Source organism: Pinisolibacter aquiterrae (assembly GCF_019160155.1).
In the GTDB taxonomy this organism is placed as follows: Bacteria; Pseudomonadota; Alphaproteobacteria; order Rhizobiales; family Ancalomicrobiaceae; genus Pinisolibacter; species Pinisolibacter aquiterrae.
Genome location: NZ_JAFNIH010000027.1, coordinates 1 through 113,342, shown reverse-complemented (window position 1 = coordinate 113,342; position 113,342 = coordinate 1). Strand labels below are relative to the sequence as shown.

The following is a 113,342-nucleotide window of genomic DNA, read 5'->3' as shown; positions in this document are numbered from 1 at the left end:
ATGGCCCTGAGCCGCATGATCTCGCCGAGATCGAGCGCCCGCGTCGTGCCGCCCGCGCGAAACGCCAGACTGTGCGGCCACTTGCCGGCGATGAGGCCCATCGTCTCGAGCAACCGCGCCCGCGCCGGCAGAACGTCGCGCGCCGCCCGCCCCTTCACCGCCGCGAAACGATCCGCGATCGCCGCGTGCCACGCTTCGCCGGCGTAGGACGCCCGCGCGAAATCCGGCATGAAGAACAGATAGAAATGGGTGAGATGATCGGCGACGTTCTCCGCCGCATGCGCCAGCGCCGTGGCGCGATGGCCGTTGTCGGTCGGCACCACGCCGGAGAAGGCCGAGATCGCCCGCGCCACCGCCAGCGACTGCGACACCGAGCAGATGCCGCAGATGCGCGGCGCCAGCACGAGCGCGTCCTCGAACGGCCGTCCCACCAGGATCTGCTCGAAGCCGCGATAGAGCGGCACCGCCACCTCCGCCGCGACGACGATCCCCTCCTCGACGTCGAGATGGACTTCGAGATCGCCCTCCACCCGATTGAACGGCCCGACCACGACCCGGCTCACGTCTCGCCTCCCTCGCCGCCGCCGCGCTTGGCCCGGCCCGGCGGCACCACGACGTGATCGGCGATCGCGTTGAGCCGCACCCGCCGCGGCGTCGCCGATTTCGACAGGGCCGCCAGCGCCATGAACCACGCCTTCGGCATGTCGAGCGGCAGGCCGACCGGGATCCCCGCGATCTTCGGCGTCGCGAGGAACCCGCGCGCCGTCTCGAAGTCTGGCGAGGTACAGCCGATACAGGCATAGCCGCCGTCGGTGCAGGAGCCCGAACCGTTCCAGACCCGTTGATTGCAGTCGCCGACCGCCTGCGTCGCCTTGCAGCCGAGATGTTCCATCAGACAGCCGCGATCCGACGCCCGCTCGGCGCTCGCCTTGAATTCGTAGAACTCGTTGCGCGAACAGCCGTGATGAGCGAGGTGATCGGCGAAGAACTTCGGCCGTCCCGCGCCGTCGAGATCGCTCGCGCCGAGATCGCCGCGCGCCAGCGCCACCAGCGTCTCGACGATCCAGCCGGGATGCGGCGCGCATCCGGCGACCGCCACCACCGGCAACCCGGTCGTCGAGCGGAAACCCGCCCCCAGCGCCCCGCCGCGATCGGCCCCGTCGAATTGAAGGCCGGTCGCCTCGGCCGGATCCGGGTCGGCGCGCGGAATGCCGCCATAGGCGGCGCAACTGCCGACCGCCACGACGACGCCCGCCCGCGCCGAGAGGCTCGTCACCCAGTCGACCATGGTGCGCCCGGTCCCCGCCAGGATCTGGCAGCGCCCGGTCCCGCCCGGCCCCATCAGGATCGAGCCCTCGATCACCAGCGCGTCGAGCCGGCGATCGCCACGCTCGACTGCGGCGAGGATGTCGCGCGCCTCCTCCCCCGTCTCCTCGGAGAGCGAGGGGTGCCAGATCAGTTCGATGCCGAAGGTCTCGAGCTCGGCGAAGATCCCGCGCGCGCCGTGTTCCAGCACCGCCATGGTACAGCCGCCGCAACTGCCCGCCTGAAGCCACAGAACCGAAAAGCGCTCGTCCGGCATTTCGCGTTCTCCGAGGCGGGACCCGCCCGCCTCAACGGCTGCGGCAGATCACCAGGGCGGTGAAGTCCTTGGCCATCGCCGCCACGTCCGCGGTCGCCTTGTCGGCGTCGGCCGGTTCCTGGGTGTAGGAGATCTGATTGGCGTCGAGGAAATAGCCCGCCACACCCGACTTGATCGCGAAGTTGACGTTCTGCAGCACCTCGGTGTTGCCGTCGCCGCGCGCCCGGGTGTTGGCCTTGGCCACCACCACGCCGACGACGTGGCCGCTCTGATCGACCACCGCGCCGCCGGAATTGCCCGACTGCACCGGCGCCGAGATCTGCATCCGCGTCACGTCCTCGCCGGGCCCGGCCATCGCCGAGACGAGGCCGGTGGAGAGATTGCCGGTGATGGTGAGCTCGCCCGCCAGCGGATAGCCGAACAGCACGATCGGATCGCCGAGCCGAATCTGGGCGCCGGAGCGGAAATGGGCGAAGGCGGTCGGCTTCAGATCGGCCTTGAGCACGGCCAGATCGTTCTGGCTCGACCGCGCCAGGATCGCCGCCTTGGCGGTGCGCCCGTCCGGCAGCTTGACCTGAGCCTCGTCGCAGTCCTCGACCACATGGGCATTGGTGACGAGATTGCCGGCTTCGTTGACGAAGAAGCCGGTGCCGGTCGAGACCGATCCGGTCTTCTTGGGCTCCGCCGCAGCCGGCTTCTCGGCCTTCTCCGGCTTCTCCTCCTTGGCCTCCTCGCGGGGGGCCGGCGTCGCGGGGGGCCGGCGCGGCGTCTCCTCCTCGTCGTCGCCGGAGACGGCGATGCGGCCGGCCTGGACGTCCTGGGTGCAGGAGATCGCCGCCTGCACCGCCGCCCGGGTTCCCGCCAGATTGAAGCCGTCGAGCCGCTTGCCGTTGTAGTCGACCTGGATCGTCGAATAACGGGCGAAGTCGACGACGAATTCGGATTTGATGCCCTCGAGCGCCAGGCCGTAGAGCTTGCCGACGCGGACGCCGACCGCCTTGCCGTTCCAGCTCTTGCGGTCGTCGAAGATCAACTTGAGCTTGTAGGTCGAGCCCTCCTCGACCTTGTCCCAGGTCTCGTTGGCGAAGAGCATGAAGGCATTGTCCTGCCGCATGTCGAAGCCGAGTTCGATCGTGGTCCCCGACTGGAAGGTGGCGGCGAAGAAACAGCCCTTGCGCGTGGCATTGGCGGCGATCGACCAGCCGCGCACGGTGTCGACCTCGCGGTCGACCGTATAGGGCGTGCCGGCCAGAGCCGATCCGGTCGCGCCGACGATCATCCCGGCGCCCCCCAGAACCAGCGCCCGCAGCGACGCGCCGAGCGCTCCACCCTCGAAAAGACCCATCGTCGTCATCCTGGCGACCTCTCCCGTTCCCCGGTTCGGCACGTGGCGTCGCCCCCGCGTGCCCGGACCGAACCCGCGATCGACCCGACGGCGGAAGGCTACGCGGGCGACGCGCCACGATCAAGTTACACGGACGGTCATGTCGCGCGCCGTCCCGGCGTCGGCATAAGCGCCACACCCGCCCGAGACCGAGCCCACGCAGTTTCGACCTGTTCGAAACTGCGTGGGCGAAGGCGAGCCCGAACGGGCGTCGGCCGGTCGGGCCGTGACCACGGGAAATTCCGACGAGTCGGAATTTCCCGTGATTGGTCATATCATGTCGAGATGACGGCTCTCTCCTCCCGCCTCCTCGCCCGCGTCACCCGCCAGGATCCCGCGATCGGCCTGACCAGCCTGTGGTTCGGGGCCGGCGAATTTCGCGTGCCCCATGTCGAGGCCGAGATCGGCGCGCTCCTCGCTCTCGAGATCGACGCCCGCGACGTCGCCGTCGCCCTGTCGCGGCCGATGGACGTCTCGATCACCAATCGCTTTCCCGGCACCATCGTCGCGGTCGAGCGCCTCGCCGCGCCCTATGCCCGGGTCGCCTTCGACCTCGGCGGCCACAGTCTCGACGCGCTGGTCACCTGGGAATCGGTCGATCGCCTCGCCCTCGAGCCGGGCCTCGCCGCCTGGGCGATGGTGAAGTCGGTGGCGCTCGCCCCGCCGCGCCCGGCCGGCGACGGCGAGGACGGACCGCTCACGCCTCCCGAGCCTCGGCCTTGGCCGCGTCGCTGAAATCGGGATCGCTCGCCGCCGCCAATTCGTCGAGCGCCGCCTCCGCCGCCCGTTCCGCGCGCCGCTCGACCGAACGATAGAGCGCGACCACCCGCTCCCCGAAGGCGGTCACCTCGGCGCCGCCGCCCTTGCGGCCGGGGAAGGTCTCGATCACCCGCGTCTCGAAGGCGCGGTTGAGCGCGTCAACCATCAGCCAGGTCTTGCGATAGGAATGGCCGGCGAGCCGGCTCGCCCCGAGGATCGAGCGGCACGAGCGCAGGATCTCGATCAGCGCGACGTCCTCCGCGTCGAGGCGCGCGCCGTTGGGCAGATCGATGCCGATGGTGACGTGCCCGCGTGTCGCCCGCGTCATGGACCCTCCTCTCGGAACGGCCTCGACCCTAGCATGCCCTCGTCGGCGCCGCGACGCCGGCGTGCGCGGCCGCCGGGGTCGCGCGCCATCGCCGCGTGAAAGTCGACCCAGCCGTGGGCGCGGTGCCGGATGGCATGATCGGCGGCGTATTCGCCGATCGGCGCGAGATCCCAGTCCCAATCCTCGTCGGCCGGCGGCAGGCGCACGCCCTCGAGCAGATCGCGCCGCTCGATCTCCACCCCCGACGCGTCGACGTCGATCCCCTCGGAATCGGTCAGGAGGCAGACGCGCGCGGAGAACCGCGCGAGCCCGGCGAGATGGCTCTCGACGATCCGCCGCCCGAGATCGGCGAAGCGCCGCCGCACCGGCGACGACATCCGCGCCGTCCGCTCCACCGGCAGCAGCGCCAATTGGCTGAGGCAATTGGCCGAGATCACCAGATCGACGGACGGATCGGCGCAGAGCCGGGTGAAGGGATCGCCGATGCCGGTCGCCCGGCCGAGCAGGAGATCGGTGGTGCCGGTGAGATCGAGATGACGCCGCTCGACGTTGGCCCGGCCGCGCCCGGCCCAGCGCGCCGGCCACAGATGCACCACGTCGATCAACACCACCCGTTCGAACCGTTCGGCGAGAAGGGCGAGCGGCACGTCGCGCACCAGTCCGGAGCCGAGGACGAGACAGGTCCGCCGTCGCTCGAGCCCCTCGACCGCCCGCGCCACCACCCCATGGCAGCGCGCCTCGTGCGGCCCCCAGGCGCGGCGGCACCGCATGCCGCGCGACCACAGCGACACCGCCGCCGTCAGATGGCCGGTGCGCCGCGCGTCGAGCGTGGCCGGCGTCGTCACCCAAGCGAGGATTTCCGCGAGCATGGCGCCCTCATGCGAATCGGAGAAGACGACGATAGCCGATCCCGCCCCCTCGCAGGCGACGAAGACGCTCCCCATGTGTTATGGGCACTGCCTCCCGGCCTTTCGGCGGCCTCGCCGCCGGGCCGTCCGCGACCGCACGATCGGAAAGACCGCCGATGACCGAGACCGAAGCCCCCACCTCGCCCGCGACCGACCGGCGCCCCGACCTGCACGGATGGCGCAAGGCGGCGCTCGAACTGGGGCCGCTCGCCGTCTTCTTCGTGGTCAACGCCCTGACCGGCAAGACCTACGGCCTCTATCCCGCCACCGCCGCCTTCATGGTGGCGACGGTGGTCGCGCTGACCGTCTCCTGGATCGCGGTGCGGCGGCTGCCGATCATGCCGCTCGTCTCCGGCGTCGTCGTGATGGTGTTCGGCTCGCTGACGCTCTGGCTTCAGGACGAGCTCTTCATCAAGCTGAAGCCGACCATCGTCAACGTCCTGTTCGGCGCCGTCCTGCTCGGCGGCCTCCTCTTCGGCAAGTCGTTGCTCGGCCTCGTCTTCGAGGCGGTGTTCGACCTCGACGCGGACGGCTGGCGCAAGCTCACCTTCCGTTGGGGTATCTTCTTCTTCGTCCTCGCCGCCCTCAACGAGGTGGTCTGGCGCAATTTCTCGACCGACACCTGGGTGTCGTTCAAGGTCTTCGGCATCATGCCGCTGACCTTCCTCTTCGCCCTGTCGCAGGTCCCGCTGATCCAGGCCCACTCGGTCGAAAAGTCCGAGGAGAGCGGCGACGGCAGCGCCGCCTGATCACGACGATCGCGACAGGACCAGCCGCGCCGCGAAGGCGCCGAAGAGGCTCGCCGTCGCCACGTCGAGCGTCCGCCGGAGCCGCCGCGACCGCGCGAAGGCGCCCGAGACCCGCTCCGCGCCGAGGATCAGGAGCACGCAGAACGGCGCCCCGATGATCCCGTAGAGCCCGCCGAGCACGCCGATGCGAAAGGCGGCGTGCGGATCGGCCGGATCGACGAACTGCGGCAGGAAGGTCACGAAGAACAGCACGATCTTCGGATTGAGGATGTTGACCCCGAGCCCGGTCGCGAAGGCCCGGCCGAGCGAGACCGGCTCGCCGGTTCCCGCCCTCGGCTCGAACGCCGACCCGTGCCGCAGCGTCGCGACCGCGAGCCAGACGAGATAGGCGGCGCCGACCCATTTGAGCATCGCGAAGGCGGTGCCCGATGCCGCGAGCAGCGCCGACAGGCCGAAGGCGGCGAGCGCGGTGTGGACATAGAGCCCGGCCGTGGTGCCGGCGAGCGCGGCGAGCCCCGCCGCCCGTCCGTCGGTGAGCGTCCGCCCGAGGAACAGCGCCATGTCCGGCCCCGGCGTGAACACCAGGAGCAACACCGCCGCCGCATAGGCCGCGACCGTCGCCGCCGTCGGCAGCGCCGCCACCCAGTCTCCGTCGATCATCGTCGCTTCCCTCACGCGGACCTGATCGTCCGACTTTTGCACGCGGCCGGAGAACCGGCTAGAGGAAAGACCCCGTCCCCTCCCAACGTCCCCCGCCCCCGGAGATCGCATGACGCGCCGCCCTGAGACCGCCGAGACCCTTCTCGCCTGGATCGTGGCCGCCCATCCGATCGCCGCCGCCTTCGGCCTCCTCGCGCTGGTGTCGGGCATCGCCCTCGTCGTCCCCGGCCTCGACATCGCCGTCGCCGGCCTCTTCCACGCCCCCGGCGTCGCCGTCGACACCGAGTTCCCGGCCGAGAACGTCCTCTTTCTCCAGACCCTGCGGCAGGCCGGCATGGGGGTCACGCGATGGGCGACGATCCTGATCGTCCTCGCCCTCCTCGCCAAGATCGTCGCGCCGCTGCTCGCCCGCCTGATCCCGACCCGCGAACTGGTCTTCCTCGCCACCACGCTGGCGATCGGCCCGGGGCTTCTGGTCAACGCCTTCTTCAAGGAGGTCTGGAGCCGTCCGCGCCCGTCGGAGACCACGCTCTTCGGCGGCTCGTGGACCTTCATGCCCGCCTGGATCCCCGGCGGCCAGTGCCCGACCAACTGCTCGTTCCCCTCCGGCGAGGCCTCCGGCGCGGCCTGGCTGCTGGCGCTGGTCTTCGTGGCGCCGGAGAGCTGGCGCCGGCCGACCCTCGCCGTCGTCGTCGCCTGGATGGTCGCGATCTCGGCCAACCGCATGGCCTTCGGCTCGCACTTCCTCTCCGACGTGGTGATCGCCTGGGCGATGATGCTGGTGGTGGTGATCGGCTTGCGCGATCTCATCCTGGTGCGCTGCCCCGACAGTGCCTTCACCGCGATCGAGACCGGCCTCGCCCGTGTCGGCGACCTGATCCTCGCCCCGTTCCGGCCGCGCGTCTGAACCTCAGCCCCTCGGCCGACCGGCGTCGTCGCATACGGTGAGCGTCACCCGATCGGCCTCGACCGGCAGGATCGCGCTCATCGGTCGGCAGACGCCCTCTTCGCAGATCCGCCAATCCGCCGTCGCGCCGGAGCGCGCCAGCACCACGCGCGCGGGCGGCGGCGGTTTCGGCAGCCACTCCCAGGCGTCGCCGACGCGATGCGCGCCCTCGCCCGCCTCCATCCCGGCGCCGGAACCGCGCACCCGCGCCGCCTCGATCACCGGCCCCGTGGCGGTCGCCCGCCAGTCCTCTTCCCACAGCTGCTTTTCCACCGAATGGGTCCAGGCGAGCGTCGCCCGCTCGCCCGAGAGCGGCAGCACCAGCGCGCCGACCAGGAGGCAGAGCTTCATCGCGCCGCAGCCCCGGACGTCGAGGCGAGCCCCCGCGTCCGCATCCAGTGCAGAGCGGCGACGCCGATCGCCAGCGCGAAGCCGACCCCGTCGGTCCACGACACCGCCGCCACCAGGAACCCGGCCGCCACCATCGCCAGCCCGCGTTCCATCCAGGTCAGATGCGCCCGGCCGAACCCGATCGAGGCGACGCCCCACAGCGTCACCGCCACCAGTGCCTTGACGATCATGTAGGCGACGTCGGCCCAATGGGCGACGCCGATCGCCGATCCATGCGACTGCAGCATCAGGGCCGGGTCGTAGACCGCCATGAACGGAATGACGAAGCCCGGCAGAGCGATCCTGAGCGCCTCGAAACCGATCCGGAAGCCGGAGACGCGGGCGATCGGCGCGGCGGCGAAGGCGGCGAGCGCCACCGGCGGGGTCAGATCGGCCATGATGCCGAAATAGAACACGAACATGTGGCTGACGATCAGCGGTACGCCCAGCGCCAGCAGCGCGGGAGCGGCGATCGACGAGGTGATGATGTAGTTCGGGATGGTCGGAATGCCCATGCCGAGCACGAGGGAGACCAGCATGGTCAGGATCAGCGAGGAGACCAGCGAGTCCTTGCCGATCGACACCACCCAGTTGCCGAAGATCGTGCCGACGCCGGTCAGCGTCATGGTGCCGACGACGATGCCGACCACCGCGCAGGCGAGACCCACCGGGAGCGCCTGTCGCGCCCCGTCGGCGAGCGCGTCGCGGCAGAGCACCAGCGTCTCGCGACCGCCGTGGGTGAAGGCCGAGACGATCATCGCCGCCCCGACCAGCACCAGCACCGTCGTCACCCCGACCGCCAGCGACCCCGCCGCGAGGCATCCGAGCACCACCCAGAACACGATCCGGATCGCCTGCGAGCCGATGCCGAGCGCCATCGACCCGGCGATGACGAGGAGCACCGTCAAGGCGAGGCCGACCGAGCCGGCGAAGAGCGGCGTGTAGCCGGAGAAGAGCAGCCACACCAGCACCGCCAACGGCAGCACCAGATACCACCGCGCCGCCAGCGCCTTGCCCGCTTTGGGCAGATCCTCGCGCGCGAGCCCGAGGAGACCGCAGCGCCCGGCCTCGAGATGCACCGCCAGGAAGGCGGAGGCGTAATAGAGCAGCGCCGGCACCAGTGCCGCCTTGACGATCTCGAGATAGGGCACGTCGATCGTCTCGGCCATGATGAAGGCGACCGCCCCCATCACCGGCGGCATGATCTGCCCGCCCATCGAGGCGGTCGCCTCGACGCCGCCGGCGAAGGCCGCCCGATAGCCGAAGCGCTTCATCAGCGGGATCGTGAACTGCCCGGTCGAGACGACGTTGGCGACGCCCGACCCGGAGATCGTCCCCATCAGCGCCGAGGAGAACACCGCCACCTTGGCCGGCCCACCGCGCGCCGCGCCGAAGAGGCCCATCGCCACGTCGGTGAAGAGCGCGATCATGCCCGCCCGTTCCAGGAACGCGCCGAACAGGATGAAGAGGAAGATGTAGGTCGCCGACACCAGGGTCGGCGTCGCGTAGAGCCCCTCGGTGCCGAAGGACATGTGCTCGATCACCTGCGCCAGCCCGTAGGGGCGATGATCGAGCGGCCGCGGCAGATGATCGCCGAACAGGCAATAGGCGAGGAACACACCCGCCACGATCGGCAGCGCCGGCCCCATGAAGCGCCACACCAGGACGAACAGCACCACCAGCGCGGCGATGCCGACGACCATGTCCGGCCCCGTCATGTCGCCCGACCGCGACACCAGATCCTCGTAGAAGGCCCAGTGATAGAGCCCGACCGCGAAGCCCGCGATCGCCAGCGCCGCGAGCACCAGCGCGTCGACCCGGCTTCGCGCCCGGTGCAGCGCCAGCGCCGACCCGCCGACCAGACACAGGAACCCGACGTGCAGCGCCCGCACCACCTGGCTCGGCGGATTGCCGGTGAACCGCGCCACCAGAACGAAGGCGGCGAGCAGCGTGAGAAAGCCGAGCACCCCGTCGTAGCCGACCCGCCGCCGCGCCGCCTGAACCCCGAGCCACACCGCCCACAGCGCGAAGACCGCCTCGGTCAGGTGGATCGCGGTGAGGCCGGCGACGATCGGCCGATCGAGCGGGATCGAAAAGGCGGTCACCACCTGGAAGGCGGAAAAGGCGACGCAGATCCAATAGAGCAGCCGCCCCGAGAATCCCTCGCCGTGATCGGCGGGAATGCCGTGTTCCGGATCGATCACGACGACCGGCGCGTCATCGGCGTGCGAGGCGTCCGCCTGTACCATGGGGGTGCTCCGAGGAAGAGAAACGCCGCCCGTGACGCGTCACCGACGGCCGATCGAGGCGCGAGCGGGAGGGACCCCGCCCGCCGCCGACGTCACTTGAGGCCTTTTTCCGCGAAATACTTCGCGGCACCCGGATGGATCGGCAGGGGCATGCCGATCTTGGCGTTCTCGAGCTTGATCGCCTTGGCGGCGGCATGCGCGGCCTGGAGCTCGGGCAGGCTCTCGTAGAGCGATTTGGTCATCTGGTAGACCAGATCGTCGGAGAGATCGGCGCGGGTGGCGAGATAGTTGACGACCGCCGCGGTGTGGACCGCCGTGTCCTGCTTGCCGTAGGTGCCGGCCGGGATCTCTCCGGCGACGAAGGGCGCGCCGGCTTTTTCGATCACCGCCTTCGGGATCTCCACCACGGTGATGTCGACGGAGGTGGAGAGATCGCGGATCGAGGCGACGCCGAGGCCGGCCGACTGCAGGGTCGCGTCGAGCTGGCGGTTCTTCATCAGCTCGACCGATTCGCCGAAGGAGAGATATTCGACCTTGCCGAGATCGGCGTAGGTCAGGCCGGCGGCGGCGAGGATGGCGCGCGCGTTGAGCTCGGTGCCCGACTTCGGCGCGCCGACCGAGAGACGCTTGCCCTTGAGATCGGCGAGCGTCTTGATGCCGCTCTCCTTGGAGGCGACGATCTGGATGTAGTTGGAATAGATCGCGGTCATGCCGCGAAGCTTGGTCAGCGGCGCCTTGAAGCCGGCCTCCGCGTCGCCCTTCCAGGCGGCGGCGAGACTGTCGCCGAGGGTGAAGGCGACCTCGCCCTTGCCCTGCTGGAGGAGATTGAGGTTCTCGACCGAGGCCTTGGTCGCCTGCACGGTCGGCCGCGCGCCGGGGATCTTCTCGCCGTAGATCTTGGCCAGCGCCACGCCGAGCGGATAGTAGACGCCGGAGGTGCCCCCCGACAGAACGGTGATGAACTCGTCGGCGCGCGCGCCGACGGTGAGCGACAACGAAGCGGTGGCGGCGAACGCCACGGCGGCGAGCCGGGCGAACATGGAACGGGCCTTCATGAGCGTCTCCCTCGGGGTCTCTGGTCGCGTGGTCGTTCGATGCCCCGCGATCCGGTCGCCGCAGTGTCGATCAAGCCGCCCTCGGCGACAACCTCGGAAAACCGCAATTCGTGAAATCGGAGATGTTTTTCGGTCGCTCGTTCGTTTCGTCGCTCGCGCCCGGCGTCCGCGCGCGACGATCGGGATCAGTACGCAAGCGGCGCGACGCCCCTTGACTTCCCCGCGGGTTTCGGGCTTTTCGGTGCCGGCTCGCGCGACACCCGCGAGAGCCGTCAACTGTTCGGGAACACGCGTCCGTCATGTCGATCGTCATCACGACGAAAACGAAATCGACCACGACGACGGCGACCACCACGGTCGCCGGCTGACGCAGGCTCTCGACCTCCCGCAGCCCTCTCCCGGCGGGTGACGAGGGCGGCGGAGGACCGAACGGTTCCCTTTCTCGACCCCTCGAAAAAGCGATCCAGGTCCTCCAGGTCCAACGGGAGAGACGTCGATCACGCGGGGAATTGAGAACATGGGTTACAAGGTCGCTGTCGTCGGAGCCACCGGCAACGTGGGTCGGGAAATGCTCGACATCCTGGCCGAGCGCGGCTTTCCGGTTTCGGAAGTCGTACCGCTCGCTTCGAGCCGCTCGCTCGGCACCGAGGTCTCCTTCGGCGACAAGACGCTGAAGACCAAGGTCCTCGACAATTACGACTTCTCCGACGTCGACATCTGCCTCATGTCGGCCGGCGGCGACGTCTCCAAGGCGTGGTCGCCGAAGATCGCGGCGCAGGGCTGCGTCGTCATCGACAATTCCTCGGCCTGGCGCTACGACGCCGAGGTGCCGCTGATCGTTCCGGAAGTGAACGCCGACGCCATCGTCGGCTTCACCAAGAAGAACATCATCGCCAACCCCAACTGCTCGACCGCCCAGCTCGTCGTGGCGCTGAAGCCGCTGCACGACGAGTATCAGATCAAGCGCGTCGTCGTCTCCACCTACCAGTCGGTCTCCGGCGCCGGCAAGGAAGGCATGGACGAGCTCTTCGAGCAGACCCGCGCGGTCTTCGTGACCGATCCGGTCGAGCCGAAGAAGTTCCCCAAGCGCATCGCCTTCAACCTGATCCCCCACATCGACGTGTTCATGGAGGACGGGTTCACGAAGGAAGAGTGGAAGATGATGGCCGAGACCAAGAAGATTCTCGACCCGAAGATCAAGCTGACCGCCACCTGCGTGCGCGTGCCGGTGTTCATCTCCCATTCCGAGTCGGTCAACGTCGAGTTCGCCAAGCCGGTCACCGCCGACGAGGCGCGCGACATCCTGCGGGAGGCGCCGGGCGTGCTGGTCATCGACAAGCACGAGCCGGGTGGCTACATCACCCCGCACGAGGCGGCCGGCGAGGACGCGACCTACATCTCCCGCATCCGCGAGGACAACACGGTCGAGAACGGCCTCGCCTTCTGGTGCGTCTCCGACAACCTGCGCAAGGGCGCGGCGCTGAACGCGGTGCAGATCGCCGAGGTGCTGGTCAACCGCAAGTTGATCAAGCCGAAGGCCGAAAAGGCCGCGTGATCGGAGCATTGCGATCACACCGCATTCTTCCGAAAGTGGTGTGATCGCCTTCGCCCCCGCGTCAGGTTTCGTCGCCGCGAGAAAGACGCGGCGGCGGTGGCGTCGCTCCGAGTTGCGCCGTCGCCGCGCGCTGAGCCTCGAGCCGGGCCGCCTCGATCACACCGGCGCGGTGAGCGTCGACACGAAGATTGGCGTCGATCTGGTCCTGCAGACCGCCATGCGCGATGTCGACCGTGATCGGTGCCGCCCGCGTCGAAACGATGGCTCGGATTTCGGCCAACGCCGATCCCAGCAGGTCCGTGCTCGCCGGAGTCTTCTCGAAGCCGACGAGCCGGCGCTCTGCTCCCAGAGACGCCGCCTCGGCGACCACGGTCGCCGCCGTCAGGTCGTAGAGAAACTCCGACCGATAGACGATCGACGTCGTACCGATACTGTCCGTCGCACCTCCGATCTTGATCTCGGACTTGGAAGTCGTGCCCTGCATCTGGAAGGCCAGCGCTTCCGATTTGAACCAATGCGCTTCCAGCGCCGCTTCCGCCTCCGCCAGATAGGCACGCCCCCGCGAGAGAAGCCGCGCGGCGAAAACCGCCAGCGCGATCTGAACCACCGGCGTGACGACGACGTCGGCCGCGGGCAGCGTGCGCGTCACGAAGGCGCCCGCGGCGCCGGACGGCCAAAGCCCGAACAGCCCGACGAGCAGGCCGGCCAAAATCAGGAGCCAACCCGTCATGAGACGGAATTTGGCCGCGGGTTCGTCGGGATTTGCGATCGCGACGGCGTCCTGCTCGAGCAGCCCGACCAGAGCGAAGTTCCCGGTCTGACCGACGCTCGTCGCCGCGACTTCGCTGGCGAGGGGATAGAGGAAACGCGACTTCTCACCGTCCCCATGAGATCCCATTCGTGCCGGGAACTCGTGATGGATCAGGTTCGGCGGAAGCGACGCGACCGCCCGATCGACGCGTGTCTCGCTCTCCGCGCGCCAACTCTTCTTCGGAACCATGAGACCGACATACGCGTAGTCCAGCGCCGCGAAGACGATCAGCGCGATGGCCGCCAACGACATCGGGAACAGGACGCGCGCCAGAGAGGGCCACAGACCCGCCGATTGGAGCAATTGAGCCAAGGCCCCGAGGGGAGGCTGGTTCGACGGCGATTGCATGTGGATCCAGATGATCCCCCCGACGAACACCGCCATCGTGACCACATCCCTCAGCACGCCCTTCATCCAACGCGTCCTCGCGGGACCGAAAGTCCTCTGCGCCGCGGCGGCTGCCGTCGGAGACATGTGTTGGGCATTGAGGCCGAAGAGCGCCGTGATGTCGCCGGGCTTGATGTCGGAAGAGTACTTCTCTTTCTTGATGAGCTTGGTCATCACGTCGAGCGGTGAGTGGAACCGTTCGGGAACGCCGTGCGGGACGCCGCTGTTGCGCCACTGGAGCAGCCCGGCCCCCAGTCTGGCCAAGCCGAACTTATAGGCGGCAATCGAAAATCGAATGTAATAGACGCCGAAGATGATGATCGTCACGATGACGATGAGAGCCTTCAGAAAATCTTGCGGGGGACTTCCACGTCGAACCCCCAAGTTCGATATGATGAATTCGTACGCCGGAAAGCTGAAGCCGAAACGCCAAAACGCATCATAAATCATAGAAAATATGCTGAGAATTCCATAGACATACAATAACGAAACAACGGCGATCAATGCCGCGATCATTCCGCCGAATATATTCGTCACGATCAGAATTTTATTCGGATAATTTATGGTTATCTCGTCCAGGCTGATATCTGAAAGTCGCGCCATGTGACACCTTCAATATAACCGTCGATCGACGAACAATGACGTGCAGCAATGGGTCCAGCGACCTCGGCGATCTCCCCGCCGCGACATCGAGCGCCCGTCGACCCTCGCCCCCGAAAACGACGTATGATGCCCCGGCTACAATCTGGCGTATATGTGGAATCGAGAGCGCCTTCTTCCGCTCGGGAAACGCGAGAGGAAGTGCGGCACTCGTGCAACACGGCTATCCTTCGCGCGATCCCGGTTCTCGAGTTTCGAGAACGAACCGCATCGGTGCTCGACCCCATGTCCGACTGGAACCCCGCCCTCTACGCCCGCTTCTCGAGCGAACGCGACCGGCCGATCGCCGATCTCCTCGCCCGCGTCGACCTCGCCGCGCCGAAGCGCATCGTCGATCTCGGCTGCGGCGCCGGTGCCTCGACCGCGCCGCTCCTCGCCCGCTGGCCGCAGGCCGAGGTGCTCGGCATCGACACCTCGCCGGCCATGCTCGAAAAGGCGCGCGCGAGCCTCCCCGCCGCCCGCTTCGAGGAGGCAGACGCCGCGACCTGGGCACCCGACACCCCGGTCGACCTGATCTTCTCCAACGCCGCGCTGCAATGGCTCTCCGATCACGAGAGGCTGCTGCCGCGCCTGATGGGCCTCCTCGCCCCCGGCGGCGTCCTCGCCGTGCAGATGCCCGACAATCTCGACGAGCCGAGCCACGCGCTGATGCGTGCCGTCGCCCGCCGGCCGACCTTCGCCGCAGCCCTCGCCGATGTCGTCGAGTCCCGCACTCGCATCGCCTCGATCGAGGCGACCTTCGACCTCCTGGCACCCACGAGCACCCGCGTCGACATCTGGCGGACGACCTACGTCCATCCGCTCGCGGGGCCGGACGCGATCGTCGAGATGATCTCCTCGACCGGCCTCCGGCCCTTCCTCGACGCCCTCGACGAGACCGCCCGTCCGGCCTTCCTCGACGCTTATCGCGCCGAGATCACCGCCGCCTATCCGCCGACCCGCGACGGCCGCGTCCTGTTCCGCTTCCCGCGCCTGTTCTTCGTGGCGACGAAGGCGTGAAACGCGAAACGCCGGCCCCGAGGGACCGGCGTCGCGAACGTCGTGTCGATGGCTCGCCTCACGCCTTGCGCTTGGCGGTGACCTCGATTTCGATCTTCATTTCCGGCTTGACCAGACCGCAGACGATCATCGTCGCGGCCGGGCGCACTTCGGCGAAATATTCGCCGACGATCGGGAACACCACGTCCATCATCGCCGCGTCGGTGACGTAATAGGTGGCGCGCACCACGTCCTGCAGCAGGAACCCGGCCTCGTTGAGGGCGTGGGTGATGGTGTTCATGGCGTTGCGGGTCTGGTCCTCGACCGCCTCCGGCATCGCCATGGCGGTGTAGTCGTAGCCGGTCGTGCCCGAGACCCAGCACATGTCGTCCTGCGCCACGGCGCGGGAATAACCCGCCACCTTCTCGAAGGGCGATCCGGTGGAAACGAGACGGCGCGTGGTCATGGGCGGGTTCCTTTCTGAAAGCGGCTCGAAATCAGGGGCTCGCCGGACGGCGAGCGAAGAGAAGGCCGACCCCGGCGGCCACCAGCGCCGCGCCCGAGAGCCGCTCGACGACGAGCAGGCCGCGCGGACTGCGCGTGAAACGGCCGACATGGGTCCCGGCCGTGGCATAGAGCACCACCGCGACGAATTCGAGACCGAGCGCGACCCCGCCGAGCGCCAGAATCTGACCGAAGGCCGGCCGCGCCGGATCGACGAAGGGCGCGAAGAAGGCGGTGAAGACCAACATCGCCTTGGGATTGGTCGCCGCCGTCCAGAACTCGCGCGCCGCCAGTGTGCCGATCCGCGCGCCCGCCTCGGTCTCGGCCCGGGCGGCGACGCCCGAGCGCATCATCCGCACGCCGAGCCAGATCAGATAGACCGCGCCGACGATCTTCAGCGCCGCGAAGAGTTCCGCCGAGGTGGCGAGCACCGCGCCGAGGCCGACCGCCGCCGTCAGCACGAAGAAGGCGAAGGGCGGAAACCGCCCGAGCGCGGCGAGAACGCCGGTGGCGAAGCCGAACCGCGCCGCATGCGTCATGACGAGCACGTTGTTCGGGCCGGGAAACATGTTCAACGCGAAGGCGGCGGGCACGAACAGCGCCCAGATCCCCAGGGACATGACGGACCTCGAAGAGAACCGGAACGAACGAAGGGCGGCCCATGGAACCGCCCTCCCGCCGATGATGCGACGTCGCGAACCCGGATCAGGCCCAGGGACGCGCGGTCGCGGTCTTCGCCTCGTAGGCGGCGATGGACTCCGCCTTCTGCAGCGTCAGGCCGATGTCGTCGAGACCCTCGAGCAGGCAGTGCTTGCGGAAGGGATCGACGTCGAAGGCGATCGTGCCACCGTCGGGACCACGGATCTCCTGGGCCTCGAGATCGACGGTCAGCGTGGCGTTGGCGCCACGCTCGGCGTCGTCCATCAGCTTCTCGAGCTGCTCCGGGGTGACGCGGATCGGCAGGATCCCGTTCTTGAAGCAGTTGTTGTAGAAGATGTCGGCGAAGGAGGTCGAGATCACGCAGCGGATGCCGAAGTCGAGCAGCGCCCACGGCGCGTGTTCGCGCGACGAGCCGCAGCCGAAATTGTCACCGGCGACGATGATCTGCGCCTTGCGATAGGCCGGCTGGTTCAACACGAAGTCGGGCTTCTCCGAGCCGTCCTCGTTGAAGCGCAGTTCGAAGAAGAGGCCACGGGCGAGACCCGTGCGCTCGATCGTCTTCAGGAACTGCTTGGGGATGATCATGTCCGTGTCGATGTTGACGATCGGCAGGGGCGCGGCCACGCCGGTCAGCGTCGTGAACTTGTCCATGGGGCGGTCTCCGAAACTCTGAGCGGGCTCATAGCGCGTTTTCCCTCGAGAACAAAGTCCCCTCTCCGCCCCCGCGCGAAACGATGCGCATGGCACGATCACGGACAGGTGGTGACCTGATTGCCGCAGAGCCCGGTGACCCAGCCGCGCGTCGGCCGCCCGGCGCCGCGCGCCGCCACGCCGCCGGCCTCGCCGAACGAGCCCTCGACCTCGATCCAACGTCCGCGACAGGCGACGATCCGATCGAGCCGGAGTATTTCCGCCTCGCCGCCCTCCGGCGCGCGCGGCCGGTCGACGATCGCCGCCGCCGCGTCCGGCTGCCGCCGCACCCGCTCGTCCTGGACGCTCACCCCGACCATCCGGCCGGAGACCCAGCCCCGCCCGGTGAAGACGGTCTTCGCCGGCGCCGAGCCGTAATCGGCGAATTCGGCCCGATCGACGAGGAGCCAACCGTCGCGTCCGGCGACGACGCGCACCTCGACCGCGAAGGTTTCGTCGCCGTCGCGCCGGGGCGCGGGCAGACGCCCGACCACCGCCGCCGTGCGCGCGGGCGTCGCATGCAGATTGAGCCCGGCCGGATCGGGATCCTTCGACCAGCCGCGAAACTCACAGGCCGCCTCCGCCGCCCCCGCCGCCGGCATCCCCGCGAGGAGACCGAGCGCGAGCGCGGACGCCCGAACGAGACCGCCCGCCGCCGTATCGAAGCGCTCCGTCCGCCGCCTCATGCACGCGCCTCCTCCTCGATCGCCGCCGCCTCGATCGCCTCCATGTCGTCGTCGGAGAAGCCGAAATGGTGGCCGATCTCGTGGACCAGCACATGGGTGACGATCTCTCCCAGACTGTCCTCGTTTTCCGCCCACCAGTCGAGGATGGGCCGGCGATAGAGCCAGATTCGATTGGGCATCTGCCCGGTCGCCGCCGTCGCCGCGCCCTGGGGCAGGCCCACACCCTGGAACAGGCCCATCAGATCGAACGGGCTCTCGAGCCCGAGTTCCTCGAGCACCTCGTCCTCGGGAAAGTCGGCGACGCCGATCACCACCTCGCCGGTCAGGCGTCGGAATTCGGCCGGCAACGCCGCATGCGCCGCCTCCGCCATCGCCACGAAGGCCTCGAGATCGGGAGCGCGCAGATGGGACCAGTCGAGCGTGTTCAAGGCGAGATCTCCTCGAGAGTGGCGCGATATCCGGCCATCAGGAACCGAATCTGATCGGGAGCATAGCGATGGGCGCGGCCGACCGGGCAGGCGTCGCGCGCCCGGCAACCGTCGGTGCGACAGAGCCCGCCGGCATGGCCCTCGAGAAAGGTACGGCACCGTCCCGCCGCGAAACCGGCCGGGCCGAAGGCGTCCGCCGGACAGGCGACGAGACAGGACCGCGTCGCGCAGGTCGCGCAAGGCCCCGTCTGCGGCGGCGCCTCGGCGCCGAGATCCTCCGGCGAGACCAGCGCGCCGCGCCAGCCGTGCCAGAGCCCGACCTCGGCGTCGATCGAGAGACCGAGCGGCGAGGCCGTCAGCCCTTCCGCCCGCGCGCCCCAGCGCTGGAACGGCCACCACGGCGGTCCGCCGAAGGGAAAGAGCACGCCGAGGCCGAGATCCGCCGCGAGCCCGCCGATCACCCGGCGCGACCAGCGGTCGAGCGGATCGGCGCCGCCGTCGCGCCGTTCCGGCGAGGCCGCGAAGGCGCTCCAGCCGACCCGTCCGCGCCAGCCGATCAGGATCAGAGACCGCGCCGGTCGCCCCGGCAGCGGATCCGGCACGCCGTCGTCCGCGCCCGGACGCACCACGCCACGCGGCGTCAGACCCGCCGCGACGATCGCCGCCTCGATCCGCGCCCGCGCCTCGTTCGACGGGTTCATGGCCGGATCAACGCAGCACGTAGGTGACGACGAGATGGACGATCAAGGCCGCCGCCGCCACCAGCGCCAGCCCCCGGCCGATGCGCCGGCCCCAGATCTCGATCCCGTCCTCGGCCGCCGCGTCGGCGGCTGAGAAATGCGCGCCGAGCCGGTCGCCGGTCGCCTTCAGGCTGCGCGCGAAGGCCGAGGTGCCGATCACCTCCGCGTCGCGCGCCACCCCGGCCAGCGCCGCGTCCGCCGCCCGCCGCCGTTCCGCCTCGATCTCGTCTCGCCTGTTCATCGTCGCGCTCCTCGACGGCGAGGATGCGACGCGACCGCCGCCGGACGCAAGCCCACACCCCGCGAGATACCTCGACGAGGTCGATGAAATGCGATCCGCATGCATGTCTTCGGAACGGCCCGCCCGCCTCATTTCGGCAGCGACACCACATAGGCGACGATGTCGGCGATTTCCACGCGCGACAGATGGAGGTCCGGCATCTGGCTGTGGGTGGTGCCGGGCAGCAGCAGGAAGTCGGCGAGCCCCGCGGCGGTGCGCGCCCGGTCGCCGGTGAGGACGAAGAAACTCGGCGCGTCGCTCGACGCCGTGGTCTGATCCGCCGTCACCACGTGGCAGGCGGCGCACCATCGCCGCGCCAGGATCTCGCCGCGCTCGGCCGCCGTCTCCGCCGCCTGCGCCCATCCCGCGCCGAGGAGAGAGGCGAGGATCGCCGCGCTCACGATCGGAAGGGTCTTCGTCATCGCTCGCCTCCTCGCCCCGACCGCGTGGGACCGACCTCGGCCCGAAGGGGGCATCTCTCGAATCTAGGGAACGCCGTCGGCGCCGCCCATTGGGAAAAGCCCTTCGCCCGCGCCTCGCCGCGCGATCGATCCGTCAGGGGCGCCCGGCCGCGAGGCTCTCGCGCAACGCGTCTTCCAGCGCCGCCATGGTCTCGGCCACCGCCACGCCCTTGATCCGACAGTCGGCGAGACGCCCCGCCGTCACGTCCGACCCGGCCCGCGCGCAGACGAGCCGCGCCCCTTGCAACAACCGAGAATAACGCGCTCTGAGCCGCACGCCACAGGCCCAACGCGCGCCGTCCGCCGTCGTGCACAGCCGGGACGGCGACGGGATCGCCACGTCGGTGACCGTCCACCGCCGCCCCTCGCCGCGAAACGACCCCGCCTCGTCGAGCTGCGGATGACGATCGACCCGCACCGTCACCGTGTCGGCATCGCCGAGATCGCCGCGATCGAGCGCCGAGGGAAGCCGCTCCCGGGTCTCGCGCGAGCGGTCGACCGGCGTCGGCGTCGCGGTCCAGAGCGGCGCGGCGGGCGCCGTCGAGGCCGCGACGAGCCCCGCCGTCGCGCCGAGCATCACCCCGAACAGCGCCGAAAGCCTCCCCCGTCTCGCCCGCGCCGCTCCCGGTCTCATCGCTTCGCACCTCGCGGCTCTCGATGGCTTCACGGCCGGAGCCTCGCCCCGGGAGGACCTCACGGGCCGTGTTTCGCCTTGCGGACGACCACGCTGCCGGAAATGTCCGGCATCGGCACCACCGACTCCGGCTTGTCGGCGAAGAACTCGTCGACCGCCTGTTCCGCGCCCGGCCACCACAGACTGGCATAGTCGTGGATCACCAGGAACCCGCCGGGGGTCATGCGCGGATAGAAATAGTCGAGCGCCGCCGCGATCGGCTTGTGGAGATCGCAGTCGACGTGGACCAGGCAATAGCGCCCGTCGGCCGGCAGATGCACCGCCGTCTCGGGGAAGAACCCTTTGACGTAGGTCGTGTTCTCCTCGCCGACGAAGGCGCGGACCGCCTCCAGGCTGGTATCGGTGAACTGGACCCTCTGGGCGGCGTCGACGCCGACGAAATCGTCGTCGCGGAACCCCTCGAACGTGTCGAGGAGCCATGCCCGCCGGTTCGACCGGCGGGCGAACCCGGCGAGCAGCGTCGCCGTGTGACCGCGATAGACGCCGAGCTCGGCGACGTCGCCGGCGATCCCCTCCTTCGTGATCTGATCGAACATCAGACAGAAGGCGTAGAACCGCGCCATGTCGCTCCGGTTGGTCTCGGAGTCCTTCACGAAACCGGCGAGAAGGTCGTCGAAATCGAGGGTTCCGCCCCGCTTCTCGTAGAGCGGACGATTGACCGCCCAGCGCTGCGGGATGGCCGCCGAGAGCGCCTCCCCGTCCGGCCCCACGCCGGCGCCGAGGCGCCCGGAGGGAAGCAGCCCGCGCCGCTCGAGCCCGGCGACGGCGGTGCGCACGTAAGCCGCCGGCACGCGCCGCAACAGATATTCCCCGAGCGTCGCGAGTGCGGAATTGAAGCTGATTTCACGACCCATCGCCGGTTCCCCGCTCGTCGCCTCGAATGTGGCGCCCTCCACGACGAGGCGCCCGCCGGCCTCCCCTCCACGACCGCACCGGAGCGGCCGAGACGACCACGCCGGCGTGTCCGTTACGCATCGGAAACCGAACGGACGAAAGCGGTCCCATGAGTGTCGCGCGCCGTCAATCGAAAAGACCGGCCGTGCCCGACGATCGTCAGGCCGCGCCGAGCGTCGCCGCCACCAGGACGAGGTAGCGCCCGACCTTGGCCACGGTGACGAGGAGGAGAAAGACCGGAAACGGTTCGCGCAAGACCCCGGCGACGAGGGTCAGGGGATCGCCGATGATCGGCGCCCAACTGAGGAGCAGCGACCACTTGCCCCAACGCCGATACCAGACGGCGGCCCGGTCGAGGTCCTTCGCCGAGACCGGAAACCAGCGCCGGTCGCGCCAGCGCTCGACGCCCCGGCCGAGCAGCCAGTTGACCACCGACCCGAGCACGTTGCCGAGGCTCGCCGCCAGAAGGAGCGCCCAGGGCGGCTGTGCCCCGGCGAGCAACAACCCGACGAGAGCCGCCTCCGACTGCGCCGGCAGGAGCGTCGCGGCGACGAGCGCCGTCAGGAAGAGACCGCCATAGGTGGCGAGATCGAGCATCGGGATCCCCGGGCGAAGGACGATCCTTCTAGCACGGGTCCGGCGCCCCGCGCGCCCGGGAAGATCCCCCGCCGCCGGCCATAAGGACCGGGCGGTCCGGCGAGAGCGCGGTCAGGCGGCGGCCCACATCGTCTCGAGTTCCCGGATCAACCCGTCGAGAAGCGCGCGCGCGTCCGAAGATGGGCCGTCGAGGCTGCGCAGGCTCATCTCGGCGCGATGGGCCGCCTCGCTGATCTCGTCGAAACCGAAGACGCCGGCCGCCCCGGAGAGACCGTGCACCGTGCGCGAGAGGTCGCGCAGCAGGTCCCCCGCGAGCGGCTCGCCGCGATCCCATCGGGCACAGAGCCGCCCGACCGCCTCTCCGTCACGCCGCGTCCGCTCCACGAAGCGGCGCCGCAACTCGATCAGGCGCGCCTCGAAATCCGTGTTCACGGCGGCGGTCGATGGGGTGTCCACGTCGGTTCGGATCGAATCGGTCATGGCGCGGCCTCTCCAGAGAGTGAGACTTCGACGGCACGGGGCCGGCGGTCGGGTTCGATGGGGTGGGAACGGATCCAATCGGCGAGCGCCGAGAGCGCGAGCGGACGGGAGAAATAATAGCCCTGCACGCGGTCGACGCCGAGCTCGCGCAGCCGCACGAACTCGGCCATGGTCTCGACGCCCTCGGCGACGATGGTGGCGTGGCGCTTGTGGGCGAGTTCGATCGCCAGCCGGCAGACGGCGTCGTGGATCGGATCCTGCGCGCAGTTCCTCACATAGGCACGGTCGAGCTTCAACTCGTCGAAGGGAAACTGCAGGAAGCGGTCGATGTTGCTGTTGAACGTCCCGAAGTCGTCGAGCGAGAAGCGCAAGCCCCGCAACACCGCGCTCGTCGTCACCCGCCGCGCCTCCGAGAGATCCTCGAAGGCGTCGATCTCCGACACTTCCAGGGTGATCGGCACCGGCGAGGCCTGGATCAACGGCACGATCGGCGCGAAGTGGCGCCGCTGCAGCAGGTTCGACGGCACGTTGATGGCGACCGGCGGCGGCGGCGTCCCGCAGTCCGTCAGCCGACGGCCGATCTCGGCCACCGAATCGAGCGCCACCCGCGCCAGTTCGCGCAGGTCCTCGGGCCCCGCCCCGGCGAGCGCGCCGGCGACCGACACCTCCCGCCCGACCTCGTCGACCAACCGGGCGAGCATCTCCACCGAGACGACCGCGAGGGTCGTCGCGTCGAGGATCGGCTGGTAGTGGAACGTCACCCGCCCCGCCGCCAGCGCCTCGGCGAGCGACGGCCGCTCCGGGTCGACCGGAGACTCCGCGGGGTCGCGCAGGCGCCGCGTCTTCAGGATCGCCTCGAGACGATCGAAGGCGAGCGGCTTGCGCAGGGCGCCGAGGACGTGGAGACCGAAATCGACCCCCACCGCCCGTGCGGTTTCGATGACCGCGTCCGGAAAGGCGCTGATCAGGATCACGTCGCCGCGAAACCGGCGCTCGGCGAGAAGCTGAAGCACCTCCACGCCGTCGCGGTCCCCCAGACACAGATCCAACACCACCAGATCCCCGCGATCGAGCGGACCCATCCGTTCGAGCCGGGAAGGTGGACAGGCCTCGACCCGATGTCCTCGCGCCGCGAACCACGTGGAAAGCAGCGATCGAACCAGGTCGTGATCTTCGACCACGTAGGTCCGCCCGGCGACGGATGATCCGGTAATCGGCGTCACAACCGCGTCGGACGGAGCCACATCTTGGACGCGACCGAGGGTTGTTCTGTATCTGGCCATTTCGACCTCGCGGGATCGATACGAGAATTGGTTCCAATTTTCCGCATCATCTTGATTTGTCCATGTAAATAAATCGCTAAACTCACACGAACGTGAGATTCGTCGCGTAATCGATATCTATAATTTCAAATATACCGATATCGTCAACTCTCACGCTCATGTGATGCGGATCGAATACGCGTATACAACAAGGAACATTGGGTCTTTAAAGAAACTAAAACGATTCACATCATATAGATGGGGTGACGGATGCCGATCCACGTCATCCGCGACGTCAACGGACTGCCCATGATGACCGCCTCAGTTCGCCCATCGGCCGTAGTCCCTCCGCGCAGTCGGTCCGGCTCGACCCGCACCTTCGTCGGCACCGACCGCGTGCGCCTTCACGCGGTGGCCGGCGAGGCGGTGATGGCCCGCCTGCCGACGATCCTGCGCCAACTGAACTACGTCGACGAGACGCCCGGGGTCGTCTCCTCGATCGGCGCGCGGCGCGACGTCTATCTCGTCGACGGACGGTTGAGCGATTCCCTGGAGATCTGCCGCGACCTGCCCGCCGCCGCCGGCAAGATCCTGACCGCCGACAACCCCACCTTCGCCGACCGCAAGCGCAGTACCGAGGCCGGGGTCGACGCGCTCATCGCCGATCCCATCGACCCCCGGGAGCTGGGGGACTGGCTCGAGCATTTCGACGATCGCGGCGACGGCGGCCGCGCGACCGTCCTCATCGTCGACGACGACGAACTCGCCGCCGAAGCGGTCGCCTCGCTGCTCGCCGTCCGCGGCATCGACGTCGAGATCGTCGTCGACCCCACCCAGGTGTTCGACGTCCTCCATCGTTGCTCCTTCGATCTGATCCTGATGGATCTCGACATGCCCCATGTCGACGGGATCGAGCTCGCGCGGATGATCCGGCTGAACCGCAGCCACCTCTCGGTGCCGATCGTCTTCCTCTCCGCCGGCGGCGACACCGAGACGCAGATGCTCGCCCGCCGCTTCGGCGGCGACGACTTCATCTCCAAGCGCACCCCGCGCGATCTCCTCGGCCGTCTCGTCGAACTCAGGGTCGAGCGCGCCCGCGTTCTGCGCACCCTGATCGAGCGCGACGGGCTCACCGGCCTCGTCGATCATCTGCGCTTCGTCGAGCGGGTCGGACAGGAACTCGCCCGCAGCCGCCGCACCGGCAACGACTGTTCCCTGGTGATGATCGACCTCGATCACTTCAAGACGATCAACGACACCTGGGGTCATCAGGCCGGCGACCTCGTGCTCCGGCGCCTCGCCTCCGCGCTGGTGTCCTGGCTCCGGCGCACCGACGTTGTCGGCCGGTACGGCGGCGAGGAGTTCGGCGTCCTGATGCTCGACACCCCGCCGGAGCGCGCCGCGCCGGTGATCGACGCCTTCCGCCGGCATTTCGCCGCGCTCGACATGATCGTCGGGGAATCCGCCGTCAACATCACCTTCAGCGCCGGCATCGCCGGTCTCGGTCAGGCGGCCGACACGGCGACTCTGGTCGCGGCGGCCGACGAGGCGCTCTACCGCGCCAAGATCGGCGGGCGCGACCGCGTCGTCGTCAGCGACCGCCGAGCCGACGGCGACGGCCCCCACGCCGCCCGGCCCGCCAGCGCGGTGCCGGCCGCCGACGAACCGCCGCGACCGCCCGTCGCGACGGCGACGATCCCACTCGCCACGGTCGGCCCGGCGACGATGGGCCCTTCGAGGGAGGAAACGAGATGAGCGCTCCACTGTTGGACGTCAAGGAGAGCCCCGAGGTCGTGCTCGACGGACGCCGCGTCTGCATCGTCGACGACGACGAGCTCTACCGCGCCCGGATCGGCCTCATGCTCGGCCAGAAGAACCTGCGCACGCTCGAGGCCGAGGACACCAACGCGCTGCAGGCGATCCTCGATCGCAGCATGCCCGACTGCATTCTCCTCGACTACAATCTCGTCTCGGAGAACGGGCTCTTCGCGGTGGAGCGGCTGCGCCAGCGCTACACCGCTCTCGCCCCGATCGTCATGGTCTCGGCCGACGAGACCCAGCGCACCGCAGTCCGCGCCTTCCGCGCCGGCGTCACCGACTACATCTCCAAGCGGCAGTTGAGCCTCGACGAACTCTCCGCGGCGGTGAAGCGCGCCATCGGGCTGCGCATCCGCGAGGAGGCGCGCGAGCTGGAACTCGAACGCCTGCGCCGCAACACCACCTTCGACGATCTGACCGGCCTCCTCACCCGCCACGGGCTCGAGGAGCGCCTCGCCCAGGTCGATCAGGTCGCCCGCACCCGGCGGCGCTCCTATGGGCTGGTCGCCCTGCGCGTCACTCGCATCGACGAGGTGCTCGACCGTTTCGGGATCGTCGCCACCGACCGCACGCTGCGCGCCTTCGGCAACAAGCTGCGTGATCTCGTCCGCTCGACCGATCTGTGCGGATCCTGGGCGCGCGGCACGTTCCTCTACGTGGTCGACGCCGTCGATTCCCCGGCCGGTTTTCAGGCCGTCGTCTCCCGTCTCTCCTCGCAGACGAATTTCGAGATCGATCTCGCCTCCGCCCATCTCGGCATCCGCGTCGTCACCGCCCATGCGCTCCACCCCGACGACGGCGCCACCCTGGAGGAGCTGCTGGCCGGGCTCGAGGCGCGTCTCGAGGCGGAGACCCACTCGTTCTACGAGAGCGCCGCCGGCGCCGCCGATTGGGTTCTCCTGCCCGGAACCGGCACGGAGGGGGGCCGCGAGGAGGCGACCGAGCGACGGCGCGAACGGCGCATGCGCACCCTGAAACAGGGGCGCATCTACCTCGACGGGCTGCACTCGACGATCGACTGCACGGTCCGCAACCTCTCCTCCGGCGGCGCCGGTCTGCGCCTTCCCGGACCGACCGCCATCCCCGAGTTCTTCCGCCTGCGCATCTCCGAGAGCGGCGCCATCCGCCAGGTGCGCAAGTGTTGGCACCTGAACAACGATCTCGGTGTCGAATTCCTACCGGCCTGACCCGGCGAGCGCCGAGCGTCGACGAGAAGGAGCCTTCGGATGCCCCGCCTGAAGTCCATGCCGCTCTCGCGAGGATCGGACACGCCCACCGCCGATCGGCCCGCGTCCTCGCCGATCGAGATGGCGATCCTGACCCTCGGCATCGCCGGTTCCCTCACCGCCGATCACCTCGTCGGCGCCCGGCTCGGCCTCACCGTCGGCTTCGCCACCACCGTGGCGCTGTTGCTGCGCCGGCCGGCCTTCGTCGTCCCCGGCCTCGTCGTCACCTTCCTGGCCGGCATTCTCGGCGCGCTCTGGGAGGGCGCCGGCCTCGCCGCGCCGATCCGCGCCGGTCTCGACACGATCGTGGTCGCCACCGTCTTCGTCGCCGCCCGCAGGGTCGGGCTCACCGGCGAGCGCATCCGCTCCGCCCGCATGCTGATCGAGGTTCTGGTCGTCACCGGCCTGATCGCGCCGCTCGCCGGCGCCGGCCTCTCCCAGCTGATGGCCGAGACCCCGCTCGGGGCGATCCTCGATCTGCGCCGTCTCGCCGATTGGCCGAGCGGCGTCCTCGGCGCGATCGCGGTGGTCCCTACCATTCTCCTCGCCGGTCGCGCCGACCTCGAGGACCACATGCGCTGGACCCGGGCCCTCCAGTCCGCCGGCGCAGTGGCGATGGTGGTCGCCAGCGCCTGGGTCGCCTCGCTCTCCCTTCCCTTCCCCTTCGTGATCGTCTGCGTTCCCCTCCTCTTCCTCGCCTCGCGCCTGTCGCCGACCGTGGTCGCGGTGCTCGGCGCCGTCGGCGCCTTCGAGATGACCCTGATCGGCCGCTTCTTCCATACGGCGCGACCGGACGCGACCGAGGGCACGCTGGTCCTGGCGGCGGCGGCGACCGGCGTCCTGCCGATCGCCCTCGCGCTGCTCCTCGCGGAGCTGAAGAACGAGCGCCAGCGCTTCGCCGACATCGGCGAACGGCTGCGTCAGGTCCTGGCCGGGGTCGCCGGCCACGGCTTCTGCTCGCTCGACCGCAACGGCATCGTCACCACGTGGAACGACAAGATCGCCACCGTCGCCGGCTTCGACGCCGGGGACGTGATCGGACGTTCCTTCGCCCTCTTCTTCACGCCCGAGGCGCGCGAGGACGGCCTGCCCCACGCCCTGCTCGAGAAGGCCCGCAAGCATGGGCGGGTCGAGCACATCGGCTGGCGCATGCGCGGCGACGGGCACCGCTATTGGGCTCAGACGGTGATCGAGGCGATCGCCGACGCCAAGGGACAGGTCGTCGGCTTCACCAAGTCGGTCCAGGACCAGAGCGAATTGCAGCGCTCCGAGAGCGCGCTGATGGCGGCGGAACGCCGGATCGGCTTCGCCCTCGGCAGTGCCGGCCAGGGCATCTGGGAACTCGATCTGGTCGAGGGGCGGATGCACTATTCCGACATCTACGCCGCCATGCTCGGCCTCTCCGCCGCGACGCTCGGCGACGACCCGCACGCCTGGAAGGACCGGGTCCATCCCGACGACGTCGACAAGATTCCCCCCGACGACGCCGGCGACGAGGCCGGCGAGACCGAGCTGCGCCTCCTCCACGGCGACGGCCGTTGGATCTGGGTCGCCGACCGCCGCCGCGTCGCCGAACGCGACGAGGCCGACTGGCCGGTCCGCGTGATCGGCACCCACACCGACATCACCGCTCGCAAGCTCGCCGAGGAGAAGTTCCGCCTCGCCGTCGAGGCCCTGCCGAACGGCCTCCTGATCACCGACACGGTCGGCCGCATCACCTTCGTCAACGGCGAGCTCGAACGCATGTTCGGCTATCCGAGCGGCGGTCTGATCGGCCACGTCATCGACGAACTCGTCCCCGCCGCCCAGCGCGGCGGCCATGCCGCCCGCCGCGCCGCCTTCCTCGCCGCCCCGACCGCGCGCCGGATGGGCGCCGGCCGCGACCTCGACGGCCAGCGCCGCGACGGCAGCCTCTTCCCCGTCGAGATCGGCCTCAACCCGATCAGCACGGCGGAGGGCCGCGGCGTCCTCTGCGTCGTCACCGACATCACCACCCGCAAGAAGACGGAAGCCGACCTCGCCATGAGCGAGGCCCGCCATCGCATGATGGCCGACCACTTCGTCGATCTGGTGGTCCATCTCGATCTTGAGCTGAACCGCACCTGGGTGTCGCCGGCCGCCCGCGACATTCTCGGCGTCGAGCCGGAAGCGCTCCTCGGCCGGTCGCCCTCCGGGCTCGTCCATCCCGACGACCTCGCCGTCGTCCACGAGACCCTCCTGAAGGTCGTCGAGGGCGCCGATCGTGGCAGCTACTGTGTGCGCTACCACCATGCCGCCGGACATTGGATCTGGCTCGAGGTCTCGTTGCGGCTGATCCGGGTCGCCGACGGCGCGCCGGTCGGCATTCTCGCGGTCGGCCGCGACGTCACCCGCGCGCGCGCCGCCGAGGATGCCCTCAAGGCCAGCGAGGCGACGTTCCGCGGCGCCATGGAGGGCGCCTCGATCGGCATGGCGCTGGAACGGCTCGACGGCACCTGGGTGTCGGTCAATCCCGCCCTGTGCAAGATCCTCGGCATGGAGGAGGCCGACCTGCTGCGCCTCGGCCCGGCCGCCTTCACCCATCCGCTCGACGTCGGGATCGACACCGACCAGCGCCGCCGCCTCCTCGACGGCGAGGTCGCCTCGTATCAGGTCGAGAAGCGTTGGCGCGGTCGCGGCGGCGGGGTCGTCTGGACCCATCAGAGCATCTCGCTCGACAAGGGTCCCGACGGTTCGCCGCACAACCTCATCCTGCAGATCCAGGACGTCACCGAGCGCCGCCAGATCGAGCAGATGAAGAGCGAATTCGTGTCGATGGTCAGCCACGAACTGCGCACGCCGCTGACCTCGGTGCGCGGCGCCCTCGGCCTGGTGCTCGGCACCATGACCAAGGACATGCCGCCCCGCGCCGTCCATCTCGTCGACATCGCCCACAAGAACAGCGAGCGCCTGATCCCGCTCGTCAACGACATTCTCGACCTCGACAAGATCGACGCCGGCATGCTGCGCGTCGAGCTCGGCGACGTCGACGCGGTCCAGGCCGTCTCCCAGGCGATCGAGGCGACCCGCGCCTTCTGCGACCGCTACGGCGTCACCGTGCGGCTCGACCGGCCGGAGACGCCGATGGGCGTGCGCGTCGACGAGGGCCGCTTCATTCAGGTGATCACCAACCTCCTCTCCAACGCCGCGAAGTTCTCGCCCCGCGACGCGGTCGTGAGCGTGGAGATGTCGATCGTCGACGGTCAGGTCCGGATCGCCGTCCGCGACCACGGCCCCGGCATCCCCGACGAATTCCGCGCCAAGATCTTCGGCCGCTTCGCCCAGGCCGATTCCGCCACCACCCGCGCCAAGGGCGGCTCCGGACTGGGGCTCCACATCTGCCGGCAACTGGTCAGCCTGATGGGCGGTCGGATCGACTTCGAGAGCACCGTCGGGGTCGGCTCCACCTTCTGGGTCGACATTCCCCTCGCCGCCGCCGCCCGTCCCGCCGCCCCCCTCCCCGCCGCGACCGAGACGGCCGCGCCGGCGGCGGCGCCGGGTCGCCGGGTCACCCTCCTCGCCGCCGACGGACCGGCCGCCGACTTCCTCACCACCGCCGTCGAACAGGCTCGGCTGGAGCCGAGCACCGAGGTCGCGCCGGAGACGCTCGCCGTCCTCGTCGACACCGCCGCGCTCGACACGCCGGCCGCCTCGGCGCTGAAGGCGCGGCTCGACGGGCTCGGCCCGGCCCGGCCCCCCGTCGTGCTGGTCGAGACCGGGACCGGCGAGACCCCGGCGGACGCGGCCGGCGCCTGGGCGGCGCGCGACACCTGGCGGATCGAGCCGGACCGGCCGGCGCGCTTCGTGGCGCGGATCGCCGCCCTCGCCGCCGAGGCCCCCGAAGGGCTGCCGAGCATCCTCCATGTCGAGGACGATCAGGATCTCGCCGCCGTGGTCGCCGCCGGCCTCGCCGGCCTCGCGGCCGTGACCTGCGTGTCACGGGTGAGCCGGGCGCTGCGGGAATTCGAGGCGCGGCGATTCGACCTCGTCGTGATCGACCCGGCGCTGCCCGACGGCGACGGCCTGACCCGGCTCGTGCCCCGGCTCGAGCAACTGGGCATGCCCTACATGGTGCTCTCGGCCGAGGAGAGGCCCGGCGCGGCCGGATCCGCCCTGGCGAGCCTGGTCAAGTCGCGCATCGGCGAGCGGCAGCTCGTCGACACCATCCTCACGATTCTGTCCGAGCGGAAGCGAAAGCGGGAGATCGAACGTCATGCCGGCTGAACTCACCACCATTCTCTATGCCGACGACGAAGAGGACATCCTCGACGTCGCCACCCTGTCGCTCGAGATGGTCGGCGGTCTCACCGTGACCACCTGCGGCGACGGCTTCCAGGCGATCGAGGCGGCGCATCGCGCCCGGCCCGATCTGATCATGCTCGACGTGATGATGCCGGGCATGGACGGACCGACCGCCATGTCGAAGATCCGTGCCGATCCCGGCCTCGCCGACATCCCGGTCATCCTCATCACCGCGCGGGTGCGCGGACCGGAGGTGCAGGACTACTTCGCCCTCGGCGCCGACGGCGTCATCTCCAAACCCTTCGACCCGATGACCCTGCCCGACGAGATCCGCGCGATCTGGCGCACCAAGACCGCCGAACGGGCCGCGGTCCACCTGCCGCCATGAGCCCCGCGCGCCCGAACGAGCCGGGTCCGTCCGGGACGACGAGACGCGCCACGTGGCCCGAACCGACGCGCGCCGACGATCGCGCTCATTCGGGGCGAAGGAGCATGACGAATCCCTGAGAACCGAGACGGAAAATCTCGGGATCCGGATCATCGCAAGTCCGCCGGCGAATCGCCTGCGACAATCACCTACGTCGTAGGTCTGAGGTATTCGGATGTGATCGCATCGACGACTATCCGAGAACGATCGGAACCGCCGATCATCGGAACGAAGATATCGAATTCCTTGTGGCCGTGAGGCAACGCTCGGCTCGACATCGTCGATCGAGACGTCGTCGAGCCGAAATTTCACAACTCCACCGCGCGAGCGGGACTAGTGTTCCCCTCGCAGCTCTCGACCAGAGGCTGAAGGTGCGCGGGAGACGCGCCGTCGAACGCGTGGGAGTTTCAGCAATGAACATTTCGACCTTTTCCCTCTCGGCGATCCTGACCGTGATCCTCGCCGGGCCGACCTTCGCGGCCGATCTCGGCCGGGCGCCGCCGCCGGCGGCCATGGATCCCGTGGTCCGATCGATGTGGTCGGGCTTCCACGTCGGCCTCAATGCCGGCGTCGGCGGCGGAACCACGAATTATCCGATCGCCGCCACGCTCGGTCCCGTCGCGATCGACGGCAAGGGCAAGATGGACGCCTCCGGCCGGATGATCGGCGCTCAGATCGGGTACGACTGGGTGTTCTCGAGCCGCATCCTGGTCGGTCTCGAGGCGGACATCGCCTGGACCGACGTCGAGGATCGCTTCGCGCTCGACGGCAGCGCCACCGTCAACGGCGTGCCGGTCGGCAGCGCCGGCGGGAACATCGGCACCAAGCTCGATTACCTCGGCACCGTTCGCGGCCGCCTCGGCTACGTGGTCACCGACCCGTGGCTCGTCTACCTGACCGGCGGCTGGGCCTACGGCGACGTGAAGTCCTCCTATTCCGCCGGCATTTCCGGTCTCGGCGGCGTCGCCGGCAGCACCACGAACTTCATGTCGGGTTGGGTCGCCGGCATCGGCACCGAATACGCGATCACGCCCGACATCAGCTTCCGCGCCGAATATCTGCACGTCGACCTCGGCTCGGCGGATCTCTTCAATCTGGCCGCCGGCGGCCTCGCGGCCGGCATGCGGGTCGAACCCGCCTACGACTTCGTGCGCGCCGGCATCAACTACCGCTTCGCCTCGACCGCCCCGGCGACCGCGCTGCAGCCCGCCGCCTTCGTCTCGCCCACGACCTTCGACTGGACGGGCTTCCACGTCGGCGTCAACGGCGGCTATGCGGCGGCGCGGAACGAATATCCGATCGACGTCGGCTTCACCACCGGCGGCAACGTGGTCGGCATCGGCGGCACCGGCCGTCTCCAGGGCTCCGGCATGCTCGCCGGCCTCCAGATCGGCTACGACCATCAGCTGTCGAACAAGGTCGTCCTCGGCATCGAGGCCGACATCGACTGGGCCGACGTGCGTGGCCGCCTCGGGATCGACGGATCGGCGTGGAACGGCGGCGTCCCGCTCGGCTCGGCCGGCGGCGACATCGGCACCAATCTCCAGTATCTCGGCACCGTGCGCGCCCGCCTCGGCTATGCCGTCACCGAGCCCTGGCTGATCTACGCCACCGGCGGCTGGGCCTATGGCGAGACCAAGTCCTCGGCCGGCGCCTCCGTCTCCGGCCTCGGCGGCATCGGCGTCTCCAAGACCCTCAACCACTCCGGCTGGGTCGCCGGTATCGGTTCGGAATTCGCGGTCACCCCGAACTTCACGATCCGCGCCGAATATCTCCACGTCGACTTCGACTCGAAGACCCTCTGGGACTTCACCGCCGGAACCACCCGGGCGAGCCTGAAGCTCGATCCGTCCTACGATCTGGTTCGGATCGGCGCGAACTACAAGTTCGACTTCGGCGCTCCCGCCGCCATGGTCGCGAAGTACTGATCCGCTCGAACGTCACCACGGCCGAGCGATCCGACCCCCTGCCCTCCGGCGGCCCCCCCGCCGGAGGGCTTTTCGTTCTTCGAGCCCTCTCCCGCTCGCTCGTCTCACTCCCCGACGATCTCGACGCGGGCGCCGTCGCCGAGCGTCGCCGGCGGAAAGGCGATCACCCGATCGCCGGGGCGCAGATCGGCGCGAACCCGGGCGACGCGGCCGGAGTTGGCGATCCGCTCGGCCGGGCGGCGCACCGCCCGCCCTGCCTCGACGACGAACAGGCTCCACCCCGCCCCGTCCCGGACCAGCGCCGCGACCGGCACCATCAGCGCATCGTCGTCGCGCGAGATCTCCACCCGCACCTCGACGCGGAAGGCGTCGCCGAGGCGGCGCCACTCGTCGCGCGGCGAGGTCAGATCCATCACGACGCGAACCCGTTGCTCGTCGACGCCGAGCGCCGAGACCTTGGTGAACCCGGCCGGCTCGACCCGCCGCACCACCGCCGCGAGCGGCCGCGGCCCGCCCCAGCGTTCGACGATCACCGGCGCGCCCGGACGGATCCGCACCGCGTCGGTGGTGAGCACGTCGGCCTCGATCTCCAGACGGTCGGGATCGGCGATCTCGAGGATCGGCGTGCCGATCGCCACCGGCCCGGCGCTCTCGCGCATCACCCGCAGCACCACCCCTTCGATCGGCGAGCGGATGTCGAGCCGCTCGCCGCCGGGATGATCGCTCGCCGGGAGCGACAGCCCGACCGCCGCGCGAGCGAGATCGACCTCGTGCGTCGCCATCACCACTTCGAGCCGCGCGACGTCGAGATCGCGCTCGGCGATGGTCGCGGCGAGCGCGTCCTGCTCGCGCCGCGTCGTCGGAGCGCTGCCCTTCTCGACGAGATCGGCGCTGCGGGCGAGATCCGCCTCGGCCTGTTCGCGCCGGGACGCCGCCCGCGCCACCACCACGTCGGCGCGCGATCGCGCCGCCTCGGCCGCACCGAGCCGCTCCTCGAGCTGGCGCCGGGTCCGTGGATCGTCGATCGGCGTCGGCCCGGCGCCGATCGTCGCGACCACCGTGTCGCGATCGACGGGATCGCCGACCTCGAAGCGGATCCGCGACTGGAGCCCGGCGATCGGCGCGTCGACCTCGTGGCGCACCCGCATGTGCGTGCGCCCCTCGCTCGTCACCTCCTCGACGAAGGCCCCCCTCGTCACCGCGACCGCGTCGACCCGGACGGGTTGCGGCCTCAGACCCCAGACGATGCCGGCCGCCACGACGGCGACCGCCGCCCCGACGATGATGCGCGTAGTCCACCCCATGGGCACCTCGTTCCGGCGGGTTCAATCCCGCTCCTTCAAGACCCCGATCATGTCGAGCCGGGCGAGCCGGCGGCCGACGATCGCCATGCTGACGAATCCGGCGGCCGCCACCGCCAGCGCCGACCACAGATAGGACGCCGGCGCGACGATCGGCGGTATCCGGAACATCTCGGTCTCGAAGGCGAGCACCAGGATCCGCACCCAATGATAGCCGAGGACGAGGCCGAGAGGGATGCCGACGGCCAGTTCGATCGCGCTCGACGCGAACAGGAGTCGCGCCACCTCGAGCCGCGTGAACCCGATGATCCGCAGCGTGGCGAGTTCGCGGGATTTCTCCTGCAGGGCGATGCGGACGTTGTTGTAGACCACGCCGAAGGCGATCGAGACCGCGAAGAGGGCGAAGACGCTCGCCACCATCGTCACCACCGCGCCGGTCGATCGGCGGAAATTCTCCACCGCGAGCGACTTGATGCCGAGCGAGGCGATGCGCGGCGAGGCGAGCACCCCCGCCTGGAACGCCCCCTCCGCGCGCGGATCGAGTCGCACCGAGACCGCCCCCGCCCGCCCCGAATCCCGCATCATCCGCGCCAGCGCCGTCTCGCTCATATAGGCCGAGAGCCCGATCAGATCGTCGACCAGCCCGGTCACCGTGACCCGTTCGACCGGCCGCCGATCGCGCAGGATCTCGACTTCGACCGCGTCGCCGACCCTGAGATGCAGCCGCTCGGCGAGTCGCGACGAAAGCACCAACCCCTCCGCCGGCACCGCGACCGGCCGCAGATCGGCATCGAGCAGGCGCCGCAACGTGCTCTCGGCGGGAAGGCCGACGACGGCGGTGCGATAGTCGTCGCGGTCGGTGCGCAGCACCGCCGGCTCGGCGCGCAACGGCTCGGCGAGAAGCACCCCCGGCAGGCGCGCCACCGCGCGCACCGCCCGCGTCGGCGCAGGCTCGACGAAGGTCACGACGGCATCGCCGCGCTCCACGGCGGCGAACTGCACGTCGATCATGAGGTCGATCGCATCGCCCCAGAACAGCGACATCACCACCAGCGGCACCGAGACCGCCACGCCGAACAGCGTCAACGCCGATCGAAACGGCCGCGCGCTCGCCTCCCGCAGCACCATCATCCACGCCGCCGACACCCGGGCGTTCGAACCGTGAGCGAAGAGGAAATGGCGATAGGCCGGCGGCGCCGGCGGCCGCATCGCGGCGGCGGGCTCCAGACGGAACACCGCCCGGAGCGCCCCGGCGGTCGCCGCGAGACCGGCGCCGAGCGCGATCGAGGCCGCGACCAGCGGCACCCACGGCCGCAACGTGTAGTCGAGCGAGGGAAACCGGAAGAACGGTCGGTAACTCGCCATCATCAGCTCGCCGAAGAGCAGGCCGAGCCCCAGGCCGAGGCCGATGCCGAGACCGACCACCGCGACGACGAAGCCGACGTAGTGGCGCGTGATCTCGCGATCGCCGTAGCCGAGCGCCTTCAGGACCGCGATCTGCTCGCGCTGCGTGCCGATCAGCCGCCCGATCACCCCGTTGAGCAGAAAGGCCGCGACGAGGAGGAAGATCGGCGGGATCGTCGTCGCCATCGTGCCCTGCTGGACGATCTCGTCGGAGAGGAACTGGTGCGAGGTTTGCCGGCTGCGATCATAGGAGACGAGGCCGCCATAGCGAGCGAGGAGACGGTCGAGCTCGTCCATGACGGCCCGCGCGGAGGCGCCCGGCGCCAGCGCGATCGCCACGTCGTCGAAGGCGCCGTCCATGTCGTAGGCGGTGGCGAGACTCTCACCGTCGACCCAGAGCACCCCGAACCGGCGGTCGTCGGGCAGCGGGTCGCCCGGCGCGGCGGCATAGACGTATTCCGGCGACACCGCGACGCCGACGACCGTATAGGCGGCGAGACGGCCGGAGAGGCGCGCCCGGACGATCGCCCCGGGGCGGATGCGATTGGCCTCGGCGAAGCCGGCGCTCACCAGCGCCTCGTCGCGCGCGCCCGGCTCGACCGCGCGGCCGGAGAGGAGATGCAGCCGGTTCAACGTCGGTCGCCCGTCCGGCGGTAGACCGATCAGCCGGCCGGTGCGCGGCAGCGGATCGCCGGGCAGTTCGATCACCGCGTCCTCGACCACGCGCAGATCGGCCTCCGCGACCCCCTCGATCGCCCGGATCCGCTCGCCCAGGGCGAGCGGCGCCCGGCGCGACGAGGCGAAGACGTCGGCGAACCGCGAGACGACGTAATAGTCCGCCTGCGACGCCACCAGCGAATGATAGGCGCTGAGCGAGGCGACGAAGACGGCGATGCCCGAGGCGATCACCAGGGCGATCGTCAGCGTCTGGCCGCGCATCGCCCAGAGGTCCCGACCGAGCTTGGTGACGAGCGCGCTCACCATTGCAACTCCGTGGCCGGCCGCCGCGCCGGATTGACCTCGACCCGGGCGATGCGCCCCCCGGCGAGATGGAGCACCCGGTCCGCCATCGCGGCGATGACGCTGTTGTGGGTGATGACGATGGTGGTGGTGCCGAGCCGGCGGCTCACGGTCTCGATGGCGGAGAGCACGGTCACCCCGGTCGGCGCGTCGAGCGCCCCGGTCGGCTCGTCGCAGAGGAGCACGTCCGGTTGCTTGGCGATGGCGCGGGCGATCGCCACCCGCTGCTGCTCGCCGCCGGAGAGCTGGGCCGGGAAATGATCGAGACGCTCCGACAGGCCGACCATGGCGAGCGCCTCCTCCGGCGCCATCGCCGTCACCGCGATGTCGGTGACGAGCTGCACGTTCTCGCGCGCGGTCAGGCTCGGGATCAGATTGTAGAACTGGAACACGAAGCCGACGTGCTCGCGGCGATAGCGGGTGAGTTCGGCCTGCGAGGCGCCGACCAGCCGATGATCGCGCCAATGGGCGTCTCCCGACGTGGCGCTGTCGAGCCCGCCGAGAATGTTGAGGAGGGTCGACTTGCCGCTGCCGGAGGGCCCGAGCAGCACGACGAACTCGCCTCGGGCGATGTCGAGATCGAGGTCGCGCAGGGCGAAGATCTCCGTCTCGCCCATCCGATAGCTCTTGGTGAGACCGCGCACGGTGAAGACCGCGTCCGACGGCATGGCGGCGCCCGCCGGGGCGACGCCGGTCGAGATCGAAAGGTCCGAGGCTGGAGGCATGACCGGGCTCCCGAGCGAGACCTCCGGCGGCGCGAGACCCGCGTCCCGGCGAGACGGGACGCGCATCACCCACCGACGCGGCACCCCTCCTCGACACGACCGAGAGTGGCACGGTCCGGCCGGACGGAGCAAGCGAAACGCCGCGCCCGCCGCCCCGTCACGGCCGCGACAAAAGCCGCAACGCCGGCATCAGACCCCGGCTCTCGTCGGCGGTCTCATAGGCGTGACGCAGGTTCATCCGCGCCACTTCGACGTGTTCCATCGCCAGCGCCTGGGCCCGCGTTCCCTCCCGCCGCTCGATTGCATGCAAGATCGAACGGTGCTGATTGTGGGTGATCAGCAGCCATTGCCGGCCGTCGCCGGTGGAGGAATGCATCGGCAGCGTCGCGCTGGCGGCGGCGAAGGGCAGCCGATTGTTCAGTTCGATCGCCCGGGTGAGTGCCGCGTTGTCGGCGAACTTCAGCAACAAGTCGTGGAAACGATTGTTCATTTCGACGTAGTCGGCATAGGCGTCGATGGTCAGTTCGGGCGCCGCCAGAGCCTCGTCGCCGAGCCGCAGACAATCGTTCATGTCCTCCTGCATCTGGCGCGTCAGGCCGTTTTCCGCCACCAACCGCGCCGCCATCCCCTCGAGGACGCCGCGCACGGCGATCGCGTCGTCGATCTCCTTGCGCGTGAAGGCGCGCATGACGTAGCCGCCGCTCGGCGACGACTGAACCAGCCCCTCCTGCTCGAGCGTCGCGAAAGCGAGGCGAACCGGCGTGCGCGAGGCGTCGAGACGCTCGGCGATGGGGATCTCCGCCAGGCGCTCGCCCGGCGCGAACGCGCCCTTGAGGATCAGATCGCGCAGCTGCACGAGGACGCGGGATTGCTGTGATTGCATGCCGTTCACCCGGATTTCTGCCCAAAGGGCCGGCAGGCCTCGCATCATTTGTACGCAGCCTGCGGCTATTGAATGCAAGACGAACCGAAATCACCGATCACATCGACCCCGGACACCTCCCGATGACATCCGGTGATCTCGTTTCATCATATTGAAAAACATTCGATAATTCCACCTCCTGATGAATTGTGCGGCATTTTTTCCACCGCCGCCCTTCGCGCCGTCGGGGTCCGTGTTTTCTCGTAGCTCGCTTGACACTGCATTCATTCATAAATAGCCTGCATGCAATGAAGTGACGCCACCACGACTTGGCCCTCGAAGGTCCTCGTCGGCGTCTCCGCCATGTCAGAGGTCGAAGCATGATCAGCCAAGAGCAGAATGACACGTATACCCGTGTCGGTCCCGGTTCTCAATGCGGTGAACTCCTTCGCCTCTATTGGCAGCCCGTGGCGCTCGTCGACGAATTCGAGGGACCGCGTCCGGTTCGTCCGGTGCGCCTGCTGGGTCAGAACTTCGTCCTCTTCCGCGACGAACAGGGCCGTTACGGCCTTCTCGACCGCGATTGTCCCCATCGCAACGCCGACCTTGCCTTCGGCCGTCTGGAGAACGGCGGACTGCGCTGTCCGTTCCACGGCTGGCTCTTCGACGTCGACGGCAAGTGCCTCGAGACCCCGGCCGAGCCGGTCGGCAGCAAGCTGTGCCAGCGCATCCGCCAGGGATCCTATCCGGTCGAGGTCCGCTCCGGCGTGATCTTCGCCTATATCGGCAAGGGCGAGCCGCCCGCCTTCCCCGCGCTCGACTGTTTCGTGGCGCCCGACACCCACACCTTCGCCTTCAAGGGCCTGTGGGAGTGCAACTGGCTCCAGTCGCTCGAGGTCGGCATGGACCCGGCCCACGCCTCCTTCCTCCATCGCTTCTTCGAGGACGAGGACCCGGAGGCGAGCTACGGCAAGCAGTTCCGCGCCACCTCGATCGATTCCGATCTCCCGATCACCAAGGTGCTGCGTGAATACGACCGGCCCGAGATCGCCGTCGCCGCCGCCGACCACGGCCTGCGCCTGACGACGCTGCGCCCGATCGACGAGACCCAGACCCACGTCCGCGTCACCAACATCGTCTTCCCCCAGGCCTTCGTCATCCCGATGAGCCCGGAAGTGACGATCACCCAGTGGCACGTGCCGGTCGACGACCACAACAACTACTGGTTCACGATCTTCACCAGCTTCACCGGCCCGCTCGACAAGAAGACCATGCGCGAGCAGCGTCTGGCCACCTATCCCGAGCCGGACTACCGCCCGCTGCGCAATCGCTCCAACGCCTGGGGCTATGATCCGAGCGAGCAGAAGGCCGCCACCTATCTCGGCATGGGCTTCGACATCAACATCCACGACCAGTGGGCCTGCGAGAGCCAGGGGCCGATCCAGGATCGCACCCGCGAGCATCTCGGCACCTCCGACAAGGCGATCATCGCCTATCGGCGCCTGCTGTCGGCGGAGATCGCCAAGGCCGCGTCCGGCGAGACGCCGCTGATGCATCTCGACGCGACCGCCGCCGCCGCGCTCAAGGGCCCGGTCAGCTTCGACGGCGTCGACCGCAGCGGCGACACCGAACGCTATTGGCGCGAGGGCGACGCCCGCCGCCGCGCCGCGGCCCCCTGGGGCGGAGAGGTCGAGGCCTGACCATGAGCGCGACATCGGAGCGTTTCGAGGGATGGTCGAGCGAGGCGGAGGCCGCCGCCGCCCGTCTCGTCACCGACATCGACGCCGGGCGGATCGAGGTGGTCCGCTTCGTCTTCGCCGACCAGCACGGCATCCTGCGCGGCAAGGCGCTGGTGGGGCGCGAGGCGATCGGCGCCCTGCGCCGGGGCGTCGCGCTGACGACGACCCTGCTCGCCAAGGACACCTCGCATCGCACGGTGTTTCCGGTCTTCACCACCGGCGGCGGCTTCGACATGCCCAAGATGCAGGGTGCCGCCGACGTTCTCCTGATGGCCGACCCGACCACTTGGCGCAGGCTTCCCTGGGCACCGAAGACCGCCTGGATCCTCTGCGACCTGCGCTTCGCCGACGGCGCCCCCGTCCCCTTCTGCACGCGCAGCGTGGCGCGCCGCGCGCTCGCCGGTTTCGACGCCCTCGACTGCGGCCTCACCACCGGCCTCGAGGTCGAGTTCCACGTCTTCCGGGTCACCGATCCGGCGATGCGCCTCGATCAGTCCGGCCAGCCCGGCACCCCGCCCTCGGTCGAGCTTCTGACCAACGGCGCCGAATATCTGACCGAGCAGACCTACGACCGGGTCGAGCCGATCGTCGAGATCCTGCGCGCCAACATCCAGGGCCTCGGCCTGCCGCTCCGGTCGATGGAGGTCGAGTTCGGTCCGAGCCAGCTCGAGTTCACCTTCTCGCCGACGATGGGCCTCGCCACCGCCGACAACATGGTGTTCTTCCGCACCGCCGTGAAGGAGGTGTGCCGCCGCCACGGCCTGCACGCCACCTTCATGTGCCGCCCGAAGATCCCCAACGTCGCCTCGAGCGGCTGGCACATGCACCAGTCGCTGACCTCCCGCGACGGCCGCAATCTCTTCATGCCCGATCGTCCCGGCGAGGATCTCTCCGACCTCGGCCGCCACTATCTCGCGGGCCTGCTCGAACATGCGCGCGGCGCGGCGGCCCTCTCGGCCCCGACCATCAACGCCTACCGGCGCTACCGCGCCTTCTCGCTCGCCCCCGACCGGGCCTTGTGGGGACGCGACAATCGCGGCGCCATGATCCGCATGATCGGCGGACGCGGCGACGGCGCCACCCGGCTCGAGAACCGGGTCGGCGAATCCGCGGCGAACCCCTATCTCTACCTCGCCGGCCAAGCGATCTCCGGCCTCGACGGCATCGCCCGCCGGCTCGAGCCCGGCCCCGCCGCCGACGTGCCCTACGACACCCCCGCCCCCGCCCTGCCACGCAGCCTCGCCGAGGCGATCGAGGCGCTGCGCGACGACGCGGTCCTGTCGGCCGGTCTCGGCGACGGCTTCGTCGATTATTTCCACAGGATCAAGGACGCCGAGATCCGCCGCTTCGAGGCGGAGGTGACCGAGTGGGAACATCGTGAGTATTTCGATCTCTTCTGACCCCGCCACCCCGGCGACGGAGCCGACAGCATGACCGACGTCACATTCATCCTGCACGACGGAACCCGACGGATCGTCGACGTCGCCGACGGCATCTCGGTGATGCAGGCGGCGGTGATGGAGAACATCAAGGGCATCGACGGCGAATGCGGCGGATGCCTCTCCTGCGCCACCTGCCACGTCTACGTCGAGAGCCTCGAGGCCGGCGAGCTGCCGGCGAAGGACCCGGACGAGGATGCGCTCCTGGAAGGCGTCGCCGCCGAGCTGCGTCCCGAGAGCCGCCTCGCCTGTCAGATCGTGATGTCGCCCGCCCTCGTCGGCCTCGTCGTCCGCGTCCCCGAACGGCAGGTCTGAGCCATGGTGGACCGTCTGGTGGTGATCGGTGCCTCCCATGCCGGCTGTCGGCTCGCCTTCGCCGCGCGCGAGGAGGGGTTCGAGGGCGAGGTGGTGCTGATCGGCGCCGAGACGGCGCCGCCCTATCAACGCCCGCCGCTCTCCAAGGGCTACCTGAAGGGCTCCGTCCCGCTCGCCGCCCTGCGCCTCAAATCGGACGCGGCCTTCGCCGAGGCCCGGATCACCCTTCGCCTCGGCACCACGGTGACGGCGATCGATCGCGCCGCGAAGGAGGTCGTCCTCGCCGGGGGCGAACGTCTCGCCTATTCCAAACTCGCGCTCACCACCGGCGCGCGGGTGCGTCGCCTCTCCGTCCCCGGCGCCGATCTCGACGGCGTCCTCCACATGCGCGATCTCGCCGATGCCGACGCGCTCGCCGCCGCGGCGAAGGCGGGGAGACGCGCCGTCGTCGTCGGCGGCGGTTTCATCGGCCTCGAGGCGGCGGCCTCCTTGCGCGGCCTCGGGCTCGACGTCGCCGTGATCGAGGCCGAGCCCCGGCTCTCGGCCCGCGTCTTCCCGCCCCGCCTCTCCGAATGGCTGCGGGACCTCCACGAGGCGCACGGCGTGACCGTCCGGCTCGGCGCTCAGGTCGTCGAGATCGTCGGTCGCGACGGTCGCGTCGCCGGCGTGCGCCTCGCCGACGGCACCAAGGTCTCCTGCGATCTGGTGGTGGTCGGCATCGGCGTGATCCCGGCCGACGACCTCGCCCGCGACGCCGGCCTCGCGGTCGATCGCGGCGTTCTCGTCGACGCGAGCGGCCTGACCGCCGACCCCGACGTCGCCGCCGCCGGCGACTGCGCCCGCCATCCCAACCCTTGGGCACCGCGCCCGGGCGCGCCGATCGTGCTGGAATCGGTCCAGAACGCCGCCGATCAGGCCCGCGTCGCCGCCGCCGCCCTCTTCGGCCGACCGACTGTCCACGACGCCGTGCCGTGGTTCTGGTCGGATCAATACGACGCCAAGATCCAGATGGCCGGCCTGCCCGATCCCGACGACGAGATCCTGCTGCGCGGCGACCCCGCCTCGGGACGCTTCTCGCTCCTTCACTTGCGCGACGGACGGCTCGCGGCGGTGGATTCCGTCGGCTGGCCCCAGGACCACATGGCCGCGCGCAGACTGCTCGCCACCCGCCCGGTCGTCGACCGCGCGCGCGTCGAGACCCACACCGGCCCCCTGGCGGACCTCTGTTCACCCGGGTGACGAAACGGTATCGACCGAAAGAGCGGCCCCGAGCCGCCGACCGGAGGAAGACGCATTCGAGGGCGGCCGTCGCCTGTCACTCACATCCGCGCCCGCAACCGTCGATGCGGAGCCCCACCGGAGAGACGACCATGTCGAAATTCAGTCTGATCGCCTGTACCGTCCTGGCCATGTCGGGGTTCGGCCTCGCGGCCGAGGCCGCCGACCCCGCTCCGATCAAGATCGGTGTGATCGCCTCCTATTCCGGCCCCTATGCCGACTACGGCCGTCAGTTCGACGACGGCATCGCCCTCTGGCTCGACGAACACGGCGGCAAGCTCGGCGGTCATCCGGTCGAGATCGTCAAGAAGGACGTGCCCGGCGCCGCCCCCGACCTCGCCAAGCGCGTCGCCCAGGAACTGGTGGTGAAGGACAAGGTCAATTTCTTCGCCGGCCTCGACTTCAGCCCCAACGCCTATGCCGTCGGCGCCGTCGCCAAGGAAGCCAAGATCCCGGCGATCGTCATGAACGCCTCCTCCTCGGCGATCACCACCCAGTCGCCCTATGTGGCGCGCGTCTCCTTCACCGTGCAGCAGGTCTCCGACCCGATGGCGCGCTGGGCGGTGAAGAACGGCATCACCAAGGTCTACACCATCGTCGCCGACTACGGTCCCGGCGCCGATTCCGAGACCGCCTTCGAGAAGGCCTTCACCGCGAACGGCGGCGCGATCGTCGGCAAGGTGCGCGCGCCGCTGTCGAGCCCCGACTTCTCCGCCTACGTCCAGCGCATCAAGGACGAGAAGCCGCAGGCGGTGTTCTTCTTCTTCCCCTCCGGCGTCCTGCCCCCCGCCTTCCTCAAGGCCGCCAAGGAGCGTGGCCTGGAAGAGGCCGGCATCAAGGTGATCGCCACGGGTGAGGCGACCGACGACAGCTATCTCGAGGCGACCGGCGACGTCGCGCTCGGCCTGATCACCTCCCATCACTATTCCTACGCCCACCCCTCGGAGAAGAACCGCAAGTTCGTCGAGGGTATCGCCCGAGTGACCGGCAAGAAGCTGCGTCCGAGCTATTTCGCGGTCGCCGCCTACGACGGCATGGCCGCCCTCGACGGGGCCCTCGCCAAGACCGGCGGCGACGTCGACGGGGCCAAGGTGATGGAGGCGCTGAAGGGCCTCTCCTTCGAGAGCCCGCGCGGGCCGATCGAGATCGACGCCGCCACTCGCGACATCGTCCAGACCGTCTACATCCGCAAGACCGAGAAGGTGAACGGCGAACTCGTCAACGTCGAGTTCGACCAGTTCGACAAGGTCAAGGATCCCGCCAAGCAGTGATACCGAGCTCACGAAGTTTCAACTTGTTCGAAACTTCGTGAGCGAAGGCGAGCCCGAACGGGCGTCGGCCGGTCAGGCCGCAACGCTCATGAGAATCGGACGAGTCCGAATTTCATGAGCCGAGTATGACCCGACGATGATCGAGATCCGGCGCCCTCCCCGAGACGGCGCCGGACCTCGAGCCCCTCGACGCGATCGCGGCCGTTTCCGCCGATCGCCCCGTCGTCCATCGCAGGAGTCGAACCATGACCGTCGTCTTCGACGGAATAGCCTCGGGCATGTTGTTGTTCCTGATCGCCGTCGGCCTCTCGGTCACGCTCGGTCTGATGAACTTCGTCAATCTCGCCCACGGTGCCTTCGCGATGTTCGGCGGTTACGTCTGCGTCGTGGCCTCCGGCCGATGGGGGATCCCCTTCCTCCCTGCGGTCGTCCTGGCGGCGCTCGCCACGGCCGCGCTCGGCGCCCTGCTCGAACGCCTGCTCTTCCGCCGCCTCTACGGCGCGAGCCAACTCGATCAGGTGCTGTTCTCGATCGGCCTCGTCTTCGTGGCGATGGCGATCGCCCGCTGGGGCTTCGGCCCGGCCCAGCAGCCGATCCGCCTGCCCGCCTGGCTCCAGGGCCAGGTCCATCTCGGCGGTCTCGACATCGGCGTCTACCGCGCCTTCCTGGTGGGGCTCGGCCTCGCCGTCGCCTATGGGCTCCATCGCGCCATCGGCGTGACCCGGTTCGGCGCCCGCCTGCGCGCCTCGGTCGACAAGCCCGACGTCGCGCGCGGCATGGGCATCGACGTCGACCGGGTCTTCGTCGTCACCTTCGCCCTCGGTTCCGGCCTCGCCGGGCTCGGCGGCGCGGTCGGCGTCGAACTGCTCGGCCTCGATCCGAGCTTCCCGCTGCGCTACCTCGTCTACTTCCTCATCGTCGTCGCGGTCGGCGGCAGCGGCTCTATCCCGGGCTCCCTGATCGCCGCGATCCTGATCGGCGTCTGCGACGTCGCCGGCAAATATTGGATGCCGCAGATCGGCGCCTTCATCATCTACACGGTGATGGTGGTGATGCTGATCGTGCGCCCTCACGGCCTCCTCGGCAGAAAGTGAGGACGAAACCATGACGCCTCTCACCCCCACCTCGTCCGATCGGGCCGGTCCCGCCGCCACGGTCGATCTCGCCCCGCTGCGCCGCGCCGCCCGCCCGCGCGCTCTGGAATTCGCCTTCTGGCTGCTGCCGGTCGCCGCCTGGTTCCTGTTCCCGGAGAACCTGGCGTTGCTCACCCAGATCGCCATCACCGCGATCTTCGCGCTGTCGCTCGATCTGGTGCTCGGCTATGCCGGCATCGTCACGCTCGGCCACGCCGCCTTCTTCGGCGTCGGCGCCTATGCCGCCGGCATGCTCTCGGCGAAGCTCGGCATCGGCGATCCCCTGCTCGGTCTCGTCTTCGCCGCCGCCGTGTCGGCGCTCGCCGGCGCGATCACCAGCCCCTTCGTCCTGCGCGGCACCGGCCTCACCCGGCTGATGGTGACGATCGGCATCGGCATGATGCTGTTCGAGGCCGCCAACAAGGCCAACGACTTCACCGGCGGCGTCGACGGGCTCCAGGGCATCGAGATGACCCCGCTCCTCGGCCTCTGGAGTTTCGACCTCTGGGGCAAGACGGCCTATGTCTACGCGGTCGCCGTCCTCTTCGTCGTCTTCCTCGTCGCCCGCCACGTCGTCGGAAGTCCGTTCGGCCTGTCGCTCCGGGCGATCCACATGAACGCCGCGCGCATGCCCGCGCTCGGCGTCTCGGTCGATGCCCGCCTCACCGCCGCCTGGATCGCCGCCGCGGCGATCGCCGGCATCGCCGGGGCGCTCCTGACCCAGACCACCCAGTTCGTCTCCATCGACGTGCTCGGCTTCGGCCGCTCGGCCGAGATCCTCCTGATCCTCATCCTCGGCGGCGCCGGACGCCTCTACGGGGCACTGGTGGGCGCGATCGTCTTCGTCACGCTCCACCACCTGCTCGCCGACGTCGATCCCGAATATTGGCAGCTGTGGATCGGTCTCGTCCTGATCGGCATCGTCCTCTTCGCCCGCAACGGGCTGATGGGCGTGGTCGATCCGTTCGAGCGACTCCTCGCCCGCAAGGAGACGAAGCGATGACCCCGCCTGTGCTCGAGACACGCGATCTCGTCAAGACCTTCGGCGGGTTCACCGCCACCGACGGCGTCTCGCTGTCGATCGCCAAGGGCGCGCGCCATGCCCTGATCGGACCGAACGGCGCCGGCAAGACCACGCTGGTCAACCTGCTCACCGGCTTCCTCACGCCGACCTCCGGCTCGGTCCTCCTCGACGGCGCCGACGTGACCGGCCTCGCCCAGCACAAACGCGTGGCGCGCGGCCTCGCCCGGACCTTCCAGATCAACCGGCTCTTCGCCGATCTGACCGTCCTCGAGAGCGTCGCGCTCGCCGTCGCCGAGCAGATGGGCGTCGGCCGGCGCTTCTGGCGGCCGATCGGCCGGCACGGCGAGGTGCTCGACGCCGCCGCCCGCCTCGTCGAGGACCTCCACCTCGCCGACGTCGCCCATCGCCGCACCCGCGACCTCGCCTACGGCAAGCAGCGTCTGATCGAGATCGCCCTGGCGCTCGCCGCGCGCCCGCGCGTCCTCCTCCTCGACGAGCCGGCGGCGGGCGTGCCGACCAGCGAGAGCCGGGAACTCTTCGCCGCGCTCGCCGCCCTTCCCGCCGACATGACCATTCTCCTCATCGAACACGACATGGATCTGGTCTTCCGCTTCGCCGATCGGATCTCGGTGCTGGTCTCCGGCGCGGTCCTGCTCGAGGACACGCCCGAGGTCGTGGCCGGCCATCCCCTGGTTCGCGAAGTCTATCTGGGGGAGGCCCACCATGTCTGAACCGCTCCTCGAAGTCGTCGGTCTCAGCGCCGGCCACGGCGACGCCGTGGTCCTCGAGGACGTCTCGTTCACGCTCGAACGTGGCGAGGCGCTCGCCCTCCTCGGCCGCAACGGCATGGGCAAGACCACCCTCCTCACCACCCTGATGGGCCTCACCCGGGTCCACGGCGGCACGATGCGCTTCGCCGGCCGCGACCTCGCGGCGGCACCGTCTCATGCTCGCGACCTAGTCGCGATGCCGACCCATGCCCGCGCCCGCGCCGGTCTCGGCTGGGTGCCGCAGGAGCGCGAGATCTTTCCCTCGCTCACCGTCGAGGAGAACCTGACCGCCGTCGACGTCGGCGGCCGCTGGAGCCTCGAGCGGATCTGGTCGATGTTCCCGCGCCTGAAGGATCGCCGCGCCAACATGGGCGGCCAGCTCTCCGGTGGCGAGCAGCAGATGCTGGCGATCGCCCGCGCGCTGATGCTCGACCCCGCCCTCCTCCTCCTCGACGAGCCGATGGAGGGACTGGCGCCGCTGATCGTCCAGGAACTCTTCCGCATCATCCGCGAGATGACGCGGTCCGGCGACCTCGCCGTGATCCTGGTCGAGCAGCACGCCCACCAGATCCTCCCCCTGACCGACCGGGCGCTGGTGCTCGAGCGCGGCCGCGTCGTCCACCTCGGCGACAGCGCCCCACTGGTCGAGGATCCCCACCGGCTCGACCGCTGGCTCGGCGTCGCCGGCGCCCCCACCCTCGGCGACATGCCCGCGGAGACGACCCCATGAAGGCGATCGACATCATTCGCGACGAACACCGCGCCCTGGCGGCGGTGCTGAAGGCGATGGAATTCACCGTCGCCGGCATCGGCGACGGGCGCTTTCCCGCCGACTTCCACCTGCTCGCCATGCTCGTCGACTACATCGTCCGGGTGCCCGAGGAAGGCCATCACCCCAAGGAGGACGACGTCCTCTTTCCCCTCGTCCGCCGCTTCTGCCCCGAGGTCGAGCCGATCCTCGACGAGCTCGACCTGCAGCATCGCAACGGCCGGGCCCATCTCCTCGATCTCGCCATGGCCCTGATCCATTATCAGGCGGTGGGGCCGGCCGGCTTCGCTCCCTTCGCCGAGGTCGTCGCCCGCTACCTCGCCTTCAACTGGGCCCATATCGAGCTCGAGGAGACGAAACTCCTGCCGCTCCTGCGCGAACGCCTCGACGCCGAGGCGCGCGCGAGCGTCGATGCCGCCTTCGCCGCCAACGCCGACCCCTGGCGCGGCATCGACGGAGAGTTCACCGAACTCTTCTCCGCCATCGTCGCAGCGACACCCGCGCCGATGGGTCTCGGCCCCGGCCGGCGCCGCCCGTGAACGACGTCGCGACGACGGCTCAGGCGTCCCCGCCCGCACCCGGCGAGCGCGGCTCGCGGCGAGCCGTCGGCGCCGCCCGGTTGCGCGCCGGGCGCACGGACCAGGTCGCGAATTCCTCGCGCAACGCCTCCGGAAAGAGGCTCGCCTCGAGCCGGGGACGACGCGGCGCGCCGACCACGACGACGGCGTTGCGTTCGCCCTCGCCGACCTGATCGAAGATCCAGGCCGGCCGGTCCGGCCCCGCCAGCGTCGTGGCGATCAGATCGGCGGTCGGATCGAGATCGTGCTCGACCATCGTGTTGACCACCACGATCCCCTCCGGCGCCAGCGCCTGCCGGATCGCCGCGCAGGTCGCGGCGTCGAATTCCTTCTGGAAGTCGAAGGCGGCGCTGCCGACGTCGACGCCGATCGCGTCATAGGGCGCATGCGTGCCGTCGAGGAAGTCCCGATAGTCGGCGATGACGCCGAGCACCGCCCCCGGCAGGCCGAAATAGTCGCGCGCCACCTCGAAACTGTGTGGATTGTGGTCGACCAGCGTGACCTCGGCGCCGCGCCGGCTCGCCATCGTCGCCAGCGATCCGCCGCCGCACCCGAGCAGCAACACCCGGCGGCGGCGGCGCAGCAGCGCGCACATGATGTGGACATAGACGAAGCAACTCTCCCCATCCGGGGCCGCATGGCTCTGAAACGCCGTGCCCTCGTAGTATCGCCGGGCGCCGGTGGCGAGATCCTCGATGATGAGAATCTCTCCGAAACGACTTTCGATACGGGTCAAGGTGCGCATTCGCGGGTCCGAGGCATGATCATGGACACATCAGGTTTGATGTACTGGACATCATAAGTCATATGATATATTTATATATCGATGCATCCTGAGTGAGTCCAGCATGATCACCGCCGCTCAAATGCGGGCCGCCCGCGCCCTCGTCGGCATCGACCAGAAGAAATTGGCCGAACTCTCCGGCGTGTCCCTTCCGACCATCCAGCGCATGGAGGCCAGCGACGGCAACGTGCGCGGAGTCATCGACACGCTGACCAAGGTCGTCGAGGCCCTGCAGGCCGCCGGCGTCGAACTGATCGGCGAGAACGCCCGCAGCGAGGGCAACGGTCGTGGCGTGCGCCTGCGCGTCGCGGCTCTCCCGTCGAAACCCGAGCCCTGACGCCACCCGTCTCATCGACGTCCGTCGCAGGCCGCCATCAGCGCCAACAACCCTCGCAACAGCATCGTCGGCGTCGGCGGGCAGCCGGGAATGTGGAGGTCGACCGGGATCACCTCCGACACGCCGCCGACGCAGGCGTGCCCGCCCGCATAGAGCCCGCCGTCGAGGGCGCAGGCCCCCGCCGCCACGACCCATTTCGGCGACGGCGTCGCCGCGTGGGTTCGCTCCAGCGCCTCGCGCATGTTCCGCGTCACCGGCCCGGTCACCAGGAGCACGTCGGCATGGCGCGGCGAGGCCACGAACTTCAACCCGAACCTCTCCAGATCGTAGAACGGGTTGTTCAACGCGTGGATTTCCAGTTCGCAGCCGTTGCACGAGCCGGCATCGACCAGCCGGATCGCCAGACTGCCGCCGAACACCCGGTCGATGCCCTGCTTCAGCCGAAGCGACAGTTCCGCCGTCTCGGCGTCGGCGGCCGCCGGGGGCGGTTCGGTCAGCGGCCTCCGCAGCAGGCCTTCGAGCAGAATCTTGCGCATGGCGAGCCCTAGAGATCGTGCCCGGAATAGGAGCAGTTGAAGGATTTGTTGCAGAGCGGGAAGTCGGCGACGATGTTGCCCTCGATCGCCGCCTCGAGCAGCGGCCATTGCAGCCAGGACGGATCACGCAGGTGGGCGCGGTCGACGATGCCCCCCGGCGCCAGCCGCACCCAGGCGAGAATGTCGCCGCGAAACCCTTCGACCACCGCGATCCCCTCGCCGCCCGGCGCGTCGGCGCCCGGCAGATCGGCGAGAACCGCGCCGCTCGGCATCTCCGCCAGGATCTGCACGATCATCGTCAGGCTCTCCTCGACCTCCGCGATCCGGACCCGGACCCGTGCGTCGACGTCGCCCTCCCGGCGCACCGGCACCTCGAAGCGCAGCCGGTCGTAGGGCGGATAGACGAGGTCGCGGCGCGCGTCGAAGGACCGCCCCGACGCCCGTCCGACGAAGCCGCCGCAGGCGAATTGCCGCGCCAACTCCGGTTTCAGAATGCCGGTGCCGACGGTCCGATCCTGGAGCGAGGCGGTGTCGTCGTAGAGCTCGACCAGGGGCGGCAGGGTCCGGCGGATCGTCGCGACGAGTTCGTGGAGGAGCTTCGGCCCGTCCGCCGCGAGATCGACGCTCATGCCCCCGGGCGCCACCGCGTCCATCATCAGCCGATGGCCGAAACAGTTCGCCGCCGCCCGCAACACCCGCTCGCGCAGGACGCTGCAATGGGCGAGCATGACCGCGAAGGCGGCGTCGTTGCAGATCGCGCCGATGTCGCCGAGGTGGTTCGCCACCCGCTCGAGCTCCGCCGCCAGCGCCCGCAGCCAGACCGCGCGCGGCGGCGGCGCGACGCGCAGCGCCGCCTCGACGGCACGCGCGAAGGCGATCGACGAGGCGACGGTGCTGTCGCCGGAACACCGCGCCGCGAGCATCGCCGCGCGGTCGATCGGCGCGCCGGCCATCAGGGCCTCGACGCCCTTGTGGGTGTAGCCGAGCCGCTCCTCGAGCCGCACCACGGTCTCGCCGGCGGCCGTGAAGCGGAAATGGCCGGGCTCGATGATCCCCGCATGGACCGGCCCGACCGGGATCTGATGGAGCCCCTCGCCGACGCTCGTCAGGAAGGCGTAAGGCGTCGGCGCCTCCGGTGCGCCGGGGCGGCCGAGTGGCGTCCTCGCCGACCACACGCCGTGATCGAGCCAGGGCCGCCGGTCGAGCGCGTCGCTCGCCTCGAGTCCGAAGAGATCGCGGATCGCGCGTTCGAAGCGGATCGCCGGCGGATGCTCGCGGCCGACCGAGGGGAAATGCCCGTCGGGACAAGCGAGGCTCGCCACCGTGACCGCGACGGGATCGCCGCCGAGAACGGCCATGTGGACCATGCCGGCATCGCCCCACAGGCCGAGCAGCGACAGCTCGCCCGCCGAAAGCCGCGCCGAGAGGACGCGCCAGATCGCCTCGTCCACCACCCGGCGCGGCCAGGGCATGTGGTCGGGAGCGGCGGGGAAGGCACCGAGGATCGGGGTCGCGTTCGTCATGTCGCCTCCGTGCTCAGTGCAGCATCGCCGCCACGTGCTGGAACCACGCGACCAGCGGCGGCGGCAGCCAGATTCCGGCGAGCAGCACCAGTCCGAGATGGGTCACGAGCGGCAGCGACGACGCGGCGACCGGCGTGGTCGATCCGGTCGGCTCGCCGAAGGCGAGGCCATGCAACCGCCACATCAACGCCCCGAATGCCACCAGAAGCCCGATCACCAGCGGCACCGCCAGAAGCGGCGCCCGCGCGATGGTCGATCCCGCGACCAGGAATTCGCTCATGAAGACGCCCGTCGGCGGCATCCCCGCGATCGCGACGACGCCGAGCACGAGCCCCCAGCCGAGCACCGGATGGCTGAGCGTCAGCCCGCGAATGTCGTCGATCTTCTGGGTGCCCTTGGCCTGGGCGATCTGGCCGACGGCGAAGAAGATCGCCGACTTGGTCAGACTGTGCATGGTCATGTGCAGGAGGCCCGCGAAATTGGCGAGCGGCCCGCCCATGCCGAAGGCGAAGGTGATGATGCCCATGTGCTCGATCGAGGAATAGGCGAACATCCGTTTGATGTCCTGCCGCCGGTAGAGCATGAAGGCCGCGAAGACCAGCGACAGGAGCCCGAGCGTCTCCATCAGCGGCCCCGGCGCCATCGCCAGCGGATTGGCCGCCATCAACAGCTTGAACCGCAAGACCGCGTAGAGCGCGACGTTCAAGAGCAGGCCCGAGAGCACCGCCGAGATCGGCGTCGGACCCTCGGCATGGGCATCCGGCAGCCACGCGTGCAAGGGCGCCAGACCCACCTTGGTGCCGTAGCCGAGCAGCAGGAACACGAAGGCGAGATCGAGCAGCGCCGGGTCGAACTTCGCGACATGGACGATCAGCACGGTCCACACCATGCCGTTGAGCCCCTCGCCGACCACCGGCCGCGCCGCCATGTAGATCAGGATCGTCCCGAACAGCGCCAGCGCGATGCCGACGCTGCCGAGGATGAAGTATTTCCACGCCGCCTCGAGCGCCCGGTCGGTGCGATAGATGCCGACCATCAGCACGGTGGTCAGCGTCGCCACCTCGATCGCCACCCACATCAGACCGATGTTGTTGGCGACGAGCGCGAGGTTCATCGCCCCGAGGAGCACCTGATAGAGCGTGTGATAGAAGCGCAGATGCAATTCGCTGAGATGGCCGGTCTCCAACTCGTGCGCGATGTAGCTGGCGGAGAAGACGCTGGTGGTGAAGGCCACGAACGTGTTCAGCACCACGAAGACGATGTTGAGATCGTCGACCAGCAGATAGTTCCCCGACGCCGGCTTCGCCACGAACAGCGACACCGCCGCCAGGAAGGTCAGGAAGGACGAGGCCATGTTGAGCCGCGCCGAGAGCAGATAGCCCGGCAACATCATCAGCACCACCGCCGTCGCCGGCGGCAGGAACAGGATCAGGTAGACGTTGTTCTCGATGAGGGCGGTCATCGGCTCTCCCCTCGGGATTCGTCGAGCGCCTGGAGATCCACCGAATCGAACCGTTCGCGGATGCGGAACAGGAAGATGCCGATGACGATGAGGGCGATCAGGATCGAGAAGGCGACGCTGATCTCGACGACCAGCGGCATGCCCTTGGCCCCGGTCGCCGCCAGGATCAGCCCGTTCTCGAGCGACATGAAGCCGACCACCTGACTGACCGCGTTGCGCCGGGTCACCATCATCAGGAGCCCGAGCAGCACCACCGACAGGGCGAAGGCGAGATCCTCGCGCGCCAGCGCGTCCGCTCCTTGCGTCACCCTGAGCATCACCACCATCGACAGCGACACCAGCGCGATGCCGGCCAGCATCGTCGGCACGGTGGCGACCACCGTCTCGACCTCGCGGTGAATGCCGAGCCGGGCGACGATCCGATGCAGCGCGACCGGGATCACGATCGCCTTGAAGGCCAGCGTGATCGCCGCGGTGATGTAGAGATGCGGCGCGTCCTGGACATAGGCCTGCCAGCCGACCGACAGCGCCAGCACGACGGCCTGCAGCGCGAACATGTTGAGGAGCGCGAAGAGGCGATCCTGGTAGAGCAGCATGAAGCTGACCAGGACCAGCCCCCCGGCGACCAGATGCGCGATGTCGAAACTCAGCCTGTCCAAATCACAGCCCTCGCGACACGAAGCGCAGCAGAGTGGCGAGCAACCCCAGCATCAGCGCCACGCCCAGGAAGTCCGGCACGCGGAAGACGCGCATCTTCGCCACCGTCGTCTCGAACAGCGCCAGCAGGATCCCCGCCGCCGCGAGCTTGCCGACATAGGCCGCGACGCCGACGAGATGCGCGGAGAACCCGGCATCGACCGGCGCCAGCCCCCACGGCACGAACACGCAGGCGATCAGCGAGACGTAGAGCAGCAGCTTGAGCTGCGACGACAGCTCGATCATCGCCAGATGCCGGCCCGAATATTCCAACACCATGGCCTCGTGCACCATGGTCAGCTCGAGATGGGTCGCCGGATTGTCGACGGGAATGCGCGCGTTCTCGGCGATCGCCACGATCACCAGACCGATCAGCGCCATGCCGAGCGACACCCGCAGCCCCACCTCCGGCGACAGCATGAAGCCGGCGACGGTCGACAGCTGCGTCGAGCCGGCGATCAGCGCCAGCGTGAACACGATCATGATCAGCGCCGGCTCTGCGAGCGTGGCGAACATCATCTCGCGGCTGGAGCCGAGCCCGCCGAAACTGGTGCCGACGTCCATCCCGGCGAGCGCCAGGAAGAAGCGCGCGCTGCCGAGCAGCGCCGTGATGACGATCAGATCCGCCGACCAGCTGAAGAGGAGGCCGGTGGCGAAGGTCGGCACCAGCGCCGCCGCCACCCAGGTCGCCGCGAAGATCAGATAGGGCGCCGCCCGAAACAGCCACGACGCGCCGTCGGCGACGATCGCCTCCTTGCGGGCGAGCTTGATCAGATCCCGATAGGGCTGGAGGAGCGGCGGCCCGCGCCGCCGCAACAGCCGCGCCTTGACCACCCGGACGAAGCCGGTCAACAGCGGCGACAGCAGCAGCACCACCAGCATCTGCGTGATTTGGATCGAGAGATCGCCGATCAGCCCCATGACGCCAGCACCAGCAACAGGAAGACCAAGGCCGCGAAGACCAGACTGAGATATTGCCGAATGGTGAGGAACTGGACGCGATTGAGCACGTCCGCCACCCGGCCGACCACCCCGATCAGCGGCGCGTAGAGCATCTCCCAGGCGAGATCGACGAGCGTGACCTCGAAGCGGGCCGGACGGAGATCGCCGGGCGGCGGCATCTCCACCCGTTCGCGCGCGCGGAAGGCGAAGTTGCCGAACACCCGCCGGACCGGCTGGGAGAAGCTCTCGGCCGAATATTGGGTGATCGGATCGGCTTCGGGGAAGCCGCAGTCCCACGCCGGCGCCCGGCGGATCGCGGCCGAGGCGAACCGATGAATGGCATAGGCCGCGAGCAGCGCCGAGCTGACGATGAAGAAGAACACCAGAAGGCCGTTGTAGGACGAGCGGCTCTCGGCGATCGGCGCGATCGAGAGCCAGGCGATCGCCGACTGGGACGGCATGGCGGCGCCGATCGCGGCCTGGACGATCGGCGCGAGCGCGTCGATCACCACGCCGGGGAAGATGCCGGTGAGGAGACAGAGGACCGCGAGCACGCCCATCGCCGTCAGCGACCAGCGGTCGACCTCCCGCGCGTCGCTCGCCTCCGGACCGCGCGGCCGCCCGAGGAAGGCGATCCCATAGGCCCGGACGAAACAGGCCCCCGCCAGCGCCGCCGCCAGCGCCAGCATCGCCCCGACCGCCGGGATCAGGAGCTTCAGCGCCCAGCTCCACAAGGCCGGGCTGAGCAGGATCGCCTGGAACACCAGCCATTCCGAGACGAAGCCGTTCAGCGGCGGCAGCGCCGAGATCGCCGCGCAGCCGATCAGCACGAAGAGACCCGTCGCCGGCATCCGGTTCAAGAGCCCGCCCATGCGCCCGAGATCGCGCGACCCGGTCGCCGTCAGCACCGCGCCGGCCCCGAAGAACAGGAGGTTCTTGAACAGCGAATGATTGAGGACGTGGAACAGCGCCGCCGTCATCGCCAGCGCCGCCGCGGCGGTGAAGCCGTTGCCCAGGAAGGCGAGCGCGAGACCCAGCGCGACGAAGATCACGCCGATGTTCTCGATCGTCGAATAGGCGAGGACGCGCTTCAGATCCGACTGCACCAGCGCGAACAGAACCCCGATCACCGCCGTGGTCGCCCCGGTGATCAGAACCGGGATGCCCCACCACCAGGACGGCGTGCCCAGGAGATCGAAGGTCACCCGCATGAAGCCATAGATCGCCACCTTGGTCATGACCCCGCTCATCAGCGCGGAGACGTGGCTCGGCGCCGCCGGATGGGCGAGCGGCAGCCAGACGTGCAGCGGCACCAGACCGGCCTTCGACCCGGTGCCGAAGAGGACGAGGCCGAGCACCACCGCCGCCACCACCGGCGTCGGACCATGGGCGCGAATGGCGGCGAAGGTGAAGTCGCCGTCGGTTCCCGCGAGAAGGCCGAAGGCGAGCAGCAGCGCGAAGGTGCCGGCGCTCGCCATGGTGACGTAGACGAGGCCGGCTCGCAGATTGCCCGCCTCGCGGTGATGCGCCATCACCAGCGCCCAGGAGGCGAGCGACATGAACTCCCACGCCAGCAGGAAGGTGAAGGCGTCGTCGGCGATCAGGACGAGGTTCATGCCCGCGAGGAAGACCGGGAAGAACGGCAGAACGCGCAGCGGTTCGTGCTCGTGCCGGCCGTAGCCGATCGCATAGAGGCTGGCCGCCGCCGCCCCGAAATCGACCACCGCGAGGAAGAAGGCGGAGAGCGCGTCGATCCGGAAATGCGCGCCCGACCACGGAAGGCCGAGCGGCAGCACCAGCGTCTCCGCCGTCCCGGACGCGCCGAGGAGATGGGCGAGCGCGGCGACGAACGCGACGAGCGACAGCACCAGCGTGGCGCCATAGACGGCGTCCGAGCCGCGTCGCTGCCGCCCCCACGCGAGAGCGGCGCCCCCCAAGACCAGCAACACGACGTCGCCGATGAAGAAACCGACGAGCGGCATCGACACATTCCCCGAGGCAGGCGTTGCACGCACGCGGCCGAAGCGATCGGCGACGAGACCCCGCGCATACCCCGCGGGTCCCGTTCCGCCCATTCATTATCAAGTCTGACACATCAGTCTTGATAGCAGATCAATTACCGATCCAGCCTACGCCGTCTGCCGTCGAGGTCAATACGACGCCCTCGTGGGCCGACGAATTTCTCGCCGCGCCCGCGCGTCGGTCCACCCCCCCCTGCGGTGGCCCCGTCGCATCCTCGAGAGGGATTCCCCGTCAGCGAGCGAGAAACGCGTCGGTCGCCGCCCGCGACGGCAGCGAGGATTGGCACCCGCGCGTCGCGCAGGCGAGCGCCGAGGCCGCCGTGGCGCGCTCGAGCGCCGTCGCGACGTCGGCGCCGCGATCGCGCGCCGCGACGAAGACCCCGACGAAGCAATCTCCCGCCGCCGCGGTGTCGACCGCCACGATCTCGCGCGCCGGCAGACGGTGGATCGTCTCGCCGAACACCGCCTCGAGACCGTCGGCCCCGAGGGTTCGGATCACGTCGATGCCGAGCGCCATCCGCAGGGCCGGCGCGTCGCCGTCGCAGTCGAGCCGTTCGGCGAGCGCCGCCGCCTCGGTCTCGTTCACCACGAGAACGTCGCAGGCCTTCAAGGCCTCGACCGGCAGCGGTCGCGCCGGAGCGAGATTGAGCACCACCCGGACACCGGCGGCGCGGGCGCGCGCGATCGCCGCCACCACCTCCTCCGTCGGGCATTCCATCTGGAGAACGAGATGACTCGCCCGCGCCAGGAGCGTCTCGGGGATCATCTCGGCGCGGGCCGCGTCGTTGGCCCCGCCGGCGACGACGATGCGATTGGCGCCGGACCGCTCGACGACGATCGAGGCACAGCCGGTCGACACCTCGACCCGGGCGATCGCGCCGACGTCGACGCCGGCCTCCACCAATGCGCTCAGCAGCCGCTCGGCCATGCCGTCGCGCCCGACCGCCCCGACCATGGCGACCTCCGCGCCGTCGCGCGCCGCCGCCGCCGCCTGATTGGCCCCCTTGCCGCCCGCCTCCAGCCGGAACGCGTCGGCCCGCGTGGTCACGCCCTCCTCGGGCGCGTGCTCGCACTCGAACACGAAGTCGGCATTGAGGGACCCGAATACGACGATCATCTTCCGTCTCCCGATCTCGCCCTGTCGCGGGATCCGCGGGGCGGACCGTCACCGTCCCGCGCCCATCCCACCGGGCATCGCACGTCACGCCTTCGATTTATGAAATACCGCACTGCAAAATATTGTCTTATTCCGAAATACGGATTATAAGATTTTCAGCTCGATGTACACCGAAAAGACCGGACTGCGACGGTTGAATCGGAGTGCGCTTCGTCCATTCTGCCGAATGTCGGGCGCCCGTCGCGTGGCCGACACAGGTTCTGATCGATATCGGAGTTCCAATGTCCAGGAAGGCGATCGAAGAGACCGAGGGCCAGAGAGACGGCGTCGCCAAACTCTTCGTCAAGATGATGGTCATTCTCAACTGTTTCACGCGGGGTGGAGGACAGCTGTCGATCGGAGACATCGTCGAGAGAACCGGCATTCCGCGCACGACCGTGCACCGGATTGTCGCATCACTGCGCGACGTCGCGCTCCTCGACCAGGATGGACGGCGCCAGACCTATCGTCTCGGCTTGCAGATGTTCTATTTCGGCAGCGCCGTCATGGCCAATCTCGACCTCGAGACTCACGCCCACCCCCATGTCCTCGCACTCCATCAGCTGACCGGCGAGGTCGTCCATCTCCACATTTTCGACGGCAGCCAGATGGTCTGCATCGAGCGTGAGGAGATGAACGACAGTCGCCTGACGACCGTCACGACCATCGAGGCGGCGCCGACCTATTGCACCGGCGTCGGCAAGGCCTTCCTCGCCTTCCAAGCCCCCGACCTGATCGCCCGGATCGCCGAGGAGGAGCCGCTTCGGCCGAGAACACCGAATACTTTCAGCACCCTGCCGGAACTCGAGGCGGAACTCGCGCGGATCCGCGAACGCGGCTATTCGGTCGACGACGAGGAGAACGAAATCGGCATCCGCTGCGTCGGCGCGCCGATCCGCGACTCGCGCGGGCGCGTCTTCGCCGCCATCAGCGTCTCCGGCACCAGCGAACGCATGCCGCTCACCCGCGTCCACGGACTGGCCCCGGCCGTCATGCACACGGCGGAAAAGATATCCACCGCCCTGGGTTGGGTACCGGATCGAGTATAAGGAATTGGTTGCCTGACAATTCGCCGCAAGTCCGCAATATGGGATTGACGAGATAGAAGCATGCGTTTAATCCTCCTTTCAAACAGGAGGAAGCCATGAGAAGCCCAAACGGCCCGATCGTCTGCTCCGTGCTCGCTCTGTTGGTCGCGGCGCTCTCGACGAGCACCGCCCGAGCCGGCGAGTTTCCCCGACGCCCCGTGACCATCGTCGTCCCGGCCGCCGCCGGTGGCGGTGGCGACACCACCACCCGCCTGTTGGCCCGTGGCCTCGAACGCGAACTCGGCCAGGCCGTCACCATCGTCAATCAGGGCCAGGGCGGCGGCGTGGTCGGACTGACCACCCTCGTCAAGGCGGCGCCCGACGGCTACACCGTAGGCCTCCTGTTCCCTTATGCGGGTTACAAATACACGGGTCAGGCGACCTTCACGCACCGCGACTTCAGCCCGATCGCCAATTTCAACGGCGATGCCGCGGCCCTGGTGGTCGCCTCCGGCTCCCCCTTCGCGACGTTGAAGGACGCCTTCGACGCGATGAAGGCCGCCCCCGAGCGCTACAAGATCCATTGCAGCGGCGGCTGCGGCAGCGTCTGGGACGTGCCCGTCGCCGCGGTGATGCTCGACTACGGCATCGAAGTCTCGCGTCTGTCCTGGATTCCGGGACAGGGCGCGGCGACCGGGCTTCAGGAACTCGCCTCGGGCGGGGTCCACCTTCAGACGGTGTCGCTGCCGGAATCCGCCGCCCTGACCCAGGCCGGTCTGGTCCGCCCCCTGGCGGTGTTCAGCCCGAAGCCGGTCCCCGGGTTCGAGACCGTTCCCCTCGCCGGCGACGTGGTCGGCCATCCCGTCGACGGCGGCACCTGGCGCGCCCTCGCCGGGCCGGCCGGCGTCCCGCCCGACGTGATCGCGGTCTGGGAGGCCGCCGTTCGCAAGACGGTGGAGAGCCCCGAGTTCCTCGCCGCGATGAAGAAGGCCAACTTCGGCGTCAAATGGGCGGGCGCGAAGGATCTCGCGCGGCTGATGGAAGACTACGAGACCGGAACCGCGCGGGTCATGCGCGCCCTCGGCTACGCCGAATAGAACGGCGAGGGTCCTCAGATGAAAGTGAACGACGTCATCGTCGGTGGCGTGATCCTCGGCCTCGGCGCCTTCGTGGCGACGACGGGATACATGCTCCGCCCACCCCGCCACCTGGCCTACGGGCCGGGCTTCTTCCCGATGCTGATCGGCTTCGGCCTGATGACGGTCGGCGCCCTGATCGCGATCCAGGCGCTCTCCACTCTGCGCGGTTCGAGCTGGGCGACCGTTCCGGAGTGGGCGCGCTCCCGCGGTGGCCTGCTCCGCTTCGCGATCATCCCGGCCGCCATCGTCTTCTACATCGTCGCCGTCGGCCCGCTCGGCTTCCTCGCGACCGCGACGATCCTTCTGGCGACGATCTTCGCCGTCAACGGCGTCGCGGCGCGACGCGGCCTCCCGCTCGCCCTGGGGCTCGCGGTCGTGGTCAATCTGGTCTTCGCCTCGGTCCTGCACGTCCCGCTCTCCTGGGGCGTCCTCGAACCTTTCTCCGGGTGGCTGATATGGTGATCGGATCCATCTTCTCGCAACTGGCCGACCCCTATCTGTGGACGGTCGTGGTGATCTCGGCGGTCTATGGCCTGATCGTCGGCGCCATTCCCGGCCTCACCGCGCTGATGGCGACGGCTCTGCTCGTCCCCTTCATCATCTTCATGCCGCCGCTGCCGGCGGTCGCCTCGATCATCACCGCCTCGGCGATGGCGATCTTCGCCGGCGACATTCCCGGCGCGCTGCTGCGCATGCCCGGCACGCCCGCCTCCGCCGCCTATACCGACGACGCCCACGGGCTGACGCTGAAGGGCAAGTCGGCGGTCGCGCTCGGCGCCGGACTGTTCTCGTCGGTGTGCGGCGGGCTGATCAGCGCGATCATCCTGACCTCGTCGGCGCCCTGGCTCGCCCGCGCCGCGCTGTCGTTCTCGTCGGTCGAATATTTCTGGCTCGGCGTGCTCGGCCTCAGCTGCGCCACCTTCGTCGCCGGACCGTCCCTGCTCAAGGGGCTGGCGTCGCTGTTGTTCGGCCTGTTCCTGGCGACCGTCGGCCTCGACCCGGTCTCCGGCATGCCGCGCTTCACCTTCGGCTCGTCCGATCTGATGGGTGGCCTCGGCCTGATCCCGATCCTGATCGGCCTCTTCGCCGTGTCCGAACTGATGCGCAACGCCAATGCCCCCGCCGCCGGCGAGGCCGCGAACGCCGCCACCGGATCCGTGATCCGCTCCTCCGCCGGCCTGATGTGGACCCACAAGATCGGCATCCTGCGCGGCAGCCTGATCGGCACGCTGGTCGGGGCCCTGCCCGGCGCCGGCTCCGACATCGCCGCCTGGATCTCCTACGCCACCGCGCGCAAGTTCTCCCGGGTCGGCCGCAAGACCGACGAAGACGGCGCGGTCGAGCGCATCATGTCGGCGAGCGCCGCCAACAACGCCAGCCTCGGCGGCGCCTACATCCCCGCGACGGTCTTCGGCATCCCCGGCGACGCCATCACCGCGATCGTCATCAGCGTCATGTTCATCAAGGGCATCAACCCCGGCCCGACGCTGTTCCTCAATCGCCCCGAGGTGATCTACGGCATCTTCGCGATCTTCTTCGTCGCCAATCTGCTGATCATCCCCCTCGGCATCGCCTGCATCCACAGCTTCCGCTCGATCATGCGCCTGCCGACCACGGTGATCTCGCCGGTGATCCTGCTGTTCTGCATGCTCGGCGCCTTCTCGGTCGAGAACACCTTGTTCGCCGTCGGTCTGGTCGCGGTGTTCGGCTTCGTCGGCTGGCTGATGGAGGCCAACCAGATCCCGCTCGCGCCGGCCATCCTCGGGCTCATCCTCGGACCGCTGCTCGAACAGACATTCATGACGACGATGCTCAAGTCGCAAGGGGATCTCGTCACCTTCTTCGACCGGCCGATCGGCGGAACCATCGGCGTCGTCACCCTGGCGGTGTGGACGATCACCATCGGACTGAAGGTCTTCCGGCCGGGCGACGCGATCGAGATTCCGGCCGCCGAACAGGGGCGAGCCGAGTGAAGACCCGAGCCGAGGCCCCTGCCCCGACTTTCGAAGAAAGAAAGATCTCGAGAAAGATCACGGAGGACGAAATGTCGAAGAAGTCGAGTATTCTCGCTGGTCTCCTGAGCGCGACCGTCGCCGGCGCCCTGCTCGCCGGTCCCGCGGCGGCGGCCTGGCCCGATCACCCGATCAACCTCATCGTCGTGGCCGGCGCCGGCGGCGGCAGCGACTTCACCTTCCGCCTGCTGGCGCGTGAACTCGAGAAGGCCGGCCAGCCGATCAACGTCATCAACCAGGCCCAGGGCGGCGGCATCGTCGGCTACACGACCTACACCAGCGCCAAGCCGGACGGCTACACGCTCGGCCAGCTCTCCCCCTTCGCCCAGTTCAAGATCCTCGGTCAGGCGAACTTCACCACCGCGAGCTTCACCCCGATCGCCCTCGTCAACGTCGATCCGGCCGCCGTCCACGTCGCCGCCAAGGGCAAGCTGAAGTCGCTCGGCGACATCGTCGCCGCGCTGAAGAAGGATCCGGCGAGCCTGCGGATCTCCTGCGGCGGCACCTGCTCGGCGAGCTGGGACATTCCCTTCGTCTCGCTCATGCTCGCGGAAGGCATCGACGTCGCCAAGATCAACCTGATCCCGGCGTCGGGATCGGCCGCCGGCCTCCAGGAACTCGCCGCCGGCGGTCTCGACGTGGTGCTGTGCTCGATCCCCGAGACCGACGCGCTGAAGGACGCCGGACTGATCGAGACGGTGGCGGTGCTCTCCGCGACGCGGCTCGAGAAATATCCGAAGGTGCCGACCGCCAAGGAAGTGACCGGCAAGGACGTCACCGGCGGAACCTGGCGCGGCGTCGCCGGACCGGCCGGCATGGACCCGGCCCTCGTCGCCCGCATCGAGGGCGCCGTCCACAAGGCCTACGAGACCTCGAGCTTCCAGGCCGGCATGAAGGAGCGCGGCTTCGGAACGACCTATCTCGACGCCGCCGGCTTCACCGCCTTCATCAAGGCGCACGAAGCCCAGACCCGGCAGGTGATGGAGGCGCTCGGCGTCGCCAAGGCGCCCTGAGGCCCCCTCCACGATCGGCCCTTCGGAACCTTCCCGAAGGGCCCCACACCGACACGGCGGTCCCTCGTCTGGACCGTCGACGGCGGAGCCGTGCCCGAAGGGGCGGCGAGGCCACAGCGAAAGGACGCGAACCACCGACCGCAGACCGACACTTCATCCGCCCCGCCACCCCGCTGCGCCCGAGAGACGCTCGAGCAGCCCCGAATCGACATGCAAGGATATCGACGATGACCAAGGCTTCCGGGTTGATGCCCGCCTGTATGACCATCTGGAACGACGATCAGAGCTACAGCAAGCCCAAGATGGAGAAGTATCTCCGCTGGCTGCTCGACAACGGCGCGCAGAACCTGTCGATCTGCGGCAGCACCGGCGAGAACATCGCCATGAACATGGACGAGCAGAAGGAGGTCATCGCCCACGTCCTGTCCTTCATCGGCGGCGAGGTTCCCGTCTATTGCGGCACCGGCCTCTACCCGACCCTGCACACCGTCGGCCTCTCCAAGTTCGCCGAGGATCACGGCGCCTCGGGCGTGATGGTGATCCTGCCCTACTATCTCAACCCGCATAAGAAGGCGGTGCTGGACCATTTCCGCGAACTGCGTCGGAACATCGAAATTCCGATCATGGTCTACAACAACCCCTGGTTCACCGGCTATGAACTGACCCCGCTCGAGGTCAAGACGCTGGTCGACGAGGGCGTCGTGTCCTCGGTCAAGGCCGCCCACGGCGACGCCAACCGCGTCCACGAACTGCGCTTCCACTGCGGCGACAAGCTCGACATCTTCTACGGCCACGACTACGCCGCGATGGAAGGCATGCTCGCCGGCGCCGACGGATGGCTGAGCGGGTTCCCGGCGGTGCTGCCGCGCCCCTGCCGCGACCTCATGGACATCTGCATCACCGAGAAGAACGTCGACAAGGCCCGCGCCCAGCAGGCGAAGCTCCAGCCCTACATCGACTATTTCTTCTACGACAAGACCGCCGGCGTGCCCCACTGGCAGGAGATCTGCAAGTACACGCTGACCGCCCAGGGTCTCGACGTCGGCCTGCCGCGCCGTCCGCTCGGTGCGCTCGACGACGCCAACAAGCGCAAGGTCGAGAAGCTCCTGGCCGATCTGCTCTGATCCCACATCCCCGGAGGCCCGACCCGTTCGGGTCTCCGGACACTTCCCTCGTCCACGCCGTCGACCGACCGCGGGCCGGCGGTCACGACGCCCCTCCGTCACGATGCGATGTCGTATTTCTTCAGCCGATAGGCGAGCGTCGCGCGGCTGATGCCGAGGAGCCGCGCCGCGAGCGACAGATTGCCCTTCGCCTCCGCGAGCGCCAACCGGAGCATCCGCGCCTCGGTGTCGGCCAGCGTCGGCAGCCCGCCCGGACCCTGGGTGAAGTCGATTTCGTCCATGTCGACGCTCTGCGACAGCGCCCCGTCGCGCTGGACCACGAAGGTGGTCGACGTCACCTCCTCGCCGGTGGTGAAGAGATGGCAGAGGTCGAGGGCCCCACCCTCGTCGGCGAGAATGACCGCGCGCTCGACCAGATTCTCCATCTCACGGATGTTGCCGGGCCAGCGATAATTGATCAGCGCGTCGACCGCCCGTTCGCGAAAGCCGGTGATGGTCTTGCCGTGCTTGGCCGCCGAGCGGCGCATGAACCAGTTCATCAGCAACGGAATGTCGTCGCGCCGGTCGCGCAGCGGCGGCACCCGGATCGGAAAGACGTTGAGGCGATAGAAGAGATCCTCGCGGAAGGATCCCTCCTTGACCGCGTCGCGCAGATTGACGTTGGTCGCCGCGATCACCCGCACGTCGACCTTGCGCACCTTGTGATCGCCGACCCGCTCGATCTCGCCCTCCTGCAGGGCGCGCAGGAGCTTGCCCTGGGCTGTGAAACTGAGCGTGCCGATCTCGTCGAGGAAGAGCGAACCGCCGTGGGCGCGCTCGAAGCGGCCGGGGCGCGAGACGGTGGCCCCGGTGAAGGCGCCCTTCTCGACCCCGAACAGTTCCGATTCGATCAGTTGCTCCGGGATCGAGGCACAGTTGACCGCGACGAAGGGTCCGTCGGCGCGGCGGCTGAGACGATGGAGATTGTGCGAGAAGATCTCCTTGCCGACGCCGCTCTCGCCGAGGAAGAGCACGGTCGCCTCGCTCGGCGCCACCTTCTTGACGAGATGGCAGACCGAGTTGAAGGCACTGGAGATGCCGACCATGCCGAAGTCGTTCTCGCCGCTCGCCGGACCGCGCGCGGCGATGCGGGCGGTGGCCGGCAACTTGTCCGGCGAGGTCGGATTGAACTTCACGAAATCGCCGATCTGGAGGAAGCGCAGATCGTCGGCCGCGTCCTCGCCCCAGTCCTCGGCCGGACGGCCGACGACCCGGCATTGACTGTGGCCGGTGCATTTGCATTCGGTCTCGCGCCACAGGATCGGCCGACCCATGAAGGTCGAGGTATAGCCGCAGGCATAGCCGACCAACATCCAACAGGCCGGCTCGTCGGCGATGCCGTAACTCGCCAGATGCGCCTCCGCCTCGGCGCAATCGATCAGGCGGAAGTCACCGAAATAACGACCCTTGCCGACGTCGATGTCGAGGGAGATCGGTTCGCAGTGGACGATGCCCTCGAGCGAGACCAGTTGCGGCCCGGCGAGAAAGTTGTCGTAGGTGCTCGATCCCGAACGCAGCTTCTTGGCCATCTCCGCGTCGCTCGCCCCGGCCTGATAGCCGATGCGAGTGATGAGCCCGCGCGCGGTCTCCTTGCCGAGGCTCTCGATCAGCTCCTGCCGCAGCGCCCCGAGCGAGCTGACGTGCATCAGCATCATGCGTTGGTCGTCGAGCCAGATCCGCCCCTGTTGAGGGGCGAAGCGGAGCCGATTGGCGAGATCGTGAATTTCGGGGACGTGGACGTCGCCGAGCCCGCCTCCCCGTTTGGCAGACGTGTCGGCGGCCGACATGTCCGTTCCTCCCATCGTTCTTGTTCCACGGGTTATACGCTTGTTCATTCGCGTCTTTCCATCGTCTCTCGCCGAGCCGAGGGGCCCCGGTCCCGGCGAGATCGCCCGTGTCAGAAGAAGCGGTCGTAGTGGATGCGCTCGACCGGCACCGTCCACCGGAGGATCAGGAGATCCTGGAGCGCCTCGATCATCGGCGGCGGCCCGGCGAAATAGAACTCGCAGGCCTCGCGGCGATCGACGAGGCGCGCCTCTACCGCCGCGTGGACGAAGCCGCGCGCCCCCGCCCAGTCGCTCCCCTCCGGCTCGGCGGAGAGAACCGGCACGTAGTCGGCGACCCCGGCGAGATCGGCACCCATCAGCGTCGCGAAGCCGAGATCGGCCCGAGTGCGCGCGCCCTCGAAGACGAGCACCCGCCGTTCGGGACGTGCCCGCAGAGCGGCGCGGGCGATCGAGACGATCGGCCCGATGCCCGAGCCGCCGGCGATCAGGACGACGTCGCGCTCCACCGCCTCGCGGAAATGGCCGTGACCGTAGGGCGCGTCGAGCGGAAGCACGTCGCCGACCGCGACCGTGTCGAAGAGCGCGGTGCTGCCGCGCCCGCCCGGCACCCGGCGCACGACGAAGCGCCATTCCCCCGCCTCGTTCGGCAGGTTCGACATGGAATAGGCGCGCACGCCCTCGGCGCCCGGCACCCGCAGCAGGCCGTATTGACCGGCGACGAAGGCCGCCGGACCTTCGGCCGCGAACACGAATTCCGACATCTCCGACGTGATCGCCGTCCGCGCCACCAGCCGGGCAGCGCGACGGAGCGGCGCCACCACCGGGCGATTTTCCTCCGCGGGGCGCACCCGGATCACGCAGTCGCCGAGCGGACGCGACTGGCAGGCGAGGCGCTTGCCCCGCCGTCGATCCCGTTCGGAGAGGCCGGGGGCCGCCGTCCACAGCGTCTCCATCTCGCCGGAGACGAGGTCGAACCGGCAGTTTCCGCAACCGCCGACGCTGCAATCGTGGGGGAAGCCGATGCCGGCGCGGAGCGCCCCGCGCAGCAGCGTGTCCTCGTCGGCGGAGACGTCGAAGACGCCTCCGCCCTCCAGTTCGATCCGATGGCTCATCGGTCCCTCGTTCGTCACAGACCGAGACCGTGACGCCACGCCGCGACCGCCTCGCGCGCGGCCACGGCGGTGTCGCGCGCATCGGGCAGGCGTGCGCAATAGGCGTCGATCGCCGCGTCGCCGAGCGGCGCCCATTTGGCGAGCCACCCCCCGAGGACCGCGCGATTGCCGTCCTCTTCGAGCATCATCTTGACCAGCGCCGCGACCCAGCGGCGGTGACGATCGGCGTCGACCAGCTGCGCGTCGCACAGGAGACCGATGAGATTGTCGCCGTTGTGCCGCCCCGCCTGACCGAGACCGCGCAGCACCGCCTCCTCCACCGCCGGCCGGGCGACGAGATTCATGGCGACGAAGTGCTCACCCCAGTCGTAGGTGGCGAGACCGCGCTCGACGAGTTCGCGGAACCCCTGCCACGCCGCCTCGCCCTCCCAGATCGCCCGTTCGCCGGTGCCGAAACCGAAGCCGTCGAAGGTCTTGGCCAGTTCCCGGGTGCGGTAGGCGGTGTGGGTCAGCCAGCGCAGGGAATCGGCGGTCTGATAGGTGGCGACGTTGGAGATGGTCGAGGCCGGCGCCATCTGGCAGAGATAGGCCGAGCCCATCTGCAGCGTGTGGAAGAGATAGCGCGCCGGGGTATAGACATGGGCGAGATGCCGCGCCCAGGACGCGTCGAGCATCGTGTCGTGGCCGCGTTCGGAGAACTGATCGAACAGGCCGAAGACGTAGTTCTCCTGGCCGTCCTGGATCATGTTGTAGGTGCGATAGACCATCTCGTCGGGATCGCGGAAGGCGTTCCAGTCGGGGTGCGTCAAGGGCGAGGCGTTGCGGTTCCGCTTGAACCACGCCGCCGGCGCGAAATCGGGATCGAGCTCGAACGGCGCGTCGGGACGGTCGGTCGTGTAGTGGAGATTGGTGGAGACGATCTCGTATTCGCTCGGCTTGCGGCGGCGGGCGGCGAGATGGCTCCAGGTCTTCAGCGGCTGGGCGAGTGCGGGCTGGGTCATCGTTTCCCCCGAGGTCACAGAGTCTTTTCGTAGTAGAAGCGGATGTGCTCGTCGGTCGTCTCGATGCGCCCGGCGAAGGAGCCGAGGTTCACCTCGAACTCCGACATGCGGAACGCCCGGCCGAGCGTGCGCTCGAGCGTCGAACGCCGGAGGATCAACTCGCCGTCGGTGTCGATGCGCACATAGGCGACCTTGTCGTCGACGCGGATGGTCTTGCCCGGATTGTCTTCTTCCGCCGCCTCGATGATCCCGGCGGTGAGCGGACCGGCGCGCAGGATGGGTCCGACCCTATTGTTGCGATAGCCTTCGGCGGCCTCGTGGGTGCTCATGTGGGGTTCCTCCCGTTCGATCGTTCTCGTTCTCGTTCTCGTTTTCGTTTTCGTTGGTTCAGGTGTGGGCGAAGAGGGCGGCGACCCCCTCCGTCGACACCAGGACGGTCTCGCCCTCGATCCGCACCGGGTAGCCGGCGAGGCGGCAGTCCTTGGGATTGACGCCCTCGCCGCTCTTCGCGTCGAAGGTCCACTGATGGGCGCGGCACATGACCGTGCGCCCGTCGAACTTGCCCTCGACCAGCGGAATGTCCTGGTGCGGGCAGATCCCTTGGAAGGCGCGGATCTCGCCGCCCTCCGGCCAGACCAGGAGGATCGGCCGTCCGTCGACCTCCACTTCGGTCATGTCGCCTTCCCAGATGTCGTCGAGCGTGCAGGCGGGCTTGAAGGTCATCGCGGCCTCACGCGTCGCAGAAGATGAATTCGAGGGTCTCCATCGGCCGAACGCCGGTCTCGGCGAGCCGCTGGTCGCGGGGGAAGAAGTCGCTCGCCCCCTGGCGACGGACCCGCACGATCTTGTCGGGACGCGGCGCGACGCGCGTGCCGACCGAATGATGCGCGGCGGCGGCGGCCACCTCGTCCATCGTGTTCTCGGTGTCGACGGGCAGCAGCAGGAGGACGAAATCCTCCTGAAAATTGGAGATCACGGGAAACAGGGCCATGGTCGGCTCCTCGATGAAGGGAGATGGGGAGCGCGAGCGCGCCCTGCCGGCGCCGGACCCGGCGGACCGGCACGAGGGTCGCGCACGCGGCGGTTCGATCACTCGGCGGCGCGACGGATGTCGCGATAGGCGTCGACCCAGGCATAGCCGTGGGCATCGTCGCCCATTTCGCCGGGCTGGAGGCTCATGTAGGCGAGCGCCCCGCCGAGATCGGGCGGCAGGATGTGGCCGGCGAGGAAGCGGTCGACCAGCGACATGTGACCGCGATAGCGCTCCGGCTCCTGCTCGAACACCCAACGGTCGATCTCGGAATTGAAGTGATAGAGCCGGCCTTCGTATTCGAGCGGCCAGTCCTTGACGTTCCAGCCGTTGCCGGGGATGGCGCAGATCGGGATCTGGCTCATGTTGCAGACGATCGGCAGCGTCTCCGGCAGGGTGCGCTCGGTGCGCCCCTCGACGAGATTGTCGATGATCACGTCCCAGGCCTTGCCGAAGGTGTCGTTCCAGCCGGGATATTTCTCCTCGAGCCAGTCGCGGCACTCGGGCGTGACGCCGGCTGCCGGGTTCCACCACAACGTCGGTCGCCAGAACCACAGGCCCATCTGATAGGCGTGGTGCTGATAGTCGAATTCGGCGATCATCTTGTCCCAATACCAGGGCAGATCGAGACCGAGATCGATCAACGAGCGCTCGAACTGGCCGACGATCCACTCCAGCATGAACTCCTTGAACGACTGCTTGCGGTGTTCGAGCGGCGTGTTGTAGTCCATCGACGGGCCGGTCAGGATGCAGAAGATCCGCCAGGCCCGGGCGATGGCGATGTCGACCAGCTTCTGCGCCTCCGCCTTGCGACCGTTGGCGATCAGCACCTGCAACGCCGGGCCGCCGATCTGGGCGTGACGGCTCTCGTCGGTCTGGATCGAGGAGATCAGGCTGGCGAAAGTGTAGTCGCCGGCTTCCGCCGCATCCGCCGCGAGGCCGAGGAACTGCATGTTGGTGAAGCCGGTCTCGAAGGCGAAGGTCAGCATCACCGCGATCTCGGTCGCCGAGCGCGCCATGAACAGGTCGTCGAAGGCATGCCGCGCCGCGATCGCCGCCCATTCGTTGGTGTGATACGCCTTGTGACCCCAGTCGAACTGACGGTCCTTCGGGCAATATTCGTGCGGGAAGAAGAGCTGCAGCTGGGCGTGACGGTTCTCGTCCATCATGCCGAAGGTCGCCATGTTGCGCATGCCGGGCGCCCGCCCGAAGCGGGCCATGCGCGCCTCCGCGCTCATCGCCGCGTATTCGCCGAGCGCGATCGCGCCGTAATGCGACTTCAGGATCGAGCGCCAACCGGGATCGGCATCCTCGAAGATGCGAGAGCGCTGGAGCGCCGCCTTGATCGAATAGGCGCCCGCGTCCTTCTCGCGCTGGACCGACACGTATTCCGGAAACGAGGTCTTGTAGGGCTCGTCGTAGACCTCCCACTTCTCCGCCGGAATGCCTTGGGCGCCGGTCATGACGTCGGGAAAGAGGTCCGCGTCGGACACCCAGGTCGGTGTCCAATTGGTGGTACGAGCGATGTCGTACCATTCGGATCGGTCGAGCAATGCCATGGCGTTTCCCTCTCGTCGCGTCTTTCGTCGTTTCGTGGCGCCGTGCTCTCGGCCGTGGCGCGGACCATGTTTGGCAAGACGAATGCCAATTTTCGAAATTTCGGAAAATTTCGCGATGCGATAGGCCCGACCCTGCCGCGTCTTCGCGGCGCGGAAATCGGCGGCCGCAAGAATTGCTCGGAAATTTCAGTGTGGACCGTCCACCGGCCCGAGGTCTTCGGCACCGCACAGGGCGAGAAGGATCGCCCGCGCCGCGCCGGTGATTTGATGTCCACAGAAAGCGGCGCGCCGTCACGCCGCTCGTCTTCATCATTTGAAGCAATCGATCGCCGCCGGGCGGCACCGGGAGCCGGCGCGGACCGCCTCAGCGAAAGTCCCGCGCCCGCACCCGGAGCCCGACGCCGTCGCCGACGTCCCGCGCCCCGACCGTCGCCAGCGCCTCGGTGAGATCGGAGACCCGCGCGGCCACCACATGGACCACCTCGCCCTCCCGCTGCACGGTTCCGCCGATGCCGATCAGGCGGGCGCCGAGGATCTGCCGGCGGTTCGCCTGGAACAGCGCCCGCCAGACGACGATGTTGGCCACGCCCGTCTCGTCCTCGATCGTCATGAAGAGCACGCCCTTGGCCGAGCCCGGCCGCTGCCGCACCAGGACGAGACCGGCGACCTCGACCTGCTGCCCCGCCCGCGCCGCGCCGGCCTCGGCGCAGGTCACGATCCGCCGCCGCGCCAGATCGGAGCGGAGGAAGGAGAGCGGATGAGCGCGCAAGGTGAGCCCGACGTGGCCGTAGTCCGCGACCACCTCGCCGCCCGCCGTCATCGGCCGGAGACGGACCGCCGGCTCGATCTGCTCGACGACCGGCCGCGCCGCCCGCTCGGCCGCCGCCACGAACAGCGGCAGCGGCTCGTCGCGCAGGCCCCGGATCGCCCACAGCGCCTCGCGGCGGGCGAGCCCGAGCGCGGTGCGGAAGGCGTCGGCCTCGGCGAGCCGCGTCAGTGCCGCGACCGACAGCCCGGCCCGCCGCCACAGATCCTCCACCGAGTGGACCGGCGCCTCGCCGCGCACCGCGACGAGCCGGGCCGCCTCCGCCTCGGCGAGCCCGCGCACCATCCGGAAACCGAGCCGCACCGCGAAACGGCCGCGCTCGGCGTCGACCGGCTCGAGCGTCGCATCCCAATGGGACGCCGCGACGCAGACCGGCCGCACCTCGATGCCGTGATCGCGGGCGTCGCGCACGATCTGCGCCGGGGCGTAGAAGCCGAGCGGCTGGGCATTGAGGAGCGCCGCGCAGAAGACGTCCGGATGCCGGCACTTCATCCAGGCCGAGGCATAGGCGACGAGCGCGAAGGAGGCGGCGTGGCTCTCGGGAAAACCGTAGCTGCCGAAGCCCTCGAGCTGACGGAAGATCTGCGCGGCGAAATCCGCCGTGTAGCCGTTCGCCACCATGCCGGTGATCAGCTTCTGCCCGAAGGAGGAGATGGTGCCGGTGTGTTTGAAGGTCGCCATGGCCCGGCGGAGTTGGTCGGCCTCCCCGGCCGAAAAGCCCGCGCAGACGATGGCGACCCGCATCGCCTGTTCCTGGAAGAGCGGCACGCCGAGCGTCTTGCCGAGCACCGCCTCGAGTTCCGGCGTCGGATAGTCGACCTTCTCGAGCCCGGCGCGGCGGCGCAGATAGGGATGGACCATGTCGCCCTGGATCGGCCCGGGTCGGACGATCGCCACCTCGATCACCAGATCGTAGAAGGTTCGCGGCCGCAGCCGCGGCAGCATCGACATCTGCGCCCGACTCTCGATCTGAAAGGTGCCGAGCGTGTCGGCCTTGCGGATCATGGCATAGGTCGCCGGATCCTCCGCCGGGATGGTCGCGAGATCGAGGCGGATCGCCTTGTGTTCGTCGAGGAGGTCGAAGGCGCGCCGCATGCACGACAACATGCCGAGCGCCAGCACGTCGACCTTCATGAACTTCAGCGCGTCGATGTCGTCCTTGTCCCATTCGATGATCTGGCGATCGGCCATGGCGGCCGGTTCGATCGGCACGAGATCGTCGAGCCGGTCGTGGGTGAGGACGAAGCCGCCGGGATGCTGGGAGAGATGGCGCGGGCTGCCGACCAACTGGTGGGCGAGGTCGAGCGTCAGCCGCAGACGGCGATCGTTCATGTCGAGACCGAGCGCCCGCGCCCGGTCCGCCTCCTCCTCCGGCTGACCCCACACCAGCGACGACAGCGTCTTGGTGAGATCCGCCGGCAGGCCGAGCGCCTTGCCGACGTCGCGGACCGCCGCCTTGGCCCGGTAGCGGATCACCACCGCGCAGAGCGCCGCATGGTCGCGGCCATAGGTCTCGTAGATCCATTGGATCACCTCCTCGCGCCGCTCGTGCTCGAAGTCGACGTCGATGTCGGGCGGCTCGCGCCGCTCCTCCGAGACGAAGCGCTCGAACAGGAGATCGTTGCGATCGGGATCGATCGAGGTGATGCCGAGCACGAAACAGACCGCCGAATTGGCGGCCGAGCCGCGCCCCTGGCAGAGGATGCCGCGCGAGCGGGCGAAACGGACGATCGCATGGACCGTCAGGAAATAGGGGGCGTAGTCGAGCGTCTCGATCAGCCGCAGCTCGTGCTCGAGGGTTCGGCGCACGGCCTCGGGCAGCCCCTCCGGATAGCGCCGCTCGGCCCCCTCCCAGGTGAGGACGGCGAGCGTCCGTTGCGGCGTCAGCTCGGGATGGGAGCGCTCCTCCGGATATTGATAGGCGAGTTCGTCGAGCGAGAACCGACAGCGCTCGACGATGGCGAGCGTGTTCTCGAGCGCTTCCGGGTAGCGGGAAAACAGCCGGTGCATCTCCTCCGGCGGCTTCAGATGGCGGTCGGCATGACGCTCACGCCGCTCGCCGAGCCCGTCGATCGTCACGCCGTGGCGGATCGCGGTGACCGTGTCCTGCAGGATGCGCCGTCCCGGCTCGTGGAACAGCACGTCGTTGGTGACGACCGGACGCACCCGCGCCGCCGCGGCGAGGCCGGAGAGCTCGTGGAGGCGCAGTTGATCGTTCGGGCGCCGCCGCAGAGTGAGCGCCACATGGGCCCGCTCGCCGAACCCCTCCCGGAGCCGCCGCAGGTGGAACGCGCAAGTCTCGTCGGCGCGGTCGGGCACCAGCACCGCGACCAGCCCCTCGCCATGGGCGACGAGATCGGCCCAGTCGAGCCGGCACCGCCCCTTGCCCGCCCGGTGCTTGCCGAGCGAGAGGAGACGACAGAGCCGGCCGTAGGCGGCCCGGTCGGTCGGATAGACGAGAACCGCCATGCCGTCGGCGAGATCGAGACGACAGCCGACGACGAGGCGGACGCCGGTCTCCTTCGCCGCCACATGCGCCCGCACGATGCCGGCGAGCGAATTGCGATCGACGATGCCGAGCGCCTCGATGCCCAGCGCCTTCGCCCGCTCGAACAGCGCCTCCGAGGAGGAAGCCCCGCGCAGGAACGAGAAATGGCTCGTCACCTGAAGCTCGGCGTAGCGCGGGCTCATGCGAAGATCCCGTGCAGGAACCAGCGCTGCGATCCGGTCTCGAGATCCTCGCCGTCGCCGGCGCGGAAGATCCACCAGCGCTCGCCGCCGTCGTCCTCGACCCGGAAATAGTCGCGCACCGTGGCCCGCTCGGCCTCGCGCAGCCACCATTCGCCGAACACCCGCTCCGGCCCGTCGGCCCGGGCGACACGCCGGCGCACGCCCCGCCAAGAGAACCACGCCGGCGGATGATCGGGCAGGAGCGCCAGCGTCTCGATCGGCTCGGGGCAGGCGAGGAGCCGCGACGGCCGAGGCCAGTCGCCGGGCCAGGTCGCCCCGTCGTCGGGCGCCAACGCCGAGACCCGCGCCACCGAGCGCTCGGGAACGTCGCTCGCCACCGGCGCGAAGCGATAGACCCGGCTCTCGCCGATCCGGTCGGCGAGCCGATCGACCAGATCGGAGACGTCGGGCGCGGTCCCCTCGATCAACGAAGACACCCGCTGGCGCGCCGCGAGCCGCTCGGTCGCCGTCGCCGCGAGCCGCATCACCTCGATCCCGAACCCCGGATCGATCGTCTCGATCCGGTCGCAGAGGAGCCGCGCCAGCCGTGCGCCGTCGCGGCTCGGTCGCGCCAGACCGACGCGGATCGTCTGCAGGGTATTGTCGACGCGGGTGAGGAAGAGATCGAGGCGGCGCACGCCGAGATCGCGCGCCTCGAGCGCGTCGACGAGCGTGGCCGCGAGCGCCCGCATGTGGCGAGCGATGGTCTCGGCCGCACCGATCGGTTCGGCGAACACCCGCCGCGTCTCGACCAGATCCGGCGGCCGGGCCGGCTCGATCGGATCGGCGGCGAGGCCGAGGGCCTGATCGATCCGGCGACCGAGATCGGGGCCGAAGCGCAGCACGAGCGGCGCGCGCGGCCGATCGAGGACGTCGCCGACGCGCTCGAAACCGAGCCCGGCGAGCCCCTCGACGACCGTGCGATCGAGGCGCAGGGCGGCGATCGGCAGACGCCGCAGAGCCGCCTCCGTCACCTCGTCGGCGAGCCGGACCGTCGGCCGCTCCGAAAACCGCGCCGCCGCATGGGCGAGCCCTCGGGTGGCGGCGATCGCCGCGCGCGCCTCGATGCCGGCGGCGGCGAAGCGCCGAACCATCTCGGCGAGCATCACCGTCTCGCCGCCGTGGAGATGCGTGGCGCCGGTCGCGTCGATCACCAGCCCGTCGGGCGGATCGGCCGCGACCACCGGCGAGAACCGCAGCGCCCAGACCGCAAGCCGCTCGAGCGCCTCCGCGTCGCCGCGCGGATCGGCCTCCGCGATCGTGAGGCCGGGAACCATCGCCTGCGCCTTGGCCAACACCATGCCGGGGGCGAGGCCGAGACCGGCGGCGGCGGCATCGAGCGCCGTCACCATCCGGCGCGATCCGACGCGGCCGGCGAGCACCAGCGGCCGGTCAACCGGCGGCACCGCCGAACCGGCGCCGCGCCGGAGCCGATCGGTCGGCCAGCGCGGCAGGAAGAGCGAGACGACCCTGGCCATCACAGGCCTCCACTTCCACTTCGAAACTCTCACCGGCCCGACACCGGACCAGTTCGAGCCGCCACCGCGATCGCCCGACGCCCGGAACCGGCAACGGCGCCGACGCCGACGCCGTGACCCGCCAGCGCGTCAGGCTCGCCGTCGGTTGGCCGAAATCGGTCGCCTGCCCCTGCCGGCTCCAGCGGCGCAGGACGATGCCGATCCCGCCCCCGGTCTCGGCGGCGAGCATCAAGCGGCGCGAGGCGACCATCGGCAGGCGTGCCACTTCCGCGACCACCGCCGACGGACCGCCGTGGCGCAGTCCGTCCTCGAAACAGGCGAGGAGATCGCCCTCGTCGCCGGTCTCGAGATGAACCACCCGCCCCGGCGGCAGGCCGGCCTGGGCGAGCGCCGGGGCGAACAGATCGGCCCGCGTCACGCACCACAGCACCGCGCCCCCCGTCCGCGCCGCGATGCCGGCGGCGAAGAGCGCCGCCGCCGCGCCGTCCACCGCCCCGTTGCCGCCCCCCGCCACCTCGTGCAGCCCGCCGAAGGCGAGCCCGCCGCCCGGAAGCCGCCGGTCGATCTCCGGAACCCCGAAGGGCAACACCCCGCGCCGGCACGCCGCCCCGCCTTCGAGAGAGCCGATCCGCGTGCGGAGATCGGCGAGGACGGTACGGACGGCGGGATTCGTCACGGCGAGAGATCTCTTGCCCCGGGGAGGTCGAGGAGGGTTTCGGTTCCATCTTGATGTTCTATTTTTGTTCTTTTCGGAGACGGAGTCAATCCGACCCGCGCCGAGGTCGTCGACGAGGGCCTCGCGCCTCATGTGTCCTGTCGAAAACTCCGGCGCTCTCGCCGGCGGCGCCGTGCCGAACGGCGCGAGGCGGGGCGCAGGCCCGCCACACGGGATCCGGTCCCTCGGCCGGAACGGGACGGCACGAGGCCGGGGCGACATCCGCCGCCCCGGCCTCTCTCGCGTCAGGCCTTGCGCGTGACGAACCGCGTCTCGAGATAGGCGTCCACCGCCTCCGAGCCGCCCTCGGTGCCGTAGCCGGAATCCTTGATGCCGCCGAACGGCACCTCCGGCAGGGCGAGACCGAGGTGGTTGATCGAGACCATCCCGCTCTCCACCTCGCGGCCGATCCGGCTCGCCGCCGTGTCCGACCCGGTGAAGGCATAGGCGGCGAGGCCGAAGGGCAGACGGTTCGCCTCCGCGATCGCTTCGCCGAGATCTCCGAAGCGGTTGATCACCGCGACCGGCCCGAACGGTTCCTCGTTCATGATCCGCGCGGCGAGCGGCACGTCGGCGAGCACCGTCGGCTCGTAGAAATAACCGCGATTGCCGAGCCGCCGGCCGCCGGTCTCGAGACGCGCGCCCGCCGCGACGGCGTCGTCGACCAGCGCCTGGAGCGCCGGAATGCGCCGCTCGTTGGCGAGCGGCCCCATGTCGGTCGCCTCGTCGAGACCGTGGCCCACCCTCACCTTCTGCGCCGCCGCCGTGAAACGCTCGACGAAGCGGTCGGCGATCGGCGCCTCGATCAGGAAGCGGGTCGGCGACACGCAGACCTGCCCGGCGTTGCGGAACTTGTAGGTCGCCATCGTCGCGACCACCGCCTCGACGTCGGCGTCGGCGGTGACGATCACCGGCGCATGACCGCCGAGCTCCATCGTCGCCCGCTTCATGTGCGCCCCGGCCAGCGCCGCCAGTTGCTTGCCGACCGGCGTCGAGCCGGTGAAGGAGATCTTGCGGATCACCGGATGCGGGATCAGATATTCGGAGATCACGGCGGGCACGCCGTAGACGAGATTGACGACGCCGGCCGGAACCCCCGCGTCGGCGAAGCAGCGGATCAACGCCGCCGGCGAGGCCGGGGTCTCCTCCGGTCCCTTGACGATGATCGAGCAGCCGGTGGCGAGCGCCGCCGACAGTTTGCGGACCACCTGATTGATCGGGAAGTTCCACGGCGTGAAGGCCGCGACCGGCCCGACCGGGACCTTGACCGCCATCTGCAGGACGTCCGGCCGGCGCGGCGGGATGATCTGCCCATAGGTCCGGCGCGCCTCCTCGGCGAACCAGTCGACCACGTCGGCCCCCGCCAGAACCTCGCCGCGCGCCTGAGCGAGCGGCTTGCCCTGTTCGCGTGTCAGCGCCGTCGCGATCTCGTCGGCGCGCTCGCGCAGGAGATCGGCGGCGCGGCGCATGATCCGGCTGCGATCGTGGGCGGAGGTCACCCGCCAGACCTCGAAGCCGCGCGCGACGGCGGCGAGCGCCTCGTCGAGATCCGCGGCTTCCGCCCAGGCGACGGTGCCGATCCGATCTTCCGTCGCGGGGTCGAGGACGGGGAGGGTCTTGCCCGACAGGGCCGGCCGCCACCGACCGTCGATGAACAGCTCCACATCCGGATAATCGACCATCTCTTCGCCTTTCGCTTCTTTTCCGATCGCGGGCGTGCCGCCCGTTCAGAGGAGGTAGGCACGCGGGACGTATTTGTAGGGCACCCGGCGCAGATCGCCAGGGGCCGGTCCCGGTGATTCGATCTCGATCATCGCACCGCACAGGGGTTCGAAGGAGGCCCTGAAGTGATTCTTCGCCTTGACGAGGAAGAGGTCGACCTCGCCCAGATCGACGCCGTGCAGCCGGCACCAGGCGGGATCGTTGACGCTCTGGCAGCTCTCCGTGACGACGATCCGGAGATCGCCGCGCGCGAGCACCGCCGTCCGCCCGAGCGACACCGGCAGACCGTGCGCCATCGGCCCCTCGTTGCGGAAACGCCCGTCGGTGAGTTTCACGACCCGCCCCGCGAAGGGCACGGGAGCGCCGTAGTCCGGCATGATGCGCCCGCCGAGCGGCGCCTCGATCGCCGCCCCCTCGCCGAGCGCGAAGGCGCGCGCCACCAGTTCCGGATCGAAGAAGAACGAGAAGACCGCGCGCCGCGTCGAGCCGCCGTCGAGGAAGGCGCGGAGGAGCCCGGTCGTGTCGCCGATCCCGCCCGACAACGGATTGTCGGCGGTGTCGATGATCGCGATCGGCCCCTTCGTCCCGGCGGCGAGCAAGGCTTCCGCCCGCGTCAATCCTTCCGCCGCCGGCGTGACCGGCGCGCGGAAGGCCTCCCGCCGCGCCATCATCGCGTCGTGCATCGCCTTCAACGGCGCCGCGACGTCGGCGCTCGCCTCCGCCGTGATCGTCGCGAGCCCCGAGGAATGGGGACTGTCGGCATAGGTGAAGGAGCAGAAGAAGGTCGCGTCGTCGATCGCCGGATCGGCGGTGAGCGCCTCGCCGATCTCGACCAGCTCGCGCATCGGTCCCGACGCCGTCCGCATCATGTGGCTGAGCGGCAGCATCGGCACCGGCGACATGTGGACCCGGTGCCGGCGCCCCTCGCGCAGCTCGCTCATCAGCATGGCGAGCGCCCGCTCGCCGGTCTCGCGCATGTCGACGTGCGGATAGGTGTGATAGCCGGTGAGGATCTGCACGATCCCGGCGATCTCCGGGTTCAGACAGGCGTGCATGTCGCAGGAGATCGCGATCGGAACCTCCGGCCCGACCCGGGCGCGGATCCGCCGCAGGAGATCGGTGTCCGGCGAGACCGACTCGGTCGAGAGCGTCGCGCCGTGGAGCGAGAGATAGACGCCGTCGAAAGGCCCCTCGCCGAGATGCTCGACGATCAGGTCGTGGATCGCCCGCATGTCCGCTTCCACGGTCAGCCCGCCGGGCGGTGCCGCCGTGCACAGGGAATAGCGCACCTCCACGTCCGCCGCGCCGTCGGCGAGAGCGACCACCGCGCCGATCTCCGTCGCCGTGCCGCGATAGAAGGCCTCGGCCTCCCCACCGATCGACCACTCCCGCCGCCGGAAGTCGGCGAGCGTCGTGAGAAGCGGCGTGAAGCTGTGCGCCTCGTGCCAGAGCCGGGCCACCGCGATCCGGAAGCGCTCGTTCATCGAAGGTCTCCTGTCTCGCCGCCCGCCGCCGAACCCCTCGGCGACGCGCGGCCGTCTCCGCGCCGGGTCCTCGGCGCGGCGCCGCCGTCGTCATCATCGTCATCGATGCGAAACGAATGTTTCATGTTTTATGATTGAAATCCATTTGGCTTATGATATTAGATATTGAAATGAATGTTTCAAGCGGTTTCACGAGCGGAACGATGGATGGGTTCGACCATGTCGTGATCGGGGCGGGCAGCGCGGGGTGTGTCGTCGCCGATCGCCTGTCCGCCGACGGCCGCCGCCGCGTCCTCCTGCTCGAGGCCGGAGGCGAGGCGCGCCGCCTGAAGGTCGCCGTCCCCGTCGGCTATCTCTACACGCTCGGCGACCCCGCCTACGACTGGTGTTCGAGGACCGAGGCCGAGGCCGGGCTCGACGGGCGCGCGCTCGCCTATCCGCGCGGCCGGATCCTCGGCGGCTCCTCGGCGATCAACGGCATGATCTACATTCGCGGGCAGGCCGCCGACTACGACGGCTGGCGCGACGCGGGATGCCTCGGCTGGGGATGGGACGACGTCCTCCCGCTCTTCCGCGCGACCGAGGATCACCACGCCGGCGAGAGCCGCCACCACGGCACCGGCGGCGGCCTCCGGGTCGAGCGCTCGCGCGTGCGTTGGCCGGTGCTCGACGCCTATATGAGGGCCGCGATCGAGGAGGGCCTGCCCTTCCGCGCCGACTTCAACGGCGGCGACAACGAGGGCGCCGGCCATTTCGAGGTCACTCAGCGCCGTGGCGTCCGCTGTTCGACCGAGGCCGGCTTCCTGCGCCGGGCCCGCCGCCGCCCCAATCTCGAGGTGCGAACCGGCGTCGAGGTGACCCGCCTGATCGTCGAGGACGGACGCGTCGTCGGCTGCGCCTATGTGAAGGACGGCCGGGAGACCACCGTCGCGGCCGCCGGAGAGGTCGTGCTCTGCGCCGGCGCGATCGGGTCGCCGCTGCTTCTGGAGCGCTCGGGCATCGGCGACGCCGCCCGGCTCGCCGCCGCCGGCGTGACGCCGATCCTCGATCGTCCCGCCGTCGGCGAGAACCTGCAGGACCACCTGCAGATGCGCGTCTCCTTCCGCCTCGGAGGCATCGGTTCGCTGAACGAGAAGGCCTCCTCGCTCTTCGGGCGGGCGGCGATGGCGATCGAATATGCCCTGCGCCGCTCCGGCCCCCTCTCCATGACGCCGAGCCAGGTCGGCATCTTCGCCCGGTCCGGCCCGAACGTCTCCCGCCCCGACCTGCAGTTCCACGTCCAACCGATCTCGATGACGAAGGTGCCGGGCGAGCTCGATCCGTTCCCGGCGCTGTCGGCCTCCGTCTGCAACCTGCGCCCCGAGGCGCGCGGCAGCGTCCACCTCGCCGCCGACGGCGCGAGGCCGGAGATCCGGCCGAACTATCTCTCCACCGAGGGCGATCGGGCGGTGGCGGCCGCCGGCATCCGCCTCGCCCGCCGCATCGCCGCCCGGCCGTCCTTCGCCGCCCACGTCGTCGAGGAGGTCGCGCCCGGCGCCGCCGTCTCCGACGAGGCCTCGCTGCGGGCGGCGGCGGCGCGCATGGGCACCACCATCTTCCACCCGGTCGGCACCTGCCGCATGGGCGCCGACGAGGGAAGCGTCGTCGACCCCCGCCTGCGGCTGCGCGGCCTCACCGGCCTCCGGATCGTCGACGCCTCGATCATGCCGACGATCGTCTCCGGCAACACCAACGCGGCGACCGTGATGATCGCCGAGAAGGGGGCGCGGCTGATGCTCGAAGACACCCGGTGACGCCCCGTCGACCCGGCCTGCCGTTTCGCCCCTCGCGACTCCTTCTTCCGAAAGACCGTCCATGAGCCACCTGATGCACCGCAATCTGCGGCAACCCCTCGCCACCGCCGTGCGCGCCGAGGGCATCTACATCTACGACGCCGAGGGACGGGCCTACATCGACGCCTGCGGCGGCGCCGCCGTCTCCTGCCTCGGCCATGGACACCCCCGCATCCGCGAGGCGATCCTGCGCCAGCTCGATACGATCGCCTACGCCCACACCAGTTTCTTCACCACCGAGGCGGCGGAGCGACTGGCCGACCGTCTCGTCGCCGACGCCCCGCCCGGCATCGGCCACGCCATCATCCTGAACGGCGGCTCCGAGGCCGTCGAGACGGCGCTGAAGATGGCGCGTCAGTACCACGTCGAGCGCGGCGAACCGCAGCGCGACGTCGTCATCGCCCGCCGCCAGAGCTATCACGGCAACACCCTCGGCGCGCTCGCGACCGGCGGCAACGAGGGCCGGCGCCGAACCTTCCGCCCCCTGCTGATCGAGACCCGCCACATCGGCCCCTGCTTCGCCTATCGCCACATGCGGCCGGGCGAGAGCGAGGCCGACTATGCCGCCCGCGCCGCCCGGGAACTCGAGGACGAGATCCTGAGCGTCGGTCCGGACCGGGTGATCGCCTTCGTCGCCGAGACCGTGGTCGGGGCGACCGCCGGGGCGGTGCCGCCGGTCGGCGACTATTTCAAGCGCATCCGCGCGATCTGCGATCGTTTCGGGGTGCTGCTGATCCTCGACGAGGTGATGAGCGGCATGGGCCGCACCGGCACCCTGCACGCCTGCGAGCAGGAGGGCATCGCCCCCGACATCGAGGTGATCGGCAAGGGCCTCGGCGCCGGCTACGAGCCGGTCAGCGCCGTCCTCGTCGCCGACCGGGTCTACGAGGCCTTCGCCAACGGCTCGGGCGCCTTCTCGCACGGCCACACCTACATGGGTCACCCGGTCGCCGCCGCCGCCGCCCTCGCCGTCCAGGAGGCGATCGCCGAGGACGACCTCCTCGCCGCCGTCCGCCGGCGGGGCGACCACCTGCGCCGCACGCTCGAGGCCCGCTTCGGCAACTCGCCTCACGTCGGCGACATTCGCGGACGCGGCCTCTTCCTCGGCCTCGAACTGGTCCAGGATCGCGGCAGCTGCGAGCCCTTCGACCCGTCCCTGCAACTGCACGCCCGCCTGAAGCAGACCGCCCTGCGCAAGGGTCTGATGATCTACCCCTCCGGCGGTACCATCGACGGCACGCGCGGCGACCACATCCTGCTCGCCCCGCCCTTCATCCTCACCGAGGACCAATCCGACGAGATCGTAAGACGTCTCGAGGAGACCATCGACGAAGTCATCCGCGCACTCTGACCCCTCGCCACGGAGGCAAGACGATCATGTTCGAACTACACAGACGCCGTCTGCTCGCACTGACCGCCGGTCTCGCGACCGCCACCTTCGGCTTCGCCGCGGTGCCCGAGGCGAGCGCCGCCGAGAAGACGCTGACGGCCGTCATGAGCGGCAATCTGAAGGCGCTCGACCCGTCGATCTCCACCGCGCAGATCACCCGCACCCACGGCTTCATGGTCTACGATACCCTGCTCGGCATGGACGCGCAGTACCGGCCCCAGCCGCAGATGGCCGACGTCACCGTCTCCGACGACAGGCTGACCTATCACTTCAAACTCCGCGACGGTCTGAAGTGGCACGACGGCACCCCGGTCGGCGCCGAGGACTGCATCGCCTCGCTGAAGCGCTGGTCGCGCTACGACGCCGCCGCCTCGCGGCTCTTCGAGCAGGTCGCGAGCCTCGAGGCGACCTCGCCGACCTCCTTCGACATCAAGCTGAGCGCCCCCTTCGGCCAGATCCTGGCGCTGCTCGCCAAGCCCTCGCCGATCCCCCCCTTCATGATGCCGAAGCGGCTCGCCGAGACGCCGAAGGGCCAGCAGCTGCCCGAGCAGATCGGCTCCGGTCCGTTCAAGTTCGTCGCCGCCGAATTCCGCCCCGGCGACAAGGTCGTCTACGTCAGGAACACCGACTACGTCCCGCGCAAGGAACCCGCGAGCTGGACCGCCGGCGGCAAGGTGGTGAACGTCGACAAGGTGGTCTGGCAGTCGATGCCCGACATGCAGACGACGATGAACGCCCTGCAGAACGGCGACGTCGACTTCGTCGAACAGGTCCCGCTCGACCTCCTGCCGGTGATCGAGGCCATGCCCGACGTCGCCGTCGGCAAGGTGAGGCCGCTCGGCATGCAGGTCGTCGCCCGCATGAACCACACGCTGCCGCCCTTCGACAATCTCGACGTCCGCCGCGCCGCCATGCTCGTGCTCGATCAGGAAGAACTGATGCAGGCGGCGATCGGCGACCCGAAATACTATCATCTCTGCACCTCGATCTACGGCTGCACCGTCCCGCTCGCCTCCGACGCCGGCAAGGACTGGCTGTTCGGCGCCGGCCGCAAGGAGAAGGCCAGGGCGCTCCTGAAGGCGTCCGGCTACGACGGCACCCCCGTCGTCATACTGCAGCAGACCGAACTCGACGCCTTCAAGCCGCAGCCCCTTCTCGCCGCCCAGCGGATGCGCGAGATCGGCTTCAACGTCGAGGTCCAGTCGATGGACTGGCAGACCCATCTCCAGCGCCAGTACAGCCGCGCGCCCGTGGCCGAGGGCGGTTGGAACATGATCTTCTCCGCCTGGGGCATCACCGGCATCTGGGACCCGCTCGCCTCCACCGTCATCGACGCGAGCGCCTCCAATCAGGCCTGGTCGGGCTGGCCGAAGGATCCCGAACTCGAGAAGCTGCGCAAGGCCTTCTCCGTCGAAACCGATCCGGCGACGCAGAAGACGATCGCCGAGAAGGTCCAGGCCCGAGTGCTCGAGCAGGTCAACTACGTCCCGCTCGGCGAATACGACATTCTCGCCGCCTGGAACAAACGCGTCGCGAACCTGCCGGAGGGCCCGTTGACCCTCTTCTGGGGCGCGACCAAGAAGGACTGACGCCACCACGAGACCCGGCGCCGTCCGCGACGGCACCGGGGCCCGCGAGGCTTCGCGCCCACCCGACGCCCCCCACCCGAGGGAAAGAGCATGATGTTGCGGTTTTTCGTCTGGCGGTTGGCGTCGGCGGTGCCGGTGGTGGCGATCATCGCCGTGATCGCCTTCGGCCTCCTGCATCTGACGCCCGGAGACCCCGCCCGGATCGTCCTCGGCGAGAATGCCACCGCCGAGAACCTCGCCGCCGTGCGCACGGCGATGGGCCTCGACCTGCCCCTGCCGGTCCAGTTCGGCCATTGGCTCTGGGGCATCCTCCACGGCGACCTCGGCGTCTCCATGATCTCGCGCGCGCCGGTCTCGCGCCTGATCGGCCAACGCATCGGTCCGACGGTGGCCCTCGCCCTCTGCGCCATGACCGTCACGATCGCGGTGGCTCTGCCGCTCGGCGTCCTCGCCGCCTGGAAGCGCGGCGCGCTGGTCGACCGCGCCGTCCTCGCCCTCTCGGTGCTCGGCTTCTCGGTTCCGGTCTTCGTGCTCGGCTACGTCCTGATCGGCACTTTCGCGGTCGATCTCAGATGGTTCGCCGCCCAGGGCTATCGCAGCCCCGCCGACGGCCTCGTCCCGTTCCTGCGCCACATGACGCTGCCGGCGATCACCCTCGCCTCGACCTATGTCGCGCTGATCGCCCGCATGACCCGCGCCTCGATGGTGGAGGTGCTCGACGAGGACTACATCCGCACCGCCCGCGCCAAGGGCCTCGCCGAGCCGCGCGTCCTCTTCCGCCACGCGCTCAGGAACGCCGCCGTGCCGATCATCACCGTGGTCGGTTCGGGTTTCGCGATGATGGTCTCCGGCGTCGTCATCACCGAGAGCGTCTTCAACATTCCCGGCATCGGCCGACTGGTCGTCGATTCCGTGCTGTCGCGCGACTACGCCCTGATCCAGGCCCTGATCCTGCTCACCGGCGTGCTCTATGTCGTGATCAACCTGCTCATCGACCTCGCCTATGCGCTGACCGATCCGAGGATCCGCTACCAATGAGCAGCCCCCGCCTCACCGCCCCCTCGTGGAGCCGCCTCGTCCGGGAGCTCGGGTCGCATCGGCCGCATTGGCTGACCGGCCTCGCGATCGCCGTGCTCGTCGCGCTCGTCCTCGCAGCCCTCCTCGCCCCGCTTCTCTCGGCGCACGATCCCGTCACCATGGTGCCGTCCGAGCGGCTGCGCCCGCCCTCGCCCGACCACCTCCTCGGCACCGACGCGATGGGGCGCGACCTCTGGGCCCGTGTCCTCTGGGGCGCGCGCATCTCGCTCGTCGTCGGCGCCGGCGCCACGCTCGGCGCCGTCGTGATCGGCCTGCCGCTCGGCCTCGTCTCGGGCTATTTCCGAAGGCTCGATCCCTTCGTCATGCGCGTCATGGACGGGTTGATGGCCATTCCCGGCATCCTGCTCGCGGTGGCGCTGATCGCCATCGTGCGGCCGTCGCTGACGACCGTCATGATCGCCATCCTGATCCCCGAGATCCCCTCCGTGGTCCGGCTGGTGCGCGCCCGCGTCCTCTCCGCCCGCGAGGAACCCTATGTCGAGGCCGCCCGGCTCCTCGGCACCGGCGGGGCGAAGATGCTCTGGCGCCACCTGCTGCCGAACACGGTGGCGCCGCTGGTGGTCCAGGCCGCCCATGTCTTCGCGGCGGCGATCCTGACCGAATCCGCCTTGTCCTTCCTCGGCGTCGGCATCGGCACCGAGACCCCCTCCTGGGGCAACGTGATGGCCGACGGGCGGCTCTATTTCTCGATCAAGCCGGCGCTGATCTTCTGGCCGGCGGCCGCCCTCACCCTCACCATCCTCTCCATCAACATCGTCGGCGACGCCCTGCGCGATGCGCTCGATCCCAAGACCAGCAAGGGAAAGGGCTGAGCCATGACGCCGACGACGACCTCGCTCCTGCGCATCCGCGACCTGCGCCTCGCCACCCTCGGCCCCGCGCGCAAGGAACTGCTGCACGGCATCGACCTCGACATCCGACCGCGGGAGACGCTCTGTCTCGTCGGCGAATCCGGATCGGGCAAATCGCTCACCTCGCTCGCCGTGATGGGGCTCCTGCCGCCGCGCGAACTCGCGGTGACCGGCGGCGAGATCCGGCTCGACGGCGAGGACCTCCTCGCCGCCTCGCCGCGCCGCCTCCGGGCGCTGCGCGCCACCCGGATGGCGATGATCTTCCAGGAGCCGATGACCGCGCTGAACCCGCTGATGCGCGTCGGCGATCAGCTCGACGAGGTCTTCGCCGTCCACACCACCCTCGATCGCCGCGAGCGCCGGCGGCGGGTGATCGCCGCGCTCGAGGACGTGCACCTGCCCGACCCCGAGAAACTCGCCCTGCGCTTCCCCCATCAGCTCTCCGGCGGCCAGCGCCAGCGCATCATGATCGCCATGGCGCTCGCCCTGGAGCCGAAGCTCCTCATCGCCGACGAGCCGACCACCGCCCTCGACGTCACCACCCAGGCGCAGATCCTCAAGCTGATCGAGGAGCTTCAGGAGCGTCACGGCACCGCCGTCCTCTTCATCACCCACGACATGGGCGTCGTCGCCGACATCGCCGATCGCGTGCTGGTGCTACGCCACGGCTCCCCGGTCGAGGAGGGCGAGACCCGCCGCGTCGTCGGCGCCCCCACCGCCGACTACACCCGCGAACTCCTCGCCGCCGTGCCGACGCTCGATCCGCGCCCGGCGCGCGCGCCCTCGTCGGCCACGCCGGTGCTCGCCGTCGAGGGCCTCTGCAAGACCTTCGGCGGCGGCGCGCACGCGGTGAAGGCCCTGCACGACGTCGGCTTCGCGCTCCGGCCCGGACGCACCCTCGGCGTCGTCGGCGAGAGCGGCTCCGGCAAGTCGACGCTCGCGCGCTGCGTCATGGGCCTCGAGACGGTGAGTTCCGGCGTCGTCCGCATCGACGGGACGGACGTGCGGCAGCTCGACAAGGCCGCCCGCCGCCGCCACGCGACTCGCCTGCAGATGGTGTTCCAGGACCCCAACCGCTCGCTCGATCCCCGCCGCACGGTGCTCCAGAGCGTCGTCGAGGGCGCCCTCAACTTCGGCGTGGACAAACGAACCGCGGCGGAGAAGGCGGCCGCCCTGATCGAGACGGTGGGGCTGCCGCGCGCCTCCCTCGACCGCTATCCCCATCAGTTCTCGGGCGGTCAGCGGCAGCGCATCGCCATCGCCCGGGCGCTGATGATGGATCCGGAAGTGATCGTCGCCGACGAGGCGGTCTCCGCCCTCGACGTCTCGGTCCAGGCCCAGGTTCTCGACCTCCTGATGTCGCTTCAGGCGAAGTTCGGTCTGGCGATCCTCTTCATCACCCACGATCTCCGCGTCGCCGCGCGCCTCTGCGACGACGTCCTCGTCATGCGGCGCGGTGTGGCGGTGGAGAGCGGGCCGGCCGAACGGGTCCTGACCCGGCCGGCGGACGACTACACCCGCCGCCTCCTCGACGCGGCGCCGGGACGATCGCTCGACCAGGCCGCCCGGCTCCGCGCCGCCGAGGCGTCGATCCCCGCCGCGCCGCCGGGTCCGTGAGGGGGCGGCCCCTCGAACTCCCCTCCTTCCCCGGCGGGGGTCGGCACGACTGGCCTTCGCACCCCCCACCGACTAGGCTCTCCGACAGGCAGGCCGAGTACCGCGACATGATCGACGCCCATCCGCTTCACGAAGAAATCGTCTCCCGTTTCGCCGAAATGTCGCCGCAGTTGCAGGCCGCCGCCCGCTTCGTGCTCGAGAATCCGCGCGACGTCGCCCTCCTCTCGATGCGCGATCAGGCGCGCCTCGCCGGCATCGCCCCGGCGACCATGACGCGCCTCGCGCAGTTCCTCGGCATGGCCGGCTACGACGAGCTGCGCGCGCGCTTTCACGACGCGATCCGCGAGCAGGACAATTCCTTCGCCGAGAAGGCGCGCCTGCAGATCCAGAATCAGGCGCTCGAAGGCGACGTCGCGCTCGCCTCCCGCATGTTCGCCAAGCTCGCCCACCAGATCGAGAGCCTGTCGCGTCTCGACGTGCTGCAATCCGTCGCCCGCGCCGCCGATCTCCTCGCCGACGCCCGCCGCATCTACTGCCTCGGGCGGCGCTCGTGCCATCCGGTGCTCTGGCAGTTCAACTACATGATGTCGCTGCTCGGCGAGCGCGCCACGCTCCTCGACGGCGCCGGCGGCACCGGGACCGACGGTCTCGCCCACGCCCGCGCGGGCGACGTTCTCTTCGTCATGACGATCGACCCCTACGCCCGCGAGACCCTCGAGATCTGCGACTACGCCCACGCGCGCGGCCTCAAGATCCTCGCCATCACCGACAGCGAGGTCGCCCCCGTCCGCGACATCGCCGACGTCGCCATCTTCGCACCGACCGACAGTCTCACCTTCTTCCACGTGGTGACCCCGGGCTTCGCCCTCGCCGAGGTTCTCGCCAGCATGCTCGCCGGCCGCGCCGAGATGCGGGCACCGGAGATGCTGCGCGAGACCGACGACCACCTCCGCGCCCTCGACACCTACGTCGCTCCCTCCCGCCGCCGCCGCGACTGACCGGCACTCTCCCGGAGTTCCGTTCCGGCGCGGCCGTCTCTGCTGTCATCGAGCGGTTTCGATTGACAATCGAGACGGGGACGCGCCCTCGACGAGGCGGACGATCATCGAACGCGGCGTGGCGCATGCGAATTCTCGTGGCGAAAGACATGGACGGCATGCGCTGCGCCGTGGCCGCCGCGCTCGAGAGCGAGGACCACGAGATGGTCGAGAAGGGCCTGGCGATCACGGGCGGCAGCGCCGGACACCACCGCTCCGAGCGGCTCGACCTGACCCGGCGCGGCCGGGCGTTGCTCGACGAGGATCCGCTCCTGGCGGTCGACGCGAACCTGAAACGCCTCGCCCCCGACGACCTCTTCCTCCTCTCGAACGTCCTCGGCCGGATCATCGCGACGCTCCATCCGCGCGACGAGGAGACCGGCGCGCCCGGCCTCGAGGCCGTCTTCGACGACGCGGACGACGTCAGACGCTGACTTCCGCCTCGTCCGAGGGCGGCTCGAAGACGAGCGACACGGCCGTCCCCCGCCCCGGCGTCGAGACGATGCCGAGACCGAGGCCGTTCCCCTCGCCGACTGGACGGGTGGTGACCCCCGGCTGGTCGAGACGCGCCCGCGTCTCCGCGTCCATGCCCGCGCCGTCGACGCGCACCGCGAGGCGGATGCCGGCCCCCTCGCGCGAAAGCGGGATCTCGACGAGACCACCGCCGGCGCGGGCATGGACCGCGTTCGACACCAGATTGGAGAGGAGTCGATAGGCCTCGGAGAGCGGCACCACCGGACCGCCGGTCTCCGCGATCCGAGGCCTCGGCCCGGCAGCGGCCGTCGACCAGCGGCGACGGCTCGGCGGCGATCTCGCGGACCGCCTCCGACGACGGCGCCTTCAGGCCGAAGTCGCGCGCGGTGGCGAGGAAGCGGGCGACGACGGTGCTCGCCCGTTCGCCGGCCCGTGTGACGTTGTCGAGATGGCGGCGGCCGGCCTCGTCGTCGGTCAGCCGGTCGCGCACGCGGCGCGACAGGTTGATGATCGGATGCAGGAGGTTGTTGACGTCGACGTCCTCGACGCCTTCATCGGTCATCCCGAGTTCCGCGCGCTCGAGGCGTGCAACGCCCAGGAGCCGGTCCAGCGCATCCGTTGGGCGACGGCGGTCTTCACCGCCGTGATGGCGCGCGACGCCCTCGCCACGATGATCACGACGGCGATCGTCGCCGCCCTGGTGACGGTCGCGGACATGGGCTACGTCGCCAACGTCGGCGCGACCCTCGCCGGGGGGGGATCGCGGCGGCGGTCTTCGGCGCGCTCGCCGGCCTCCTCGCCGCGCCGTCTCCTCTCCGGTCCCTTCGCCCCCGGACGACCGATCGACCTCCTCCGCCATGCGGACGACCCGAGCCGAGTGAAGATCGCCCGAGGACAGCGCGCCCCTCGACCTCGACACGGGCACCTCCTTCGCGCGAAGGAACGAACATCGTACGAATACATGAAATAGAATTCACAGAATTACTTTTTATACATGAATATAGAGCGATTTAGAACTCCATGATAGAAACACATTATGTCCCGATAAGAATATTTTATCGACTTTTTGTTTGTAAAGACGACACATTCGTGAGATGTTCGGGCAAGGCTCCGTTGGAGAGGCGCCATGAACTACGGCTTCACGATGGCCCTCGACGGGTCTCATACCTTTCTCGCCCATCGCTTCGACGACAGAGACGTCACCTCGAGGGACGAGCCGGTGGCGATCGAGATGCCCGTGGCGCTGATCTTCGCCGGGCGTTCCTTCGCGGTGATGTTGGCGACGCCGACCGATCTGGCCGATTTCGCCTGCGGTTTCGCGCTGACCGAAGGCGTCGTCGAGGACGTCGACGAGATCGAGTCCATCGAAATCCGCCGGCTCGAACGCGGCGTCGAGGTGCGGGTCGAGATCCCGCCCGATCGCGCCCTGGCGCTCGACGGGCGCCGCCGGTCGCTGGCCGGACGGACCGGCTGCGGCCTGTGCGGCGTCGATCGCTTCTCCGAGGCGTTGCGTCCGGTCGCGGCGGTGGGCGGCGACGCGGCGGTGACGCCGGCCGCGCTCCACCGCGCCGTCGTCGACCTGCCCCGCCACCAGCTCCTGAACGCCCGCGTCGGCTCGGTCCACGCCGCCGCCTTCGCCGACGCGAACGGCGAGATCCTCCTGACCCGGGAGGACGTCGGACGCCACAACGCGCTCGACAAGCTGATCGGCGCTCTGCGCGCCCGGTCGATCGACTCGCGCCACGGCTTCGTGCTGGTGTCGAGCCGCTGTTCCTACGAGATGGTGCACAAGACCGCCTCGGCCGGCATCGGGCTCATCGCCGCCGTCTCGGCGCCGACCTCGCTCGCCGTCGAACTCGCCGACAAGGTGCGGGTCGGCCTCGCCGGCTATGCCCGCCAGGGCCGCTTCACCATCTACGCCCGGCCCGAACGCATCGCCACGGCCTGAGACCCCACCCGCCACGTCGAATCCCGAGACGTCGGACCTCCCCTCGGGTCGCGGCCGACCGGCCGGCGCCGTTCGGACGCGCCGTCGGCTCGATGGAACCCGATTCCCCGCTCGGGGCCGCCGGCCCCGTTCCCGTGTCTCTCCCGGCCCCGGCGCGGCGGTGATCGAAGGATCAGCCGCCGGTGCTCCACATCGCCCGATCGACGCCGCCGAGATCGGGGCGGGTCACGTCGAAGACGTGGCCTTTCGGCTTGCGCGCGATCGCCGCGGCGATCGCCTCCCGCAAGGGTTCGTCGCTCGCGGTCGAGCGCAGCAGCGGCTTCAGATCGACGCCGTCGGCGCGTCCGAGACAGGTCGCCAGACGCCCGTCCGCCGTGACCCGCACGCGATTGCAGTCCTGACAGAAACCGTGGCTCATCGGCGTGATGAAGCCGAGCCGCCCGCCGGTCTCCTCGACCTGGACGTAACGAGCCGGTCCATGGCTGCGGCCGGGGAGATCGACCAGTGTCCAACGCCGCTCGAGAGCGGCGCGGATGCGCGAGAGCGGCACGTAACGGCGCGAGGTGTCCCGGTTCGCCCGCCCGATCGGCATCGCCTCGATCAGGGCGATGTTCATGTCGCGGTGATGCGCGAAGAGCACCAGATCCTCGATCGCCTCGTCGTTGAGGCCGGCCATGACCACCGCGTTGAGACGAATGCCGAGCCCGGCCGCCCGCGCCGCCTCGAGGCCCCGCAACACGTCCCAAAGGCGCCCGCCCCGGGTCACCCCGGCGAAGACCTCGGCGTCGAGCGTGTCGAGCGAGACGTTGACCCGCCGCACGCCGGCATCGAAGAGCGCGGCGGCGTGCTCGGCGAGCAGCGAGCCGTTGGTGGTGAGCGTGATCTCGTCGAGATCGCCGGCGACGATGTGGCGCGACAGCGACTTCGCCAGACCGACGAGGCCCCGCCGGGCGAGCGGTTCGCCGCCGGTCAGGCGCAGACGCCGGACGCCGCCCGCGACGAAGATCGTCGCCAGCCGGTCGATCTCCTCGAGCGAGAGCAGCTCGCGTTTCGGCAGGAAGACCGGCGTCTCGCCCATGCAATAGGCGCAACGGTAGTTGCAGCGATCGGTCACCGAGACGCGGAGATAATCGATGTGCCGGTCGAAACCGTCGACATAGGACGTGGCCGGCGCGGGAGCGGGTGCGAGAGGGGTCATGGGTCGAGATCTCGGGAACCGAACGTCGCGGGGAAGAGCGGCACGGGGGCCGAGCCCCCGCGCCTTTCGCCTCATTCGGCCGGCCGGGTGGCCGACTTCGACGCGAGCGGGGTGAGGCCGCCGAGGCCCTTGCGATAGATGAGCCAATAGATGACGCCGACGAAGCCCGCGCCGCCGACGATGTTGCCGAGGGTCGCCGGGATCAGGTTGTGGGCGATGTTCGGCAGCGTGATCACCGAGACGTCGAGGCCGGCCGGCACGTGGCCGGTCTGGACCAGGACATAGGCGAAGGGCAGGAACATCATGTTGGCGACGCAGTGCTCGAAACCGGCGGCGACGAACGCGGCGACCGGCAGGATCATGCCCGCCATCTTGTCGGCGACCGAGCGGCCGGCATAGGCGAGCCACACCGCGAGGCAGACCAGGATGTTGCACATGATGCCCTTGAAGAAGATCGTCACGGCGTCGGGCGAGAGCTTGCCGATCGCGAGCTTCAACATGCCCGCTCCGACCTGACCGCCGTTGAGATCGGCGAAATGCGCCATGACCAGCAGGAATACGAGACCGAGCGCGCCGATCAGATTGCCGAACCAGACGATGGTCCAGTTCTTCAGCACCTCGCCGGTGGAGATCTGGCGATTGGCCCAGGCCATCACCAGGAGGCAGTTGCCGGTGAAGAGTTCGGCGCCGCCGATCATGACGAGCGCCAGACCGAGCGAGAAGGCGATGCCGCCGAGGAAGCGCTGCGCCGCGAAGCCCATGGTGGGATCGCCGAGAATGATGCCGAAGAACATGCCGCCGAGCCCGATCGAGCCGCCGGCGACCACCGCCAGCACCAGTTCCGGCAGGAACGGCATGCGCGCCTTCTTGACGCCGAGCTTCTCGACCTTGTCCTGGATCTCGGCCGGGGAATAGGCGTCCGAACCGAAGATTTCGGACTTCTGTGACGGATGGTCGGCCATGTTCGGCTCCCTGAATTCGTAGGAGGGCTGGATCTCGGACCGCGTCGCCCCCGAGGCGCGCCGCGGCCTTCGGTGTCTTCAGGCGACGGCGGGCAGCTCGGCCGGATCCTCTCCGGCCAGGAGGCGCCGATGCAGCTCGGCGACGGCGGCGCGGACCGCCGGCGTCATGTCCTCGTAGAAGGCCACCCGCGCCGGCTGGACGCCGACGAAGACGACCTCGCGCACGCTCTCCTCGAGCGAGGCGACGAGGAAATCGAGAGGAATGGCATGCGTGTCGATCAGGAACCGATCGGCGACGAGGCCGGGATCGATGCGCCGGACCGATCCCGGCGCGAGCCCCATCTCGGCGGCGTCGACGAGCAGGACGCGGTCGGGACGCGCCGCCCGCACCAGGTGGGTGACGTTCTCCGGCGCGGACCCGCCGTCGATCACCGACCATCCGGCGGCCGGCGTCGTCTCGAGCAGATCCGCCAGCAGCGGCCCCGCTCCGTCGTCCCCCATCAGCGTGTTGCCGACGGTGAGAACCATGTCGGTCATTGGAGCCTCCGTCCCATCAGATAGACCGCCGGTTCCGCCTCGATCGCGGCGAGCGCCGCGCCGAGACGCTCGACGATCGCCGCCGCCTCCGCGTCGAGCGTCGGCCGCGCCTCGGCGAAGGCGGAGAAGAGCAGGCGCGTATGGGTCCGGTCCACCATGATCTCGCCGAAACGCTTCACGCCTTCGAGTTTCCGCCGCGCCTCGCCGGCGGGAAGCCCGTCGAGAAGCCGGTCGAAGACCGCGTCGTCGACCCTCAGCATCGGCCGGAAACAGTCGAAGACCCCGACGTGATGGCCGATGGCGAGCGCGTGGTAGACGACTTCCTTCGCCGTCTCGGGAATGTCCTCGGCGCGTTCGAGGAACTTGTCGCGCAACTGGTAGAAGACGACCTCGGTCATGGCCTGGCCCTCTCCGCCGCGATGCGCACGACCCCGCCGAGCGCCTCCAGGATCTCCCGGGCGCGCGGATCGTCGGTCGAGCGCAGGATGCGATCGAGCCGTCCGTCGAGACCCTGCCCGTCGGGCGTCTCGAGCGCGGTCAGGAAGGTCTCGGCGAGATCGCCGCCCTGGCGATAGCCGGCCATGCGCCGCGCCTCGCGCTCGATCAGGACGCGCAGATCGTAGGGCACCGTCGGATGGGCGATCACCACCCGCTCGTTGTCGCCCTCGACATGGGTCTCCTCCTTCAGCTTCTGCCCGAGCAGGCCGAGCGCCACGGCGAAACCGTAGATCGTCGCTCCCGGCGAGGGCGGACAGCCGGGGATGTAGACGTCGACCGGCACGATCTGGTCGGTGCCGCCCCAGACGCAATAGAGATCGTGGAAGATGCCGCCGGAGACGCCGCAGGCGCCGTAGGAGACGACGATCTTCGGGTCGGGCGCCGCCTCGTAGGCCCGGAACGCCGGCATCCGCATCGAGCGCGTCACCGCGCCGGTGAAGAGCAGGATGTCGGCGTGGCGCGGTGAGGCGACCACCTTGATGCCGAAACGTTCGGCGTCGAACAACGGCGTGATGGCGGCGAAGATCTCGATCTCGCAACCGTTGCAGCCGCCGCAATCGACCCGGTAGACGTAGGCCGAACGCCGGATGTCCTTCAGAAGGGAGGACTTCATGCGCTGGACGTCGACCGGCGTGTCGATCTTGCCGATGCCGGCGGCGGGCGCGAACTGAGTATCGGAGGGCAGACGGCTCATCGACGGGTCTCCTCGATCCGGCGGCCGACGCCGAGCTTCTCGAGCTGGTCGACGTCGTGCAGGCGTTTGCAGGAGGGGCAGGTGGCGACGAGACGACGGCGCTGGGCCGCGTCCTCGGCGCCGGGGGCGGTCGCCTCGATCAGATCCTGGACATAGGCGACCTCCTTGGCGACGGCGAAGGGCGTGTCGCAGACCTCGCAGCGCGCGAGCCGGAACACCGCCCTGCGGGTGAGATCCTCACGCCGGGCGACGGCCAGTTCGAACTCGGTCGAGAGCCGGATCGCGTCGGTCGGGCAGACCTCCTCGCACCGGCCGCAGAAGACGCAGCGCCCGTAGTCGATCGACCACGTGCGGGTCGCCGCCTGGACGTCGGTCGTCATGCCGATCGCATTGGCCGGACAGGCGATGGTGCAGGCGGCACAGGCGATGCAACGCTCCGCCTCGTGCTCGGGCTTGCCGCGCATGTCCTTTTCGACGGGAAGCGGCGCGAACGGATATTTGACGGTCGCCTCGCCGGTTCGGAAGATTTCCTTGAGGAGCTTGAACATCTCTTCTCCCCCTCACTTCAGCGGCGACGCGGTGCGGTCGCGGCAATAACGTTCCATCTCCTTGTAGGGGACGGTCTTCTGGGTCGCCTTCTTGACGTCGACGACGGTGACCCGGTCGGTGCAGGAGTAGCAGGGGTCGATCGACGCGACGATCAGCGGCGCGTCGGAGACGGTGTTGCCGCGCAGCATGTAGCGCAGCACCGGCCAGTTGGCGTAGGTCGAGGCCCGGCAACGCCAGCGCCAGAGCTTCTGATTGTCGCCGGTCATCGACCAATGGATGTCCTCGCCGCGCGGCGCCTCGGTGAAGCCGAGCGCGAACTTGTGCGGCTTGTAGGTGAAGTCCTCGGTGAGGATCGGCCCACGCGGCGTGTCGGTCAGCAGCTTCTCGATGATGGCGATGCTGTCGTAGACCTCCTGCGCGCGCACCACCGTGCGGGCGAGCACGTCGCAGCCCTCGCCGACGTTGATGCCGAGATCGACCATCTCGTAACCGCCGAAGGCATGCAGCACCCGCGTGTCGCGGCGGTGGCCGGAACCGCGCACCAGCGGGCCGACCGGCGAATAGTCGCGCGCCACCTGCGGGTCGAGCCGGCCGACGCCCTTGACGCGGCCCTCGACGTTGGCGGTCGACATCAGCATGTCGACGAGCCGGGTCACGTCGTCGCGCAGTTCGACGAGCGCGGCGAGCGTGCGGGTCTTCTGCTCGCCGAGAATGTCGCGACGCACGCCGCCGATCAGGTTGATCGCATAGGTCTTGCGGCTGCCGGTCAGCATCTCCGCGAGCATCATCGCCTTCTCGCGAATGCGGAAGAACTGCATGAAGCCGGTGTCGAAGCCGACGAAGTGACAGGCGAGGCCGAGGTTGAGGAGATGACTGTGCAGCCGCTCGGTCTCGAGCAGGACCGCCCGCACCGCCTGGCCGCGCAGGGGAACCTCGATGCCGAGCGCGTTCTCGACCGAGTTGGCATAGGCGACCGAATGGGCATAGCCGCAGATGCCGCAGACGCGATCGGCGAGGAAGGTGACCTCGTCGTAACCCATGCGGGTCTCCGCCACCTTCTCCATGCCGCGGTGGACGTAGAAGAGCCGGTAGTCGGCGTCGATGATGTCCTCGCCGTCGACGAAGAGACGGAAATGGCCGGGCTCGTCGGAGGTGATGTGCAGCGGCCCGAGCGGGACGACCGTCGTCTCCTCCTTCGCGTCGTTGACGAAGGCGTAGGTCTCGTCGTCCCCGGTCGGGGCGGGACGGAAGCGATAGTCCATCGCGTCCTTGCGCAGGGGGTGGAGACCCTCGGGCCAGTCGTCGGGCAGGACGAGACGGCGCTCGTCGGGCAGACCGATCGGCCTCAGCCCGTACATGTCGCGCACCTCGCGCTCGCCCCAGACACAGGCGGGCACCTTCGGCGTGACCGAGGGAAACTCCTCCTTGCCTTCGGGGACGGCGGCGTGGACGACGAAATAGCAGCGGTCCTCCTCCTCCATGGAGAGGACGTAGTAGAGGCCGAAGCTGCCGTTGAGGGCGCGTTCGTCGTTGCCGACGACCACCGACAGCCAACCGCCGCGCTGGTAGTAGAGATAGGCGACCGCCTCGGGCAGCGATCCGAGCTTCACGGTGACGGTGATCTGGTCGGCCGTCTGCCGGCTCTCCTCGATCACCGCATGCGGCAGCACCGCGCGCAGCGCCTCGACGTGCGACGCTCCGACGGGGGCCTTCTTCGTGGCTTTGAAGGGGGCGTTCATGGGAAAACTCCGTTTGAGGCGTGCGGTCACGAGCGGGGCGCGGCCGGCGCGGCGAGACGAGCGATCGGTTCGGCCTTCTGCCAGGGCGCGGCGATCGGCGTGGCGCGGTCGGCGCCGACGACGACCGCGGTCGCGTCCTCGATCAGGCGCGCGACCGGCCGCGGCACGGCGACGCCCATCACCACGACGAGCGCGACCAGCACGCCCATCGGCGCGAGCGCCCGCCAGCCGACGTCGCCGACGCCGATCCGTTCCGGCGCCTTGCCGAGCACCGAACCGGAGACGATCTGCACGAAGGCGGCGACGGTGACGGTGAGGAGCAGGACGACGAGCCCGGTGACGACCCAGTGGCCCGAGGCGATGCCGGCGCCGAGGATCAGGAACTCGCTGACGAAGAGGTTGAAGGGCGGGAACCCGGCCAGCGCCAGCGATCCGATCATCATCATCACCCCGGACGCCGGCGCGACACGCAGGAGCCCCTTCACCTCGCCGAGATCGCGGGTGCCGTACTTCATCAGCACGTTGCCGGAGCCGCAGAAGATCAGCGCCTTGGCGAGACTGTGGTTGACGGCGTGCAGGATCGCCGCGCCGATGCCGAGCGGGCCGCCGAAGCCGAGGGCGAGGGCGATCAGGCCGATGTGCTCGACCGACGAATAGGCGAGCTTCCGCTTCAGATCCTTCTGCACGTAGAGGAGGAACGAGGCGACCGCGACCGAGGCGAAGCCGAGGATCATCAGGAGGATCTGCGGGAAGTCGGCGCCGACCGCGCGGGTGGTGAGGATCAGATAGCGGATCACCACGAAGAGGGCGCACTTCAGCAGCACCGCCGAGAGCAGCGCCGAGACCGGGCTCGGGGCTTCCGAGTGGGCGTCCGGCAGCCAGGCGTGCATCGGGAAGAGGCCGGCCTTGGTGCCGAAGCCGATCAGCACGAAGACGAAGGCGATCTTCACCAGCATCGGGTCGAGCGCGCTCGCGTGGGCCGCGAGGTTGGTCCACAGGATCGCGCCCTCGTGGTCGGCGAGCACGCTGGCGCCGTCGGCATAGGTGAGCACGGTGCCGTAGAGCCCGAAGGCGACGCCGACGGTGCCGATGATCACGTATTTCCACGCCGCCTCGAGGCTCGGCCGCTTGCCGTAGAGCCCGACCAGGAAGGCCGAGCCGAGCGTCGTCGCCTCCACCGCCACCCACATCATCACGATGTTGTTCGAGGTGACCACGAGCAGCATGGTGAAGAGGAAGAGGTGGAAGAAGACGTGGAAGATCTTGTGGCCGCGCGGTCCGATCTCGCCGTGTTCGAGATCGTGACGGACGTAGCCCCAGGCATAGAGCCCGGTGAGCAGCCCGATCAGGCCGATGAGCGCGACGAAGACGGCGGCGAGCGGGTCGACGTAGAGCCAGCCGCCGAGCGCCGAGACGTCGGTTCCGCGCGCCACCTCGACGACCAGCGCCAGGACGACGGCCGAGAGCGCGGCGATCGCCCCGAGATGAAGGGTTTCGGTGCGGCGGGTGGTCCCGTCGCGCGCCGGTAGGAGGGCGATGCCGATCGCCGCGACGAGCGGGACGGCGAGTGCGAGCAATGGGAGGACGGAGGGCACCATGGCGGTCATCCCTTCAGAGAAGTGAGCTGGTCGGCGTCGAGCGTGCCGAGCGTGCGGTGGATCTGGGTGCCGAGCACCCCGAGGATCACCACGGCGAAGATCGCGTCGGTGGCGATGCCGACTTCGACCAGTTCCGGCGCCTTGGCGGCCATCAGCGCCAGGGTCAGGTGCGAGCCGTTCTCCATCAGGCAGTAGCCGAACACCTGCTTGAGGATGTTGCGCTGCGTGACGATGGCGGCGAGGCCGAGGAAGAAGTGGGCGAGCGAGACGGCGAGCGCCGGCTTGGTGGCGGCGACCGCCGGCAGGCTGACGCCGGAGACGACCGCGAAGCAGAGCGCGAGCACCACCGCCGCCATCAGGACCGACACGGCCGGGGAGATGCGCTCGCCGGTTCCGAGCTTGGGATCGTCGAGCCGGCCGAACAGCCGGGTCATCAGGATCGGCACCAGGAGAACCTTGGTGACGACCGAGGTGCCGGCCCAGAGGTAGAGTTCGTGGCTGCCGGTGACCCCGGCGAGCGTCACGAAGATGCCGACCAGGACCAGCGATTGGAGGGCGTAGAAGAATGCCGAGGTGGTGGGCCGTTTCGCCGTGATCACCAGGAGCGAAGTGACGATCAGCAGGCCGGCGAGACCATTGGCGAGTTGCAGTCCGGACATGGGTCTCTCCTCCTCAACCGAGCCAGGCGGTGGCGACGAAACTCGAGACGACCGTCATGACGATCAGGATGCCGAGCACCAGCTTCATGGCGGCCGGCAGCGGCTGGGCGGCCGCCATCGTCTCGGACGGCTCGCCCGGAACGGTGCGTCCGACCCACTTCAGGAACCAGGCGAAGGAGGCGACGGACTCGAGCAGCGCGACGACGGTCAGCACCATGAGCACCGGATGGGTCGCGCCCACCTCGAAACCGCCGGCGAAGATCGCGAACTTGGAGAAGAAGCCGGAGAACGGCGGCACGCCGGTGATGGCGAGCGCGGCGACGACGAAGCCGACGCCGAGCACCGGGCTCTTCGCCAGAATGCCGCGCAGCACCGGCAGCATGCGGGTGCCCGCCGTGAAGGAGAGCGCGCCGGCGACGAGGAAGAACAGCGTCTTGGCGAAGGCGTGGTTGAAGATGTGGGCGATCGCGCCGTCGAAGGCGAGCTTCGAGCCGAACACCGACAGCGACAGACCGAGGAAGATGTAGGCGAGCTGGGTGATCGTCGAATAGGCGAGGAGCCGCTTCAGATCCGCCTGGGGTAGATACATGACGAAACCGTAGATCAGCGTCGCCACGGCCATGATCGACCCGACCCAGCCGATGATCTCCGGCACCTCGCCGGCCGACATCAGCGAACGGGCGAAGATGTAGACGCCGACCTTCACCATCGAGGCGGCGTGGAGATAGGCCGACACCGGGGTCGGCGCCTCCATCGCGTCGGGCAGCCACATGTGGAACGGCAGTTGCGCCGACTTGCCCCAGGCCGCGACCAGGATCGCCAGGAGGACGACGGTCTTCAGGCCCGCCGGCAGCCCGGCGAGCGCGCCGAGCGAGAAGGTGCCGGTGTCGAGGAAGAGGAGCGCTGCCGCCAGATAGAGGCCGAGCGAGGCGAGATGGGTGATGATCAGCGCCTTCAGCGCCGAGGCGAAGGGCTTGGGCTTCTCGTAATAGCCGATCAGGGCCCAGGAACAGGCGCCGGTGATCTCGAAGAACACCAGTTGGCCGATCACCGTGGAGGTGAAGACCAGCCCCGCCATCGCGCCGATGAAGACCAACAGGAAGGCCCAGAACCGGCGCCGGCCGATGTCGGCGTGCTCCCGATTGTCCTTGGAGAAATAGTCGCCGGAATAGATCGCGACGAGCAGACCGATCGCCACGACGGCGACGGCGACCAGGACAGAGACGGTATCGACGGCGAAGCCGAGGATCTCGACGTCGCCGAAGGCGATGACCGTCCGCGCGACGGTCGGCTTGCCGGCGGCGGCGAAGACCGCCGCCAGACCGAGGACGAAGGCGAGCGCGAGGCCCGCGAAGGCACGGCCGAGATGCTTGGCCACCGGCTGAGGCGAGAGCGCCACCAGGACCGCCCCGAGGAAGGGCGTGAGGATGGTCGCGAGTGCGAGGTTCAACATGTCTCTCTCCCGTCGCGGCTCACAGGCCGGCCAGATAGAAGACGAAGGCGAGCGAGGCGACGCCGACGCCGAGCCAGGTGTGGCGCGAGGTCAGGCGGAAGCGGGCGCGGGCGACGGCGTTCTCGACGATGCCGACGAGCCCGTAGATCACCGCGACCTTGATCGCGACGGCGAGGAAACCGATCACGAGACCCGTGACGGTCGGTTCGACCGCGGCGCCGAAGGGCAGGAACGTGCCCACGAACCACGCCACGACGACGAGCTGCTTCAGCGCCAGCGACCACTTCACCAGCGCCAGCGACGGGCCGGCATATTCGGTCAGCGGGCCTTCCTGCAGCTCCTGCTCGGCCTCGGCCATGTCGTAGGGCAGCTTGCCGAGCTCGACGTAGCAGGTGAAGGCGAAGGCGATCATCGCGAGGAGGGTCGCCGCGATCGCCCCGGTGCGGCCCTCGACGATCGCCGCGCCGATGTCGCCGAGATTGGTCGACCCCGCGAGCAACGCCGCGACGAAGAGCGCGAGCAGCATCGCCGGTTCGACCAGCACGCCGAGGGTGAGTTCGCGGCTGGCGCCGATGCCGGCGAAGGACGATCCGCTGTCGAGGCCGGAGAGCGCGAAGAAGAACCGCGCCAGGGCGAACAGATAGACCGTGGTGATCAGATCGCCGACGGCGGCGATCGGCGTCGCCCGCGTCAGGATCGGCAGTCCCGCCGCGATCACCAGGAGGGTCGCGGGCATGACGATCGGCATCAGGCGGAAGACGAAGCCGGAGGCCGGCGGACGCACGTCCTGACGGCGCAGCAGTTTGAAGAGGTCGCGATAGTCCTGGAGGAGGCCGGGACCGTGACGAGTGTGCATCTTGGCGCGCAGCGTCCGGGAGAAGCCGGAGGCGAGCGGGGCCGCGGCGGCGACGAGCAGGACCTGCGCCAGCGCCACGAGGACATATCCGAAGGTGGGCATGGGACGGCTCCTCAGCGAAGGGTCACGAGCACGAGCGCGATCAGCGCGGCGACGATGTAGAGGCAGTAGATGCGGAAATCGCCGCCTTGGATGATCTGCGCGCGGCGTCCGATCTCGCCGACGCCACGGGTCACCGGGGCGACCAGGGTGTCGTCGAAGGCGGATTCGGAGCGGCGAGCCGCCGCCACGAAACCGTCGAAGCGCCGATCGACCCATCCCTCGACCGCCGCCACGGTCTTGCGGATCGCGTAGAGCGGCCGGAAGAACATGCGGATCGGCTGAGCGAAGGAATGGGCGCTGACCGCCATGTGGCCGTCCGGCAGATAGCCGCAGGCCCAGGGCGCCTCACCGACGCGCGGCGCGCGGCGGGCGATTGCGAAGAGCGACCCGAGCAGCACCGGCAGCGTGGCGAGCCCGATCAGGAGCAGCGCGACCATCGGCGTGGAGAGCGCCGTCTCGCCGACGCTCAGCATCGCGCCGTCGACGAAGACGGTCGCCGGCTGGTTCAGGATCTGCGCCGAGGCGGACGCCAACACCGGCACCACCAGCGGCGCGGCGAGGCCGAGCACGATGCAGGCGAGCGCCAACGCGACCATGCCGATCACCATCGCGGCCGGAACTTCCGTCGCTTCGGCGGCCCGACGGCTGCGCGGCGCGCCGGAGAAGATCACGCCATAGGCCTTGACGAAGCACATCACCGCGAGCGCGCCGGTCAGAGCCAGGAGCGTGGCGGCGATCGGCGTGGCGAGCCGGGTGGCGAAGCTGCCGTCGAGGGCGGCGACGAACAGGCCCTGATAGGTGAGCCACTCCGAGACGAAGCCGTTGAGCGGCGGGATGGCGGAGATGGCGAGCGCGCCGATCAGGAAGGAGAGCGAGGTCCACGGCATCACTCGGCCGAGCCCGCCCATCTTCTCCATGTCCTTGGTGTGCATGCGGAAGATGACGGAGCCGGCGCCGAGGAACAGCAGCCCCTTGAACACCGCGTGATTGACGAGGTGATAGAGGCCGGCGGTCAGGCCGAGCGCGGCGACCACCGGATGGCCGGTCGAAAGACCGATCATGCCGGTGCCGACGCCGAGCAGAATGATCCCGATGTTCTCCACCGAGTGATAGGCGAGCAGCTTCTTGATGTCGTGTTCGGCGAGCGCGTAGATCACGCCCATCACCGACGAGATCGCGCCGAGGGCGAGCACCAGCAGTCCCCACCAGGCGACGCCCCCGCCGAGAAGGTCGATGCCGACCTTGACGATGCCGAACACGCCGATCTTGATCATCACGCCCGACATCAGCGCCGAGGCATGCGACGGCGCGGCCGGATGGGCGCGCGGCAGCCACACGTGCAGCGGGATCATCCCGGCCTTGGCGCCGAAACCGGCGAGCGCCAGCACGAAGGCGATCGAGGCGACCGCCTCGCTCGGATGATGGGCGCGGAAGGCGGCGAAGGAGAACGACCCGGCACTGTTCGCCATCAGGAAGAAGGCCGCCATGATCGCGACCGACCCGGCATGCGCCACCAGGAAGTAGAGGAAGCCCGCCGACACCGCCTCTTCGTTCTGATCGAAGATGACCAGGAAGTAGGAGGCGAGCGACATCATCTCGAAGAAGACGAGGAACCAGAAGGCATCGTCCGCCGTCACCACGAGTAACATCGAGGCGACGAAGAGATTGGTGAAGAAGCCCATCGCTCCGACGCCGCGGCCGGCGTATTCGCGCACATAGGCGAGCGAATAGATCGACGCGACGACGGTGAGACCGGAGATCACCGCGACCATCAGTCCCGAGAGCCCGTCGAGGCGCAGGGTGAAGGGCGCGAAGGGAAAGGGGCCACCCCAATCGACGGCGACCGGCGCCGCGCCGAGCGCGGAGAGGCCGGCGAGAAGGCCGAGAAGCCCGGCGAGCGCGCCGCCGAAACCGGCAGCCGCGATCGCCGCGCCGTCGTCCCGACGGAACACCAGGCTCGTGACCGCTGCGAGCGCATGGATCATCACGGCGCCGATGAGCATTTGAATGGCGTACATGATCAGTCGTGCTCCTCGATGGCAGGGAGCGTTCCGGGCAGACCGCGCGGGGCGGCCGTCTCGGACCGGCGGGTCGCGTTCGAACGGGAGAGTTCGCCGGCGCCGACCGCCCAAAGGGCATCGGTCGGACAGGCCCGCACGCAGGCGGGGCCGTCGGCGGCGAAATCGCAGAGGTCGCACTTCACCGCGACCGTCTTGACGCCGATGTCCCAGACGAGGATCGGGTCGAACCCGGCGGGCCGCCGCGGCTGCGGCTCGGCGACGCCGCCGACGCCGGAAATCGCCGTGCCCGACGGCGAGATCGCGCCGAAGGGACAGGCGAGCGCGCACATCTTGCACCCGACGCAGCGCTTCTCGTCGAGCACGACGGCACCGTTCTCGATGCGGATCGCCTCGACCGGGCAGACCCGCGCGCAAGGGGCGTCGTCACAGTGACGGCACAGGATCGGTGCCGATCCCCTCGCCGTCTTGGTCACCACGAGACGGGGCGCCTTCTGCAGCCCCTCCGCCTCATGGACCGCGCTGCAGGCGGCCATACAGGTGTTGCAGCCGATGCAACGTCCCGGTTCCGCGATCACGAAGCGGTTCATCAGCAACCTCCATCCGGCGCCGCCGCCCGGAGGGGCGCGAAGCCCCTCGCCCGAGGGATACGGCGCGATCGCGATGGGCGATAAGGAACTTCGATGATGCGATAACTATCGGCACATGAAGAACGTAAATCGAAGTATTCCATATCGACTATCCATCTTTATCGTCATTCGACGACCGAAACGAATAGGCAGAGTTCGCAGAATATTCCACGAAAAACTCTCATGTACGCATTGATACGATCTTTTTGGCAAAATTGGAATGTTGTCTATGCACATCGTCGAATGTCGTTACGAGAATGTACTTTGATTTACTTCTGTTCTCGGGCGATAAGAGAAGCCGATCACTCCACTCGGAGCCGGTTCGGCGAACCCGTGAGGTGCGCTGTGGATGCGTGAACGTTCAGGCCGCGAACCGTCGCCTCGGGACGCACGCACCGCGTCGCCCGTCGGCCTCGGTCCCCGCGGCGTCGGCCCCGGCCCGCCGGGGCCCGTCGGCCCCTCCCTCACCGACCCGTCCGGTCCACGAGGGACGACAAACGGCGATCCCGCCGACACGGTCGGGATCGCGGCGAGACCTGCTCGAGGAGTGATCGAGATGAACCGCTTCATCGTCGCCGAAGCATCGAAGTGCATCGGTTGCCGCACCTGCGAAGTCGCTTGCGTATTGGCCCATACGGGCAAGGAAGACGTCGAGGCTCTCGCGGGGCGGGAGTTCCACCCACGTCTGAAAGTGCTGAAGACGCTCACCGTCTCGGCGCCGGTGACCTGTCACCATTGCGAGGACGCCCCGTGCGTCAACGCCTGCCCCTCGCACGCGATCTCCTATCGGGACGCGACCGTCCAGGTGGATCAGTCGAAGTGCCTGGGCTGCAAGACCTGCGTCGTCGCCTGCCCCTTCGGCGCGATGGAGGTGATCAGCCGTCCCGCGATCCGCAGCTTCGCCGGCATCGTCGTCGCCGACGGCGTCAAGGCGGAGGCACACAAGTGCGACCTCTGCATCGATCGCGCCGCCGGCCCCGCCTGCGTCGCCGTCTGCCCCACCGACGCGCTCCACGTGATGGACGAGACGCGCCTCGCCGAAACTCGCGCCCGCCGCCAGCTGCGTTCCGCCCTCGAGGCGTCGAACGTGGATGCCGCGTGAGCCTTCCCCACCCCCTCACCCGAGGTCGAGATCCATGGAAAAGCACATTTCCGTCTGCCCCTATTGTGGATCGGGCTGCAAGCTCGCGCTCCTCGTCGAAAACGACAAGATCGTCGGCGCCGAGGCGCTCGACGGCGTCACCAACCAGGGCGAACTGTGCCTGAAGGGTTGGTACGGCTGGGACTTCGTCAACGACACCAAGATCCTGACGCCGCGTCTGAAGAGCCCGATGATCCGCCGCTCGCGCGACGCCGCCTTCGAGGCCGTGACCTGGGACGAGGCGATCGCCTTCACCGCCGGCAAACTGTCGGAGATCAAGAAGAAATACGGCCCCGATTCGATCATGCTGACCGGGTCGTCGCGCGGCACCGGCAACGAGTCGAACTACGTCGCCCAGAAGTTCGCCCGCGCCGTCATCGGCACCAACAACATCGACTGCTGCGCCCGCGTCTGCCACGGCCCCTCGGTCTCGGGCCTGATGGTGACCCTCGGCAACGGCGCCATGTCCAACTCGATCTGTGAGATCGAGGACACCGACTGCATCCTCTGCTTCGGCTACAACGCCGCCGACAGTCACCCGATCGTCGCCCGCCGCATCCTCAAGGCCAAGGAGAAGGGCGCCAAGATCATCGTCTGCGACCCCCGCCAGATCGAGACCGCCCGCATCGCCGACCAGTGGCTGGCGCTGAAGAACGGCTCCAACATGGCCCTGGTCAACGCCTTCGCCAACGTGTTGATCGACGAAGGCCTCTACGACAAGGAATACGTCGCCAACTACACGGAGGGCTTCGAGGAATACAAGAAGATCGTCGCCAAATACACGCCCGAATACGTCGAGGAGATCACCGGCCTGAAGGCCGCCGAGATCCGCCGGGCGATGCGCGCCTATGCCGGGGCGAAGACCGCCACCATCCTGTGGGGCATGGGCGTGACCCAGTGGGGTCAGGCCGTCGACGTGGTCAAGGGCCTCTCGGGCCTGGCGCTCCTCACCGGCAACCTCGGCAAGCCCAACGTCGGCGTCGGCCCGGTGCGCGGTCAGAACAACGTCCAGGGCGCCTGCGACATGGGCGCGCTGCCCAACGTCTTCCCCGGCTACTATTCGGTCAAGGACGACGAGGCCCGCGCCCGCTTCGCCAAGGCCTGGGGCGTGCCGAGCCTTCCCGCCGAGATCGGCATGTCGCTGACCGACGTGCCGCACGCCGCCGAGGAGGGCAAGCTCAAGGCGATGTACATCTTCGGCGAGGATCCCGCCCAGACCGAGCCCGATCTCGCCACCGTGCGCAAGGGCTTCGACGCACTGGAACTGATCATCGTCCAGGACATCTTCATGACCAAGACGGCGGCCTATGCCGACGTCATCCTGCCGGCGACCTCCTGGGGCGAGCACGACGGCGTCTTCTCCTCCGCCGATCGCGGTTTCCAGCGCTTCTACAAGGCGGTGAACGCCAAGGGCGACGTCAAGCACGACTGGGAGATCCACGGCCTGATCGCCAAGGCGATGGGATACGATGGGATCGACTACCATTCGACCGAGGAGATCTGGAACGAGCTGATCTCGCTCTGCCACCTCTACAAGGGAGCGACCTACGAGAAGCTCGCCGGTCTCGGCTACGTGCAGTGGCCCTGCACCGAGGTCGACAAGCCCGGCACGCCGTGGCTCTACGAGGGCAACGAGTTCCAGACCAAGTCGAAGAAGGGCCTGCTCTTCGCCGCCGAATGGCGGGCGCCGCTCGAGAAGATCGACGCCGAGTTCCCGCTCGGGCTCTGCACCGTGCGCGAGGTCGGCCACTACTCCTGCCGTTCGATGACCGGCAACTGCGTCGCCCTCGCCACCCTCGCCGACGAGCCCGGCTACGTCACGATCAATCCGAAGGACGCCAAACCCCTCGGCATCCGCGACCAGGAACTGGTCTGGGTGCAGTCGCGGCGCGGCAAGGTGATCGCCCGGGCGAGCGTCACCGAACGCACCAACGTCGGCGCCGTCTACATGACCTACCAGTGGTGGATCGGCGCCTGCAACGAGCTGACCATCCATCACGTCGATCCGATCTCGAAGACGCCGGAATACAAATTCGCCGCCGTCCGCGTGGAGCGGATCGCCGATCAGGCCTGGGCCGAGGCCCATGTCGTCCAGGAGTATTCGGCGCTGAAGCGGCGTCTCGCCGACGCGGCGAAGCCCGGAGACGTCGCTCCGGCGAAGATCCGGGCCGAGCCGGTGCCGGCCTGAGCCGCCGCCGGCGGACCCCGGCGCGCAAGAACCGAGCCGACGGGTCTCACCCGCCGGTTCCGAACGCCGGCCGATCCGGACCGCCCCTCGGATCGGCCGAGACGTACGAACGCGACGACCGTTCGAACGACGACGTCGGACCCCGGACCTCGCTTCCCCGCGAGCCGGGATCCGAACGTCCGGAAAGGAAGAGACATGCACGAGCTGACGCTCTGCGAGGCCCTGCTCGACCTTCTCGACGACGAGAAGGCGCGCCGAGGCTTCCGCGCCCTCAGGCGCCTCAAACTGGAGATCGGCCGCTTCGGCTGCATCGACCCGGACGCCCTCGTCTATGCCTTCGACGTGACCACGCGAGACACTTGGCTCGACGGCGCGAAGATCGAGGTCGATCGCCGGCCGGGCCGCGCCCGCTGCCTCGACTGCGGCGCGGACGTCGAGGTGCCCGATCGCCTCGCCGACTGCCCCCGCTGCGGCGGCCGACGGCTGATGCCGACCGGCGGCGACCAGATGCGCCTCGTCGAAATGGAAATCGTCGCCTGAGCGCCCGCGACCGAACCGAGAAGGACACCGTCATGTGCCTCGCCCTGCCGATGCGGATCGTCGAGATCGAAGACCGAGAGGCGAGGACCGTCCGCATCCTCCCCGATCGGACCATCGCCGGCGACCGCGCCGGCGCCGAGATCGTCTCCGCCGCCCTGATCGCGGCCGATCCCGACGAACTCGACGCGCTCGTGGGAACCTGGGCCGTCGCGCACTCCGGCTTTCTTCTCGCCTGCCTCGACGAGAACGACGCCCGTTCGCGTCTCGCCCTCTTCGCCGCCATGGACGACGAAACGGTCGGCGCGGCACGGACCCGGGCCCGGTGAAGCGATCGGCAGCACCCACCGGGCGCCGATCTGCAACGACCGAGGGAGATTCCGAGGCTGACGAACCGAGGCCGAGCTGTTATTTAGACATTCGTCGTATTCGGCGACATCGCAACCCACTCAGGGTCGCGGATCATCGACGAGAAGACCGCAGAGCTGCATCTCATGTATGAGAAACTCGAATTTCTTCTCGCCCTGGCGCGGGAAAAACACTTCGGACGCGCGGCGCAGGTCTGCGGCGTCTCGCAGCCCAATCTTTCCGCCGCGATCAAACAATTGGAGTCCATTCTCGGCGTCCCGCTGGTCGATCGCGGCGCGCGCTTCCTCGGCTTCACCCCCGAGGGCGAACGCGTGCTCGAATGGGCGCGGCGCATCGTCGGCGACACCCGCGCCATGCGCGCCGAGGTCGAGACGATGAAACAGGGCCTGACCGGCCATCTCCGCCTGGCGGTGATCCCGACCGCCCTTCCCGTCGTCTCCTGCCTCACCGCCGCCTTCTGGAAGCGGCATCCCGGCATCAAGCTCACGGTGTCCTCGCACACCTCGACCGAGGTGCTGTCGATGCTCGACAATCTCGAGGCCGACGCCGGCATCACCTATCTCGACAACGAACCACTCGGGCGCATCTCCGAGGTGCCGCTCTATCGCGAGCGCCACCATCTGGTGACGGCCGAGGGCAACCCGTTCTTCGATCGCCCCACGGTCTCCTGGGAGGAGGTCGCCGGCCTGCCGCTCTGCCTCCTCAGCCCGGACATGCAGAACCGCCGGATCATCGATCGAACCTTCGCCGAGATCGGCTGCCGGGTCGATCCTCTGCTCGAGACCAGCTCGATCGTCGTCATCGCCACCCATGTCCGCGCCGGCTATTGGGCGACGATCATGCCGCGCCTGATGGCCGAGGAGATGTGCCTGCCGCCGCACGTCCGCACCATCCCGCTCGTCGCCCCGGAGGTGGCCAATCTCGTCGGCCTCGTCGTCGGTCACCGCGACCCGCAGCCGCCGCTCACCGCCGCGCTGGTCGCCGAAGCGCGCACCCTCGCCCCGACCCTCTCGTCGCGATCGTGAATCCGGCCGGCTCGCCGGCGTCGCCACGATCGACCGGGAGGCGGTGGACGCGAGGCCCCGGGCGGTGGCCCGGCCGTTCCATGGGGACATCCGCGCGAGACGGCGCGGCGAACTCGCCCCGTCCCCCCGTCCTTTCTCCTCCGTCGGCGCCTCGCTCCGTCGGAGGACCCGACCGCTGGTTACCGCCTTGGTCTCGCCGTCCTCCGTCGCCGCTCGGTTGGCGCCCGAGCACCTCTTGATCATGCATTCAACCTGCATCTCTATGTTGGTGAGAGGGGCGCCCGCGACCGCGAGTCCCGCGCGTATCAGGGACCGAGCGGCCTCGAGGGCTCGTCGGCAATGCCGGGTTTCTCTCCCCGGCGGTGCGGACGGACCTGATGCTCACGACCTACGGCCGAGCCTTTCCGGTCGAAACACGCGACACGGGGATCGGCGCGAGCCGCCGTTGCGTCCCTTTCCCGCCGTGGCGGGGCGGCAGGGCGTTCGATGCTTCGCGCTTCCGTCGGGTCTGGCCGCAACCGGCATGGCCAGAAAGGTCTGCGACGTTCCCGAGAACCGCCGTCGGGCTCCGGGGCGCCCCCGCTGCGCCCGTGGGACCACCCGGAAGACATGGCCGACGCGGTCGTCATTCTCGATGAGCCGGAAGCGGCCTTCATCACGGACTTGGATCTGCCGGCCGACGGCGGCATCCTGCCGACGCCGCTGCGGGCGACGAGGTCCGGAACCGGACACGGCCCCGTCGCCGAACGATGCCCGCGACGGCACGACATCGCCCACATCCGTCTCCTTCAACCGGGGAAATCACATGGCCTCCGACAAGATCATCATTTCCTGCGCCATCACCGGATCGATCCACACGCCGTCGATGTCGCCGCATCTGCCGGTGACGGCGGCCGAGATCGCGGCTTCGGCGCTGGAGGCGGCCGAGGCCGGGGCGGCCATCGTCCATCTGCACGCCCGCAATCCGATCGACGGGCGCCCCGACCAGAGCCCCGAAGCCTTCGAACCCTTCCTGCGCACCATCAAGCAGTCGTCGAACGTCGTGGTGAACCTCACCACCGGCGGCTCACCCTACATGTCGGTCGAAGAGCGTGTGAAGCCGGCCGCGGTGTGGCAGCCGGAGGTGGCGAGCCTCAACATGGGCTCGATGAACTTCGGCCTCTTCCCCATGCTGAAGCGCAACACGGAGTTCCGCCACGACTGGGAGAGGCCGATGCTCGAGGGCTCGCGCGATCTCGTGTTCCGCAACTCGTTCAAGGACATCACTTATGCGCTCGAAACCCTGAACGCGACTGGCACCCGCTACGAGTTCGAGTGCTACGACACCAGCCATCTCTACAACCTGCATTATTTCTGGAAGGAGGGCCTCGTCCAGGCGCCGCTCTTCATCCAGACCTGCTTCGGACTGCTCGGCGGCATCGGCTCGCATCCCGACGACGTCATGCACATGAAGCGCACCGCCGACCGTCTCTTCGGCGACGCCTATCGCTGGTCGGTTCTCGCCGCCGGCCGGGCCCAGATGACCGTCGCCGCCATGGCCGCCGCGATGGGCGGCAACGTCCGCGTCGGGCTCGAGGACAGCCTGTGGATCGGTCGCGGGCGGCTCGCCGAGAGCAATGCCGAACAGGTCCGGCAAGTCCGCCGGATCATCGAAGGCCTCGGTCTCGAAGTCGCCACGCCCGACGAAGCGCGGAAAATTCTATCGCTGAAAGGCGGCGATCGGGTCGCCTTCTGACCTCGATCGAAGGCTTGCCGCGGGTCGCGGAACCGGGACCCGCGCGGAACCCGACCAAAGCCCGACCAGCCCCCCCTGAATCGGATCGACGCCGAGACCGGCCATCAGACGGGAGCGGCGTCGGTCTGTTCGTCCGCCAGGAACCAAACGGCACCTTCGACGCATCGACGACGATCGGCGTCGGATCCAGCGCGACTGGAGCAGGCGACGCGTCCTACGCCAGGCTTCACCGGGATGAGTCCGTACCGCGTGCGAGGAGGATCGAGGCGGGGCTACCGCTGGACTGGCTCAGGTATGGACTGGACCTCGGAAGGTCATAGACATGCGTTCCACATACTTTTATAAACCATTGAGCCGTACTTCTGAGTTGCCATTTCCGGCTCGTCGGGCCTGCGGCGTTTGGCGGGCTCGGTGCAGCTCCGACGACTGCGGCCGTTTCACCTTTCAGCTCGTCTGCGCGCCGTCTCCTCGCGCTTACCGTCGGCATCCCCTCGCCGCCACCCCGCGATCTCCCTTCCGCCGCCAGAACGCGCAAAGCCCCCGGTGTGATCACCGGGGGCTTTGTTTTGATTTGGTTGCGGGGGCCAGATTTGAACTGACGACCTTCAGGTTATGAGCCTGACGAGCTACCGGGCTGCTCCACCCCGCGGTAAGGGTATCGGTTCGAGCGTCGCCTTTGGGGCGGGAGCGAACCTGGAG

At 69.2% G+C, this 113,342-nt stretch carries 104 protein-coding genes and 1 tRNA gene (1 of these 105 running past the window's edge); 43 read left to right on the top strand and 62 right to left on the bottom strand.

Translation table 11 applies throughout. The features are described from left to right. The 3 genes in view from J3S89_RS11450 to J3S89_RS11440 are tightly spaced (at most 31 nt apart) and all read right to left on the bottom strand, a layout consistent with a single transcriptional unit that may run on beyond the window. Positions 1-563, bottom strand: partial view of a nickel-dependent hydrogenase large subunit gene (locus tag J3S89_RS11450; protein ID WP_217927678.1) — the beginning only. The gene continues 889 nt to the left of window position 1, outside the view; the window shows 563 of its 1,452 coding nt (coding positions 1-563); its start codon is at positions 561-563; its stop codon lies beyond the left edge, outside the window. Continuing rightward, complete coding sequence (locus tag J3S89_RS11445) at positions 560-1,582, bottom strand: NADH-quinone oxidoreductase subunit B family protein (protein ID WP_217927677.1); 1,023 nt, start codon at positions 1,580-1,582, stop codon at positions 560-562. Before J3S89_RS11445 ends, J3S89_RS11450 begins: the two co-directional genes overlap by 4 nt. 31 nt (positions 1,583-1,613) lie before the next feature. Continuing rightward, entirely contained in the window at positions 1,614-2,927 is a 1,314-nt protein-coding gene (locus J3S89_RS11440) for a S1C family serine protease (RefSeq protein WP_217927676.1), read from the bottom strand. Between the two features lie 324 nt (positions 2,928-3,251). On the opposite strand from J3S89_RS11440, the gene J3S89_RS11435 reads away from it, so the two are divergent. Further along, on the top strand, positions 3,252-3,701 hold the full coding sequence (locus tag J3S89_RS11435; protein WP_217927675.1) for a TOBE domain-containing protein: 450 nt from the start codon (positions 3,252-3,254) through the stop codon (positions 3,699-3,701). Here J3S89_RS11435 and J3S89_RS11430 read toward each other — a convergent pair. Beyond that, a complete protein-coding gene (locus J3S89_RS11430) occupies positions 3,664-4,053 on the bottom strand; it encodes a winged helix-turn-helix domain-containing protein (protein ID WP_217927674.1) in 390 nt (129 codons plus the stop codon). The genes J3S89_RS11435 and J3S89_RS11430 overlap by 38 nt on opposite strands. After that, complete coding sequence (locus J3S89_RS11425; RefSeq protein WP_217927673.1) at positions 4,050-4,922, bottom strand: hypothetical protein; 873 nt, start codon at positions 4,920-4,922, stop codon at positions 4,050-4,052. The genes J3S89_RS11430 and J3S89_RS11425 overlap by 4 nt, the downstream gene beginning before the upstream one ends. A gap of 155 nt (positions 4,923-5,077) precedes the next feature. On the opposite strand from J3S89_RS11425, the gene J3S89_RS11420 reads away from it, so the two are divergent. Beyond that, a complete protein-coding gene (locus J3S89_RS11420; protein ID WP_217927672.1) occupies positions 5,078-5,710 on the top strand; it encodes a septation protein A in 633 nt (210 codons plus the stop codon). On the opposite strand, the gene J3S89_RS11415 is transcribed toward J3S89_RS11420, so the two are convergent. Continuing rightward, positions 5,711-6,370 (bottom strand): LysE family translocator, encoded by a 660-nt coding sequence (locus J3S89_RS11415; protein WP_230488883.1) that lies wholly within the window; start codon positions 6,368-6,370, stop codon positions 5,711-5,713. It lies immediately after the preceding gene. A gap of 109 nt (positions 6,371-6,479) precedes the next feature. Between J3S89_RS11415 and J3S89_RS11410 the strand changes: the two genes are divergently transcribed. Continuing rightward, the gene (locus J3S89_RS11410; protein WP_217927671.1) at positions 6,480-7,277 is read left to right on the top strand and encodes a phosphatase PAP2 family protein; all 798 of its coding nucleotides are present in this window, start codon (positions 6,480-6,482) and stop codon (positions 7,275-7,277) included. Between the two features lie 3 nt (positions 7,278-7,280). On the opposite strand, the gene J3S89_RS11405 is transcribed toward J3S89_RS11410, so the two are convergent. The 3 genes from J3S89_RS11405 to J3S89_RS11395 form a co-directional block, all read right to left on the bottom strand. Next, positions 7,281-7,667, bottom strand: coding sequence for a DUF1850 domain-containing protein (locus J3S89_RS11405; RefSeq protein WP_217927670.1), 387 nt, complete (start codon positions 7,665-7,667; stop codon positions 7,281-7,283). Then, positions 7,664-9,955: a TRAP transporter permease gene (locus J3S89_RS11400; RefSeq protein WP_217927669.1), complete on the bottom strand. Its 2,292-nt coding sequence runs from the start codon at positions 9,953-9,955 to the stop codon at positions 7,664-7,666. Before J3S89_RS11400 ends, J3S89_RS11405 begins: the two co-directional genes overlap by 4 nt. A gap of 92 nt (positions 9,956-10,047) precedes the next feature. Further along, a complete protein-coding gene (locus J3S89_RS11395) occupies positions 10,048-10,995 on the bottom strand; it encodes a TAXI family TRAP transporter solute-binding subunit (protein WP_217927758.1) in 948 nt (315 codons plus the stop codon). Between the two features lie 532 nt (positions 10,996-11,527). Between J3S89_RS11395 and J3S89_RS11390 the strand changes: the two genes are divergently transcribed. Then, positions 11,528-12,565, top strand: coding sequence for an aspartate-semialdehyde dehydrogenase (locus J3S89_RS11390; protein WP_217927668.1), 1,038 nt, complete (start codon positions 11,528-11,530; stop codon positions 12,563-12,565). A gap of 61 nt (positions 12,566-12,626) precedes the next feature. Here J3S89_RS11390 and J3S89_RS11385 read toward each other — a convergent pair whose 3' ends face one another. Further along, positions 12,627-14,366, bottom strand: a complete 1,740-nt coding sequence (locus J3S89_RS11385; RefSeq protein ID WP_217927667.1) for a hypothetical protein — start codon at positions 14,364-14,366, stop codon at positions 12,627-12,629. Between the two features lie 282 nt (positions 14,367-14,648). Here J3S89_RS11385 and tam point away from each other — a divergent pair, with 282 nt between their 5' ends. After that, positions 14,649-15,422, top strand: a complete 774-nt coding sequence (gene tam, locus J3S89_RS11380; protein ID WP_217927666.1) for a trans-aconitate 2-methyltransferase — start codon at positions 14,649-14,651, stop codon at positions 15,420-15,422. A 58-nt stretch (positions 15,423-15,480) separates the two neighbouring features. Here tam and J3S89_RS11375 read toward each other — a convergent pair whose 3' ends face one another. The 13 genes from J3S89_RS11375 to J3S89_RS11315 form a co-directional block, all read right to left on the bottom strand. After that, positions 15,481-15,867 carry a RidA family protein gene (locus tag J3S89_RS11375; RefSeq protein ID WP_217927665.1) on the bottom strand — a complete coding sequence of 129 codons (387 nt, stop codon included), beginning with the start codon at positions 15,865-15,867 and terminating at the stop codon, positions 15,481-15,483. Between the two features lie 31 nt (positions 15,868-15,898). Then, positions 15,899-16,525 (bottom strand): LysE family translocator, encoded by a 627-nt coding sequence (locus J3S89_RS11370; protein ID WP_217927664.1) that lies wholly within the window; start codon positions 16,523-16,525, stop codon positions 15,899-15,901. An 85-nt stretch (positions 16,526-16,610) separates the two neighbouring features. Next, complete coding sequence (gene leuD, locus J3S89_RS11365) at positions 16,611-17,216, bottom strand: 3-isopropylmalate dehydratase small subunit (protein WP_217927663.1); 606 nt, start codon at positions 17,214-17,216, stop codon at positions 16,611-16,613. 98 nt (positions 17,217-17,314) lie between these two features. Continuing rightward, positions 17,315-17,941, bottom strand: a complete 627-nt coding sequence (locus tag J3S89_RS11360) for an SH3 domain-containing protein (protein WP_217927662.1) — start codon at positions 17,939-17,941, stop codon at positions 17,315-17,317. Further along, positions 17,938-18,312, bottom strand: a complete 375-nt coding sequence (locus J3S89_RS11355) for a metallopeptidase family protein (protein WP_217927757.1) — start codon at positions 18,310-18,312, stop codon at positions 17,938-17,940. The genes J3S89_RS11360 and J3S89_RS11355 overlap by 4 nt, the downstream gene beginning before the upstream one ends. A 53-nt stretch (positions 18,313-18,365) precedes the next feature. Next, the gene (locus tag J3S89_RS11350; protein ID WP_217927661.1) at positions 18,366-19,070 is read right to left on the bottom strand and encodes a ferredoxin; all 705 of its coding nucleotides are present in this window, start codon (positions 19,068-19,070) and stop codon (positions 18,366-18,368) included. A gap of 7 nt (positions 19,071-19,077) precedes the next feature. Further along, positions 19,078-19,350, bottom strand: coding sequence for a hypothetical protein (locus tag J3S89_RS11345; protein ID WP_217927660.1), 273 nt, complete (start codon positions 19,348-19,350; stop codon positions 19,078-19,080). A gap of 128 nt (positions 19,351-19,478) precedes the next feature. Beyond that, the gene (locus tag J3S89_RS11340) at positions 19,479-19,811 is read right to left on the bottom strand and encodes a c-type cytochrome (protein ID WP_230488882.1); all 333 of its coding nucleotides are present in this window, start codon (positions 19,809-19,811) and stop codon (positions 19,479-19,481) included. A gap of 133 nt (positions 19,812-19,944) precedes the next feature. Beyond that, entirely contained in the window at positions 19,945-20,484 is a 540-nt protein-coding gene (locus J3S89_RS11335) for a hypothetical protein (RefSeq protein WP_217927658.1), read from the bottom strand. 59 nt (positions 20,485-20,543) lie between these two features. Continuing rightward, positions 20,544-21,398, bottom strand: coding sequence for a TylF/MycF/NovP-related O-methyltransferase (locus tag J3S89_RS11330; protein ID WP_217927657.1), 855 nt, complete (start codon positions 21,396-21,398; stop codon positions 20,544-20,546). Between the two features lie 199 nt (positions 21,399-21,597). After that, positions 21,598-22,035 carry a YqaA family protein gene (locus J3S89_RS11325; protein WP_217927656.1) on the bottom strand — a complete coding sequence of 146 codons (438 nt, stop codon included), beginning with the start codon at positions 22,033-22,035 and terminating at the stop codon, positions 21,598-21,600. 111 nt (positions 22,036-22,146) lie between these two features. Continuing rightward, positions 22,147-22,515: an Hpt domain-containing protein gene (locus J3S89_RS11320; protein WP_217927655.1), complete on the bottom strand. Its 369-nt coding sequence runs from the start codon at positions 22,513-22,515 to the stop codon at positions 22,147-22,149. Beyond that, on the bottom strand, positions 22,512-23,798 hold the full coding sequence (locus J3S89_RS11315) for an EAL domain-containing response regulator (protein WP_230488881.1): 1,287 nt from the start codon (positions 23,796-23,798) through the stop codon (positions 22,512-22,514). The genes J3S89_RS11320 and J3S89_RS11315 overlap by 4 nt, the downstream gene beginning before the upstream one ends. Positions 23,799-24,047: 249 nt before the next feature. On the opposite strand from J3S89_RS11315, the gene J3S89_RS11310 reads away from it, so the two are divergent. The 5 genes from J3S89_RS11310 to J3S89_RS11290 all read left to right on the top strand — a co-directional run bounded on the left by J3S89_RS11310 (position 24,048) and on the right by J3S89_RS11290 (position 33,436). Continuing rightward, on the top strand, positions 24,048-25,532 hold the full coding sequence (locus tag J3S89_RS11310; protein ID WP_217927653.1) for a GGDEF domain-containing protein: 1,485 nt from the start codon (positions 24,048-24,050) through the stop codon (positions 25,530-25,532). Further along, a complete protein-coding gene (locus J3S89_RS11305) occupies positions 25,529-26,782 on the top strand; it encodes a GGDEF domain-containing response regulator (protein ID WP_217927652.1) in 1,254 nt (417 codons plus the stop codon). Before J3S89_RS11310 ends, J3S89_RS11305 begins: the two co-directional genes overlap by 4 nt. A gap of 39 nt (positions 26,783-26,821) precedes the next feature. Then, positions 26,822-31,063 (top strand): PAS domain S-box protein, encoded by a 4,242-nt coding sequence (locus tag J3S89_RS11300; protein ID WP_217927651.1) that lies wholly within the window; start codon positions 26,822-26,824, stop codon positions 31,061-31,063. Then, positions 31,053-31,469, top strand: a complete 417-nt coding sequence (locus J3S89_RS11295) for a response regulator (RefSeq protein WP_217927650.1) — start codon at positions 31,053-31,055, stop codon at positions 31,467-31,469. Before J3S89_RS11300 ends, J3S89_RS11295 begins: the two co-directional genes overlap by 11 nt. Positions 31,470-31,921: 452 nt before the next feature. Beyond that, on the top strand, positions 31,922-33,436 hold the full coding sequence (locus tag J3S89_RS11290; protein WP_217927649.1) for an outer membrane protein: 1,515 nt from the start codon (positions 31,922-31,924) through the stop codon (positions 33,434-33,436). Positions 33,437-33,540: 104 nt separating this feature from the next. Here J3S89_RS11290 and J3S89_RS11285 read toward each other — a convergent pair whose 3' ends face one another. From J3S89_RS11285 to J3S89_RS11270, 4 genes are all read right to left on the bottom strand, one after another. After that, complete coding sequence (locus J3S89_RS11285; RefSeq protein WP_217927648.1) at positions 33,541-34,740, bottom strand: efflux RND transporter periplasmic adaptor subunit; 1,200 nt, start codon at positions 34,738-34,740, stop codon at positions 33,541-33,543. Positions 34,741-34,761: 21 nt separating this feature from the next. Then, on the bottom strand, positions 34,762-37,122 hold the full coding sequence (locus J3S89_RS11280) for an ABC transporter permease (RefSeq protein ID WP_217927647.1): 2,361 nt from the start codon (positions 37,120-37,122) through the stop codon (positions 34,762-34,764). Beyond that, a complete protein-coding gene (locus J3S89_RS11275) occupies positions 37,119-37,829 on the bottom strand; it encodes an ABC transporter ATP-binding protein (protein WP_217927756.1) in 711 nt (236 codons plus the stop codon). Before J3S89_RS11275 ends, J3S89_RS11280 begins: the two co-directional genes overlap by 4 nt. Before the next feature lie 214 nt (positions 37,830-38,043). Continuing rightward, a complete protein-coding gene (locus J3S89_RS11270) occupies positions 38,044-38,769 on the bottom strand; it encodes a GntR family transcriptional regulator (RefSeq protein ID WP_217927646.1) in 726 nt (241 codons plus the stop codon). A 359-nt stretch (positions 38,770-39,128) separates the two neighbouring features. Between J3S89_RS11270 and J3S89_RS11265 the strand changes: the two genes are divergently transcribed. The 10 genes from J3S89_RS11265 to J3S89_RS11220 all read left to right on the top strand — a co-directional run bounded on the left by J3S89_RS11265 (position 39,129) and on the right by J3S89_RS11220 (position 49,025). Further along, entirely contained in the window at positions 39,129-40,448 is a 1,320-nt protein-coding gene (locus tag J3S89_RS11265; RefSeq protein ID WP_217927645.1) for an aromatic ring-hydroxylating dioxygenase subunit alpha, read from the top strand. Positions 40,449-40,450: 2 nt separating this feature from the next. Next, on the top strand, positions 40,451-41,887 hold the full coding sequence (locus tag J3S89_RS11260) for a glutamine synthetase family protein (protein WP_217927644.1): 1,437 nt from the start codon (positions 40,451-40,453) through the stop codon (positions 41,885-41,887). A 30-nt stretch (positions 41,888-41,917) separates the two neighbouring features. Then, on the top strand, positions 41,918-42,241 hold the full coding sequence (locus J3S89_RS11255) for a 2Fe-2S iron-sulfur cluster-binding protein (RefSeq protein ID WP_217927643.1): 324 nt from the start codon (positions 41,918-41,920) through the stop codon (positions 42,239-42,241). A gap of 3 nt (positions 42,242-42,244) precedes the next feature. After that, complete coding sequence (locus J3S89_RS11250) at positions 42,245-43,480, top strand: NAD(P)/FAD-dependent oxidoreductase (protein WP_217927642.1); 1,236 nt, start codon at positions 42,245-42,247, stop codon at positions 43,478-43,480. A gap of 131 nt (positions 43,481-43,611) precedes the next feature. After that, on the top strand, positions 43,612-44,790 hold the full coding sequence (locus J3S89_RS11245; protein WP_217927641.1) for an ABC transporter substrate-binding protein: 1,179 nt from the start codon (positions 43,612-43,614) through the stop codon (positions 44,788-44,790). 245 nt (positions 44,791-45,035) lie between these two features. After that, positions 45,036-45,884 carry a branched-chain amino acid ABC transporter permease gene (locus J3S89_RS11240; RefSeq protein WP_217927640.1) on the top strand — a complete coding sequence of 283 codons (849 nt, stop codon included), beginning with the start codon at positions 45,036-45,038 and terminating at the stop codon, positions 45,882-45,884. Between the two features lie 10 nt (positions 45,885-45,894). Beyond that, positions 45,895-46,926, top strand: coding sequence for a branched-chain amino acid ABC transporter permease (locus J3S89_RS11235; RefSeq protein WP_217927639.1), 1,032 nt, complete (start codon positions 45,895-45,897; stop codon positions 46,924-46,926). Next, positions 46,923-47,678: an ABC transporter ATP-binding protein gene (locus J3S89_RS11230; RefSeq protein ID WP_217927638.1), complete on the top strand. Its 756-nt coding sequence runs from the start codon at positions 46,923-46,925 to the stop codon at positions 47,676-47,678. Before J3S89_RS11235 ends, J3S89_RS11230 begins: the two co-directional genes overlap by 4 nt. Beyond that, positions 47,671-48,447, top strand: a complete 777-nt coding sequence (locus J3S89_RS11225) for an ABC transporter ATP-binding protein (protein WP_217927637.1) — start codon at positions 47,671-47,673, stop codon at positions 48,445-48,447. The genes J3S89_RS11230 and J3S89_RS11225 overlap by 8 nt, the downstream gene beginning before the upstream one ends. Next, a complete protein-coding gene (locus J3S89_RS11220) occupies positions 48,444-49,025 on the top strand; it encodes a hemerythrin domain-containing protein (protein ID WP_217927636.1) in 582 nt (193 codons plus the stop codon). The genes J3S89_RS11225 and J3S89_RS11220 overlap by 4 nt, the downstream gene beginning before the upstream one ends. 19 nt (positions 49,026-49,044) lie before the next feature. Here the strand turns inward: J3S89_RS11220 and J3S89_RS11215 are convergent, their stop codons facing one another. After that, the gene (locus tag J3S89_RS11215) at positions 49,045-49,800 is read right to left on the bottom strand and encodes a methyltransferase domain-containing protein (protein WP_217927635.1); all 756 of its coding nucleotides are present in this window, start codon (positions 49,798-49,800) and stop codon (positions 49,045-49,047) included. A 112-nt stretch (positions 49,801-49,912) separates the two neighbouring features. Between J3S89_RS11215 and J3S89_RS11210 the strand changes: the two genes are divergently transcribed. Continuing rightward, positions 49,913-50,185, top strand: coding sequence for a helix-turn-helix domain-containing protein (locus J3S89_RS11210; RefSeq protein WP_217927634.1), 273 nt, complete (start codon positions 49,913-49,915; stop codon positions 50,183-50,185). A gap of 11 nt (positions 50,186-50,196) precedes the next feature. Here J3S89_RS11210 and J3S89_RS11205 read toward each other — a convergent pair whose 3' ends face one another. The 7 genes from J3S89_RS11205 to J3S89_RS11175 form a co-directional block, all read right to left on the bottom strand. After that, positions 50,197-50,721 carry an NADH-quinone oxidoreductase subunit B family protein gene (locus J3S89_RS11205; protein WP_217927633.1) on the bottom strand — a complete coding sequence of 175 codons (525 nt, stop codon included), beginning with the start codon at positions 50,719-50,721 and terminating at the stop codon, positions 50,197-50,199. A gap of 8 nt (positions 50,722-50,729) precedes the next feature. Beyond that, complete coding sequence (locus J3S89_RS11200; protein WP_217927632.1) at positions 50,730-52,244, bottom strand: hydrogenase large subunit; 1,515 nt, start codon at positions 52,242-52,244, stop codon at positions 50,730-50,732. 13 nt (positions 52,245-52,257) lie between these two features. After that, a complete protein-coding gene (locus J3S89_RS11195; RefSeq protein WP_217927631.1) occupies positions 52,258-53,706 on the bottom strand; it encodes a hydrogenase 4 subunit F in 1,449 nt (482 codons plus the stop codon). Next, complete coding sequence (locus J3S89_RS11190) at positions 53,703-54,365, bottom strand: hydrogenase-4 component E (RefSeq protein WP_217927630.1); 663 nt, start codon at positions 54,363-54,365, stop codon at positions 53,703-53,705. The genes J3S89_RS11195 and J3S89_RS11190 overlap by 4 nt, the downstream gene beginning before the upstream one ends. A 1-nt stretch (position 54,366) precedes the next feature. Beyond that, positions 54,367-55,323: a respiratory chain complex I subunit 1 family protein gene (locus tag J3S89_RS11185; RefSeq protein ID WP_217927629.1), complete on the bottom strand. Its 957-nt coding sequence runs from the start codon at positions 55,321-55,323 to the stop codon at positions 54,367-54,369. Further along, entirely contained in the window at positions 55,314-57,326 is a 2,013-nt protein-coding gene (gene hyfB / locus J3S89_RS11180) for a hydrogenase 4 subunit B (protein WP_217927628.1), read from the bottom strand. Before hyfB (J3S89_RS11180) ends, J3S89_RS11185 begins: the two co-directional genes overlap by 10 nt. Before the next feature lie 271 nt (positions 57,327-57,597). Beyond that, a complete protein-coding gene (locus tag J3S89_RS11175; RefSeq protein ID WP_217927627.1) occupies positions 57,598-58,482 on the bottom strand; it encodes a PfkB family carbohydrate kinase in 885 nt (294 codons plus the stop codon). Between the two features lie 281 nt (positions 58,483-58,763). Between J3S89_RS11175 and J3S89_RS11170 the strand changes: the two genes are divergently transcribed. From J3S89_RS11170 to J3S89_RS11145, 6 genes are all read left to right on the top strand, one after another. Beyond that, positions 58,764-59,570 (top strand): IclR family transcriptional regulator, encoded by an 807-nt coding sequence (locus J3S89_RS11170; RefSeq protein WP_217927626.1) that lies wholly within the window; start codon positions 58,764-58,766, stop codon positions 59,568-59,570. A gap of 95 nt (positions 59,571-59,665) precedes the next feature. After that, complete coding sequence (locus J3S89_RS11165; RefSeq protein WP_217927625.1) at positions 59,666-60,646, top strand: Bug family tripartite tricarboxylate transporter substrate binding protein; 981 nt, start codon at positions 59,666-59,668, stop codon at positions 60,644-60,646. An 18-nt stretch (positions 60,647-60,664) separates the two neighbouring features. Then, positions 60,665-61,150, top strand: coding sequence for a tripartite tricarboxylate transporter TctB family protein (locus J3S89_RS11160; protein ID WP_217927624.1), 486 nt, complete (start codon positions 60,665-60,667; stop codon positions 61,148-61,150). Further along, on the top strand, positions 61,144-62,661 hold the full coding sequence (locus J3S89_RS11155; protein ID WP_217927623.1) for a tripartite tricarboxylate transporter permease: 1,518 nt from the start codon (positions 61,144-61,146) through the stop codon (positions 62,659-62,661). The genes J3S89_RS11160 and J3S89_RS11155 overlap by 7 nt, the downstream gene beginning before the upstream one ends. Positions 62,662-62,732: 71 nt before the next feature. Beyond that, positions 62,733-63,713 carry a tripartite tricarboxylate transporter substrate binding protein gene (locus J3S89_RS11150; RefSeq protein ID WP_217927622.1) on the top strand — a complete coding sequence of 327 codons (981 nt, stop codon included), beginning with the start codon at positions 62,733-62,735 and terminating at the stop codon, positions 63,711-63,713. Between the two features lie 227 nt (positions 63,714-63,940). Further along, entirely contained in the window at positions 63,941-64,837 is an 897-nt protein-coding gene (locus tag J3S89_RS11145) for a dihydrodipicolinate synthase family protein (protein WP_217927621.1), read from the top strand. A 98-nt stretch (positions 64,838-64,935) separates the two neighbouring features. On the opposite strand, the gene J3S89_RS11140 is transcribed toward J3S89_RS11145, so the two are convergent. The 12 genes from J3S89_RS11140 to J3S89_RS11085 form a co-directional block, all read right to left on the bottom strand. Next, positions 64,936-66,663 (bottom strand): sigma-54-dependent Fis family transcriptional regulator, encoded by a 1,728-nt coding sequence (locus J3S89_RS11140; protein WP_217927620.1) that lies wholly within the window; start codon positions 66,661-66,663, stop codon positions 64,936-64,938. Between the two features lie 110 nt (positions 66,664-66,773). Beyond that, a complete protein-coding gene (locus tag J3S89_RS11135; protein WP_217927619.1) occupies positions 66,774-67,775 on the bottom strand; it encodes a 2Fe-2S iron-sulfur cluster-binding protein in 1,002 nt (333 codons plus the stop codon). A gap of 14 nt (positions 67,776-67,789) precedes the next feature. Then, positions 67,790-68,776 (bottom strand): aromatic/alkene monooxygenase hydroxylase subunit beta, encoded by a 987-nt coding sequence (locus J3S89_RS11130; protein ID WP_217927618.1) that lies wholly within the window; start codon positions 68,774-68,776, stop codon positions 67,790-67,792. 14 nt (positions 68,777-68,790) lie between these two features. Continuing rightward, positions 68,791-69,105, bottom strand: coding sequence for an MmoB/DmpM family protein (locus J3S89_RS11125; RefSeq protein WP_217927617.1), 315 nt, complete (start codon positions 69,103-69,105; stop codon positions 68,791-68,793). 58 nt (positions 69,106-69,163) lie between these two features. Next, complete coding sequence (locus tag J3S89_RS11120) at positions 69,164-69,499, bottom strand: monooxygenase system ferredoxin subunit (protein WP_217927616.1); 336 nt, start codon at positions 69,497-69,499, stop codon at positions 69,164-69,166. Positions 69,500-69,506: 7 nt separating this feature from the next. Beyond that, a complete protein-coding gene (locus J3S89_RS11115) occupies positions 69,507-69,767 on the bottom strand; it encodes a toluene-4-monooxygenase system B family protein (protein ID WP_217927615.1) in 261 nt (86 codons plus the stop codon). A gap of 98 nt (positions 69,768-69,865) precedes the next feature. Beyond that, positions 69,866-71,365, bottom strand: coding sequence for a ferritin family protein (locus J3S89_RS11110; RefSeq protein ID WP_217927614.1), 1,500 nt, complete (start codon positions 71,363-71,365; stop codon positions 69,866-69,868). A gap of 364 nt (positions 71,366-71,729) precedes the next feature. Continuing rightward, positions 71,730-74,882 carry an error-prone DNA polymerase gene (locus J3S89_RS11105; RefSeq protein WP_217927613.1) on the bottom strand — a complete coding sequence of 1,051 codons (3,153 nt, stop codon included), beginning with the start codon at positions 74,880-74,882 and terminating at the stop codon, positions 71,730-71,732. Beyond that, positions 74,879-76,399: a Y-family DNA polymerase gene (locus tag J3S89_RS11100; protein ID WP_217927612.1), complete on the bottom strand. Its 1,521-nt coding sequence runs from the start codon at positions 76,397-76,399 to the stop codon at positions 74,879-74,881. Before J3S89_RS11100 ends, J3S89_RS11105 begins: the two co-directional genes overlap by 4 nt. Continuing rightward, complete coding sequence (locus tag J3S89_RS11095) at positions 76,314-77,075, bottom strand: ImuA family protein (protein WP_217927611.1); 762 nt, start codon at positions 77,073-77,075, stop codon at positions 76,314-76,316. Before J3S89_RS11095 ends, J3S89_RS11100 begins: the two co-directional genes overlap by 86 nt. 284 nt (positions 77,076-77,359) lie before the next feature. Continuing rightward, positions 77,360-78,796, bottom strand: coding sequence for an NAD-dependent succinate-semialdehyde dehydrogenase (locus tag J3S89_RS11090; RefSeq protein WP_217927610.1), 1,437 nt, complete (start codon positions 78,794-78,796; stop codon positions 77,360-77,362). Positions 78,797-78,841: 45 nt separating this feature from the next. Next, positions 78,842-80,320, bottom strand: coding sequence for a M81 family metallopeptidase (locus J3S89_RS11085; RefSeq protein WP_217927609.1), 1,479 nt, complete (start codon positions 80,318-80,320; stop codon positions 78,842-78,844). A 203-nt stretch (positions 80,321-80,523) separates the two neighbouring features. Here J3S89_RS11085 and J3S89_RS11080 point away from each other — a divergent pair, with 203 nt between their 5' ends. The 8 genes from J3S89_RS11080 to J3S89_RS11045 all read left to right on the top strand — a co-directional run bounded on the left by J3S89_RS11080 (position 80,524) and on the right by J3S89_RS11045 (position 90,168). Further along, the gene (locus J3S89_RS11080; RefSeq protein WP_217927608.1) at positions 80,524-82,113 is read left to right on the top strand and encodes a GMC family oxidoreductase; all 1,590 of its coding nucleotides are present in this window, start codon (positions 80,524-80,526) and stop codon (positions 82,111-82,113) included. 61 nt (positions 82,114-82,174) lie between these two features. Continuing rightward, positions 82,175-83,503, top strand: a complete 1,329-nt coding sequence (locus J3S89_RS11075; RefSeq protein WP_217927607.1) for an aspartate aminotransferase family protein — start codon at positions 82,175-82,177, stop codon at positions 83,501-83,503. Positions 83,504-83,529: 26 nt separating this feature from the next. Continuing rightward, the gene (locus tag J3S89_RS11070; protein ID WP_217927606.1) at positions 83,530-85,131 is read left to right on the top strand and encodes an ABC transporter substrate-binding protein; all 1,602 of its coding nucleotides are present in this window, start codon (positions 83,530-83,532) and stop codon (positions 85,129-85,131) included. Positions 85,132-85,224: 93 nt separating this feature from the next. Next, positions 85,225-86,169: an ABC transporter permease gene (locus tag J3S89_RS11065; RefSeq protein ID WP_217927755.1), complete on the top strand. Its 945-nt coding sequence runs from the start codon at positions 85,225-85,227 to the stop codon at positions 86,167-86,169. Beyond that, entirely contained in the window at positions 86,166-87,041 is an 876-nt protein-coding gene (locus J3S89_RS11060) for an ABC transporter permease (protein WP_217927605.1), read from the top strand. The genes J3S89_RS11065 and J3S89_RS11060 overlap by 4 nt, the downstream gene beginning before the upstream one ends. A gap of 3 nt (positions 87,042-87,044) precedes the next feature. Continuing rightward, complete coding sequence (locus J3S89_RS11055) at positions 87,045-88,697, top strand: dipeptide ABC transporter ATP-binding protein (protein WP_217927604.1); 1,653 nt, start codon at positions 87,045-87,047, stop codon at positions 88,695-88,697. Between the two features lie 107 nt (positions 88,698-88,804). Then, positions 88,805-89,695, top strand: a complete 891-nt coding sequence (locus J3S89_RS11050) for a MurR/RpiR family transcriptional regulator (protein ID WP_230488880.1) — start codon at positions 88,805-88,807, stop codon at positions 89,693-89,695. A gap of 125 nt (positions 89,696-89,820) precedes the next feature. Then, a complete protein-coding gene (locus tag J3S89_RS11045; RefSeq protein ID WP_217927603.1) occupies positions 89,821-90,168 on the top strand; it encodes a hypothetical protein in 348 nt (115 codons plus the stop codon). On the opposite strand, the gene J3S89_RS11040 is transcribed toward J3S89_RS11045, so the two are convergent. Beyond that, positions 90,158-90,469, bottom strand: a complete 312-nt coding sequence (locus J3S89_RS11040; protein WP_217927602.1) for an ATP-binding protein — start codon at positions 90,467-90,469, stop codon at positions 90,158-90,160. The genes J3S89_RS11045 and J3S89_RS11040 overlap by 11 nt on opposite strands. A gap of 253 nt (positions 90,470-90,722) precedes the next feature. Between J3S89_RS11040 and J3S89_RS11035 the strand changes: the two genes are divergently transcribed. Together J3S89_RS11035 and fdhD are read left to right on the top strand one after the other, a co-directional pair. Continuing rightward, a complete protein-coding gene (locus tag J3S89_RS11035; RefSeq protein WP_217927601.1) occupies positions 90,723-91,178 on the top strand; it encodes a hypothetical protein in 456 nt (151 codons plus the stop codon). Between the two features lie 156 nt (positions 91,179-91,334). Then, on the top strand, positions 91,335-92,156 hold the full coding sequence (fdhD, locus tag J3S89_RS11030) for a formate dehydrogenase accessory sulfurtransferase FdhD (RefSeq protein WP_217927600.1): 822 nt from the start codon (positions 91,335-91,337) through the stop codon (positions 92,154-92,156). A 172-nt stretch (positions 92,157-92,328) separates the two neighbouring features. On the opposite strand, the gene moaA is transcribed toward fdhD, so the two are convergent. From moaA to J3S89_RS10965, 13 genes are all read right to left on the bottom strand, one after another. Beyond that, positions 92,329-93,354: a GTP 3',8-cyclase MoaA gene (gene moaA / locus J3S89_RS11025; RefSeq protein ID WP_217927599.1), complete on the bottom strand. Its 1,026-nt coding sequence runs from the start codon at positions 93,352-93,354 to the stop codon at positions 92,329-92,331. Positions 93,355-93,425: 71 nt separating this feature from the next. Continuing rightward, on the bottom strand, positions 93,426-94,316 hold the full coding sequence (locus J3S89_RS11020) for a formate/nitrite transporter family protein (protein WP_217927598.1): 891 nt from the start codon (positions 94,314-94,316) through the stop codon (positions 93,426-93,428). A gap of 78 nt (positions 94,317-94,394) precedes the next feature. Further along, complete coding sequence (gene hycI / locus J3S89_RS11015; RefSeq protein WP_217927597.1) at positions 94,395-94,853, bottom strand: hydrogenase maturation peptidase HycI; 459 nt, start codon at positions 94,851-94,853, stop codon at positions 94,395-94,397. Beyond that, positions 94,850-95,251 carry a formate hydrogenlyase maturation protein HycH gene (gene hycH, locus J3S89_RS11010; protein WP_217927596.1) on the bottom strand — a complete coding sequence of 134 codons (402 nt, stop codon included), beginning with the start codon at positions 95,249-95,251 and terminating at the stop codon, positions 94,850-94,852. Before hycH ends, hycI begins: the two co-directional genes overlap by 4 nt. Beyond that, positions 95,248-96,045: an NADH-quinone oxidoreductase subunit B family protein gene (locus J3S89_RS11005; protein WP_217927595.1), complete on the bottom strand. Its 798-nt coding sequence runs from the start codon at positions 96,043-96,045 to the stop codon at positions 95,248-95,250. The genes hycH and J3S89_RS11005 overlap by 4 nt, the downstream gene beginning before the upstream one ends. Beyond that, positions 96,042-96,593: a formate hydrogenlyase complex iron-sulfur subunit gene (locus tag J3S89_RS11000; RefSeq protein ID WP_217927594.1), complete on the bottom strand. Its 552-nt coding sequence runs from the start codon at positions 96,591-96,593 to the stop codon at positions 96,042-96,044. Before J3S89_RS11000 ends, J3S89_RS11005 begins: the two co-directional genes overlap by 4 nt. 12 nt (positions 96,594-96,605) lie before the next feature. Next, positions 96,606-98,333: a hydrogenase large subunit gene (locus tag J3S89_RS10995; protein ID WP_217927593.1), complete on the bottom strand. Its 1,728-nt coding sequence runs from the start codon at positions 98,331-98,333 to the stop codon at positions 96,606-96,608. A 26-nt stretch (positions 98,334-98,359) separates the two neighbouring features. After that, the gene (locus tag J3S89_RS10990; protein WP_217927592.1) at positions 98,360-99,931 is read right to left on the bottom strand and encodes a hydrogenase 4 subunit F; all 1,572 of its coding nucleotides are present in this window, start codon (positions 99,929-99,931) and stop codon (positions 98,360-98,362) included. Between the two features lie 5 nt (positions 99,932-99,936). Continuing rightward, entirely contained in the window at positions 99,937-100,590 is a 654-nt protein-coding gene (gene hyfE / locus J3S89_RS10985; protein WP_217927591.1) for a hydrogenase 4 membrane subunit, read from the bottom strand. A gap of 13 nt (positions 100,591-100,603) precedes the next feature. After that, the gene (locus J3S89_RS10980) at positions 100,604-102,043 is read right to left on the bottom strand and encodes a hydrogenase 4 subunit D (RefSeq protein ID WP_217927590.1); all 1,440 of its coding nucleotides are present in this window, start codon (positions 102,041-102,043) and stop codon (positions 100,604-100,606) included. 19 nt (positions 102,044-102,062) lie between these two features. After that, positions 102,063-103,001 (bottom strand): respiratory chain complex I subunit 1 family protein, encoded by a 939-nt coding sequence (locus J3S89_RS10975; RefSeq protein WP_217927589.1) that lies wholly within the window; start codon positions 102,999-103,001, stop codon positions 102,063-102,065. A gap of 11 nt (positions 103,002-103,012) precedes the next feature. After that, positions 103,013-105,019 (bottom strand): hydrogenase 4 subunit B, encoded by a 2,007-nt coding sequence (gene hyfB / locus J3S89_RS10970; RefSeq protein WP_217927588.1) that lies wholly within the window; start codon positions 105,017-105,019, stop codon positions 103,013-103,015. Between the two features lie 2 nt (positions 105,020-105,021). Further along, on the bottom strand, positions 105,022-105,609 hold the full coding sequence (locus J3S89_RS10965) for a 4Fe-4S dicluster domain-containing protein (protein WP_217927587.1): 588 nt from the start codon (positions 105,607-105,609) through the stop codon (positions 105,022-105,024). 595 nt (positions 105,610-106,204) lie between these two features. Between J3S89_RS10965 and J3S89_RS10960 the strand changes: the two genes are divergently transcribed. The 6 genes from J3S89_RS10960 (at position 106,205) to kce (ending at position 112,643) form a co-directional block, all read left to right on the top strand. After that, on the top strand, positions 106,205-106,750 hold the full coding sequence (locus J3S89_RS10960; protein ID WP_217927586.1) for a 4Fe-4S dicluster domain-containing protein: 546 nt from the start codon (positions 106,205-106,207) through the stop codon (positions 106,748-106,750). A gap of 34 nt (positions 106,751-106,784) precedes the next feature. Then, a complete protein-coding gene (gene fdhF / locus J3S89_RS10955; RefSeq protein ID WP_217927585.1) occupies positions 106,785-108,977 on the top strand; it encodes a formate dehydrogenase subunit alpha in 2,193 nt (730 codons plus the stop codon). A gap of 195 nt (positions 108,978-109,172) precedes the next feature. After that, positions 109,173-109,517 carry a hydrogenase maturation nickel metallochaperone HypA gene (gene hypA, locus J3S89_RS10950; protein WP_217927584.1) on the top strand — a complete coding sequence of 115 codons (345 nt, stop codon included), beginning with the start codon at positions 109,173-109,175 and terminating at the stop codon, positions 109,515-109,517. Between the two features lie 32 nt (positions 109,518-109,549). Then, entirely contained in the window at positions 109,550-109,843 is a 294-nt protein-coding gene (locus J3S89_RS10945; protein WP_217927583.1) for a HypC/HybG/HupF family hydrogenase formation chaperone, read from the top strand. 165 nt (positions 109,844-110,008) lie between these two features. Continuing rightward, on the top strand, positions 110,009-110,908 hold the full coding sequence (locus J3S89_RS10940; RefSeq protein WP_217927582.1) for a LysR family transcriptional regulator: 900 nt from the start codon (positions 110,009-110,011) through the stop codon (positions 110,906-110,908). 805 nt (positions 110,909-111,713) lie between these two features. Next, on the top strand, positions 111,714-112,643 hold the full coding sequence (gene kce, locus J3S89_RS10935) for a 3,5-dioxohexanoate:acetyl-CoA acetone transferase (protein WP_217927581.1): 930 nt from the start codon (positions 111,714-111,716) through the stop codon (positions 112,641-112,643). A 572-nt stretch (positions 112,644-113,215) separates the two neighbouring features. On the opposite strand, the gene J3S89_RS10930 is transcribed toward kce, so the two are convergent. Then, positions 113,216-113,292 (bottom strand) — tRNA-Met (locus J3S89_RS10930). Positions 113,293-113,342: the final 50 nt, after the last annotated feature.

Coding starts and splice junctions, on each gene's coding strand:
- J3S89_RS11445 (WP_217927677.1), bottom strand. CDS start 1,582: ATGCCGGACGAGCGCTTTTCGGTTCTGTGGCTTCAGGCGGGCAGTTGC.
- J3S89_RS11440 (WP_217927676.1), bottom strand. CDS start 2,927: ATGGGTCTTTTCGAGGGTGGAGCGCTCGGCGCGTCGCTGCGGGCGCTG.
- J3S89_RS11435 (WP_217927675.1), top strand. CDS start 3,252: ATGACGGCTCTCTCCTCCCGCCTCCTCGCCCGCGTCACCCGCCAGGAT.
- J3S89_RS11430 (WP_217927674.1), bottom strand. CDS start 4,053: ATGACGCGGGCGACACGCGGGCACGTCACCATCGGCATCGATCTGCCC.
- J3S89_RS11425 (WP_217927673.1), bottom strand. CDS start 4,922: ATGCTCGCGGAAATCCTCGCTTGGGTGACGACGCCGGCCACGCTCGAC.
- J3S89_RS11420 (WP_217927672.1), top strand. CDS start 5,078: ATGACCGAGACCGAAGCCCCCACCTCGCCCGCGACCGACCGGCGCCCC.
- J3S89_RS11415 (WP_230488883.1), bottom strand. CDS start 6,370: ATGATCGACGGAGACTGGGTGGCGGCGCTGCCGACGGCGGCGACGGTC.
- J3S89_RS11410 (WP_217927671.1), top strand. CDS start 6,480: ATGACGCGCCGCCCTGAGACCGCCGAGACCCTTCTCGCCTGGATCGTG.
- J3S89_RS11405 (WP_217927670.1), bottom strand. CDS start 7,667: ATGAAGCTCTGCCTCCTGGTCGGCGCGCTGGTGCTGCCGCTCTCGGGC.
- J3S89_RS11400 (WP_217927669.1), bottom strand. CDS start 9,955: ATGGTACAGGCGGACGCCTCGCACGCCGATGACGCGCCGGTCGTCGTG.
- J3S89_RS11395 (WP_217927758.1), bottom strand. CDS start 10,995: ATGTTCGCCCGGCTCGCCGCCGTGGCGTTCGCCGCCACCGCTTCGTTG.
- J3S89_RS11390 (WP_217927668.1), top strand. CDS start 11,528: ATGGGTTACAAGGTCGCTGTCGTCGGAGCCACCGGCAACGTGGGTCGG.
- J3S89_RS11385 (WP_217927667.1), bottom strand. CDS start 14,366: ATGGCGCGACTTTCAGATATCAGCCTGGACGAGATAACCATAAATTAT.
- tam (WP_217927666.1), top strand. CDS start 14,649: ATGTCCGACTGGAACCCCGCCCTCTACGCCCGCTTCTCGAGCGAACGC.
- J3S89_RS11375 (WP_217927665.1), bottom strand. CDS start 15,867: ATGACCACGCGCCGTCTCGTTTCCACCGGATCGCCCTTCGAGAAGGTG.
- J3S89_RS11370 (WP_217927664.1), bottom strand. CDS start 16,525: ATGTCCCTGGGGATCTGGGCGCTGTTCGTGCCCGCCGCCTTCGCGTTG.
- leuD (WP_217927663.1), bottom strand. CDS start 17,216: ATGGACAAGTTCACGACGCTGACCGGCGTGGCCGCGCCCCTGCCGATC.
- J3S89_RS11360 (WP_217927662.1), bottom strand. CDS start 17,941: ATGAGGCGGCGGACGGAGCGCTTCGATACGGCGGCGGGCGGTCTCGTT.
- J3S89_RS11355 (WP_217927757.1), bottom strand. CDS start 18,312: ATGGCGGAGGCGGCGCATGCGGCGTTGCCGGCCGAATTCCGACGCCTG.
- J3S89_RS11350 (WP_217927661.1), bottom strand. CDS start 19,070: ATGAACCCGTCGAACGAGGCGCGGGCGCGGATCGAGGCGGCGATCGTC.
- J3S89_RS11345 (WP_217927660.1), bottom strand. CDS start 19,350: ATGAACAGGCGAGACGAGATCGAGGCGGAACGGCGGCGGGCGGCGGAC.
- J3S89_RS11340 (WP_230488882.1), bottom strand. CDS start 19,811: ATGACGAAGACCCTTCCGATCGTGAGCGCGGCGATCCTCGCCTCTCTC.
- J3S89_RS11335 (WP_217927658.1), bottom strand. CDS start 20,484: ATGAGACCGGGAGCGGCGCGGGCGAGACGGGGGAGGCTTTCGGCGCTG.
- J3S89_RS11330 (WP_217927657.1), bottom strand. CDS start 21,398: ATGGGTCGTGAAATCAGCTTCAATTCCGCACTCGCGACGCTCGGGGAA.
- J3S89_RS11325 (WP_217927656.1), bottom strand. CDS start 22,035: ATGCTCGATCTCGCCACCTATGGCGGTCTCTTCCTGACGGCGCTCGTC.
- J3S89_RS11320 (WP_217927655.1), bottom strand. CDS start 22,515: ATGACCGATTCGATCCGAACCGACGTGGACACCCCATCGACCGCCGCC.
- J3S89_RS11315 (WP_230488881.1), bottom strand. CDS start 23,798: ATGGCCAGATACAGAACAACCCTCGGTCGCGTCCAAGATGTGGCTCCG.
- J3S89_RS11310 (WP_217927653.1), top strand. CDS start 24,048: ATGCCGATCCACGTCATCCGCGACGTCAACGGACTGCCCATGATGACC.
- J3S89_RS11305 (WP_217927652.1), top strand. CDS start 25,529: ATGAGCGCTCCACTGTTGGACGTCAAGGAGAGCCCCGAGGTCGTGCTC.
- J3S89_RS11300 (WP_217927651.1), top strand. CDS start 26,822: ATGCCCCGCCTGAAGTCCATGCCGCTCTCGCGAGGATCGGACACGCCC.
- J3S89_RS11295 (WP_217927650.1), top strand. CDS start 31,053: ATGCCGGCTGAACTCACCACCATTCTCTATGCCGACGACGAAGAGGAC.
- J3S89_RS11290 (WP_217927649.1), top strand. CDS start 31,922: ATGAACATTTCGACCTTTTCCCTCTCGGCGATCCTGACCGTGATCCTC.
- J3S89_RS11285 (WP_217927648.1), bottom strand. CDS start 34,740: ATGGGGTGGACTACGCGCATCATCGTCGGGGCGGCGGTCGCCGTCGTG.
- J3S89_RS11275 (WP_217927756.1), bottom strand. CDS start 37,829: ATGCCGTCGGACGCGGTCTTCACCGTGCGCGGTCTCACCAAGAGCTAT.
- J3S89_RS11270 (WP_217927646.1), bottom strand. CDS start 38,769: ATGCAATCACAGCAATCCCGCGTCCTCGTGCAGCTGCGCGATCTGATC.
- J3S89_RS11265 (WP_217927645.1), top strand. CDS start 39,129: ATGATCAGCCAAGAGCAGAATGACACGTATACCCGTGTCGGTCCCGGT.
- J3S89_RS11260 (WP_217927644.1), top strand. CDS start 40,451: ATGAGCGCGACATCGGAGCGTTTCGAGGGATGGTCGAGCGAGGCGGAG.
- J3S89_RS11255 (WP_217927643.1), top strand. CDS start 41,918: ATGACCGACGTCACATTCATCCTGCACGACGGAACCCGACGGATCGTC.
- J3S89_RS11250 (WP_217927642.1), top strand. CDS start 42,245: ATGGTGGACCGTCTGGTGGTGATCGGTGCCTCCCATGCCGGCTGTCGG.
- J3S89_RS11245 (WP_217927641.1), top strand. CDS start 43,612: ATGTCGAAATTCAGTCTGATCGCCTGTACCGTCCTGGCCATGTCGGGG.
- J3S89_RS11240 (WP_217927640.1), top strand. CDS start 45,036: ATGACCGTCGTCTTCGACGGAATAGCCTCGGGCATGTTGTTGTTCCTG.
- J3S89_RS11235 (WP_217927639.1), top strand. CDS start 45,895: ATGACGCCTCTCACCCCCACCTCGTCCGATCGGGCCGGTCCCGCCGCC.
- J3S89_RS11230 (WP_217927638.1), top strand. CDS start 46,923: ATGACCCCGCCTGTGCTCGAGACACGCGATCTCGTCAAGACCTTCGGC.
- J3S89_RS11225 (WP_217927637.1), top strand. CDS start 47,671: ATGTCTGAACCGCTCCTCGAAGTCGTCGGTCTCAGCGCCGGCCACGGC.
- J3S89_RS11220 (WP_217927636.1), top strand. CDS start 48,444: ATGAAGGCGATCGACATCATTCGCGACGAACACCGCGCCCTGGCGGCG.
- J3S89_RS11210 (WP_217927634.1), top strand. CDS start 49,913: ATGATCACCGCCGCTCAAATGCGGGCCGCCCGCGCCCTCGTCGGCATC.
- J3S89_RS11205 (WP_217927633.1), bottom strand. CDS start 50,721: ATGCGCAAGATTCTGCTCGAAGGCCTGCTGCGGAGGCCGCTGACCGAA.
- J3S89_RS11200 (WP_217927632.1), bottom strand. CDS start 52,244: ATGACGAACGCGACCCCGATCCTCGGTGCCTTCCCCGCCGCTCCCGAC.
- J3S89_RS11195 (WP_217927631.1), bottom strand. CDS start 53,706: ATGACCGCCCTCATCGAGAACAACGTCTACCTGATCCTGTTCCTGCCG.
- J3S89_RS11185 (WP_217927629.1), bottom strand. CDS start 55,323: ATGGGGCTGATCGGCGATCTCTCGATCCAAATCACGCAGATGCTGGTG.
- hyfB (WP_217927628.1), bottom strand. CDS start 57,326: ATGCCGCTCGTCGGTTTCTTCATCGGCGACGTCGTGTTGCTGGTCTTG.
- J3S89_RS11175 (WP_217927627.1), bottom strand. CDS start 58,482: ATGATCGTCGTATTCGGGTCCCTCAATGCCGACTTCGTGTTCGAGTGC.
- J3S89_RS11170 (WP_217927626.1), top strand. CDS start 58,764: ATGTCCAGGAAGGCGATCGAAGAGACCGAGGGCCAGAGAGACGGCGTC.
- J3S89_RS11165 (WP_217927625.1), top strand. CDS start 59,666: ATGAGAAGCCCAAACGGCCCGATCGTCTGCTCCGTGCTCGCTCTGTTG.
- J3S89_RS11160 (WP_217927624.1), top strand. CDS start 60,665: ATGAAAGTGAACGACGTCATCGTCGGTGGCGTGATCCTCGGCCTCGGC.
- J3S89_RS11155 (WP_217927623.1), top strand. CDS start 61,144: ATGGTGATCGGATCCATCTTCTCGCAACTGGCCGACCCCTATCTGTGG.
- J3S89_RS11150 (WP_217927622.1), top strand. CDS start 62,733: ATGTCGAAGAAGTCGAGTATTCTCGCTGGTCTCCTGAGCGCGACCGTC.
- J3S89_RS11145 (WP_217927621.1), top strand. CDS start 63,941: ATGACCAAGGCTTCCGGGTTGATGCCCGCCTGTATGACCATCTGGAAC.
- J3S89_RS11140 (WP_217927620.1), bottom strand. CDS start 66,663: ATGTCGGCCGCCGACACGTCTGCCAAACGGGGAGGCGGGCTCGGCGAC.
- J3S89_RS11135 (WP_217927619.1), bottom strand. CDS start 67,775: ATGAGCCATCGGATCGAACTGGAGGGCGGAGGCGTCTTCGACGTCTCC.
- J3S89_RS11130 (WP_217927618.1), bottom strand. CDS start 68,776: ATGACCCAGCCCGCACTCGCCCAGCCGCTGAAGACCTGGAGCCATCTC.
- J3S89_RS11125 (WP_217927617.1), bottom strand. CDS start 69,105: ATGAGCACCCACGAGGCCGCCGAAGGCTATCGCAACAATAGGGTCGGA.
- J3S89_RS11120 (WP_217927616.1), bottom strand. CDS start 69,499: ATGACCTTCAAGCCCGCCTGCACGCTCGACGACATCTGGGAAGGCGAC.
- J3S89_RS11115 (WP_217927615.1), bottom strand. CDS start 69,767: ATGGCCCTGTTTCCCGTGATCTCCAATTTTCAGGAGGATTTCGTCCTC.
- J3S89_RS11110 (WP_217927614.1), bottom strand. CDS start 71,365: ATGGCATTGCTCGACCGATCCGAATGGTACGACATCGCTCGTACCACC.
- J3S89_RS11105 (WP_217927613.1), bottom strand. CDS start 74,882: ATGAGCCCGCGCTACGCCGAGCTTCAGGTGACGAGCCATTTCTCGTTC.
- J3S89_RS11100 (WP_217927612.1), bottom strand. CDS start 76,399: ATGGCCAGGGTCGTCTCGCTCTTCCTGCCGCGCTGGCCGACCGATCGG.
- J3S89_RS11090 (WP_217927610.1), bottom strand. CDS start 78,796: ATGGTCGATTATCCGGATGTGGAGCTGTTCATCGACGGTCGGTGGCGG.
- J3S89_RS11085 (WP_217927609.1), bottom strand. CDS start 80,320: ATGAACGAGCGCTTCCGGATCGCGGTGGCCCGGCTCTGGCACGAGGCG.
- J3S89_RS11080 (WP_217927608.1), top strand. CDS start 80,524: ATGGATGGGTTCGACCATGTCGTGATCGGGGCGGGCAGCGCGGGGTGT.
- J3S89_RS11075 (WP_217927607.1), top strand. CDS start 82,175: ATGAGCCACCTGATGCACCGCAATCTGCGGCAACCCCTCGCCACCGCC.
- J3S89_RS11070 (WP_217927606.1), top strand. CDS start 83,530: ATGTTCGAACTACACAGACGCCGTCTGCTCGCACTGACCGCCGGTCTC.
- J3S89_RS11065 (WP_217927755.1), top strand. CDS start 85,225: ATGTTGCGGTTTTTCGTCTGGCGGTTGGCGTCGGCGGTGCCGGTGGTG.
- J3S89_RS11060 (WP_217927605.1), top strand. CDS start 86,166: ATGAGCAGCCCCCGCCTCACCGCCCCCTCGTGGAGCCGCCTCGTCCGG.
- J3S89_RS11055 (WP_217927604.1), top strand. CDS start 87,045: ATGACGCCGACGACGACCTCGCTCCTGCGCATCCGCGACCTGCGCCTC.
- J3S89_RS11050 (WP_230488880.1), top strand. CDS start 88,805: ATGATCGACGCCCATCCGCTTCACGAAGAAATCGTCTCCCGTTTCGCC.
- J3S89_RS11045 (WP_217927603.1), top strand. CDS start 89,821: ATGCGAATTCTCGTGGCGAAAGACATGGACGGCATGCGCTGCGCCGTG.
- J3S89_RS11035 (WP_217927601.1), top strand. CDS start 90,723: ATGCAGGAGGTTGTTGACGTCGACGTCCTCGACGCCTTCATCGGTCAT.
- fdhD (WP_217927600.1), top strand. CDS start 91,335: ATGAACTACGGCTTCACGATGGCCCTCGACGGGTCTCATACCTTTCTC.
- moaA (WP_217927599.1), bottom strand. CDS start 93,354: ATGACCCCTCTCGCACCCGCTCCCGCGCCGGCCACGTCCTATGTCGAC.
- J3S89_RS11020 (WP_217927598.1), bottom strand. CDS start 94,316: ATGGCCGACCATCCGTCACAGAAGTCCGAAATCTTCGGTTCGGACGCC.
- hycI (WP_217927597.1), bottom strand. CDS start 94,853: ATGACCGACATGGTTCTCACCGTCGGCAACACGCTGATGGGGGACGAC.
- hycH (WP_217927596.1), bottom strand. CDS start 95,251: ATGACCGAGGTCGTCTTCTACCAGTTGCGCGACAAGTTCCTCGAACGC.
- J3S89_RS11005 (WP_217927595.1), bottom strand. CDS start 96,045: ATGAGCCGTCTGCCCTCCGATACTCAGTTCGCGCCCGCCGCCGGCATC.
- J3S89_RS11000 (WP_217927594.1), bottom strand. CDS start 96,593: ATGTTCAAGCTCCTCAAGGAAATCTTCCGAACCGGCGAGGCGACCGTC.
- J3S89_RS10995 (WP_217927593.1), bottom strand. CDS start 98,333: ATGAACGCCCCCTTCAAAGCCACGAAGAAGGCCCCCGTCGGAGCGTCG.
- J3S89_RS10990 (WP_217927592.1), bottom strand. CDS start 99,931: ATGGTGCCCTCCGTCCTCCCATTGCTCGCACTCGCCGTCCCGCTCGTC.
- hyfE (WP_217927591.1), bottom strand. CDS start 100,590: ATGTCCGGACTGCAACTCGCCAATGGTCTCGCCGGCCTGCTGATCGTC.
- J3S89_RS10980 (WP_217927590.1), bottom strand. CDS start 102,043: ATGTTGAACCTCGCACTCGCGACCATCCTCACGCCCTTCCTCGGGGCG.
- J3S89_RS10975 (WP_217927589.1), bottom strand. CDS start 103,001: ATGCCCACCTTCGGATATGTCCTCGTGGCGCTGGCGCAGGTCCTGCTC.
- hyfB (WP_217927588.1), bottom strand. CDS start 105,019: ATGTACGCCATTCAAATGCTCATCGGCGCCGTGATGATCCATGCGCTC.
- J3S89_RS10965 (WP_217927587.1), bottom strand. CDS start 105,609: ATGAACCGCTTCGTGATCGCGGAACCGGGACGTTGCATCGGCTGCAAC.
- J3S89_RS10960 (WP_217927586.1), top strand. CDS start 106,205: ATGAACCGCTTCATCGTCGCCGAAGCATCGAAGTGCATCGGTTGCCGC.
- fdhF (WP_217927585.1), top strand. CDS start 106,785: ATGGAAAAGCACATTTCCGTCTGCCCCTATTGTGGATCGGGCTGCAAG.
- hypA (WP_217927584.1), top strand. CDS start 109,173: ATGCACGAGCTGACGCTCTGCGAGGCCCTGCTCGACCTTCTCGACGAC.
- J3S89_RS10945 (WP_217927583.1), top strand. CDS start 109,550: ATGTGCCTCGCCCTGCCGATGCGGATCGTCGAGATCGAAGACCGAGAG.
- J3S89_RS10940 (WP_217927582.1), top strand. CDS start 110,009: ATGTATGAGAAACTCGAATTTCTTCTCGCCCTGGCGCGGGAAAAACAC.
- kce (WP_217927581.1), top strand. CDS start 111,714: ATGGCCTCCGACAAGATCATCATTTCCTGCGCCATCACCGGATCGATC.